This window comes from Vibrio lamellibrachiae (assembly GCF_050337265.1).
GTDB lineage: Bacteria > Pseudomonadota > Gammaproteobacteria > Enterobacterales > Vibrionaceae > Vibrio > Vibrio kyushuensis.
The window spans coordinates 1-92,889 of record NZ_JAKJSU010000017.1 but is presented as its reverse complement, the minus strand read 5'-3'; the positions used below and the strand labels follow the sequence as shown (position 1 = coordinate 92,889).

Annotated in this window: 94 protein-coding genes and 2 rRNA genes; 56 read left to right on the top strand and 40 right to left on the bottom strand. The window is 43.9% G+C overall.

Features of this window, described 5'->3' with window-relative positions; translation table 11 throughout:
• Positions 1 to 213 (bottom strand): 16S ribosomal RNA (locus tag L4C54_RS22515); the annotation flags it as partial.
• Between the two features lie 595 nt (positions 214 to 808).
• Between L4C54_RS22515 and L4C54_RS22510 the strand changes: the two genes are divergently transcribed.
• The gene (locus L4C54_RS22510) at positions 809 to 1,354 is read left to right on the top strand and encodes a gamma carbonic anhydrase family protein (RefSeq protein ID WP_428809873.1); all 546 of its coding nucleotides are present in this window, start codon (positions 809 to 811) and stop codon (positions 1,352 to 1,354) included.
• Position 1,355: 1 nt separating this feature from the next.
• On the opposite strand, the gene L4C54_RS22505 is transcribed toward L4C54_RS22510, so the two are convergent.
• The 4 genes from L4C54_RS22505 to tsaC all read right to left on the bottom strand — a co-directional run bounded on the left by L4C54_RS22505 (position 1,356) and on the right by tsaC (position 4,087).
• Positions 1,356 to 1,622 carry a DUF1488 family protein gene (locus tag L4C54_RS22505; protein ID WP_428809872.1) on the bottom strand — a complete coding sequence of 89 codons (267 nt, stop codon included), beginning with the start codon at positions 1,620 to 1,622 and terminating at the stop codon, positions 1,356 to 1,358.
• Positions 1,622 to 2,455 (bottom strand): shikimate dehydrogenase, encoded by an 834-nt coding sequence (aroE, locus tag L4C54_RS22500; protein WP_428809871.1) that lies wholly within the window; start codon positions 2,453 to 2,455, stop codon positions 1,622 to 1,624. Before aroE ends, L4C54_RS22505 begins: the two co-directional genes overlap by 1 nt.
• A gap of 108 nt (positions 2,456 to 2,563) precedes the next feature.
• Positions 2,564 to 3,481 carry an oxygen-dependent coproporphyrinogen oxidase gene (hemF, locus tag L4C54_RS22495; protein WP_428809870.1) on the bottom strand — a complete coding sequence of 306 codons (918 nt, stop codon included), beginning with the start codon at positions 3,479 to 3,481 and terminating at the stop codon, positions 2,564 to 2,566.
• A 48-nt stretch (positions 3,482 to 3,529) separates the two neighbouring features.
• A complete protein-coding gene (tsaC, locus tag L4C54_RS22490; protein ID WP_428809869.1) occupies positions 3,530 to 4,087 on the bottom strand; it encodes an L-threonylcarbamoyladenylate synthase type 1 TsaC in 558 nt (185 codons plus the stop codon).
• A gap of 201 nt (positions 4,088 to 4,288) precedes the next feature.
• Between tsaC and purE the strand changes: the two genes are divergently transcribed.
• Both purE and L4C54_RS22480 read left to right on the top strand, forming a co-directional pair.
• Positions 4,289 to 4,774, top strand: a complete 486-nt coding sequence (gene purE, locus L4C54_RS22485) for a 5-(carboxyamino)imidazole ribonucleotide mutase (RefSeq protein ID WP_248010715.1) — start codon at positions 4,289 to 4,291, stop codon at positions 4,772 to 4,774.
• A gap of 3 nt (positions 4,775 to 4,777) precedes the next feature.
• On the top strand, positions 4,778 to 5,908 hold the full coding sequence (locus tag L4C54_RS22480) for a 5-(carboxyamino)imidazole ribonucleotide synthase (RefSeq protein ID WP_428809868.1): 1,131 nt from the start codon (positions 4,778 to 4,780) through the stop codon (positions 5,906 to 5,908).
• An 84-nt stretch (positions 5,909 to 5,992) separates the two neighbouring features.
• Here the strand turns inward: L4C54_RS22480 and L4C54_RS22475 are convergent, their stop codons facing one another.
• From L4C54_RS22475 to L4C54_RS22460, 4 genes are read right to left on the bottom strand one after another with little or no spacing between them, the layout of a single operon-like run.
• The gene (locus L4C54_RS22475; protein ID WP_428809867.1) at positions 5,993 to 6,553 is read right to left on the bottom strand and encodes a DNA topoisomerase family protein; all 561 of its coding nucleotides are present in this window, start codon (positions 6,551 to 6,553) and stop codon (positions 5,993 to 5,995) included.
• 34 nt (positions 6,554 to 6,587) lie between these two features.
• On the bottom strand, positions 6,588 to 7,064 hold the full coding sequence (locus L4C54_RS22470; protein WP_428803827.1) for a DUF494 family protein: 477 nt from the start codon (positions 7,062 to 7,064) through the stop codon (positions 6,588 to 6,590).
• Between the two features lie 2 nt (positions 7,065 to 7,066).
• The gene (gene dprA / locus L4C54_RS22465) at positions 7,067 to 8,179 is read right to left on the bottom strand and encodes a DNA-processing protein DprA (protein WP_428803828.1); all 1,113 of its coding nucleotides are present in this window, start codon (positions 8,177 to 8,179) and stop codon (positions 7,067 to 7,069) included.
• Between the two features lie 10 nt (positions 8,180 to 8,189).
• Positions 8,190 to 9,365, bottom strand: coding sequence for a LysM peptidoglycan-binding domain-containing protein (locus L4C54_RS22460; RefSeq protein WP_428809866.1), 1,176 nt, complete (start codon positions 9,363 to 9,365; stop codon positions 8,190 to 8,192).
• A gap of 139 nt (positions 9,366 to 9,504) precedes the next feature.
• On the opposite strand from L4C54_RS22460, the gene def reads away from it, so the two are divergent.
• The 5 genes from def (at position 9,505) to L4C54_RS22435 (ending at position 15,428) form a co-directional block, all read left to right on the top strand.
• Positions 9,505 to 10,023 (top strand): peptide deformylase, encoded by a 519-nt coding sequence (gene def, locus L4C54_RS22455; protein ID WP_428803830.1) that lies wholly within the window; start codon positions 9,505 to 9,507, stop codon positions 10,021 to 10,023.
• 76 nt (positions 10,024 to 10,099) lie between these two features.
• On the top strand, positions 10,100 to 11,047 hold the full coding sequence (gene fmt / locus L4C54_RS22450) for a methionyl-tRNA formyltransferase (protein WP_428809865.1): 948 nt from the start codon (positions 10,100 to 10,102) through the stop codon (positions 11,045 to 11,047).
• A gap of 140 nt (positions 11,048 to 11,187) precedes the next feature.
• Positions 11,188 to 12,471, top strand: coding sequence for a 16S rRNA (cytosine(967)-C(5))-methyltransferase RsmB (rsmB, locus tag L4C54_RS22445; RefSeq protein ID WP_428809874.1), 1,284 nt, complete (start codon positions 11,188 to 11,190; stop codon positions 12,469 to 12,471).
• Positions 12,472 to 12,577: 106 nt separating this feature from the next.
• Entirely contained in the window at positions 12,578 to 13,954 is a 1,377-nt protein-coding gene (trkA, locus tag L4C54_RS22440; RefSeq protein ID WP_428803832.1) for a Trk system potassium transporter TrkA, read from the top strand.
• Positions 13,955 to 13,982: 28 nt separating this feature from the next.
• The gene (locus L4C54_RS22435; RefSeq protein WP_428809864.1) at positions 13,983 to 15,428 is read left to right on the top strand and encodes a TrkH family potassium uptake protein; all 1,446 of its coding nucleotides are present in this window, start codon (positions 13,983 to 13,985) and stop codon (positions 15,426 to 15,428) included.
• A 21-nt stretch (positions 15,429 to 15,449) separates the two neighbouring features.
• Here the strand turns inward: L4C54_RS22435 and trhA are convergent, their stop codons facing one another.
• Both trhA and L4C54_RS22425 read right to left on the bottom strand, forming a co-directional pair.
• Positions 15,450 to 16,109, bottom strand: coding sequence for a PAQR family membrane homeostasis protein TrhA (gene trhA, locus L4C54_RS22430; protein ID WP_428803834.1), 660 nt, complete (start codon positions 16,107 to 16,109; stop codon positions 15,450 to 15,452).
• An 89-nt stretch (positions 16,110 to 16,198) separates the two neighbouring features.
• Positions 16,199 to 16,993, bottom strand: coding sequence for a sporulation protein (locus L4C54_RS22425; RefSeq protein WP_428809863.1), 795 nt, complete (start codon positions 16,991 to 16,993; stop codon positions 16,199 to 16,201).
• Between the two features lie 346 nt (positions 16,994 to 17,339).
• Here L4C54_RS22425 and L4C54_RS22420 point away from each other — a divergent pair, with 346 nt between their 5' ends.
• From L4C54_RS22420 to L4C54_RS22395, 6 genes are all read left to right on the top strand, one after another.
• A complete protein-coding gene (locus L4C54_RS22420; protein WP_428803836.1) occupies positions 17,340 to 17,507 on the top strand; it encodes a hypothetical protein in 168 nt (55 codons plus the stop codon).
• Between the two features lie 125 nt (positions 17,508 to 17,632).
• Positions 17,633 to 17,899, top strand: a complete 267-nt coding sequence (locus L4C54_RS22415) for a YihD family protein (protein WP_428803837.1) — start codon at positions 17,633 to 17,635, stop codon at positions 17,897 to 17,899.
• A gap of 271 nt (positions 17,900 to 18,170) precedes the next feature.
• Positions 18,171 to 19,589: a cytochrome c oxidase accessory protein CcoG gene (gene ccoG, locus L4C54_RS22410; RefSeq protein WP_428809862.1), complete on the top strand. Its 1,419-nt coding sequence runs from the start codon at positions 18,171 to 18,173 to the stop codon at positions 19,587 to 19,589.
• Positions 19,590 to 19,646: 57 nt separating this feature from the next.
• On the top strand, positions 19,647 to 20,633 hold the full coding sequence (locus tag L4C54_RS22405; RefSeq protein WP_428809861.1) for a serine/threonine protein kinase: 987 nt from the start codon (positions 19,647 to 19,649) through the stop codon (positions 20,631 to 20,633).
• 37 nt (positions 20,634 to 20,670) lie between these two features.
• The gene (locus L4C54_RS22400) at positions 20,671 to 21,270 is read left to right on the top strand and encodes a thiol:disulfide interchange protein DsbA/DsbL (RefSeq protein ID WP_428809860.1); all 600 of its coding nucleotides are present in this window, start codon (positions 20,671 to 20,673) and stop codon (positions 21,268 to 21,270) included.
• 125 nt (positions 21,271 to 21,395) lie between these two features.
• The gene (locus tag L4C54_RS22395; RefSeq protein WP_428809859.1) at positions 21,396 to 22,355 is read left to right on the top strand and encodes a DUF2860 domain-containing protein; all 960 of its coding nucleotides are present in this window, start codon (positions 21,396 to 21,398) and stop codon (positions 22,353 to 22,355) included.
• A gap of 38 nt (positions 22,356 to 22,393) precedes the next feature.
• On the opposite strand, the gene L4C54_RS22390 is transcribed toward L4C54_RS22395, so the two are convergent.
• The gene (locus L4C54_RS22390) at positions 22,394 to 23,917 is read right to left on the bottom strand and encodes a YifB family Mg chelatase-like AAA ATPase (protein ID WP_428809858.1); all 1,524 of its coding nucleotides are present in this window, start codon (positions 23,915 to 23,917) and stop codon (positions 22,394 to 22,396) included.
• Between the two features lie 475 nt (positions 23,918 to 24,392).
• Here L4C54_RS22390 and ilvG point away from each other — a divergent pair, with 475 nt between their 5' ends.
• The 6 genes from ilvG to acuI all read left to right on the top strand — a co-directional run bounded on the left by ilvG (position 24,393) and on the right by acuI (position 31,933).
• Positions 24,393 to 26,039, top strand: a complete 1,647-nt coding sequence (gene ilvG, locus L4C54_RS22385; RefSeq protein ID WP_428803843.1) for an acetolactate synthase 2 catalytic subunit — start codon at positions 24,393 to 24,395, stop codon at positions 26,037 to 26,039.
• 11 nt (positions 26,040 to 26,050) lie between these two features.
• Positions 26,051 to 26,335: an acetolactate synthase 2 small subunit gene (ilvM, locus tag L4C54_RS22380; protein WP_428809857.1), complete on the top strand. Its 285-nt coding sequence runs from the start codon at positions 26,051 to 26,053 to the stop codon at positions 26,333 to 26,335.
• Positions 26,336 to 26,353: 18 nt separating this feature from the next.
• On the top strand, positions 26,354 to 27,304 hold the full coding sequence (locus L4C54_RS22375; RefSeq protein ID WP_428803845.1) for a branched-chain amino acid transaminase: 951 nt from the start codon (positions 26,354 to 26,356) through the stop codon (positions 27,302 to 27,304).
• 17 nt (positions 27,305 to 27,321) lie between these two features.
• Complete coding sequence (gene ilvD, locus L4C54_RS22370; RefSeq protein WP_428809856.1) at positions 27,322 to 29,178, top strand: dihydroxy-acid dehydratase; 1,857 nt, start codon at positions 27,322 to 27,324, stop codon at positions 29,176 to 29,178.
• Between the two features lie 4 nt (positions 29,179 to 29,182).
• A complete protein-coding gene (gene ilvA / locus L4C54_RS22365) occupies positions 29,183 to 30,730 on the top strand; it encodes a threonine ammonia-lyase, biosynthetic (RefSeq protein ID WP_428809855.1) in 1,548 nt (515 codons plus the stop codon).
• 222 nt (positions 30,731 to 30,952) lie between these two features.
• On the top strand, positions 30,953 to 31,933 hold the full coding sequence (gene acuI, locus L4C54_RS22360; RefSeq protein WP_428809854.1) for an acrylyl-CoA reductase (NADPH): 981 nt from the start codon (positions 30,953 to 30,955) through the stop codon (positions 31,931 to 31,933).
• Between the two features lie 151 nt (positions 31,934 to 32,084).
• Here acuI and L4C54_RS22355 read toward each other — a convergent pair whose 3' ends face one another.
• The gene (locus L4C54_RS22355; protein WP_428809853.1) at positions 32,085 to 33,029 is read right to left on the bottom strand and encodes a LysR family transcriptional regulator; all 945 of its coding nucleotides are present in this window, start codon (positions 33,027 to 33,029) and stop codon (positions 32,085 to 32,087) included.
• 165 nt (positions 33,030 to 33,194) lie between these two features.
• Positions 33,195 to 33,380 carry a hypothetical protein gene (locus L4C54_RS22350; RefSeq protein ID WP_428809852.1) on the bottom strand — a complete coding sequence of 62 codons (186 nt, stop codon included), beginning with the start codon at positions 33,378 to 33,380 and terminating at the stop codon, positions 33,195 to 33,197.
• 150 nt (positions 33,381 to 33,530) lie between these two features.
• Here L4C54_RS22350 and tusA point away from each other — a divergent pair, with 150 nt between their 5' ends.
• Positions 33,531 to 33,779 (top strand): sulfurtransferase TusA, encoded by a 249-nt coding sequence (gene tusA, locus L4C54_RS22345; RefSeq protein WP_428803851.1) that lies wholly within the window; start codon positions 33,531 to 33,533, stop codon positions 33,777 to 33,779.
• Between the two features lie 58 nt (positions 33,780 to 33,837).
• Here the strand turns inward: tusA and L4C54_RS22340 are convergent, their stop codons facing one another.
• Positions 33,838 to 34,095 (bottom strand): hypothetical protein, encoded by a 258-nt coding sequence (locus L4C54_RS22340; protein ID WP_428809851.1) that lies wholly within the window; start codon positions 34,093 to 34,095, stop codon positions 33,838 to 33,840.
• Positions 34,096 to 34,260: 165 nt separating this feature from the next.
• Positions 34,261 to 34,815: a TMEM165/GDT1 family protein gene (locus L4C54_RS22335; RefSeq protein WP_428809850.1), complete on the bottom strand. Its 555-nt coding sequence runs from the start codon at positions 34,813 to 34,815 to the stop codon at positions 34,261 to 34,263.
• 442 nt (positions 34,816 to 35,257) lie between these two features.
• Between L4C54_RS22335 and glyQ the strand changes: the two genes are divergently transcribed.
• The 4 genes from glyQ to L4C54_RS22315 all read left to right on the top strand — a co-directional run bounded on the left by glyQ (position 35,258) and on the right by L4C54_RS22315 (position 40,418).
• Positions 35,258 to 36,178 carry a glycine--tRNA ligase subunit alpha gene (glyQ, locus tag L4C54_RS22330; RefSeq protein ID WP_428803854.1) on the top strand — a complete coding sequence of 307 codons (921 nt, stop codon included), beginning with the start codon at positions 35,258 to 35,260 and terminating at the stop codon, positions 36,176 to 36,178.
• 2 nt (positions 36,179 to 36,180) lie between these two features.
• The gene (gene glyS, locus L4C54_RS22325) at positions 36,181 to 38,247 is read left to right on the top strand and encodes a glycine--tRNA ligase subunit beta (protein WP_428809849.1); all 2,067 of its coding nucleotides are present in this window, start codon (positions 36,181 to 36,183) and stop codon (positions 38,245 to 38,247) included.
• Positions 38,248 to 38,356: 109 nt separating this feature from the next.
• Complete coding sequence (locus L4C54_RS22320; protein ID WP_428809848.1) at positions 38,357 to 39,037, top strand: response regulator; 681 nt, start codon at positions 38,357 to 38,359, stop codon at positions 39,035 to 39,037.
• Position 39,038: 1 nt separating this feature from the next.
• Positions 39,039 to 40,418 carry an ATP-binding protein gene (locus tag L4C54_RS22315; protein ID WP_428809847.1) on the top strand — a complete coding sequence of 460 codons (1,380 nt, stop codon included), beginning with the start codon at positions 39,039 to 39,041 and terminating at the stop codon, positions 40,416 to 40,418.
• Positions 40,419 to 40,421: 3 nt separating this feature from the next.
• Here the strand turns inward: L4C54_RS22315 and L4C54_RS22310 are convergent, their stop codons facing one another.
• Genes L4C54_RS22310 through L4C54_RS22245 form a run of 14 tightly spaced genes read right to left on the bottom strand, consistent with a single transcriptional unit; the run spans position 40,422 to position 51,910 of the window.
• Positions 40,422 to 41,081: an OmpA family protein gene (locus L4C54_RS22310; RefSeq protein ID WP_428809846.1), complete on the bottom strand. Its 660-nt coding sequence runs from the start codon at positions 41,079 to 41,081 to the stop codon at positions 40,422 to 40,424.
• A 54-nt stretch (positions 41,082 to 41,135) separates the two neighbouring features.
• Complete coding sequence (locus L4C54_RS22305; protein ID WP_428809845.1) at positions 41,136 to 42,446, bottom strand: TadE/TadG family type IV pilus assembly protein; 1,311 nt, start codon at positions 42,444 to 42,446, stop codon at positions 41,136 to 41,138.
• Between the two features lie 2 nt (positions 42,447 to 42,448).
• Complete coding sequence (tadF, locus tag L4C54_RS22300; RefSeq protein ID WP_428809844.1) at positions 42,449 to 43,033, bottom strand: tight adherence pilus pseudopilin TadF; 585 nt, start codon at positions 43,031 to 43,033, stop codon at positions 42,449 to 42,451.
• On the bottom strand, positions 43,008 to 43,493 hold the full coding sequence (locus tag L4C54_RS22295) for a TadE/TadG family type IV pilus assembly protein (protein WP_428809843.1): 486 nt from the start codon (positions 43,491 to 43,493) through the stop codon (positions 43,008 to 43,010). The genes tadF and L4C54_RS22295 overlap by 26 nt, the downstream gene beginning before the upstream one ends.
• On the bottom strand, positions 43,483 to 44,247 hold the full coding sequence (locus L4C54_RS22290) for a tetratricopeptide repeat protein (protein ID WP_428809842.1): 765 nt from the start codon (positions 44,245 to 44,247) through the stop codon (positions 43,483 to 43,485). Before L4C54_RS22290 ends, L4C54_RS22295 begins: the two co-directional genes overlap by 11 nt.
• Complete coding sequence (locus tag L4C54_RS22285) at positions 44,240 to 45,157, bottom strand: type II secretion system F family protein (protein ID WP_428809841.1); 918 nt, start codon at positions 45,155 to 45,157, stop codon at positions 44,240 to 44,242. The genes L4C54_RS22290 and L4C54_RS22285 overlap by 8 nt, the downstream gene beginning before the upstream one ends.
• Positions 45,157 to 46,071: a type II secretion system F family protein gene (locus L4C54_RS22280; protein WP_428809840.1), complete on the bottom strand. Its 915-nt coding sequence runs from the start codon at positions 46,069 to 46,071 to the stop codon at positions 45,157 to 45,159. Before L4C54_RS22280 ends, L4C54_RS22285 begins: the two co-directional genes overlap by 1 nt.
• A gap of 4 nt (positions 46,072 to 46,075) precedes the next feature.
• Positions 46,076 to 47,359, bottom strand: a complete 1,284-nt coding sequence (locus L4C54_RS22275) for a TadA family conjugal transfer-associated ATPase (protein WP_428809839.1) — start codon at positions 47,357 to 47,359, stop codon at positions 46,076 to 46,078.
• 6 nt (positions 47,360 to 47,365) lie between these two features.
• Entirely contained in the window at positions 47,366 to 48,589 is a 1,224-nt protein-coding gene (locus tag L4C54_RS22270) for a CpaE/TadZ family protein (RefSeq protein ID WP_428809838.1), read from the bottom strand.
• 42 nt (positions 48,590 to 48,631) lie between these two features.
• Positions 48,632 to 49,105: a hypothetical protein gene (locus L4C54_RS22265; RefSeq protein WP_428809837.1), complete on the bottom strand. Its 474-nt coding sequence runs from the start codon at positions 49,103 to 49,105 to the stop codon at positions 48,632 to 48,634.
• Positions 49,102 to 50,424 carry a type II and III secretion system protein family protein gene (locus L4C54_RS22260; RefSeq protein WP_428809836.1) on the bottom strand — a complete coding sequence of 441 codons (1,323 nt, stop codon included), beginning with the start codon at positions 50,422 to 50,424 and terminating at the stop codon, positions 49,102 to 49,104. Before L4C54_RS22260 ends, L4C54_RS22265 begins: the two co-directional genes overlap by 4 nt.
• 11 nt (positions 50,425 to 50,435) lie before the next feature.
• On the bottom strand, positions 50,436 to 51,227 hold the full coding sequence (locus L4C54_RS22255) for an RcpC/CpaB family pilus assembly protein (protein ID WP_428809835.1): 792 nt from the start codon (positions 51,225 to 51,227) through the stop codon (positions 50,436 to 50,438).
• An 8-nt stretch (positions 51,228 to 51,235) separates the two neighbouring features.
• A complete protein-coding gene (locus L4C54_RS22250) occupies positions 51,236 to 51,667 on the bottom strand; it encodes an A24 family peptidase (RefSeq protein ID WP_428809834.1) in 432 nt (143 codons plus the stop codon).
• 12 nt (positions 51,668 to 51,679) lie between these two features.
• Positions 51,680 to 51,910: a Flp family type IVb pilin gene (locus L4C54_RS22245; protein WP_428809833.1), complete on the bottom strand. Its 231-nt coding sequence runs from the start codon at positions 51,908 to 51,910 to the stop codon at positions 51,680 to 51,682.
• Between the two features lie 318 nt (positions 51,911 to 52,228).
• On the opposite strand from L4C54_RS22245, the gene L4C54_RS22240 reads away from it, so the two are divergent.
• Complete coding sequence (locus tag L4C54_RS22240) at positions 52,229 to 53,476, top strand: valine--pyruvate transaminase (protein ID WP_428809832.1); 1,248 nt, start codon at positions 52,229 to 52,231, stop codon at positions 53,474 to 53,476.
• Positions 53,477 to 53,518: 42 nt separating this feature from the next.
• Complete coding sequence (locus L4C54_RS22235) at positions 53,519 to 53,647, top strand: hypothetical protein (RefSeq protein ID WP_428803857.1); 129 nt, start codon at positions 53,519 to 53,521, stop codon at positions 53,645 to 53,647.
• A 166-nt stretch (positions 53,648 to 53,813) separates the two neighbouring features.
• On the opposite strand, the gene L4C54_RS22230 is transcribed toward L4C54_RS22235, so the two are convergent.
• From L4C54_RS22230 to dnaA, 6 genes are all read right to left on the bottom strand, one after another.
• Complete coding sequence (locus tag L4C54_RS22230) at positions 53,814 to 54,203, bottom strand: hypothetical protein (protein ID WP_428809831.1); 390 nt, start codon at positions 54,201 to 54,203, stop codon at positions 53,814 to 53,816.
• A gap of 122 nt (positions 54,204 to 54,325) precedes the next feature.
• Positions 54,326 to 54,760, bottom strand: coding sequence for an Hsp20 family protein (locus tag L4C54_RS22225; protein WP_428809830.1), 435 nt, complete (start codon positions 54,758 to 54,760; stop codon positions 54,326 to 54,328).
• A 368-nt stretch (positions 54,761 to 55,128) separates the two neighbouring features.
• Positions 55,129 to 57,546: a DNA topoisomerase (ATP-hydrolyzing) subunit B gene (gene gyrB, locus L4C54_RS22220; RefSeq protein WP_428809829.1), complete on the bottom strand. Its 2,418-nt coding sequence runs from the start codon at positions 57,544 to 57,546 to the stop codon at positions 55,129 to 55,131.
• An 18-nt stretch (positions 57,547 to 57,564) separates the two neighbouring features.
• Complete coding sequence (gene recF, locus L4C54_RS22215) at positions 57,565 to 58,644, bottom strand: DNA replication/repair protein RecF (RefSeq protein ID WP_428803861.1); 1,080 nt, start codon at positions 58,642 to 58,644, stop codon at positions 57,565 to 57,567.
• Between the two features lie 17 nt (positions 58,645 to 58,661).
• A complete protein-coding gene (gene dnaN, locus L4C54_RS22210) occupies positions 58,662 to 59,762 on the bottom strand; it encodes a DNA polymerase III subunit beta (RefSeq protein ID WP_428803862.1) in 1,101 nt (366 codons plus the stop codon).
• A 73-nt stretch (positions 59,763 to 59,835) separates the two neighbouring features.
• On the bottom strand, positions 59,836 to 61,242 hold the full coding sequence (dnaA, locus tag L4C54_RS22205; protein ID WP_428803863.1) for a chromosomal replication initiator protein DnaA: 1,407 nt from the start codon (positions 61,240 to 61,242) through the stop codon (positions 59,836 to 59,838).
• 366 nt (positions 61,243 to 61,608) lie between these two features.
• Here dnaA and L4C54_RS22200 point away from each other — a divergent pair, with 366 nt between their 5' ends.
• The 23 genes from L4C54_RS22200 to glmU all read left to right on the top strand — a co-directional run bounded on the left by L4C54_RS22200 (position 61,609) and on the right by glmU (position 81,829).
• Complete coding sequence (locus L4C54_RS22200) at positions 61,609 to 62,355, top strand: amino acid ABC transporter substrate-binding protein (protein WP_428809828.1); 747 nt, start codon at positions 61,609 to 61,611, stop codon at positions 62,353 to 62,355.
• A 125-nt stretch (positions 62,356 to 62,480) separates the two neighbouring features.
• Entirely contained in the window at positions 62,481 to 63,152 is a 672-nt protein-coding gene (locus tag L4C54_RS22195; RefSeq protein ID WP_428809827.1) for an amino acid ABC transporter permease, read from the top strand.
• Positions 63,149 to 63,886: an amino acid ABC transporter ATP-binding protein gene (locus tag L4C54_RS22190; protein ID WP_428803866.1), complete on the top strand. Its 738-nt coding sequence runs from the start codon at positions 63,149 to 63,151 to the stop codon at positions 63,884 to 63,886. Before L4C54_RS22195 ends, L4C54_RS22190 begins: the two co-directional genes overlap by 4 nt.
• 228 nt (positions 63,887 to 64,114) lie before the next feature.
• A complete protein-coding gene (rpmH, locus tag L4C54_RS22185) occupies positions 64,115 to 64,249 on the top strand; it encodes a 50S ribosomal protein L34 (protein ID WP_004735800.1) in 135 nt (44 codons plus the stop codon).
• A gap of 45 nt (positions 64,250 to 64,294) precedes the next feature.
• On the top strand, positions 64,295 to 64,618 hold the full coding sequence (gene rnpA, locus L4C54_RS22180) for a ribonuclease P protein component (RefSeq protein WP_428803867.1): 324 nt from the start codon (positions 64,295 to 64,297) through the stop codon (positions 64,616 to 64,618).
• Positions 64,585 to 64,842 carry a membrane protein insertion efficiency factor YidD gene (gene yidD / locus L4C54_RS22175; protein ID WP_428803868.1) on the top strand — a complete coding sequence of 86 codons (258 nt, stop codon included), beginning with the start codon at positions 64,585 to 64,587 and terminating at the stop codon, positions 64,840 to 64,842. The genes rnpA and yidD overlap by 34 nt, the downstream gene beginning before the upstream one ends.
• Positions 64,843 to 64,844: 2 nt before the next feature.
• A complete protein-coding gene (gene yidC, locus L4C54_RS22170) occupies positions 64,845 to 66,467 on the top strand; it encodes a membrane protein insertase YidC (protein ID WP_428809826.1) in 1,623 nt (540 codons plus the stop codon).
• 170 nt (positions 66,468 to 66,637) lie between these two features.
• Complete coding sequence (mnmE, locus tag L4C54_RS22165) at positions 66,638 to 67,999, top strand: tRNA uridine-5-carboxymethylaminomethyl(34) synthesis GTPase MnmE (protein ID WP_428809825.1); 1,362 nt, start codon at positions 66,638 to 66,640, stop codon at positions 67,997 to 67,999.
• Positions 68,000 to 68,048: 49 nt separating this feature from the next.
• Complete coding sequence (gene mioC / locus L4C54_RS22160; protein WP_428809824.1) at positions 68,049 to 68,486, top strand: FMN-binding protein MioC; 438 nt, start codon at positions 68,049 to 68,051, stop codon at positions 68,484 to 68,486.
• Positions 68,487 to 68,981: 495 nt separating this feature from the next.
• The gene (gene mnmG, locus L4C54_RS22155; protein ID WP_428809823.1) at positions 68,982 to 70,880 is read left to right on the top strand and encodes a tRNA uridine-5-carboxymethylaminomethyl(34) synthesis enzyme MnmG; all 1,899 of its coding nucleotides are present in this window, start codon (positions 68,982 to 68,984) and stop codon (positions 70,878 to 70,880) included.
• Positions 70,877 to 71,509 (top strand): 16S rRNA (guanine(527)-N(7))-methyltransferase RsmG, encoded by a 633-nt coding sequence (gene rsmG, locus L4C54_RS22150; protein WP_428803873.1) that lies wholly within the window; start codon positions 70,877 to 70,879, stop codon positions 71,507 to 71,509. The genes mnmG and rsmG overlap by 4 nt, the downstream gene beginning before the upstream one ends.
• 14 nt (positions 71,510 to 71,523) lie before the next feature.
• Positions 71,524 to 72,297 carry a ParA family protein gene (locus L4C54_RS22145; RefSeq protein WP_428803874.1) on the top strand — a complete coding sequence of 258 codons (774 nt, stop codon included), beginning with the start codon at positions 71,524 to 71,526 and terminating at the stop codon, positions 72,295 to 72,297.
• A gap of 27 nt (positions 72,298 to 72,324) precedes the next feature.
• Complete coding sequence (locus tag L4C54_RS22140) at positions 72,325 to 73,239, top strand: ParB/RepB/Spo0J family partition protein (RefSeq protein ID WP_428809822.1); 915 nt, start codon at positions 72,325 to 72,327, stop codon at positions 73,237 to 73,239.
• A 134-nt stretch (positions 73,240 to 73,373) separates the two neighbouring features.
• The gene (locus L4C54_RS22135; RefSeq protein ID WP_428803876.1) at positions 73,374 to 73,778 is read left to right on the top strand and encodes an ATP synthase subunit I; all 405 of its coding nucleotides are present in this window, start codon (positions 73,374 to 73,376) and stop codon (positions 73,776 to 73,778) included.
• Positions 73,771 to 74,595 carry a F0F1 ATP synthase subunit A gene (gene atpB / locus L4C54_RS22130; protein WP_428803877.1) on the top strand — a complete coding sequence of 275 codons (825 nt, stop codon included), beginning with the start codon at positions 73,771 to 73,773 and terminating at the stop codon, positions 74,593 to 74,595. Before L4C54_RS22135 ends, atpB begins: the two co-directional genes overlap by 8 nt.
• Before the next feature lie 72 nt (positions 74,596 to 74,667).
• Positions 74,668 to 74,886, top strand: coding sequence for a F0F1 ATP synthase subunit C (atpE, locus tag L4C54_RS22125; RefSeq protein WP_017034377.1), 219 nt, complete (start codon positions 74,668 to 74,670; stop codon positions 74,884 to 74,886).
• Between the two features lie 72 nt (positions 74,887 to 74,958).
• Positions 74,959 to 75,429 carry a F0F1 ATP synthase subunit B gene (atpF, locus tag L4C54_RS22120; RefSeq protein WP_428803878.1) on the top strand — a complete coding sequence of 157 codons (471 nt, stop codon included), beginning with the start codon at positions 74,959 to 74,961 and terminating at the stop codon, positions 75,427 to 75,429.
• A gap of 14 nt (positions 75,430 to 75,443) precedes the next feature.
• Positions 75,444 to 75,974: a F0F1 ATP synthase subunit delta gene (locus L4C54_RS22115; RefSeq protein WP_428809821.1), complete on the top strand. Its 531-nt coding sequence runs from the start codon at positions 75,444 to 75,446 to the stop codon at positions 75,972 to 75,974.
• Between the two features lie 18 nt (positions 75,975 to 75,992).
• Positions 75,993 to 77,534 (top strand): F0F1 ATP synthase subunit alpha, encoded by a 1,542-nt coding sequence (atpA, locus tag L4C54_RS22110; RefSeq protein WP_428803880.1) that lies wholly within the window; start codon positions 75,993 to 75,995, stop codon positions 77,532 to 77,534.
• Between the two features lie 35 nt (positions 77,535 to 77,569).
• Positions 77,570 to 78,436 (top strand): F0F1 ATP synthase subunit gamma, encoded by an 867-nt coding sequence (atpG, locus tag L4C54_RS22105; RefSeq protein ID WP_428803881.1) that lies wholly within the window; start codon positions 77,570 to 77,572, stop codon positions 78,434 to 78,436.
• A gap of 30 nt (positions 78,437 to 78,466) precedes the next feature.
• Entirely contained in the window at positions 78,467 to 79,870 is a 1,404-nt protein-coding gene (atpD, locus tag L4C54_RS22100) for a F0F1 ATP synthase subunit beta (RefSeq protein ID WP_428803882.1), read from the top strand.
• A gap of 21 nt (positions 79,871 to 79,891) precedes the next feature.
• Positions 79,892 to 80,323, top strand: a complete 432-nt coding sequence (locus tag L4C54_RS22095) for a F0F1 ATP synthase subunit epsilon (RefSeq protein ID WP_428803883.1) — start codon at positions 79,892 to 79,894, stop codon at positions 80,321 to 80,323.
• Between the two features lie 144 nt (positions 80,324 to 80,467).
• On the top strand, positions 80,468 to 81,829 hold the full coding sequence (gene glmU, locus L4C54_RS22090; RefSeq protein WP_428809820.1) for a bifunctional UDP-N-acetylglucosamine diphosphorylase/glucosamine-1-phosphate N-acetyltransferase GlmU: 1,362 nt from the start codon (positions 80,468 to 80,470) through the stop codon (positions 81,827 to 81,829).
• A gap of 64 nt (positions 81,830 to 81,893) precedes the next feature.
• Here glmU and L4C54_RS22085 read toward each other — a convergent pair whose 3' ends face one another.
• Positions 81,894 to 82,637: an amino acid ABC transporter permease gene (locus L4C54_RS22085; RefSeq protein WP_428809819.1), complete on the bottom strand. Its 744-nt coding sequence runs from the start codon at positions 82,635 to 82,637 to the stop codon at positions 81,894 to 81,896.
• A 93-nt stretch (positions 82,638 to 82,730) separates the two neighbouring features.
• Between L4C54_RS22085 and L4C54_RS22080 the strand changes: the two genes are divergently transcribed.
• Positions 82,731 to 83,507: a transporter substrate-binding domain-containing protein gene (locus tag L4C54_RS22080; RefSeq protein ID WP_428809818.1), complete on the top strand. Its 777-nt coding sequence runs from the start codon at positions 82,731 to 82,733 to the stop codon at positions 83,505 to 83,507.
• 62 nt (positions 83,508 to 83,569) lie between these two features.
• On the opposite strand, the gene punC is transcribed toward L4C54_RS22080, so the two are convergent.
• Positions 83,570 to 84,772 carry a purine nucleoside transporter PunC gene (punC, locus tag L4C54_RS22075; RefSeq protein ID WP_428803887.1) on the bottom strand — a complete coding sequence of 401 codons (1,203 nt, stop codon included), beginning with the start codon at positions 84,770 to 84,772 and terminating at the stop codon, positions 83,570 to 83,572.
• 163 nt (positions 84,773 to 84,935) lie between these two features.
• On the opposite strand from punC, the gene punR reads away from it, so the two are divergent.
• The gene (gene punR / locus L4C54_RS22070; RefSeq protein WP_428809817.1) at positions 84,936 to 85,838 is read left to right on the top strand and encodes a DNA-binding transcriptional activator PunR; all 903 of its coding nucleotides are present in this window, start codon (positions 84,936 to 84,938) and stop codon (positions 85,836 to 85,838) included.
• A gap of 149 nt (positions 85,839 to 85,987) precedes the next feature.
• On the opposite strand, the gene fadA is transcribed toward punR, so the two are convergent.
• Positions 85,988 to 87,151, bottom strand: coding sequence for an acetyl-CoA C-acyltransferase FadA (gene fadA / locus L4C54_RS22065; protein ID WP_428809816.1), 1,164 nt, complete (start codon positions 87,149 to 87,151; stop codon positions 85,988 to 85,990).
• A gap of 26 nt (positions 87,152 to 87,177) precedes the next feature.
• Positions 87,178 to 89,349 (bottom strand): fatty acid oxidation complex subunit alpha FadB, encoded by a 2,172-nt coding sequence (gene fadB / locus L4C54_RS22060; protein WP_428809815.1) that lies wholly within the window; start codon positions 89,347 to 89,349, stop codon positions 87,178 to 87,180.
• A 229-nt stretch (positions 89,350 to 89,578) separates the two neighbouring features.
• On the opposite strand from fadB, the gene L4C54_RS22055 reads away from it, so the two are divergent.
• The 4 genes from L4C54_RS22055 to L4C54_RS22040 form a co-directional block, all read left to right on the top strand.
• Entirely contained in the window at positions 89,579 to 90,199 is a 621-nt protein-coding gene (locus L4C54_RS22055; RefSeq protein ID WP_428809814.1) for a YigZ family protein, read from the top strand.
• 38 nt (positions 90,200 to 90,237) lie between these two features.
• On the top strand, positions 90,238 to 91,695 hold the full coding sequence (locus tag L4C54_RS22050; RefSeq protein WP_428803892.1) for a TrkH family potassium uptake protein: 1,458 nt from the start codon (positions 90,238 to 90,240) through the stop codon (positions 91,693 to 91,695).
• Positions 91,696 to 91,705: 10 nt separating this feature from the next.
• Positions 91,706 to 92,230: a menaquinone-dependent protoporphyrinogen IX dehydrogenase gene (gene hemG / locus L4C54_RS22045; protein WP_428809813.1), complete on the top strand. Its 525-nt coding sequence runs from the start codon at positions 91,706 to 91,708 to the stop codon at positions 92,228 to 92,230.
• Positions 92,231 to 92,776: 546 nt separating this feature from the next.
• Positions 92,777 to 92,889 (top strand): 16S ribosomal RNA (locus tag L4C54_RS22040); the annotation flags it as partial.

The window sequence follows — 92,889 nt, the reverse complement described above, 5'->3', positions numbered from 1 at the left end:
CCCGAAGGTCCCCTGCTTTGCTCCAAAGAGAATATGCGGTATTAGCCATCGTTTCCAATGGTTATCCCCCTCTACTGGGCAACTTCCTAGGCATTACTCACCCGTCCGCCGCTCGACGCCGAAGTAGCAAGCTACTTCTCGTTTCCGCTCGACTTGCATGTGTTAGGCCTGCCGCCAGCGTTCAATCTGAGCCATGATCAAACTCTTCAATTTAAGATTTTGTCGGCTCAATGAATACTGACTTCAAAACTAATCTTCATGTAAACATGAAGATGTAACTTTAAAGCTATTATCTTTCCAACAGAAAGATAATGAATTGACTGTGCCAAATAACTACAAGTAGTTATTTGTATTGGTCACTCAGTTCATTGAAGCCCAAGTGTTTCCGAAGAAACTGTTTTACCTAAGTAAAACATTTTGGATTTTCATCAACGAGTGCCCACACAGATTGATAGGTTTAAATTGTTAAAGAGCGTTGCTTGTTGAGTCAGTCTTTCTAAGAAGAAGCTCTCTAAGCGGACGGTCATTCTAGCGATTTAAGTTTTAGTGTCAACCACTTTTTCAAATCTTTTTTAAGCACTTAGCTTAAGCTATCAAACCTTGCTAACTGGGCGCTTCAGAACCGAAGTAGTGATGCTTTCCCGTGTCAGCGAGGGGGCATTATAGAGATCGCGCTCACGTTGGCAAGTGCTTTTATTAGGTTTTTTTGCTTTTTTTAACTGCTTGGATGTTTTTCAATCAACAAGTGTGTTTTTTGCTACTATTTCCGTCACATTTCCCGTTTAATCCTTATGAATAAGGAGAAATTATGAGTTCAATACGTAGTTATAAAGGTATTCGCCCTGAAATAGGTGACCGTGTCTATATAGATAGTAGTGCAGTTTTGGTTGGAGACATCAAAATTGGCGATGATTCGAGCATATGGCCTTTAGTCGCAGCTCGTGGAGATGTAAATCACATCCATATCGGTAAGCGCAGCAATGTTCAAGATGGTAGTGTCTTACATGTAACCCATAAAAACCCAGAGAATCCAGCAGGCTTTCCATTGATTATCGGCGATGATGTCACTGTTGGTCATAAGGTGATGCTACACGGCTGCACTATTCACAATCGAGTTTTAGTGGGTATGGGTGCAATTGTACTTGATGGTGTCGTAATTCAAGATGAAGTGATGATCGGCGCTGGCAGCTTGGTACCGCCTAATAAGGTGCTGGAAAGCGGTTATCTTTATGTGGGTAGCCCAGTAAAACAAGCACGCCCTTTATCTGATAAAGAACGCGCCTTTTTACAAAAGTCTTCTGGTAATTATGTTCAGAATAAAAATGACTATATAGAAGAAGTAAAGTCGGTGTAACTCAGGCCTTAATCTCAATAGAGCCGGAAGCATCAAACTCTTCTTGCTCTATTAACTCTTCTGCTAGTTCCTCAATGTCAAATCGATACTCTTTGAAGATCTCTAATGCCAGCTGCGGTGAAACTATCTTTTTATCTGATAACAGCTCGAGTTGCGATATAGAGATTGAGCATTCAATTAACGCACCTGATTGTTGAGCCGAAAAGTTGATCACCTTTTTCTCTTCATTCCAATTTTGGATATCAGGAAATAAAATAGATTGGTTCATTACACACCTTCTAGATTCTTGCGCAATTCTCTTAAGATCTGCTTAGAACCGGGTCTCAGACCTCGCCACAACATAAAGCTTTCCGCGGCTTGCCCTACCAACATACCTAAACCATCGTAGACTTGTACAACACCGTGCTCACTCGCCCATTGATTAAAGGTTGTTTTCCCCGATCCATACATCATGTCATATACAACACTGAGTTCAGAGAAAATATTAGAAGAGATAGCAGGCAATTCACCACTTAAGCTTGATGAGGTCGAATTAATAATGACATCAAATGATTCATCTATTTTTTCCATCTCGATCGCACTAATATTTCCATATTGCGAAAACATCTCGGCAAGATTGTGAGCTTTTGAATTGGTTCTATTAGTAACAATAATCTCAGCGGGATTCTGATCGAGTAAAGGCTTAATAACACCTCTCGCCGCACCGCCCGAACCAATAAGTAAGATACGAGCGCCTTTTAACGGCACCTGATATTGAAGTAAGTCCTGAACTAAGCCTTCACCATCGGTGTTATCACCGATAATTTCTCCATCATCTAATTTTTTTAACGTATTAACCGCGCCAGCCAACTGCGCTCTCTCTGTTAATCGTGTAGCAAACTGATACGCGTCTTCTTTAAATGGCACTGTAATGTTGCAGCCTTTGCCGCCTTCAGAAAAGAAATCTGTTGCTGCCTGTTTGAAGCCATCTTTAGGAGGACAAGCCGTAATATAGGTGAGTGGTTGATTGGTTTGTCGAGCAAATAGAGTATGAATAAAGGGAGATTTACTTTGTGCTATGGGATTGCCGAAAACGACGTAACGATCTATTTGCTGAGTCATATCCTTAACCTATCAGATAAAAAAGGGTCATATCAAAAGGCGTTTGCCTGATGTTATGACCCTATCACTATCTATATAGAGAAGAAAGCCTCTATATATAGGTAACAATTACCAATCGCGAGGTTTTAGGTAGTGATCGTAGAGCTCAGCTTCAGGAGAGCCACTTTCAACTTGGTAGGAATACTCCCAACGAGCGAGTGGTGGCATCGACATCAAAATAGATTCAGTACGGCCCCCACTTTGTAAGCCAAACAGAGTGCCACGATCGTACACTAGGTTGAATTCAACATAGCGCCCTCGACGGTACAGTTGGAATTGGCGCTCCCTGTCCCCAAATAAGGTCTCTTTTCTTCTTTGGACAATGGGAACGTAGGCGGTAATGTAACCCTCACCGACTGCTTTCATGTACTCAAAGCACTTATCAAACTCCCAGTGATTAAGATCATCAAAGAATAAGCCGCCCACACCACGAGTTTCATCTCGATGTGGTAAGAAGAAGTATTTATCGCACCACTCTTTATGTTCCGTGTAGACTTCAGAACCAAACGGTTCACAGATTTCTTTAGCAGCGTTATGCCAATACTGGCAATCTTCTTCAAATGGGTAGAACGGTGTTAAATCAAAGCCACCGCCAAACCACCAGATCGGGTCTTCACCCTCTTTTTCTGCAATAAAGAAACGAACATTGGCGTGAGAGGTAGGAATATAAGGATTCTTTGGGTGCATCACTAATGACACCCCCATCGCTTCAAATCTTCGCCCCGCGAGTTCAGGTCTATGAGCCGTAGCGGAAGCTGGCATTTTTTCGCCTAATACATGAGAAAAATTAACGCCGCCTTGCTCAAAGACATTTCCATTACGCATTACGCGAGTACGACCACCACCAGCTAATCGCTCAGTCGGGCCTTTTTCCCAGTCATCATGTTCAAACAGCGCTGTACCGTCGACTTGTTCTAATTCAGCACAGATCTTGTCTTGTAACGATAATAAAAACTGCTTTACCTTATTCTTATCAATACTTGCCATTATTTATTCCTACGCTGCTTTCGTTATCTTTATTATTGAATCGTTTTATTAGCCTTGTCTCAATACTTTAGAGGTCTTGGCATCGCGAATTTCACTCGGCTTATCACGCCCACCTGTTTTGCCATCTAAAATAGAAAATAGCTTATCACCCAATTGTACCTCGACCTCTTCAGATGTCATGCATGGATCAAGGCCAGTAAGGTTTGCACTGGTTGAGGTAATCGGCTTACCAAATGCGAGACACAACTCTTGCACTAATGGATGATCAGTAACACGGACCGCAATAGAATCGAATTGCCCCGACACCCATGAAGAAGTTTTATCACTAGTTGGCATTATCCAAGTTACGGGCCCAGGCCAGGTTGCGTGTACCGCCGTCAGTTGCTCTGCACTAAGCTGGCTTTCATCTATGTACGGCAATAACTGCTCATAGTTGGCAGCAATGAGAATCAAGCCTTTTTCAACAGGACGCTGCTTTAATTCCAGCAATTTTTGAATCGCTTCAGGGCTATCAGGATCGCACCCAACACCAAAGACACCTTCGGTTGGATAAGCAATAACTTCTCCTTGCTGCAAGGCTTGGTTCACTTGCTCAATATTCTTCACGATGACTTCCTAGTTCTTATTTATCAGCGGTGATTATCATAAGTGTACAAATAATCACTATCAGTGCCTAAAGCTATTTGTTTATAAAATGTATCAATCTTCTACCAAGAGCAACGCAATCGTTTGCTTGATGCGATTTTCCCCGTATAATGCGCCCAAAATATCCGCTCACCAAATTATTGAAGCTTGAAGGAGTTTGAGATGAAAGTCGGCATTATTATGGGTTCTAAGTCAGATTGGCCAACAATGAAACTAGCAGCAGAAATGCTGGATCAGTTTGGTGTTCCTTACGAAACTAAAGTCGTTTCTGCGCACAGAACTCCTCAACTACTGGCGGACTACGCGACAAGTGCAAAAGAGCGCGGCATTAAAGTCATTATTGCTGGTGCTGGCGGTGCAGCTCACCTTCCAGGTATGGCAGCAGCGTTTACAAGCGTTCCTGTATTAGGTGTTCCTGTACAATCTCGCGCCCTAAAAGGCATGGATTCTCTACTATCTATCGTTCAAATGCCTAAAGGTATTGCGGTTGGTACGCTTGCTATCGGTGAAGCTGGCGCTGCAAATGCTGGTATTTTGGCCGCTCAAATTATTGGTACACACGATGAGAGTGTTATGGCTAAAGTAGAAGCGTTCCGTACAGAGCAAACGGATACTGTATTAGCAAATCCAAACCCTGCTGAGGACTAAATCATGCATGTATTGGTATTAGGTGCCGGGCAACTTGCTCGAATGATGTCACTGGCTGGCGCACCACTTAATATTGAGATATCCGCATTTGACGTGAACAGTGAAGACATTGTTCACCCTCTAACTCAGGCTGTGATAGGTCATGGGTTGGATAATGCGATTGCACAGGCCGATGTAATTACCGCTGAATTTGAGCACATCCCACATGATGTTCTTGATGTCTGTGAAAAAAGCGGAAAGTTTCTACCAAGCACTGAAGCCATTAAAGCTGGTGGTGACCGCCGAATAGAAAAAGCACTACTCGATGACGCTCAGGTGAAAAACGCGCCGTATTACATCATTAATACTCGCGAAGATTTTGATGCAGCAATTGCGCATGTCAAACTACCAATGGTGCTAAAAAGTGCGCTTGGTGGTTACGACGGTAAAGGCCAATGGCGTCTAAAATCTCTCGATTGTGTTGAGACAGTTTGGCAAGAGATGGCTGAATGTATCGCCGCTTCTTCAACCCAAGCTATCGTTGCTGAAGCATTCATCGGTTTTGACCGCGAAGTCTCATTGGTGGGTGCTAGAGCAAAAGATGGCAGTGTTTCAGTTTATCCATTAGCTGAGAACGTTCATACCGACGGTGTATTGAGCTTATCAACAGCCATCGATGATCTTGAGCTACAAAGCCAAGCCAAGCAGATGTTTACCGCTATTGCCAATCGCCTCGATTATGTGGGTGTACTTGCTCTTGAGTTTTTTGATGTGAATGGCCAGCTTCTAGTTAATGAGATAGCACCACGTGTACATAACTCAGGACACTGGACTCAACAGGGTGCGGAAACGTGTCAGTTTGAAAACCACCTTCGAGCAGTAACAGGACTTCCACTCGGTAGTACCAAATTGATACGCCCAACGGCAATGATCAATATCCTTGGCGAAGACTGTGTGCCTGAAAGCCTACTTTCAACCGAAGGTTGCCATGTACATTGGTATGGAAAAGAGAAGCGTGCAGGAAGAAAGATGGGCCATATTAATGTATGTGCTCACTCTCAAGCAGAGCTTCAGCATACCTTGTCTTCACTCGCTGATATTCTCGATAAAGATGCCTATCCTGCCATTCATGAATTGGCACAAAGTATCAATTAATTAAGCTTATAAAGACGAATAAAAAATGACGCACTCGCGTCATTTTTTGTTTTCAGAATTTAGAGTGCAAACATGCCAAATCAGTTATGACTGAGTATGATGGCAGCGTCTGTCGGCGCATTGAATTTTAATCCCGCTCGCCAGCTTCTTCTCCACCAACAATGGGAAACCACACTTTTCACATCGACCTTTCACCGGCGGTAAGTTCACCGCAAATTTGCATTTAGGGTAGCACTCACACGCATAGAACAATTTGCCAAATCGAGTTTTACGTTCAATTAGATGACCTTTACCACAATCAGGGCAAGCATATTGTGGTGCATTTTCATCTTCTTGTTCATCTAGCGATTCAATATGGTTGCATTCAGGGTAATGACTACACCCGATGAACATGCCATATCGCCCCTGACGTAAGACAAGCTCATGCTCACACGATGGGCAAGCGACACCGAGCGGTTTGATTATATGGCCATCGTTTTGATGTAATGGACGAATATAGTCACAGCTTGGGTATTGATTGCACCCAAGAAAAGGGCCGTGTTTACCATGACGAAGCTGAAGTTCGCCATCACAATTAGGGCACGCTTCATGCTCTATTGCATGCTCATGACCTGAAAATAGTGTTTGATCGATTTTACTGCTCATCGGACTCTTAATCAGTGGTTAAATGAAAGAAAACTTAATGCAAAATACCTTGCTCAGTTGTGTATAACAGCTCTTCCATTAGCGTATAAGCATTTTCATTCCCTGGTACGTTAAACAGCACCATTAGAATAATCCACTTTAAGTCATCCAATTCAAATTCGTTCGTCTCTAAACCCATCACACGATCAATGACCATCTCACGAGTTTCAGTCGTCAGAACTTTAATGTGCTCTAGAAAAAGTAGAAAGCCTCGGCTCTCTAAGTCTATCCGCTGCATCTCTTTTGCCGTATAAATACGGGTGGATGTCGCGGCACTGGTTGTAATTGCTGAGTGCTCGTCACTTTGTTGTAACGCCGCTAACTCTTCCAACCAATGAAGGGCTTTATAAATATCTTTTTCGTGAAACCCCGCCCGAAGAAGCTCGTCTTCTAGCTCATCTTGGTCCACTTGCAATTCTGCATCGCTATGGATATAGGTTTCGAACAAATACATCAGTATGTCCATCATCATAGCTAGCCCCTCCCATTACGAATATAGCCACCGGAAACTGCAACAACATGCCCTGAAAGCTCAAGCTCCAAGAGCTGCATCATGACTTCATGAACAGGTATATTGGTCCTGCTCGCGAGAATATCAACTGGCGTAGCCTCTATTCCTACGTTAGCTAACAGTTGAGGAAATGGCAATTCTTCTTCGTTATCTATTTTATCAAATAAATCCGCCTGAGTATTGGCTCTTTGATTAATAGACCAGTTTACCAAGGTATCAATTTCATCTAACACATCTTGTTCACTTTGAACTAAACACGCACCGTTTTTAATCAATGAGTTACCACCGTGACTCACTCCGCTATAAATAGACCCAGGAATGGCAAACACGTCTCTTCCCTGCTCTGCTGCATACCTTGCGGTAATTAACGAGCCACTTTTTTCCGCCGCCTCAACAACCAGTACGCCCACCGATAAGCCACTAATAATCCGATTTCTCCTAGGGAAGTGAGCAGGTCTTGGCTTAATGTGAGGTGCAAACTCTGAAACTAGCGCACCAGAATCAACTACTCGATGAGCCAGATTTCGATGCCTTGCCGGATAAACTTCATCTAAGCCAGAGCCTAATACAGCTACGGTTTGCCCTCCTGCATTCAATGCCCCGTCATGTGCATAACCATCAATACCTAGCGCGAGACCACTAGTAACAACCAACCCATGTTCAACAAAGCTTGTTGCGTATGATCTTGCTGTATTTAGCCCTTCAGTACTGGCATTTCGGCTACCAACCATGGCTATTTGTGGTTGAGCTAAACAATCAAGACGACCTTTAACAAACAAAACGGGAGGTGGAAATGAGATCTCTTTCAGTAAAGGTGGGTAAGTTTCATCAAGAGGGGTCAATATATGATGGCTAGTGCTTTGCGTCCATTGAAGGCAAGTATCAACATCACGCCGCGAGCCTTGTTTGAAATAGCTAACCTGAGAGGGAGATAAGCCAATCGATTGAAGGGATGTTATGTCACGCTCGATGAGTTTATGCGGCGCATCGATGGCAATTAAGCGAGCTAAGGTTTTACTGCCAATTTTAGGGGTAAATGATAATGCCAACCATGCTGCTAGCTCGCTCTCTGACATTAATGACTCATTAACTGTCTGGGTGTTCAGCAGCTATGGTATTCGTATTTTCGACTAAGCTTGCTTCTACAACGTCATTTGAATCCTTGAGCATCTCTTGGTTGAGTTGATAATCAGGTGAGACCAACCGTGACTCTTTGCTGATTGGGGCTTCACTGACCGTAATAAGTGCTAGGCTGAAGTATTGATATGGGCGAATCACCATCAAACTGCCAATGGCACTATCAGGCAGCTGAACCGCTGGACGCTTAGAGTTATCTTTATAACTGAATTGACCTTTCTTCTCGTATACTGCTGCACCCGACTCAAGCAGCTTAAACATACTGCCCTGTTTAATTTGATCCTCTGAGCCTTTATCAATAATCACAATCTGATTTTTTACTGAGTATTCGCTGCCATTAAGCGCACCTAAAATATTTGCAGTGGTCTCCACTGGCGATGGTGAAGGGTAAAATGTCATCGTCAAACTCTCTCCATCAATAATGATATCGGGGAGCGCAATATCGTTTATCCAAATCTCTTGTCGCTGATTAATGAGCTTCAATTGCGTTAAATCTGAATCCGTTTGATAAAATTTCGCGCTCGCGATTCGTTTAAGCGCCACCATCGTCTTATCATCACGCTTGTATTCATTCGCTACTCGGTAGATGCCCCAGTCTACCTGCTTTTGACTACCCTCAGTATTTTGAGAGCCACTAATAAAGAGAGACTCTTCAGAGGTGATAAATTTCTTACCACTGCTAGCACCAAGCACTTTACTGCTATTGTTCAATGCCTCTAAATCCAATAAGCGATCAGACTTTAGATAGGGAATCACAAGACTCTCTTTTACCGTCGGAACGGCTTGTTTTTCTAACATCCTCACTTTAGGGCTAAGCTTTACCATCGGCTTTAAACTCAGCACAGGCTGGCCATTTATCCAATACAGCGTCAGTCTATCGCCGGGGTAAATTAGATCAGGATTATCGATGTAGGGATTATTTTTCCATAACTTTGGCCACAGCCACGGGCTTTCAAGGTAGAGCTCAGAAATATCCCACAACGTATCGCCCTTCACCACCGTATAAGTTTTAGGCGCCCCCTCTTTTACACTAAGTGGCTGACTGTTCGTGGCGAAGGCAGAGAGCGAGTAAGTCATTAATGCAGAGAAAAAAAGCATGTATATAAGATGGATTGCTCGTGGCATAGCCTAATTCCCTTAGTCTTATTTGTAATCAAAAACGAGATTATTCACGTTTGGATGCTGTCATTTAGGGTCTAAAATGTCTAGAATTGAGCCAACGAGATTTAGGCCGATTCGGCACAGTTCAACATTTAGAGTGTATATGTCTGTATTACAAGTATTAACGTTCCCAGATGACCGCTTACGCACTGTCGCTAAGCCTGTCGAAAAGGTAACACCAGAGATTCAAAAATTCGTCGATGACATGATTGAAACCATGTATGAAGAAGATGGAATTGGCCTTGCTGCAACGCAGGTCGACTTTCACCAACGCATCGTAGTGATTGATATTTCAGAAACACGTGATGAGCCAATGGTGCTAATCAACCCAGAAATCACTGAGAAACGTGGCGAAGATGGCATTGAAGAAGGCTGTCTATCAGTTCCTGGAGCACGCGCTCTAGTTCCACGCGCCTCTGAAGTATCAGTGAAAGCATTAAACCGAGAAGGTGAAGAGATCGCCTTTGAAGCTGATGACCTTCTGGCTATCTGCGTACAACATGAACTTGACCACCTAAAAGGCAAGTTATTTGTGGACTATCTATCGCCTCTAAAGCGTAAGCGTATCCAAGATAAGCTAACTAAGATTAAGCGCTTTAACGAAAAACAAGCCAACAAATAAAACGGCCTAGAGGTCACTACCTCTAGCGCTCGCTATTGATAGCTAAAGTCCATCACTTTATAAAAGGAAGCCTACCTTGAGCCAGTCTTTAAGAATTGTCTTTGCAGGTACTCCAGATTTCGCCGCCCGTCACATGGCGGCGTTGTTGTCTTCGGAGCATGAAGTCATCGCGGTTTACACTCAGCCCGATCGCCCAGCCGGTCGTGGTAAAAAGCTAACCGCTAGCCCAGTTAAAAACATTGCACTTGAACACGATATTCCGGTTTTTCAACCTGAAAACTTCAAGTCAGATGAAGCGAAACAACAGCTTAAAGATCTCAAGGCAGATCTAATGGTTGTGGTGGCTTATGGTCTATTGCTGCCACAAGCTGTTCTTGATACGCCAAAACTTGGCTGTATTAATGTTCATGGTTCGATTCTTCCTCGTTGGCGTGGCGCGGCTCCGATTCAACGCTCAATTTGGGCTGGAGATAAAGAGACTGGCGTAACCATTATGCAAATGGATATCGGTCTCGATACGGGTGATATGCTGCAAATCGCGACACTTCCAATTGAAGCTAGTGATACCAGCGCCTCTATGTATGAAAAGCTTGCTGAGCTTGGTCCTGATGCGCTTGTTGAGTGTATTTCGACAATTGCCGACGGCTCCGCAATCGCTGAAAAACAAGATGATGAACAAGCCAACTACGCGAAGAAGCTCAGCAAAGATGAAGCGCGTATTAGCTGGAATGATGATGCCACGCACATCGAACGCTGTGTTCGTGCTTTCAATCCTTGGCCAATGAGTCACTTTGAAGCCGCAGAGAATACGATTAAAGTTTGGCAAAGCCGCGTTGATGGTGAGTCTAGTGATAAAGCTTCAGGTACCATTTTGAAAGCCGATAAAACTGGCATCTATATCGCAACAGGCAACGGCGTTATCGTACTTGAACAGCTACAAGTGCCAGGTAAAAAAGCCATGTCGGTGCAAGATATTCTCAACTCTCGCGCAAGCTGGTTTGAAGTGGGTAGCGTATTGAGTTGATCACTCAGCAAAAACCATTACAACTCAAGCAACAAATTAGTTTTATCAATGACTTAATAAAAATAGCCTGAACTCAGGATAGGTAAGTCAGTACATTTTAGGAGGCAGAGATGCCTCCAATAACTTTTAAGGTATTCACCATGAATGTTCGCGCAGCCGCAGCTAACGTACTTTTCCAAGTCGTCGACAAAGGCCACTCGCTATCTCACGCTCTACCAGCCGCCCAAAAAACCATACGTCCTCGAGACCACGCGCTGCTACAAGAGATTTGCTATGGCGCATTACGCTACTTACCTCGTTTAGAGACGATAGCTAATGAGCTGATGGAGAATTCACTTAAAGGTAAAAAACGTGTTTTTCACCACCTTATCCTAGTCGGAATATATCAACTTGGATTTATGCGCATCCCTTCTCACGCTGCTGTAGGGGAAACGGTCGAAGCGACCAATACACTGCGTGGTCCTAGTTTAAGCGGGCTCATCAATGCTGTATTACGTAACTATCTTCGCAACCAAGAAGAGCTAGATGCCATTTCGCTTAGCCACAATGCTGGAAAATACTGCCACCCTAGCTGGATCCTGAAAATGCTACAGGAGAGCTACCCTGAACAGTGGGAAGCTATTACAGAATCCAATAACAGCAAAGCACCAATGTGGTTGCGTGTTAATCGCCAACACCACACTCGTGATGAATATCTTGAACTACTCAAAAATGAAGACATAGAGTTCACTACTCACCCTGAAGCCGCTGATGCGATAAAATTGACGGTTCCGTGTGATGTGAGCAACTTACCTGGTTTTGAAAAAGGTTGGGTTTCAGTACAAGATGCCGCAGCGCAGCTTGCTGTTGACTACCTAGAACCACAAGAAGGCGAATTGATTCTTGATTGCTGTGCAGCGCCAGGTGGTAAAACAGCACACATCCTTGAGCACACTAAAGACACTGAAGTCGTCGCGATTGATTGTGATGCCAAAAGGCTTGATCGTGTTTACGATAACCTTGACCGATTGCAACTAAATGCGGATGTTATTTGCGGTGACGCACGTTACCCAGAAGAATGGTGGCAAGGTGAACAATTTGATCGTATTTTGCTAGATGCACCCTGTTCAGCAACCGGTGTTATTCGTCGTCACCCTGACATCAAATGGCTACGTAGAGCAACCGACATTGATGCACTTGTTGAGCTTCAAAGTGAAATCATGGATGCAATGTGGAAGCAATTGAAGCCAGGCGGCACTATGGTTTACGCAACCTGCTCGATTCACCCAAAAGAGAACAGCTTACAAGTCACTGACTTTTTGGCACGTACAGAAAACGCAGAATTAACAGGCTCTGAGCCATCAGCACCCGGTCGACAAATTCTTCCAAGTGAAGATGACATGGATGGCTTCTACTACGCTGTGCTAAAAAAAGCGGTCGCCTAGTCAACTGACGAATCAATAATTTAATAGCTTAGTAAGACCGAATTGAATGAAAGCATCCAATGATGCTTTCATTTACGACTTAGAGCAGTAATAAAGAGAACATGGCATGAAAATCATTATTCTTGGCGCGGGTCAGGTGGGCGGCACACTGGCAGAAAATCTAGTGGGCGAAAATAACGACATCACCATCGTCGATAAAAATGGCGATCGCCTCCGCGAGCTTCAAGATAAATATGATTTACGTGTTGTAAACGGCTACGCCAGCCACCCAGATGTACTGCGCGAAGCGGGTGCACAAGATGCAGACATGTTGGTTGCGGTCACCAATATGGATGAAACCAATATGGCAGCATGCCAAGTCGCCTTTACTCTGTTTAATACACCCAACCGAGTCGCTCGTATTCGTTCTCCTGAATACTTAATAGAAAAAGACGCTTTATTTAAATCCGGTGCGGTTCCGGTCGATCACTTGATTGCTCCAGAAGAGCTTGTCACCAGTTACATCGAACGCCTCATTCAATACCCCGGAGCACTGCAAGTAGTAAGTTTTGCTGATGAAAAAGTCAGCCTAGTTGCCGTAAAAGCCTACTATGGCGGGCCTCTAGTTGGTAACGCCCTTTCCGCACTGCGCGATCACATGCCACACATTGATACCCGTGTAGCGGCTATTTTCCGCCAAGGTAGACCAATCAGACCGCAAGGCACCACGATTATCGAAGCGGATGACGAAGTATTTTTCGTTGCTGCAAGTAATCACATTCGCTCAGTAATGAGTGAGCTGCAACGTCTAGAGAAGCCCTATCGACGCATCATGATTGTGGGTGGCGGTAATATCGGTGCAGGTCTGGCGAAACGTCTAGAGCAAGGCTATAGCGTTAAGTTAATAGAGCGCAACTACAAGCGAGCTGAGAAACTATCAGAAGATCTTGAAAATACGATTGTTTTCTGTGGAGACGCAGCCGATCAAGAATTGCTTACCGAAGAGAACATCGATCAAGTCGATGTATTTATTGCACTGACTAATGAAGATGAGACCAACATCATGTCAGCCATGCTCGCTAAGCGAATGGGTGCAAAAAAAGCGATGGTACTTATCCAGCGCAGTGCCTATGTAGATTTAGTCCAAGGCAGTGTGATTGATGTGGCTATCTCTCCTCAGCAAGCAACAATTTCGGCACTATTAACACACGTTCGTCGTGCAGATATCGTTAACGTGTCTTCACTTCGTCGTGGTGCTGCAGAAGCCATCGAGGCGATCGCTCATGGAGATGAAACAACCTCGAAAGTCGTTGGTAAAGCCATTGGCGACATTCGATTACCACCGGGTACCACAATTGGTGCGATTGTCCGTGGTGATGAAGTACTGATTGCCCATGATAGAACCATTATCGAGCAAGATGACCACGTTGTTATGTTCTTAGTGAACAAAAAATACGTCTCTGATGTTGAAGCACTCTTCCAACCAAGTGCTTTCTTCCTCTAATCATTTTGGCGACTAGGAGCATCATCACATGGTAAACCTACGTCCTATCTTATTCGTTATCGGGCTGCTTTTATCAAAGTTAGCCCTATTTATGTATATTCCAACGATTGTCGCCTTCTTTACTGGGACTGGTGGGTTCATCGAGTTTGGCCAGTCCCTTCTCGTCACCCATGTTGTTGCTTTCTTATGCTTAACACTCGGACGTACTGCTAAATTCCAATTGAGCGTTCGAGATATGTTTCTTATCACCAGTCTTGTTTGGACAATAGCCAGTGCCTTTGCCGCGTTACCTTTTGTTTTTATCAATCACATCAGCTTCACCGATGCCTACTTTGAAACCATGTCAGGCATTACTACGACTGGGTCAACAGTGCTCAGTGGGCTAGATAGCATGGCACCGAGCATTTTATTATGGCGCTCAATACTACAGTGGCTTGGTGGAGTTGGGTTTATCGTTATGGCTGTCGCGGTACTGCCAATGCTCAATGTCGGTGGTATGAAACTGTTCCAAACGGAATCATCAGACTGGTCAGATAAAAGCAGCCCGAGAGCGAAAACGGTGGCGAAGAATATCGTCGCGGTTTATCTCACTCTGACGTTATTGTGTCTGATTGGTTATCTTCTTACTGGCATGTCTCTATTTGATGCGATTAACCATGCCTTTACCACGCTATCGACGGGTGGTTATTCAACCTCTGACGGCTCGATGAACAGTTTTTCTAATGGCTCACACTGGGTTGCTACTCTGTTTATGTTTCTTGGAGGCCTACCCTTTTTGCTCTTTGTTACCGCACTTAAAAAACGCAAACCAGAAACTCTTTTAAAAGATGCTCAAGTGAGAGGCTTTAGTTATCTGTTTCTTGTTTCAAGCGTTGTAGTGGCCGCTTGGCTCGTTATTCGAGATGGATACGCGATCTTAGATGCGTTTCGAGTGTCAATGTTCAATATAGTCTCTGTTGTTACAACCACTGGATTTGGACTAGAAGACTTCACGGCATGGGGCGCACTACCAACCACACTATTTGCATTTTTAATGATGGCAGGCGCATGTTCCGGTTCTACCTCAGGTGGGATAAAAGTATTTCGTTTTCAAATTGCCTTTGCGCTACTCAATAAACAGATGATGAAGTTGATTCACCCTTCTGGCGTGTTTGTACAACGCTACAATCATCGCCCGGTGAACGACGATATCGTTCGCTCTGTGGTGGCGTTTGGTCTGATGTTTTTTATTACCATTATATTTATTGCTGCGGGGCTAAGTGCGATGGGACTTGATCCGATTACCAGTATTTCAGGCTCTATCACGGCGGTTGCCAATGTCGGCCCGGGCATGGGCTCTGTGATTGGTCCAACAGGCAATTTTGCCCCACTACCTGACGGGGCAAAATGGCTGCTGAGCTTTGGCATGTTAATGGGTAGATTAGAGATTCTTACCCTATTGGTTCTGTTCTTTCCTGCATTTTGGCGACGTTAATATCCTGGTAAAACAAGAAAGTTAAGCTGAAACAGGTGTAACGTAGAGATAGATAGATAGAAAGTGGCAGACACTCCCGCCTAAAACAAACAGATGCCAAATAGCATGGTTGTAAGGGATACGCTTGATGACATAGAACACGACGCCTAACGAATAAATAAGCCCGCCCACAGCAAGTAGTATCAAGCCACCCATTTCTATATTTAACGCCAGCTGATAAATCACAACCAGCGACAACCAACCCATCGCTAAATAGGTGATCAGAGAAGCCTTTTTAAAGCGATAGACAAAAAACAGCTTCATAATGATGCCAACCAAAGCGATCAGCCAAATCACGATCATCAAACCGATTGCGAGTGGCGTTCTTAAACCGACCAATAAATAAGGGGTATAAGTACCTGCAATAAGGAGATAAATAGCGCAATGATCGAACGTTTTTAACCAACGTTTCGCTTTAGCGTAGGAGATAGAATGGTAAAGAGTAGAGGCAAGAAACAGGATGATGATGCTGGCACCATAAAGCCCCATACTGACAAACGTCAGTGTATCGGCTTGAGCAGCCATTGATTTTTGCAGTAATAGAACGAGCGCCACAATACCAAATAACACACCAAGACCATGGCTCACTGAGTTTGCGAGCTCTTCACGAGATGTATATTCAGTGCTAACCGAAGCTGTCATCACACCACCAACCTAGAATAATAATATCATTGGTTGGCAGTATGGCACATTTAAGCTTACACGTGTACGCTTAAATTATTAACTGTTCTCTAACAGCTACTTTCTAGGTATTCAAGAACCTGCTTTCCCGCCAATTCAGGATTGGTATCGAGAGGAATAATAAGCTCTCTTTTTAACTGTCCTAGCCCAAGAAGGCTCGCCAGCATTCCCTTCGCCCCTTCTCGATTTCTATCGACTTCAAACCAAAGCTTGATCGCATCACCTGTATGATGAGCAACGATTTCAACCTCTCGCCAACGACCATGATAAGGCCCCGTTGTCGGTACAAACTCGAATTCTTGCACAAAGGGCAACTCAAAGCCTTTTACCGCTTCACACTCTACCTGTCTAATTCGTAGACCTTGCTCTTCTAGCGCAGTAAAAATGCCATCCATTATCGGATCAGGTCGCACGGTGAGAATATCTTTGTCTGTTGGGTCGATAGCCATAGAAATATCTAAGCCAGTTTCGAGCCAAACTTTGGCATCACCAATGGTCACAGGCGTATTCAGTGGTACATCTAACTCAACATTAAAGTCTCGCTCTTCACCCGGTTTAATGGTGAAAGCATAGGGAAGACTCCAGTCAGCTAAGATATGGGTTTGATTAACACGGCGAGTACGTTCACCTTTCCCTTTTTCACCTTGATCGACAGGCACTTCTTCTACATAACGACAACAGAGTTTTAGCTCAATATTATCAATATCTTGCTCACTTGAACCGCCATATACATGAATAGTCACATTCACCCCTTGACCGGGGTACAGCACTTCTTGTTGTAGCACTGAATCAACCTTAGCCGAACCAATGCCGAAACTTGCGAGGGTTTTCTTGAAAAACGACATACACACCTCCTTGATGAAGCATCATAGTAACCATGAACCTTGTCTCAACTCAATCGAGCAACTGTGATTTCACCCACTGTTTCGATCGGTAATCGTAGACCAAACGGTAAGATTACATTTCGATCACATTATTATCATAATAACAAATCAAATCTACTGTTTAGATATCGACCAATGAAATGGTTGGTGCTAATCTAGTTTTGATATGTTCGCATATCGTTACTCCTGAATCGTTATTTGGATTGGCGAAAGCCAGAAGAGCCACCCTTCAAGCAATTGAAGCTCAACTCATAGCGATTTAGGCCATTAGATTGGCAATGGATGTGCCTGACCGTTAGGTAAATAAATGCGCCCAACACCCGTCAGGTTTGCGCACTCGAACCGTAGTGCGTCTCGTCGACGTAGTGGCTTTGCTACTGCTCCGACAGCTAAACCAGCAGCACCCGCTATGACGTTGGCGGAAAAGACAGCTCGCACAGTGTCAGATCCAACCAAAGAAATTAAAGCGGCTTAATAAAAAGCGCAGTGCTCACTGCGCTTTTTTACGCTTATAATTTATCAATCAAGCCTATCTAGCCTAGTAAAAGCCGCCATATTTGCTACATTGCCCATTCATAATGATAACAACGAGAGAAAAAAGTGAAGTGTCATCGAATTGAAGAATTACTTGAACTGCTAGAGCCTGAGTGGCAAAAAGATCAACAATTGAATCTATTACAATTTATTGTGAAGATTGCCCAAGAAGCGGGCTATGAAGATAAGCTAGAAGACCTCACTGATGACGTCCTCATCTATCATCTAAAAATGCGTAACAGTGAAAAAACGGAGATGATCCCTGGTCTAAAGAAAGACCAAGAAGATGACTTCAAGACAGCGATTTTACGTGCTCGAGGCATCGTTAAATAACGTCAATTATCTTTCCCAAAAAAGCGACCTACTCAGGTCGCTTTTTTATTATTAGCCCTAAGTGTCTCATCTGTTATAGATTTTTTGTTATGAACTGTGGCTAATGTTAAACAATTAAATACGCTATACACTGTATAATAATGCCCCTATAAATACCGTGTTGGTACTGATTCATTTTCATACGCATCAGATCCATCCAAATAAATTGCAGTGTCGATAGAGTGTGAACAGTAGAATTTGCACCTAACAGCCCCAGAAAAAGGATGACTTAATGAGTCAGGATAAGATCGATATTAAAGACGTGACCCCAAAAACGTTTAATCCTAAAACCCATAAAGGGAACAAGGATCGATTTAACCCAAGCAGTCGAATCTATGTCCGTGACAGCAAAGGAACATTTCAAAAACTGCGTCGCTATGGAGCATGGTTTTTATTGGTGATGTTTGCCATGGTGCCATGGATTCCATACGGCGAACGCCAAGCAGTTCTGCTCGACATTGCGAGTCAGCAATTTAACTTCTTTGGTACCACGCTTTATCCACAAGATTTAACCCTGCTTGCATTGCTGTTTATGATTGCCGCCTTTGGCCTATTCTTTCTAACCACCTTTTTAGGGCGAGTCTGGTGTGGTTTTCTTTGCCCACAAACCGTTTGGACCTTTATGTACATTTGGTTTGAGGAAAAACTAGAAGGCAGCGCCAACAAAAGGCGTAAACAAGATTCCGGTAAATTAACCCAGAAAATAATACTTAGAAAAATCCTAAAACACTGTGCATGGCTTGCTATTGCCTTAGCGACAGGGTTCACCTTTGTTGGCTACTTCATTCCTATCAATGAACTGATCATTGGGTTCTTTACCTTTAGCGGTTCATTTTGGCCAGTCTTTTGGGTGCTATTTTTCGCCGGTTGTACCTACGCGAATGCAGGATGGATGAGATCAATTGTCTGTCTTCACATGTGCCCTTACGCTCGCTTCCAATCAGCTATGTTCGATAAAGACACCTTTATTGTTGGCTACGATACTAAGCGAGGTGAAGACCGAGGACCACGTTCTCGTAAAGCCAACCCACAAGAGTTAGGAATAGGCGACTGTATCGATTGTGACCTTTGTGTGCAGGTTTGCCCAACAGGTATCGATATTCGTGATGGTCTACAATATGAATGCATTAACTGTGGTGCCTGTATTGACGCTTGTGATAAAACAATGGAGCGCATGAAGTACAAGAAAGGGCTGATTAGCTATACCACCGAGCACCGATTAGAAGGCCATAAAACTGACATTATGAGACCAAAGCTTATTGGTTACGGTCTAATTTTTGTAGTCATGATCGGCCTATTTTTCGCTCAAATAGCCAGTGTAGAGCCCGCGGGGCTTAGCGTCATTCGAGACCGAAGCCAGCTGTTTAGAGAGAATAACGCAGGTGAAATTGAGAATACTTACACTCTAAAAGTGATCAATAAAACTCAGCAAACTCAAAGCTATGACTTAGATGTTTCAGGCCTTGGCGATGCCACATGGTATGGTCGAAAAACAATCCACGTAAAACCCGGTGAAGTACTGAACCTACCGATGAGTTTGGGTATTAATCCTGAGAACTTAACCTCTCCTGTTACTACGATTCAGTTTATACTGTCAGACAGTGATGGTTTCAGAATAGAAGTAGAAAGCCGCTTCATTGGCGAGCTCTAACCGATATTCCCAAATTCAAATATTATGGAAAAGGCTCAGTAATGAGCCTTTTTAATTATGACCGAACAAGCATTTAACTTTAATGCACTTACTCCCGACTTCATGTGGTACGCACTAGAAAGTATTGGGATTCGTGCCGAGTCTGGCTTTTTGCCACTCAACAGCTATGAAAACCGCGTTTATCAATTCACCGATGAAGAGCGCCAACGCTATGTGGTGAAGTTTTACCGCCCAGAGCGTTGGAGTGAGTTGCAAATTCAAGAAGAGCATGACTTCACACTTGAATTGCACGACGCTGAAATACCCGTTGCCCCACCGTGCCGAATAAACGGCCATACAATGCACCAATACAAGGGCTACTTATTTGCTCTGTTTGTTAGTGTTGGTGGTAGGCAGTTCGAGGTCGATAACTTTGATCAGTTAGAAGGCGTGGGGCGATTTTTAGGTCGAATTCACCAAGTAGGCCAGCAGCGAACTTTTGCTCATAGACCAACGATCAGTCTGGATGAATACCTTTATCAACCGAGAAAGCTCTTAGAGAACTCGACTTTTATTCCAATGCACTTAGAGAAAGCGTTCTTCAGCGATCTCGACCTACTAATTTCTCGCCTTGAAGAGCAGTGGCAACCCAAGGTCGATATTATTCGACTTCACGGAGACTGCCATCCCGGTAATATTTTATGGCGCGATGGACCGATGTTTGTGGATCTCGATGACTCTAGAAATGGTCCTGCGGTTCAAGATTTATGGATGCTTATCAATGGCGATCGGGCCGATAAAATGGCCCAGTTAGATATCATTTTGGAAGCTTATCAAGAGTTTTGTGACTTTGATCACTCACAGCTGAAACTTATTGAGCCTTTGCGCGGTCTACGAATGGTCTACTATATGGCTTGGTTAGCAAAAAGATGGCAGGATCCTGCTTTTCCACTCGCTTTCCCTTGGTTTAATGATCCAAAATACTGGGAGAGCCAAGTCTTAGGTTTTAAAGAACAAATTGCGGCTTTGAGTGAACCTTCACTGTCACTCACACCACAATGGTAATAGGCAATTGCCTGATAAATAGAATATGGAGATACCAATGAAGAAGCTGTTTGCACTTTTCGCGACACTGATGCTGAGCCTAACTGCTCACGCGGCTCAATTTGAAGAAGGACAGCACTACAAAGTGCTGGATTTAGAGCCATCTAAAAAACCAATTGTGACTGAGTTCTTCTCATTCTACTGCCCTCACTGTAACTCTCTTGAGCCTGTTATTGAGCAGTTAAAAGAACAACTTCCTGAAGGCGCAAAGCTGCAAAAGAACCACGTTTCTTTCATGGGTGGGTCAATGGGTGCTCCTGTTAGCAAAGCTTATGCGACCATGGTTGCGCTAAAAATTGAAGATAAAATGGTTCCAATTCTGTTTAATCGTATTCATAACATGGGCAAGCCACCTAAAAACGAAGACGCACTGCGCCAAATCTTCATTGATGAAGGTATCGACGCTAACAAGTATGACGCTGCCTATAATGGCTTTGCCGTTGACTCAATGGTGCGCCGCTTTGATAAACAGTTCCAAGACAGTGGCCTTACTGGTGTTCCAGCACTAGTTGTAAATAATCGTTACCTTGTTCAAGCACAATCTATTAAAACTACGACCGAATACTTTGCATTGGTTAATTACTTGCTAACTAAGTAATCTAAGCAATCGTGAACATTCAAAAGGGAGCACAAGCGTGCTCCCTTTTTTTATAAAAATAATCATATATATACACAAATCTTACAGTATAGTAATAACTATTGAGCAAGGTTATGGAGAACCTTATGAAAGCCAGTTATATCTTACTTATTGCCTTAATCGCTAGCTCTTCTAGTTACGCTAAGCTGGGGGGCAGCAACGGCTTTAGTGGAGAGATTTCCCTCAATACTATTTATTCTTCTGAAAAGTCACAATTCAATACCGATACAGACTCCTCGCTGGTCAGTCTCGACCAATCTGCGGAGAGTGAAGATTCTTTCTTAGTCGCCCCACTAGGCAGCCTCGCTTATACATTTGGTCAATCGAGTCAACAACAGGTTTACCTAGGTACGGCTCGTGATGATATCGCAGTCGGTACATTGGTAATGCAACTGGGTTATAAATACCAACTGCCATCGGCCACCATCATTGATTTGGCTTACTTACCCACCATCAAACCAGGGAGTACTTGGCAAAACCCTTACTCCACAACTGGCCCTCGAACCGAAACGGATGTTTCAGGCAATGCTTATCGACTGACACTTTCAAATATCGCGGACAGTCGAGTCTCGATTGATATGGCCTACGCAGACAAAACCATTGAAAATGACGCTTTGCAAGGGACTGAGTTAGCTCGAGACGGAGAAACCTATTTCATTAAAGGGCAGATAGGAATTCCAGTTAGCCGCACAACCATGCTGTCTCCTGCAATCGCCTACATTACTCAACACGGGAAAGGCGACACCAATTCCTACGATGGTTACCGCGCCGAACTCAGTTTATTTCAATTCTTTGATCGGCATAAGTTAGCGCTAACAACCACTTATACTAAACAAGATTATCAACAGGCGAATACAACCTTTAATGATCAAACTCGCTCTGAAGATAAAGTGACATTTTTTGCTGCTTACGAATATCTCAACTTCATGGGGTGGGATAATTGGTCACTGATTTCCTTTGCCGGTTATAGCCAAACAGACGCTAATATCGACTTTTATGACGAGTCACAAACGATCGTATCACTCGGTGTTAACTATAAATTTTAATCGGTGCTTTTTTTAATCGACACATATAGATGCTGATGTTACACCGCCTGTAACGTCAGTTGCTTTAGCAATCTATCCATCGCTCGATAGCCAAGCGCTTCTGCTAAGTGAGGTTTGGCTATCTGCTGTGCCCCGTCTAAATCTGCAATGGTTCTCGCCACTTTAATAATTCGATGATAGGCACGGATAGAAAGTCCAAGTCGATGCAAGGCCGTTTCTAGAAATTGTGCATCGACCTTTTCTAACGGGCAGTATCGTTCGACCTCTCGGCTACCTAATAACGCATTAACCACACCACTTCGCTGATTCATGCGCTCCCTAGCAACCTCTACCCGCTGCTTAACTACCTTTGTGGGCTCACCTCTATCACCCCCTTCCGCTAGTACGCCTTTTGGTAAGACAGGGATCTCTATCGACATATCAAACCGATCCAGCAACGGGCCAGACAAACGGTTCAAATAACGCAAAATAAGCTGAGGGTTGGTCCGAGTATTATTGCCTTCATAATAACCCGTAGGGCTAGGGTTTAGTGCGCCAACTAATTGAAACCGAGCTGGAAACCGTGTTTTCCCTTGAGCCCGAGAGATAATGATCTCCCCTGACTCTAGGGGTTCTCTTAATGAATCCAGTACCTTGCGTTCAAATTCGGGCATCTCATCTAAGAACAGCAGTCCGTTATGAGCCAACGATATTTCACCCGGGCGAGGGATTGAGCCGCCACCAACCAATGCCGCCATAGAGCTTGAATGATGAGGAGAACGAAAAGGTCGCTGTTTCCAATTATTTTCATTGATCTCTTGCTGGGTTAATGAGGCGACCGATGCCGTTTCCATCGCCTCACTTTCCGACATTTCAGGCAATAAATCACACAACCGAGAAGCCAGCATGGTTTTTCCCGTACCCGGAGGGCCTAAGAACAAAAGATTATGATTCCCGGCAGCAGCAATCTCTAACGCTCGCTTACCTTGTTGCTGTCCAATAATATCTTGTAGATCACGTGTTAATTTCCGTTCACTAAATTTTGCCTTGGTTTGAAATAGATCGAGTGACTGCTGACCACACAATTCAGCGCACACCTCCAATAGGCTTTGTGCCGACTTATGAATTTCCTTACCGACTAACGCGGCTTGATCACCATTTAAGTGAGGCACGATTAAACAACGTTTAGCTTTATTAGCCGCAAGAGCCGCGGGTAAAACGCCTTTTACAGAGCGAAGCTCACCAGAGAGCGCTAGTTCACCAATAAACTCCCGATCCGCCAGTTTATCGATTGGGATCTGATCTGAGGCAGCTAAAACCCCCAATGCAATTGGCAAATCAAATCGCCCGCCCTCTTTAGGAAGATCGGCAGGTGCAAGATTGACGGTTATGCGTTTGGCTGGAAATTCAAAGCGAGAATTAATGATGGCACTACGAACACGATCCTTTGCTTCTTTAACCGTGGTTTCAGGTAAGCCGACTAAGCTAAAACCAGGAAGCCCATTACTAATATGAACCTCAACAGTGACCTCTGGTGCTTCAACCCCAACACAGGCGCGACTATTAACGATGGCTAACCCCATATAACTTCCCTTTTGATAACTATTCACAGCCATTATTGAATGGCTATTATTTGAGTAAGGATGTTATATAACGTGTAGGTATGCTGATAGAATGTGAAAAAAGAATGAGTTTTTGCTTGTCATTTAACGGAAATATATGTTACCACTAGGTATACAAACAAATTTGTTCAATATTTAATAGAATTTAAGACAGACAAAAGAAATAAGATGAACTTCAAAGCCCGCATCAACACTCTGGTACTCCTGATTATCGTGGTCATTATTGACACCACGCGGGGGCTAGTGGGCAGCAGATAACCACAAGATTTTAAAAACCCCCGCACTGAAAAGTCCGGGGGTTTTTTTACAACTAATTAGACTGAAGCTCATCCTGATTGACTTAGCTTCAACAAAGAAAAACTAAGCAATCAGATATGACAGGAAGAATGGGAGCGCACATGAAGTGCAACAAACACAACAATATGGGAGGCATGTAATGACAGGTGCTGAATTAGTCGTTTCTGCTTTAACCCAGCAAGGAATCAAAACGGTATTTGGTTATCCAGGTGGCGCTATCATGCCAATCTACGATGCCTTATACGATGGCGGTGTTGAGCATATTCTTTGCCGACACGAGCAAGGCGCAGCAATGGCTGCAATTGGAATGGCACGCGCGACACAAGATGTCGCCGTATGTATGGCAACGTCAGGTCCGGGAGCTACCAACTTAGTAACTGGCCTTGCTGATGCGTTTCTTGATTCCGTACCGATGGTTGCTATCACTGGTCAGGTCGCAAGCTCTCATATTGGTACCGATGCCTTCCAAGAGATGGATGTGATTGGTATGTCTCTCTCATGTACTAAGCACAGCTACTTAGTCACTGACATCAACGAACTCGCTCCAACCTTGGCGGAAGCCTTTGAAGTAGCTAAAACAGGTCGTCCAGGCCCTGTTATTGTTGATATCGCTAAAGATGTACAACTCGCACAAGCGCCTGTTTCTATTCTTCCTCCATTTACACCACCAGCAATACCAGTTGCTAGTGTTGACGATATCGCTAAAGCGCAAGAGGTGCTTTCACAAAGTACTCGCCCTGTTCTTTATGTTGGTGGCGGTGTTCAACTAGCCCATGCAACAGAAAGCGTTCGTGAGTTTTTACGCCTAAATCCTATGCCGTCAGTCAGCACATTAAAAGGGCTTGGCTCTGTTGAACGTCACGACCCACATTATTTGGGCATGCTAGGGATGCACGGCACCAAAGCCGCCAACCTTGTGGTACAAGAGTGTGACCTGTTATTTGTTGTCGGCGCTCGTTTTGATGACCGAGTAACCGGCAAGCTTGATACCTTTGCTCCTCACGCTAAAGTCATTCACCTAGATATCGATGCGGCTGAATTTAACAAGCTACGCACAGCAAACGCCTCTCTACGTGGTGACATCAATGTGATTCTTCCTCAGCTGGAGCTAAGCCAAGATATAAACCCTTGGGTTCAGCACAGTGAAAGCCTACGTAAAGGTTTTAAGTGGCGTTACGATCACCCAGGTGATCTGATTTTTGCTCCACTGCTTCTTAAGCAACTTTCTGAAATGATGCCAGAGAGCAGCATTATCTCGACCGATGTGGGCCAGCACCAAATGTGGGCAGCGCAGCACATTCAGCCACGTAATCCGCAAAACTTCATCACATCTGCGGGTCTGGGAACGATGGGCTTTGGCTTACCAGCGGCAATGGGGGCAGCAGTTGGCAGACCCGATGATCAGTCTATCCTAATCTCGGGTGATGGTTCATTTATGATGAACATACAAGAGCTTGGTACATTAAAGCGTCGCCAGATCCCTGTAAAAATGGTGCTACTGAACAACTCACGTTTAGGCATGGTTCGTCAATGGCAATCACTGTTCTTTGATGGCCGCCACAGTGAAACGATTCTTGATGACAACCCAGATTTCGTAATGCTTGCTAAAGCCTTCGATATTCCAGGTAAAACTATCACTAAGAAAGAAGAAGTTGAGCCAGCCCTGAAAGAGATGCTAGAAAGTAAAACCGCGTATCTACTTCATGTCATTATTGATGAAGAAGAGAATGTATGGCCGCTAGTTCCACCTGGTGCGTCGAACAGCGAAATGCTAGAGAACACATAGGAAGCGCCAAAATGGAAAGATACTTACTCGACATCAAAGCGGATGATAAACCGGTACTCCTTGAGCGTGTACTAAGAGTCGTGCGCCACCGTGGCTTTGTTGTAAAACAAGTTGCCGGAACACAGAACCATGAAAGCAAGGTTGCGAGCGTTGAGATCATTGTCGACAGTGATCGCCCAATCTCTTTTTTGACCAATCAAATAGAAAAATTATGGGATGTACGCACTGTTGATGTCACGATTATCAGCAATGACGAACTGCCAAATAACAACTTACAACTTACAACAAAAGATTAGTGCATAAGGAAGACAGCAATGACAGCTAAAACAGCAGACTACATTTGGTTTAATGGTGAGATGGTTCCTTGGGCTGAAGCCAATGTCCACGTTCTCACTCACGCTATGCACTACGGCACCTCGGTTTTTGAAGGTGTGCGCTGCTACAACACGCCAAATGGTCCAGTTATCTTCCGCCACCCTGAGCACGCTAAGCGTCTGAAGGACTCTGCAAAAATCTATCGTTTCCCAATTCCTTATACAGAGGAAGAGATCATGGAAGCGACACGCGAAACTCTGCGTCAAAACAAGCTTGATTCTGCTTACATCCGCCCTCTGGGTTTTGTTGGCAATGTTGGCCTTGGTGTTTGTCCTCCTGAAGATTCGGTAATGGAGCTAATCATCGCAGCATTCCCTTGGGGCTCTTACCTTGGTGAAGAAGCGCTAGAAAACGGTGTTGATGCGATGATTTCAAGCTGGAACCGTGCAGCACCAAATACGATTCCAACCGCAGCAAAAGCCGGTGGTAACTACCTATCTTCTCTACTTGTTGGTGGTGAAGCTCGTCGTAACGGTTACGATGAAGGTATCGCACTCAGTGTCGATGGTTACTTATCTGAAGGGGCTGGCGAGAATATTTTTGTTATTCGCAATGGCATTCTTTCAACGCCACCAGCAACCAGCGCAATCCTACCAGGCATCACTCGCGACACGATCATGACTCTTGCTAAAGAACGCGGTTATGAAGTGCGTGAAGAAAATATTGCACGTGAAGCGCTATACCTTGCTGATGAAGTATTCATGACAGGAACCGCGGCAGAAATCGTACCGGTTCGTACAGTCGATAAGATAGAAGTTGGCACAGGTAAACGTGGCCCAATAACGAAAGTACTGCAAGCAGATTACTTTGGTCTATTTAATGGCACCACGGAAGATAAGTGGGGCTGGCTTGACTACGTCTACCCTGAGAATGCACCGTCAGCGAAATAATTGAAAAGGAAATTCCAATGTCTACGGCTCCAAAAAACAAGTACCGCAGTGCAACAACTACCCATGGACGTAACATGGCGGGTGCACGTGCATTATGGCGTGCAACAGGCGTAAAAGATGAAGACTTCGGTAAGCCGATCATCGCCGTTGTAAACTCATTCACTCAATTCGTACCAGGCCACGTACACCTAAAAGATATGGGTCAACTGGTTGCGGGCGAGATTGAAAAAGCAGGCGGTATCGCAAAAGAATTCAACACCATCGCGGTTGATGATGGTATTGCAATGGGTCACGGCGGCATGCTGTACTCATTGCCTTCACGCGAGCTGATCGCCGATTCGGTTGAGTATATGGTCAATGCGCACTGTGCAGACGCCATGGTGTGTATCTCAAACTGTGACAAAATCACTCCGGGAATGATGATGGCAGCTATGCGCCTTAACATCCCTGTGATTTTTGTTTCAGGCGGACCAATGGAAGCGGGCAAAACCAAGCTTTCAGACCAAATCATCAAGCTAGACTTAGTTGATGCGATGATTCAAGGCGCTGACCCATCTATTTCAGATGAGCAAAGCGAGCAAGTTGAGCGTTCAGCATGTCCAACATGTGGTTCTTGTTCAGGTATGTTCACTGCGAACTCAATGAACTGTTTAACTGAAGCACTTGGTCTATCTCAGCCGGGTAACGGTTCAATGTTGGCGACTCACGCTGACCGTGAACAACTGTTTATCAACGCTGGTAAACGTGTCGTTGAGCTAACAAAGCGCTACTACGAGCAAGGCGATGATTCAGCGCTACCACGCAACATTGCAAACCGTGCAGCTTTTGAAAATGCGATGGCGTTAGATATCGCCATGGGTGGTTCAAGCAACACCGTGCTTCACCTATTAGCTTCTGCTCAAGAAGGTGAGATTAAATTCGATATGGACGATATCGATGAGATGTCTCGCCGTGTACCTCACCTTTGTAAGGTTGCGCCTTCAACACCTAAGTACCACATGGAAGATGTTCACCGCGCTGGTGGTGTTATGGCTATCCTTGGTGAACTAGACAGAGCAGGCTTACTAAACAGTGATACTCGCACCGTGCTCAATCTTTCAATGAAAGAGCAATTGGCGCAATATGACATCATGCAAACGGAAGATGAAGAAGTACTTAAGTTCTTCCGCGCTGGCCCTGCCGGTATTCGTACTACCAAAGCTTTCTCTCAAGATTGCCGCTGGGATCGCTTAGATGATGATCGTAAAGAAGGCTGTATTCGAACCAAAGAAAACGCATTTAGCCAAGAAGGCGGACTCGCGGTTCTTTCGGGAAACATCGCCGTTGACGGTTGTATCGTAAAAACGGCTGGTGTTGACGAAGAAAACCTAAAATTCCAAGGCCCTGCGATTGTATTTGAAAGCCAAGATGACGCTGTAGAAGGCATCTTGGGCGGTAAAGTTAAAGCAGGCGAAGTAGTAATAATTCGCTACGAAGGTCCTAAAGGCGGCCCTGGCATGCAAGAGATGCTGTATCCAACGACTTACCTTAAGTCGATGGGCTTAGGTAAATCTTGTGCACTTCTGACTGATGGTCGCTTCTCTGGTGGTACTTCGGGTCTTTCGATTGGTCACGCTTCTCCAGAAGCAGCAAGTGGCGGTGTGATTGGCCTTGTGAACACGGGTGATATCATCACTATCGACATCCCTAGCCGCTCTATCACACTCGACGTGGCAGAAGATGAATTAGCGGCACGCCGCGCGAAACAAGACGAATTAGGTTGGAAACCAGCTAACCGAGAACGTGTTGTGTCACTGGCTCTAAAGGCTTATGCAAGCATGGCAACCAGTGCAGACAAAGGCGCTGTACGCGATAAGTCTAAGCTAGAGGGGTAATCCCATGACTGAAGCTTTTTTAGCAAAAGAAGGTCAACAAACTGGTGCAGATTATCTGCGCCAGATCCTTCGAGCACCTGTATATGAAGTTGCTTCGGTAACACCACTGCAAGATATGCCTCGCCTATCTGAACGCATTGGTAACCAAGTACAACTCAAACGTGAAGATCGCCAACCGGTGCACTCGTTCAAATTACGTGGTGCGTACAACATGGTGGCAAGCTTATCGGAAGCACAGAAATCGGCGGGGGTGATTACAGCATCTGCAGGTAATCATGCTCAAGGTTTAGCGCTATCAGGTACAAAGCTGGGCATCATCACGACTATTGTGATGCCAAAAACGACTCCAGATATCAAAGTCGAAGCGGTACGCAGCTTTGGTGGTAACGTTGTTCTTCATGGCAGCAATTTTGATGAAGCGAAAGCAGAAGCTGAGCGTTTGTCTGCTGAACATGGCTATACCTTTGTGCCTCCTTTCGATCACCCTTTAGTGATCGCAGGGCAAGGTACGATTGGTATGGAAATGCTGCAGCAAAATGGGCACTTAGATTATATCTTTGTTCCTGTTGGCGGCGGTGGTTTAGCGGCCGGCGTTGCTGTGTTGATAAAGCAGCTCATGCCAGAAATCAAAGTGATTGCGGTAGAGCCTGAAGACTCATCTTGCTTAAAAGCAGCCCTTGATGCGGGAGAGCCCGTCGTGCTTGACCAAGTCAGCATGTTTGCTGATGGCGTAGCGGTTAAGCGTATCGGTGAAGAGACCTTCCGCTTATGCCAAAAGTATATTGATGGGCATGTTGCTGTTTCCAGTGATGAGATCTGCTCTGCAGTCAAAGATATCTTTGAAGACACTCGTGCGATTGCTGAACCTTCTGGCGCTGTCGCGCTCGCTGGCCTCAAGAAGTTTACCGAACAGAACCAACTAAAAGACAAACAATTAGGGACAGTGCTGTCTGGTGCTAACACCAACTTCCACGGTCTTCGTTATGTTTCTGAACGTTGTGAACTTGGTGAGAAACGTGAAGGTCTTTTAGCTGTGACTATTCCAGAGCGCCAAGGAGCCTTCTTTGAGTTCTGCAATATCATTGGCGGCCGAGCGGTCACTGAGTTTAACTATCGCTATAACGACGACAGCCTAGCAAATATTTTTGTGGGTGTTCGTTTACAAGGTGGGCAAGAAGAGCTGCAACATATCATCAAAGACCTACGTGATGGCGGCTACCCTGTTGTCGATCTCTCTGAAGATGAAATGGCTAAATTGCACGTTCGCTACATGATTGGTGGCAAACCTTCGAAACCACTTAAGGAACGTCTGTATAGCTTTGAATTCCCAGAATACCCCGGTGCCCTGCTTAAATTCTTAAGCACCCTAGGTACGCATTGGAATATAAGCCTGTTTAACTACCGTAACCATGGCGCAGATTATGGCCGTGTTCTCTGTGGTTTTGAGCTTGATGAAAGCGATTTAGCACAATTCTCAACCCACCTTCGTGAGCTTGGGTATCAGTGCAAAGATGAAACCGATAACCCGTCGTATCAGTTCTTTCTCTCTTAATTGCAGTTGAAGCCAATAATCGCCAAAGCCAGTCTCAATGACTGGCTTTTTTATCTTTTTCACTCACTGTAGAAAAAACAGACAAAATGCGTGATACGCATAGAGTTAATGATAAAGTTTCATTTTAGTCATGACAATTTAAAGACTAAACTAGCTGTAATTTCATTGCTGTCTATATGAACTGTTGTCTATATGAACAATGCATCCTATTTGGAGAATCACATGTTTAACGCCTTAGTCCTAAACCAAGAAGAAAAACGCACCATCGCTAACGTCGAGCAGATCGATGTGTCACAGCTGCCAGAGGGTGAAGTCCTGATTGATGTCGACTACTCATCACTTAACTACAAAGATGGCTTAGCAATTACAGGCAAAGGCAAAATTATTCGTAACTTCCCAATGGTGCCAGGCATTGATTTAGCGGGTACCGTTGTGAGTTCAGAAGATGGACGCTACCAAACAGGTGATAGCGTTGTTCTAACTGGCTGGGGCGTGGGTGAAAACCATTGGGGTGGCATGGCACAAAAAGCCCGTCTGAAAGCAGATTGGTTAGTACCACTAGCAAAAGGTCTTGATAGCAAAAAAGCAATGATGATTGGCACCGCTGGTTTTACTGCGATGCTGTGTGTTCAAGCTATCGTTGATGCTGGCGTTAAACCGGAAACAGGTGAAATCCTTGTGACTGGCGCAAGTGGTGGGGTGGGTTCTGTTGCTGTAACCCTACTTGCTCAGCTTGGCTATAAAGTTGCTGCTGTTACGGGCCGCGTTGAACAAAATGGCCCACTACTAGAAAAGCTTGGGGCAAGTCGTATTATTGATCGTACAGAGTTTGAAGAGCCTGCTCGTCCTCTTGAAAAGCAGATCTGGGCTGGCGCGATTGATACAGTCGGTAGCAAAGTTCTAGCAAAAGTATTAGCACAGATGGATTACAACAGCGCGGTTGCTGCCTGTGGTCTCGCGGGTGGATTTGATCTACCAACGACAGTTATGCCGTTCATTCTACGTAACGTTCGTCTGCAAGGGATTGACTCTGTTTCTTGCCCAACAGAAAAACGCATTGCGGCTTGGGATAAGCTGGTTGAACTTCTACCAGAGAGCTACTTTGAGCAAGCATGTACTGAAGTAGCATTAGCTGAAGCGCCAAAGTTTGCAGAAGACATTACTAACGGACAAGTGACTGGTCGCGTAGTTATTAAGCTATAAAAATGCTTTAAATTGTAAGAGTCACATTAAGCGTTAACTCGATTTTTCAGCGATTAAATTGAGCTATGTACCGCTTAAATAGCAAAAAGCTTTAGGGAGACCTAAAGCTTTTTTTGATCCAAAACGAACTGGTTTTCTATAGCATCAACAACTAACCATCTAGACCCATATCTTCAACTCGCTTGGCAATCAGGCGGCCACACTCCTCTTTGACAATACTCCGTAACCACTCTTGCGCAGGTGAGTGTTCACATCGTGGATGCCAAATCATCGAGTAATCAAACGGGGTAAACTGGAATGGCAGCGGCTTAACCGCTAAATCATAACGCTCAGCGACTAAATAAGCTAAATCAGCAGGAACGGTAATAATGATCGGCATGGTATCAACAATCGCGACCGCCGCTTCTAGATGATACGCGCGCAGCACCATTTTAGGCTGTGGATTGCCAACAAGAGACTGATCAAGCAGCGCCTTCACCCCATCACTGATCGCAATCATCGCATGTGGATAGCTTAAATAGTCATGTAAGTTCATCTCTTTATCGGCAAGTGGATGCTGCTTTGAAAGCAAGCAAAGAACCCCTACTCGACCTAGAACTTCACTGCGCAGCGGTTCAACAGGTCCTGTTGGCCGACAAATCGCTAAGTCAGCCCCTTCATAAGTGAGCTGATCAGAGAGTCTGTCGTGCTGCAGTGGCAAAAAATTAAACGACACATGAGGTGCTTCTTGATAAATACGAGGTAATGCAAAGGGAAGAATTGTCTGCATTGCGTAATCGGTAGTGGCGATTGAGAAGCTCTGATCGCAGCTTTGCGGTTCAAAATCCAGTGGTGAAAGTAGCTGACGAAGCGATTCCAAAGGCTCACCCAGTGAGCGATCAATCTCGAGTGCTTTTTCCGTTGGAATAAGGTGCTGACCTTGACGGGTAAAAAGAGGGTCATCGAGTAGATGGCGAAGCCTGCCAAGAACACGGCTCATGGCGGACTGGCTGAGGTTTAAACGAGCAGCGGCTTTACTTACGCTGCACTCTTCAATTAAAACTCGTAATGCAACGAGTAAATTGAGGTCTTTTCGGTAAACCTCTTCTAATTCCACGGGTTGGCTCCACTATAGTATCAACCTTTAGTGTAACCTCTGGGCAAAAAAAATCCCGCTTTTCAGCGGGGAAGCCCAAGAAAACTGGGGTAGTGTCGGAATGTATTCGTGTGTAGTCTTACAAGTGCGCAGTCTATGCTTAAGTGTAGAAAAGCCTAAACCGTGTTAATTTTTTTGCTCTTCAGATGTGCCCGTCCAACGGCGCATCTCAAGCCAAATCCCTAAAATCGTTGCACTTAAACCAAATAATGGCATTAAAGACGGTTCAGCTGGTGCACGTAGTACCAAAGCGCAAAATGAGATAAAACAAAGAACCGAGTAGATGGTCAATCTATCTAGTGCTGTCAACATATTAGCTCCCTGCTTATTTTGCTGAAATGGCATTTGTTACCAACTTGTTAACTAAATTAAAACATATTGATCGATTTGCCAAGAGAATATTGAATATTTTTTCTCCATTAGTATTATCTACCGCTCTAACGCTGTAATTGAGATATCACCATGACTTTTGATCCAAAACTTGCCACCCACACACTAGAAGCAGAAGGGCTACGATGCCCAGAGCCGGTAATGATGGTGAGAAAAACAATTAGGACGATGAAAGATGGCGACGTGCTACTAGTCAAAGCAGATGACCCTTCAACGACTCGTGATATTCCAAGCTTTTGCCGCTTTATGGATCACGAACTCATCTCATCAAAAGTAGAAGAACTGCCTTACCTGTATCTAATTAAAAAAGGCATCGCTTAATCTGATCAAAAAAGGGCACAACGTCAAACGCAGTGCCCTCTCAATTCAATAATTTGGTCTACTCTAGTTCTTGCTCATGAACCCGAGATTGAAGTGCAGTGATCTGTTTTTGCATATCTCGCATCTCTTGATGCATTGGAATAATGTGAGCGACTCGAATCCACGACTCAACCATTAACCCTGTCATCAAAATTGCCCCAACCACCATTGGCAACCACATTTCAGTTAATACCACACCAAGTAGCGTGATCGCCAAACCAAATGTGAACAGATAGCTCTGACTTTGCGGTGTCATACCCATATAACGTGTCAGCATAATAGTGCCCTCTCGCCTTTAGGAATTGTTTACTTTTCACACTCTTAAATTAGCATGAAAAATATGACATTTATGTGTCAAAGCGAGCGATATTGTCTAGGATCGAATCACTTATTGATCCAGTTCAATATCGCCTTCTATTCTCTCTTTTTCTGTTATTGATCTCTAAAATAGAGCTGCCGCGATAGCCAATCCAACAAACAGTATTGCGGTGACTTTTCGGATCAGAGCCAGAGGCATTTTATCTGCTGATAGCTTGCCGATAATCACCACAGGGACATTAGCCAGTAGCATCCCTATCGTTGTCCCCAAAATAACCCACATTAGCGCATCAGAATATTGCGCCCCAAGTATTGACGTCGCTATCTGAGTTTTATCACCAATTTCAGCGATGAAAAATGCGATAAAACTCGCTACGAAAGGGCCTCGGTTTGATATTGTTTCATCGTCATCGAGTTTATCAGGAATAAGGATCCATCCCGCCATGGCGATAAAACTCACCACCAGAACCCACTTTAAGACATCTGGTGATAGGTAATCAGCCACGACAACGCCGAGCCATGCAGCTAACGCATGATTGGCTATGGTTGCGAAAAAGATCGCAGCAATGATTGGAATTGGCTTTCGGTATCGACTTGCTAAGAGTAACGACAGCAGTTGGGTCTTATCGCCAATTTCTGCTAATGCTACGGTGGTTATAGATATTGCTAAAACGCTCACGACATGCTCATTTGGGGTGAGGATTATTATAGTAACCAAAGACAAGTCTCGCGCCCCACCCCGGTTCACGATACTTGTCTATGGTCTTGCTAAACCAGCTATCGAAGTTTTCGATATCTCGTCTCGAACGCCATGATGATTTTGCATCAATTATGTTGACGAACGAACTCATCCTGTTTGATGGATTTGGTTCCATCTGGATAAGCAAGCTACTCCCCAAAGACGGTGTGGATTCTATATCGCTATTAAATAAATTCAAGCAAACTCGGCACTAAACTGTTTCATTTAGTGAATTTACCCGCACGCTTAGCGACAAAAATTCATTAAAGGACATTTTAGAGCACTAATTAACCATGATTACCCCTACTCGCAAGCCTAATATGTCGCTATACTTGATGGTTATTTTTATTAAATCATTTAGAAGAATCGCGCGAACTTGACTATGCAAAAATACGATATCAAAACCTTCCAGGGAATGATCCTCGCGCTGCAGGATTATTGGGCTCAAAACGGTTGTACCATTGTTCAACCTTTGGACATGGAAGTAGGTGCTGGCACCTCTCACCCAATGACATGTCTACGTGCACTTGGCCCAGAGCCAATGTCTACGGCATACGTTCAACCTTCACGTCGCCCGACCGATGGTCGCTACGGTGAAAACCCGAACCGTCTGCAGCACTACTATCAATTCCAAGTAGCTCTAAAACCTTCTCCAGACAATATTCAGGAGTTGTACTTAGGCTCTCTTGAAGTGCTTGGTGTCGATCCATTAGTTCACGATATTCGCTTCGTAGAAGACAACTGGGAAAACCCAACATTGGGTGCTTGGGGTCTTGGTTGGGAAGTATGGCTAAACGGCATGGAAGTGACTCAATTCACTTACTTCCAACAAGTTGGCGGCCTTGAGTGTAAGCCAGTTACTGGTGAGATCACTTACGGTATCGAACGTCTAGCAATGTACATCCAAGAAGTAGATTCTGTTTACGACCTTGTATGGAACGTAGCACCAGACGGTTCTAACGTGACTTATGGTGATATCTTCCACCAAAACGAAGTTGAGCAATCAACGTACAACTTCGAACACGCAGACGTAGATTTCCTATTCACTTTCTTCGACCAGTGCGAAAAAGAGTGTAAAGAACTACTTGAGCTTGAGAAGCCACTGCCGCTTCCAGCCTATGAGCGCATTCTAAAAGCCGGTCATGCATTCAACATTCTTGATGCACGTAAAGCAATCTCAGTAACTGAGCGTCAACGTTACATTCTTCGTATCCGCAACCTGACTAAATCGGTTGCTCAGGCGTACTACGCGTCACGTGAAGCTTTAGGCTTCCCTATGTGTAAGAAGGTTGAGGAGAAGTAATCATGGCGAAGAATTTTCTAATTGAACTAGGTACGGAAGAGCTTCCACCAACAGCACTTCGTTCTCTAGCAGAAGCCTTTGCTTCTAACTTTGAAGCTGGTCTAAAAGGCGCTGAATTATCTCACGAAGGCGTGAAATGGTATGCAGCTCCTCGTCGCCTAGCACTTAAAGTAACAGGCCTTGCAGAAGGCCAAGCAGATAAAGTAGTTGAGAAACGCGGTCCTGCGATCTCAGTAGCATTTGATGCTGAAGGCAATGCAACCAAAGCAGCTCAAGGCTGGGCTCGTGGTAATGGCATTACCGTTGAGCAAGCAGAGCGTCTAAAAACAGACAAAGGCGAGTGGCTTCTTTTCAAACAAGAAGTGGCTGGCAAACCGGTTCAAGAACTGGTTATCGATATTGCTGCTAAAGCTCTGGCGAACTTACCAATTCCTAAAGCAATGCGTTGGGGCAACTCTGATATTCAGTTTATCCGCCCAGTTAAAACGCTGACTGTACTACTTGGTGATGAACTAATCGAAGGCGAAATCCTTGGCGTAGCATCAGCTCGCACTATTCGTGGTCACCGCTTCATGGGTGAGCAAGAGTTTACTATCGACTCAGCTGACCAATACCCAACTCTTCTAGAAGAGCGCGGTAAAGTCATGGCGGATTACGATGCACGTAAAGCGATCATCCTTGCTGATGCTAAAAAAGCGGCTGACGCAGTTGGCGGTATTGCTGACTTAGAAGACGATTTAGTGGAAGAAGTGACCTCTTTGGTTGAATGGCCAGTGGTACTAACGGCTAAGTTCGAGCAAGAATTCCTAAAAGTACCGTCTGAAGCCTTGGTTTACACCATGAAAGGCGACCAGAAGTACTTCCCTGTGTATGACGCTGACAAGAACCTACTACCAAACTTTATCTTCGTATCGAACATCGAGTCTAAAGAGCCTCGTCACGTGATCGAAGGTAACGAGAAAGTTGTACGCCCACGTCTTGCTGATGCAGAGTTCTTCTTCAACACCGACCGTAAGCGCCCACTGATCGACCGTCTTCCTGAGCTAGACCAAGCTATCTTCCAGAAGCAACTTGGTACTATCAAAGACAAAACTGACCGTATCACTGAGCTTGCTGGCTACATCGCGGAGCAAATCGATGCTGACGTTGAAAAGTCAAAGCGTGCTGGTCTTCTTGCTAAATGTGACCTAATGACATCAATGGTATTCGAATTTACGGATACTCAAGGTGTGATGGGCATGCACTACGCAACGCATGATGGCGAAGACGAGCAAGTAGCCCTAGCACTTTACGAGCAGTACATGCCTCGTTTCGCTGGCGATACGCTACCAAGCACAGGTATCTCTTCAGCAGTAGCAATGGCAGACAAGCTAGACACTATTGTTGGCATCTTCGGTATTGGTCAAGCACCAAAAGGCTCTGACCCATTTGCACTTCGCCGTGCATCACTCGGTGTTCTTCGTATTATTGTTGAAAACGGCTACAACCTAGATTTGGTTGACCTAATCGGCAAAGCGAAAGCACAGCTAGGCGATAAGTTAACCAACGACAACGTTGAAGCTGATGTTATCGACTTCATGCTCGGTCGTTTCCGCGCATGGTACCAAGATGCTGGTTTCAGTGTTGATATCATCCAAGCGGTACTAGCACGTCGTCCAACGAAGCCTGCAGACTTTGACCAACGTGTTAAAGCGGTTTCTCACTTCCGTGAATTGGAAGCAGCAGAAGCACTGGCTGCAGCGAATAAGCGTGTAGGTAATATTCTAGCGAAATTCGATGGCGAGCTACCTGCAGACATCGATCTAACGCTTCTTCAAGAAGATGCAGAAAAAGCACTAGCGCAAAACGTTGAAGTCATGACCGAAGCACTAGAACCAGCATTCGCGACAGGCAACTACCAAGAAGCCCTAAGCAAACTTGCTGACCTACGTGAACCGGTTGATGCGTTCTTCGATAACGTAATGGTTATGGCTGATGACGAAGCTCTGAAAAAGAACCGTCTAACGTTACTAAATAATCTACGTAACCTATTCCTACAGATTGCTGATATTTCTTTACTGCAAAAATAGGCACAATTTTGAATAAATATAAGGGGGAAGCTTTGGCTTCTCCCTTTTTTTTATTCAAAGCTAGTGTAAGCTCTACCAAAGAGAATTCAGTTGCGTATAGGGGTAATGAATGCTGGTTGTTTTGGTTGAAGATAATGAAATATTGAATCACCATCTCTCTTCACAACTTCGTGATTTAGGACATACCGTGTATGCGGAAAAAACCGCTTCCGCTTGCCTACAAACCATTCAAAAACAGCCAAACGCAGAGGTCATGATCATCGACCTTGGCTTACCCGACTTCGATGGCTTCACCCTCATCAAGCAAATTCGCCGTAAAGAGATTGCTGTACCGATTCTAATATTAACCGCGCGTGGTGATTGGCAAGATAAGGTCGAAGGGCTTAACTGTGGTGCTGATGATTACCTCACTAAACCGTTTCAATTTGAAGAGCTGCACGCTCGTCTTGAGGCACTGGTACGACGTAATCAAGGCTTTTCAACGACACAAGTGAAAGCACAGAGCCTCACCTTAGACATTCAAGCTAAAAGCATCACCTACAACGATACACTGCTCGATTTAACCGCTTTAGAATTCCAAATTTTGGAATACTTGATTCGTCACAGTTTACAGATCATTTCTAAACAGCAGATAGCTGACTCACTGTATGCTCAAGGCGAAAGTGTTCAGATGAATAATATTGAAGTTATCGTATCTCGCTTGCGGAAAAAACTGGCTCTGCACACTCAAGACAAACTCATCAGTACCGTTCGCGGACAAGGTTACCGCTTCGAATTAGAAGCAAAGTAGTATGAAAAGACTGTATAACACTCAATTTAGACGCCGTATTTTTGCCGCCGCGGCCTCCATTCTTTTCTCCATGGTATTGACCAGCACTTGGTTCTATTACAACAGTCAAAGACACCAATTATTCGAAGATTACTCCAAAAATACACTGCGTGAGCTGCCGTCTGTCATCAATGAAATCCTCTCCTCAGGCCAACTTCCCCCCCTAACTCAGTGGGATCACTTTTATGCCAAAGAGTCTCCCAATACAAGCGTGATCTTATGTGATGGCGACAACCAGCAAGTCTGGACATCCATTGATGTTGAAAAAAGAGCCAACCGACTGGAAGAGTTAGGGATCTCTCACCTAAAAATTGACAACCTGTGCGCCGATTTAGATTTCCCTATCGATACTATTCGTTTGGTCGAGAAGCCGAGTGGCGCTGCGTTTATCGTCCATACTACTTTGTGGAAAGGCATCAAACAGAAGAAAGATGGCAAGGTCATTCTCACTCAAAGAGTGGAAGACAAAATGGAACCGATGCGCCAGCTAAAGTACACCACTGCGATCGTCCTAGTGATTGCTCTAGCGTTAATCACTGCGCTAATTTTTGTATTCTATCGAGTGAGCTTTGCCCCGTTTACTCGCTTAGAAAAAGAACTGCATGGAATTAAACTTGGCAAGCAAAACCAGTTAACCGAAGCCTACCCTGAAGATTTACATAATGTGACCAGCGCACTGAATGAGTTGCTGTATCAACAAAAGGAAACTCAGGAAAAGTACAAACGCTCTCTCAATGATCTAGCACACAGTCTAAAAACACGAGTAGCGGTATCTCAAGCCTTACTTGACCAACAAACCAATTCAAATTCTAGTGAGATAAATCGACATCTATTAGAGATGGACTCACTGATTCAAGGTCAATTAAAGCGTGCATCCCTTGGAGTAAAAGGCATAGCAACCACAGCTACTCCAATAAAGCCAACTCTAGATAGCTTGATTAATATGTTCAGTAAAATACACCGAGAAAGGGACATTCGAGTTACTCGCCAGTTCGACGACGATCAGAGAATGCCACTCAATAAAGATGACCTAATGGAGGTTTTTGGCAATATTCTAGAAAACACCTACCGTTTTGCAGTGAAAAAAATAGTCATCAGTGTGGTTGTAAATGACTCTCAAATGATCATTGAGGTTCTCAATGATGGTCCAGCAATCGATCCAGATATCAGTCAAAAGCTCTTTCAAAGAGGCGTCAGGGCCGATCAACAAAACACTGGAACGGGATTGGGCTTAGCACTGTGTGATGAAATTATTCACAGCTATAAAGGGGCGATTTGGTTTGATACACCGGACACCCCATCCATGGGCGTCTCACTTAAAATACTATTGCCGATCAGTTAAATATTAACTTGGGTTTTGAGTAGAAATATCAACGCGGCGATTGGTATGACGGCCTTCATCAGAATGATTACTGCTGATCGGGTGCGTTTCACCATCGGAGTACTGACTAAACCTCTGATTTGAGCTCGAAGTATCTTTCTCTTCTAAGTAATCAACCACCGCCTGAGAACGTTTAAGACCCAGCGCAACGTTATATGAAGCCTTACCTTTTGAATCGGTATTGCCTACTAACTTCAGCTCAGTATCACTGGTTTTTATGCGAGCTTTTATTTGGCTAAGCAGATAACGAGAGCGTGTATTTAGCTCGGACTTATCAAAATCAAATAAAACACGAGCCACCAACTCATGTTCGATCTCTTGATCGTCAGCAACCGCTCGACTCAACAAGTATTGAGCGCAATCCCTTTTTACCCCAACTTGAACCAATTGATCGTGCATGTAATCCATCACAGCCTGATTGGGGGTATTGGCTATTACCTGCATAAATGCCCCTTGATGGTACATAACTTTTTTCCCTTGCCCAACCGCCACTGATTGCTCATATTCTGCATTGCTAGTATCACAATATTGGAACAGCAGCTCATTAGTGCCTGCTTGTCGCTGAGTTGCCAACACTGAAAATGGCAGTGTCATCAATAGAGCCAAAATTATTAACGTCTTCATTTCAATTCTCTTTGGTTTAAATACATACTTCGGCCGTATAAATCAGCCCGATGACTACTTAGCAAGGTGACCGACTTCTTCAGTGATCAGAGACAATATTTGATTGAGGATGTCATCTTTATCTTCTGCTTTGTAAACATTCTCTTTACCAACGCAGTCTTTAAGGTTTTCATTTTCATCTAAATCATAATCAAATCCGATCACAGCCATTCTGGCATTCATTTGTTCCCCAGTAGGGGTCTTCATTCCTTGGCTAATACCACCTACAACTGAGATATCATCGTCGGTATTATCAGCTGTAACTGGACCTCCATTCACCATATTGATGATGTTGCTACACATTCCTCTTTTAATCAGCTTTGGCACTTGCTCTTCATAAAGATCGGAATCTTTACCATCTGATAGAATGATAATTAACTGCCTAGGATTTTCAGCCAGGGTTGTAATAATTTGCCCTGCACGTATTACACCTTGCAAAAAAGCGGTTCCTCCATGGGCCTTAAATCCATTCACCTTATTAATAAAGTTGGTGAAATTCGACGAATAAAAGATATCGTAAAACTCGGCTGTATCGTCTTCACTAGGAATACGTTGAGCGGCACCCTTTACTTCAAACTGAGCATTAATCGTTTTTTGTGGATAAAATATATCGTCTTTATCCCACCCATCTGGGTCATATTTGGTTATGCGCTGATCACGCATAATGAGCTTATTGTTCTTATTCTTATTCATTGTTCGACGGTTATACCCAGTGATAGAGACTCTGTGAGGCTGAGATGTGTTTATTTGGTTAAACTTCCCTAACTCTTCGGTCACTTCCTCAATAATGTCTTTAAGATCTTCAAATTTAGTATTTTCCCCGCCACTCCATTTATTATTCATAGACCCAGAAAAATCGACGACAAAAATGATATCCACCGGTTTACTCTGATAACGGCGAGCCTTTGAAGATCCCGTGACATCGAACGTATCACCAAAACCCACAATCAGGCCTTGCCCAGGGAACCAAGACTGATGCTGAGACTTGCCTGCAACACGATATTCAAAGTAACGCGCACCGCCCTGTTCTGCCTGCTCTGAGCAATCCGAAATTTCATCGCACGACAACTTATCCACTTTAATATCAATCAATGAATCCATGTCGTAGAGGTAGTGATCTATGTAGTCTTCTGCAAGTCGGTGGTTTTGGCTGTCTTCTGCAGAGACCGCTAATACCGCGGCTTCTGCCGCTTCTTCTAATCGAGCCTTAGTTTGCAATGCTCGTGCGCCGTCAGAACCCAGCATAAACACACCAAATAGCACTGGAACACAAATCGCGAACAATATGGCTGCATGACCAGATTGCTTAGCTAATGAATGCCTCATCACTATCTCCCAATCACAATAGAGTCCGACATCACATCGGTAAATTGAGTCCCGACTATGTCGCCAAACCAATTATCTGTTCGATAACACAATGTGACTCGATAGAGCGGCATTTGATGTCCCCAAACACTAACCACAGATAAATGAGATAGCTGGTCAATGGGCTGTGCCACTGGGCAAGTAATACTGCCTCGGATCTCACTGATAATCGGGTTTACTTGATCCACGCCTGAGAAGCTCAACTCCTCAACCAAAAGTCCATATTGCTTGCTGTCATAGTTAGCAAACGTACGCATCAATGAGTGTCGAGCGATTTTATCAACATCATCCACTTGCTTCGGTGTTAACTGAACACTGGCATTGTATAATTGAGTACGCTCTTTGATTACATTGACTAGCGAGTAAGACAATCGATCTAGCTTGCCTTTCACCGATAGCTTAATGATCACATCGCCACTGAATACCAACAACAAACTAAAAAAGAACCCGACGATAGCAAACTCAATGCTGAAGATGCCTTGCTGTCTATTTTTAGAAGCTGATTTAGTTTTAACAGGGGGTTTAGACTTCAAATTTCGATCTTTCATACTCTTGAACCACTATCATTTCTCGGCTGAGTAATCCGTCTAGCCCTAAGAAGTAACTAAAAATTGGGGTGAATGGGTAATTGATTTGGTAGATAGCCAGCGAAGATTGCTGTTCATTACCACACTCTTTTTGAGACTCGCTCGCACTGATTTGGCACTGATCGGTGATCTTCACTAGTTCACCTACCGAAGTCAGGTATTGAATAGTCACTTGAAAATTATCGCCATCAACCACGGTATTCCACATGCTGCCATCGCGGTGCAATACGCCCTGTACTGTCGCCATGTAATCACGAGAGCCTTTCTTTGCTTCGCGAGCTACCTCTGAAATCGCCAAATCGTTAATGGATGAGATATAAGACATGTAGCTCATCTCAACCCAAGCCATGCACATTAACCAAAAGGCGAAGAATCCAATCACAAACTCAATGCTTGCCACACCACTCTGTTTATTTTTCATATTGAATCGCTGAGAGTGCGAACGAACGGTTGTTAACACTCATCGGTTCAAATTTTTGCAGTGAGCGATAAATTTTTTCAATTTGGTGCTGGCTATAGTGATCAGACAGTACCTGCTGAACAAAGAGATAATGCCCTTGTTTCGCCATGCTTAAGGTTAGATTTGCCATTACTTGCTCGTCTGCTTGGTGGTTTTTATATAGCGGCATCAAACGCTTAGCCGCCGCTAAATAATCACCATCAGCAATATCCAACACGGCTAGATTATTGTTAACCGTGACGCCATCGTAAAAGTGTGCTCGAGCACGCTCGAAATAACGACGCGCCAACTCAAACTGATAGTTATAGCCATAATAAGTACCCAACATATTTTCAGCGTGGCTATTAATTGGCTCTATCTTTAGCGCACGGCTCGCCGCCGAAATTGCCGCAGGGTATTTCCCCATATCACCGTAGGCTTGCGAAAGAATCAAAAGCGCAGAGGCTGATGTTTTTTTCCCATCAACCACGGGTTTAATGTAAAACAGTGCCGATTCTGCATCGCCAAGCTGTAGATAGCTTTGTGCAAGCTTTTCCCGTATGGCCAAGCTGTCTTCACGCTGAAGTTGCGTCTTGTAAAGTTCCACCAACTGAGCATTGTTGTGAGTCTGTTGGTAAATCGCTTCTTTAGACTCTTCCTGCTGCCAGTTAGTTGAAGTCGAGCTGCACGCCATTAACCACAATGGCAGACTACATATCAGAATTTTCTTAAACATTTTGCATCATCCTCATCACCCCAGGAGCGGCAATAACGAATACGATCGGAATCAAGATGAAGACAATCAATGGAATCGACATCTTGGCGGCTAACTTCCCTATCTTTTCTTCCAGTTCTAGCATCTGTACTTCTCGTACATCACTAGCCAACATTGTTAGCATTTTATAAATGGACGAACCATGCTGCATACTTTGGGTGAGTGTCATAACGAAGCTACGCATTTCACTGCTTGGCACTTGTTGGTGCAACTCTTCTAGCGCCACCTCCATACCAACAACACGTGCTCTATTATTGGTTTTGTTCAGCAGGTAACCTAAGTCACGGTCAAAGCTTTGCATCTCTTTTGCTAGGTACTTAAATGATGCTTCTATAGTCATACCGCTTTGTACACATATAGCCATTAAATCAATCAGGTAAGGTAATTGACCCGTCAGCTTGTGTTGACGCTGCTTACTGCGCTGTGCAAGTACAATGTCGGGCAGTGCGATCGATATCATTGCCCAGCTACACATCAAAGCAACAATCTGATTGAGATCGATAGTCGACCACCAGCACACTAAGGCCAAACTGAACTCCCCAATCAATAAAGCGAGGTATTTCACCTGCATATAGATCGAGCTATAACGAGTTTGGTAAAAACCCGCATTGATAAAGCGCTGCTCCATCTGTTGTTCAGATGGGCTCACCAGCTGAGAAATCGGAAGCAATAAACTGTCTATCTGCTGCTGTCTTTGAGTCCGTTTATCGTGATCAGATTTAAACTGACTCACAATTCTTGCCACATTTTTCTCAGCAAAATATTGGCTAACCAACCAATAACACAGCAGTAGCCCGCCAAAATACAAACTGACCCAAACTAAAAACGATTTCCATTGGATATTCGCCAACAAAGAGAGTGTATGAGACATTATTTAACCCTCTTCATTAATGCCCAGATGATCACCAAGCCGATACTTTCACTGATCAGTAAATAATACAAAATGGGCCGACCCGCTTCAGTGAACATGAGGAACTCGAAGTTTTCAGGACTCAGAAACTGCAACATAAACAGAAAAACAAATGGTGTCGCACTGACAATCTTGGCGGATATTCGAGCCTCTGAGGTCATTGCAAATTTCTTTCTCTCAATCGCTCTCGCTTCAAACATTTGACGATTCAGCCGAGACATCACATCTTTCAGCTGACCGCCACGCTGCATATTGGCGCGCAAGGTTATAACGAAAAATTGAAACGATGGATAAGGGAAGCGCTGACAAGACTTTCGAAATACATCGTCAATCGGTTCTCCAAGCTTCAATCGTTCTGCCATCTTTTTAAACTCTTTTCCTACCTCTCCGGGGAGTCTTTTACCTACAAAACCAATGCCTCTACCAATGCTTTCCCCAGCTGATAATGAACTGGCTAGCATATTCAGTGCATCAGGAAAGCCCTCCTCAAATTGCTTTTTATCTCGACGTTGTAGCCAGAAATATCCCCATAACCAAGCGGCGATTAAAGCTGTTGGAATCACTTCCCATATAGGTAAACGAAGCATGTAATGGTTGATCAACGAGGCGAACAAGCCTACAAATCCACTAAATACCAACCACTTAATGACCGCCATCGAGCCCAGTTGCTGCTGAATTTGGCTCCAAAGACGTACAAAATGGGAAAGACCACCACCATAATCGATCCCGCTTAAGTGGATAGCTTGTCGAGGCCGAGTATTATCTAAGTCATCACGCTTCGTTTTTTTAAAGTACTCATCAATAGAGCAATTCTTTTGTGGAAAAAAAACAACAAGTAACAGGGTTATGCCCCCTAACACCAATAGCCAATGCATCGCGTTACCCCACTAGCTCAATCGCATCAATCAACTGTTGTAGCTGAGGTTCACAGCCAAAAAATCGAGCCTTTTTGAACAAGACTGAGCGGCTCATCACGCCAGAGGTTACATATCGGCCAGATAACTTGCCATCACTGTTCAGCCCTAAGGCTTCGAAAGAAAACAACTCTTCCAACACAACGTTATCGCCTTCCACACTCACCACCTCAGAGATGCTGATCACCTTCCTTGAACCATCATGCAGGCGAGTTATCTGGACAATAATATCAACAGCACTAACCACAGAGCGGCGAATCGCTTCTAATGGCAGGTTGTTCGTCGCCATCATCACCATAGCTTCCACACGTGATAGTGCATCGCGTGGACTGTTGGCGTGCAGTGTAGACATTGAGCCATCATGGCCAGTGTTCATCGCTTGAAGCATTTCAAACGCTTCTGGACCACGGCACTCCCCAACAATAATTCGATCAGGGCGCATACGCAGCGAGTTAATCACCAAGTCACGTGAGGTAATGGCACCAGTTCCTTCAATACCAGCAAGGCGCGTTTCCATGCGAGCCACATGCGGTTGCTGAAGCCTTAATTCGGCCGTATCTTCAATTGTCACGATACGTTCCGTTTGAATAATGTGCTGCGACAACGCATTCAGCAACGTAGTTTTTCCCGCACCAGTGCCGCCTGAAATCAGTATATTCAATCGGCAGCGAGCCGCTAACGCCAATAGCTGCGCCATTTCCGAACTTAACGCACCAAGTTGAACCAGTTCATCAAAATTAATAGCTTGATGACGAAACTTACGGATCGAAATTAGCGTACCATCCAAGGCGATTGGAGCAATGACGATATTAACTCGACTGCCGTCTTCTAAGCGGGCATCACACGTCGGTGACGACTCATCAACACGGCGTCCAATTCGACTAGCGATGCGTTTAGCTATTTCAACCAACTGCTGTTCGTTAATAAACTGAATCTGAGCCCGTTCGACTAATCCATTGCGCTCGATAAAGACTTGTTGATGACCATTGATCATGATGTCACTGATGCTGTCGTCATCCATCAACACCTGCAGCGGCCCTAACCCAACAAGCTCATTACTCAGACTTGTTACGTATTCTTGCTTAACCAGTGCGGAAACCGGCAGTTGCTCACGGCTAATCAACACCTCAACAGCATGCGCTAGCTGCTTTTCTAACTCAGGTGTCGACAGTGACTCAATGGCACTGGCGTCTAATGCTTCAAATATTTGCTGGCGTAGCTGCAAATAAACTTGTTTTGATTGCTGCATACCACGCTACCTCTTAAACCAAGTAAGCCATGGCATTTTCGGTTTTTTGGGTACTTGCTCACCCAACAGCCTGTCCATCAACTGTTGTAGCCCTTCACACATCGGTGAATTCGTTTCTGTGATCAGGTCGCCCTGTAAAAGGTATTGGTTGGCCTTGTGATCAAATTCAATATTGCAGTCAGCGGCTTGGCCAAAATGCTTGATCACATCCGCTTTTGATACCGACGCGGCATTATGTGGACGAGCATGATTCATGACCGTCACTATTGTCATCTCAGGGAACTCTGCTTTAACACTGTCCGTTATTCGGTTGAGCTCTCTCAATGATGAAACCGTTGCATCAAATACCAAAACTAATGAGTCAACACTATTAAGTGCACGATAAAGTTCTTTCTGTGTAAGAACGCTATGAGAGTAATCTTCAATAATGAATGAGCTATTCTGTTCCACTTGTTTGGTCAGTGCTTGGGTATATTCATGCAGGTCACTGCGCGTGAAGTCTTGTGACTCCACCGCTAGGATCGATAGGTTGTTTTCCAAGTTCTGTACTAAATTGGACGCCAAAGAGGTATCAACGGCCGACACTAGCGTGCCTTTTTGTACATTACGTTTTTGAAACGTCTTTAGACCGAGCAACACATCAAGATTACTGCCGGTGTAGGTGTGATCGACCAATAGCGTAGGTAACAAGTGCTGCTTTGCCAAACCTCGTGACACCTCGCTCGCTACCAACGACGTTCCCACGCCCCCTTTTACACCTAAAAACGCGATTTGCTTCGCTTTTCGGATTCGAGCTACACCCTGTTGCTGCTGATGATTCGTCAATACACCGCGATAAAAGTCGGTCACCTCTAGTTCACTGGCTGGCCAGAAAAGGTAATAAAAGCCGAGTTTCTTGAGATCACGGATGGTCGAAATCGCATCTTCACTTCCAATGATAACCACCGATAAATGTGTAGGTAGCTGAAGAGCAATTTTCTGAGCATCCTGCACCACGTTATCGCTGTCATTTAATTCAACTAGCACCACTTTTACATCATGGTAGTCCGCCAGTTTCAGAGCATTTGTCGTTTGATTGCTCATGGTGATGGGTTCGGCTAAACCCTCAAAACGAAACGCTTTAGATAGAAGTGAACGGCACAACTCAGTTTGAAAAAGTAACGCACATTGATTCTGTGTCTGAGGAGCTTGCTCTTCCTTTGCGCTCAACTTATCGACCAAATTAAACATATTCGCAGACCTTAATTTCGTGAAGGTTTTTATTAAGCTGAATTACAGGGATTTTTCTGGGTTAACCATGGATTGCCAACGGCTTCCATCGGTATAACAACCCATGTGTCCGTAGCCGTAGTAACCCACTTTATCCTGCTGGCAGACGGCCAATCGAACCTGTACTCGCGTCGCGTTGACTTCCAGCATGTAGCGACTGCTTGGCGCTAATACTTGCTGCGTAATTTGTTCTGAAGAGATCCTGTGTTGAGTTAGCCTCTCTTGCAGTGCAGACAACAGCTTCTCACCTTTATTGTCTTTAACCGCGAGTGTCCAATCAGCAGTACTTCCCTGTAACTGATATTGGACAATGAACTCATCAAATTTCTGTGTCGCTTGCTCTAAATCATCACTGGCGATCTTTAAGTGATAAGTAATTGGGGCCATCTCCACTGAGGTTCCGGTTGCTTCAATCACATGATCTGCGCAACCCACTAAACTGCTCGTCAACAATATGGCTAATAAATAACATTTCATTGCTTAAATCCCCCAGCGGCTAGTATTTCATTTGCCCAACGTTGATCAGATTTTTCATACTCACCATCAAGGGCCAAAAAACGCTTTAATGTGCCGGTTTTCTCCATCGTGGGCAGTTGAATTTGGCTCGCTTTCACCGGTTGAACTAAGTTCACCGTCGCAACAATCACCAACTCCGTCTTATTTCTCTCCGTCCCGGTATGACGAAACAGCGCACCAAGAATAGGAATATCGCCAACAAATGGAATGCGAGTCAGAGATTCACGCTCTTCACTGTTTAACAACCCACCCAAGACAAAGCTCTGCCCGTCACCGAGTTCAACAGTCGTTTGCGCACGCCGAGTTTTCAGTGCGGGTAAATCATAGAGTTCATTGCTGTATTGAACGTCTAGGGAACTGACTTCAGGCGTTAAGGCGAGCTTGATTTTGTCATCTCGCAGAACTTTTGCCATTAGCTCTAAGCGCACCCCAAACTCTTTATAGTCAACATTAGTTGAACCATCGTTGGTGGTGATAACAGGCAATTCACCCCCCACTAAAAAGCTGGCTTTTTCACCAGAAATTACCGACAAATTAGGTTCTGCAAGTATCTGCCCGACTTGATCAGAGCCAACGGCTGAGATCACCGAAACGATGTCGCTTGCACTAAAGTGGGTTAGTTGATCAACGAAGATGCCCGCATTGCCAGCACTCCCTACTTTGATACCAAAGTCTTGAATAAAAGAGTGGGATACTTCTGCTATTGTAAGCTTCACGTTGACTTGCTTAGTCGCGCTCACTTCAATATTATTCACCACCCCTCGATAACGACGCTTAGTCATAAACTCGATGCTCAAATCATCCACAGGGGCCTCATTCTCAGAAGAGAAGCCCTGTTCCACCTCTTTCTTACCCAGCAGCTCACCTACCATTTGGTAAATGTTGTCTTTCTCTAACTCAGACGCCACCAAACCACTCAAAATGATGTTTTCACCAATGCCGTAAACCGTTACTTTCGCTAGAGGGTATTGAATTTTTATCTGTTGAACGATGTCAGTATAACTGCGATTGACCACCAACTGTTTGTTCACCAATTCATTGCCTTTTTGATCAAAGGCGATAAAAGTCGTTGTTCCTAACTGGCGACCAAACACAACAATTTTATGCGCATCAATAACTTGGTAATCAGCCACGTTTTGATCGGAGATAAACACCGACGCCGCCTCACCCGATACAGTGATGGTCGTCGCCTGTCCTTCTGTTAGGTTGGTTAGGCTAGAAGCGAAGACCAATGGTGATAAAATCAAAATTGCAGCAAAAGCCAATACTCGTTTTTTCATCACACACAGCCTTATTTAAATCGATATTCACGAATTTCATCACGCTGACCCGACACGCTTATGACATCGCTCGAATCTGCTTTTAAATCGTCTGAGAACTCTTTACCAATCGACTTATGCACTTCAATCTCTGCAATTTTCTTGGCAACGGTTAACTGTGCCACTTGTCGGTTGGTTACTTGCAACACCAAAGTCACTTCGGTCATTTTTTCACTGCTTAGCGTGCTGACCGACTTCTCGCGACTGATCATGTCCAAGACTGGCACTTGAGCGAGCAGTGGAGTCATGGTCAGGTGTTGAATATCATCGATAGTCTTGTCATTAGCCAAATTCTGTTTTGGTGCTGACAACACGGATATATCCACTAAGTCCCCGACAACAATCGTTCCTCCGACGACATCAACACCCGGAACGGTCACATTAAATGGGACAAAACCTGGCTTAATCACGGTGGTAAGATAATCAGCACGACCCGGTGAGGTCAGTAACTCTTGAGTCACAATGTCATCTTTGACGAGGTTTTGTTTGGCGAACAGGTTTGACTGCCAATCAAACTGAGTGTCAGACGTTAGGCCATGTAACCCCGCTTGTTGGCGCGTTAAATAAACCACTTGAAAGTGATGACGAGTCACTCTTTCACCCTGAGCCACATCACGTTTAAGCTGCCACGCTAATATTTTCGGTTCAGGTTGATTTACCTGAGAGGTCGTAACCTCATTAACTGGCGCCTCTTGTGTCGCGACGCCATAAAGCCCAATAGATATAGCAACCACTGCTAGACCAAGAATGATTTTTGAATTCATCTTTTAACCTATAACGATGCAGCTATAGCTAATAAGCTTCCCAAACAGATTGGTACTGCATAAGGAACACCGCGCTGAGTCCAACTCACATCACCAGTCAATCGACCGATAACCCACTGACTTACCGCTAACACGCCACCTAATACGCCAATCACCACAACCGTTATCGAGAAAAACTGCGGAGCAATCACCAGGCTAAATGCGGAAAGCAATTTGCTGTCTCCCGCGGCCAATAGCCCTAATTTGAATAGCACGCTCCCAATCAACAACACAGCCAAAGGCTGTATGAGCTGCTGGGCTTCACCGTGAAATTCCAGTAACGATAGATTCCACAGTGCTATACATAACACCAAGCGATTACTGACTTCTCTATATTTACAGTCGGAGTAGCAAGCGTAAGTAGCCATGGCGGCTAAGACTGTTAGCCACCATAAATTCATCAGCAGGGGCCTTTATTCGCCAATAGCCGGTGATAACGCAACATCATTTGCATCAGTAATATTTTGTGAGATGTTCGCAACAGCATCATTCAGTGCCGCAGTTAAACCGTCACCAAATACCGCCAATACGATAGCTGACATGCACACGCCTAGAATGGCGTATTCAATCGCTGTCACGCCGCGTTCATCATTTTTAAATGTTTCAATAAACAGCTGAGTTTTAACGAATAAACGAGTAATCATTACCTTCTCCAAAAGAATATTAAGTTGTTTTGTCTTCAGGAAAGATAATATTCAGTGCACTATTTTTGAGCAATAAAAGAGTGACCATCCTCACATTTAGCTGACAGTTTCCTCATTTTCATTCAGTTTGAGTTCAGTTTTGTCTAACGGAAATGATTGGCTAGGATTAGAGAAACAGAAGTTTTTTTAAGAAGGCGTGATTTCTCGCTTTGCGTCGCAAAAACATTGAGGTATGTTCAAGGATTACTCTGGTGGCAAGCATACCGCAGGCCTTAATAATACATACAAGCAATCGCAATGAATTAGGTATAAGAAACAATGCAATTTTCTAAGTTTGGTGAAAAGTTTAATCAGTACTCCGGTATTACCCAGTTAATGGACGACTTAAATGATGGTCTTCGCACGCCTGGTGCCATCATGCTCGGTGGTGGAAACCCTGCCGCGATTCCCGCCATGCTCGATTACTTTCGCCAAGCCAGTGAAGAGATGCTCGCCAGTGGAGAGCTAATTGCCTCTATGACCAACTACGATGGTCCTCAAGGTAAAGACGTTTTTGTTAAAGGACTCGCTAAATTATTCAAAGAGACCTACGGCTGGGACATTTCTGAAAAGAACATCAGCCTCACCAATGGCAGCCAAAGTGGTTTTTTCTACCTGTTCAATCTATTAGCGGGTCAACAATCAGATGGTTCGCATAAGAAAATCTTACTGCCCCTTGCTCCTGAGTACATTGGCTATGGCGACGCAGGCATTGATGAAGATATCTTTGTTTCTTATCACCCTGAAATTGAGATGCTTGATAATGGGCTGTTTAAGTATCATGTCGATTTCGAGAAGCTCAAAGTAGACGACTCTATAGCCGCTATCTGCGCATCTCGCCCAACCAACCCAACGGGCAACGTTCTTACCGACGAAGAGATTCAAAAGCTCGATAAGTTGGCCCGTGAAAATAATATTCCACTGATCATCGATAACGCGTACGGACTACCGTTCCCAAATATTATCTTCGAAGATGTAAAACCGTTTTGGAATGAAAATACCATCCTGTGTATGAGTCTATCGAAACTCGGCCTACCGGGCGTTCGTTGTGGCATTGTCATTGCGAGTGAAGAAGTCACACAAGCACTGACCAATATGAACGGTATCATCAGCCTAGCACCGGGCAGTATAGGTCCTGCAATTGCCAGCCATATGATTGAAAAAGGCGACTTACTTAAACTCAGCAGTAATGTAATTAAGCCTTTCTATCAGCACAAATCTCAACGAGCGGTCGAGCTGCTACAAAAAGAAATTACTGACCCTCGCTTTAGAATCCATAAGCCTGAGGGGGCAATATTCCTTTGGCTTTGGTTTGATGAACTGCCTATCACTACCATGGAGCTGTATAAGCGTCTCAAAGCACGTGGCGTGTTAATTGTACCTGGTGAATACTTTTTCATAGGACAAAAGGAAGAGTGGGATCATGCTCACCAATGTGTTCGTATGAATTACGTACAGAGCGATGATATGATGAGCAAAGGCATCGCTATTATTGCTGAAGAAGTCAGTAAGGCTTACTCGGCTTGATAGTTGATTTAGCGCACTAGAAATGGGTTAAGGAGGATTACGATGGGAACCATCATTGGTTTTTTCGTTTTAGCCGCGATTGCTTATGTGATCCACAAGCGTACAGGACTTTCTCTAACAAAGTTTGTTGAAAAGAAATACGCCGATCATCAGGCAAAAGCGAAGAAGTAATCAGACATCTTCTTACTTAATACTTAAAGCAAGAACAAACTAAAAAGAGCGCCTCCTTAACCAAGAGTGCGCTCTTTCTCTACCTTATTGCTGAAGAAGCTGAAAAGGCTTACCAAGCTAAGTAAGGCTTGAAACAGTCCAAAGCGTTGCTTTGGACTGTTTCATTTTATAATGCAGGAATCTTTTCACAATTAAAGAAAGCAGCTTCAACCGTAGAAGATCGCTCGTAAACACCACCAAACGACGATGAGCCAGCGAAGCCACGATTAACATAGTTCGCACCCATTGCCGCGGCTTCTTCACCAAATGTTGAGTTAATTTGCTGCTCTTCGTCCATCTCACTTGAGCCAAGAGAGACAATCCCCAAAATACTTTGAGAATTTGGGTTAAACGCTGAGTGCCCTTTCAATTGGCAGTTCGCTGATTTTTCTAAATTAGAGTAAGCAATTCGAATTGTTTCACCATTAGTGGCGATATAATCCGACGCAAGTGGCGCTACAAGGCTTGAGCAACCAGAGACAGCAACTACTAACGCCGTCAATACAACCTTTCTCATTCCATTTACCTTATCAATGTATTTTCCGGTGCAGAAGGTACTGATTAGCGATGATGAGCACAATAAAAAAGAGCGCCAATATGCGCTCTTTCATCTTCCTATCTCAACACTGAGACAGACAATTAACCTTCGACTAGGTTACTACCGTTAATCGCAATTTTGCGCGGCTGCATTGCTTCTGGGATTTCACGGACAAGTTCAACATGAAGCAAGCCATTTTCCATTGTTGCACCAAGCACTTTTACATAATCAGCCAATTGGAATTTACGCTCAAAATCGCGCTCAGCAATCCCTTGATAAACGTAGTTTTTACCTTCTTCAGGTTTACGTTCACCACGAACAATCAGCATGTTCTCTTTTTGAGTAATATCGATTTGCTCATCAGCAAAGCCAGCCACCGCCATGGTAATACGGTAGTTATTTTCATCTTGCTGCTCGATATTGTACGGAGGGTAACCGCCTTGAGTATTCTTAGCGTTGTTGGTTTCCATCAAGTTAAACAGACGGTCAAAACCAATAGCGTTGCGGTATAAAGGTGAGAAATCTACGTTGCGCATAATACTATCCTCTTAAATTAAGCAATAGTCTCAGTCACTCAGCATAAGGCTGAAATGTACTGAGCAATTCAAACATCACTCCTCTGGCTCTATTAGCTCTGGGACATGAAGTGAACCTTAAATCAAATTGTGTACTGCTTAAGTCTTCCTCTCTTGAGCGAAGCTAAGTCAGTGGTTTCCGAGGCCCTCTGTCTTTTCATTTAATGAACAAGCAAGGCATCCTCTTCACAAATAGATATGTGGACAAGCAAAAATGTTTTCAAGGGATTATTTGAAGATATTTTTATAGCTATTATTTTTCAGTACGTTAGAAACAAAAAAAACACCGCCAAATAGGCGGTGTTTTTCATGTTTAGTTCTAATTTGGTCTATACATCCAAGTTAGCAACTTTCAGCGCATTCTCTTCAATGAAATTACGACGAGGTTCAACTTGGTCACCCATTAGCGTTGTAAACAACAGGTCAGCACCAACAGCATCTTCAATCGTTACTTGCATCATACGACGCGTTTCAGGATCCATTGTCGTTTCCCAAAGCTGATCTGGATTCATCTCACCTAGACCTTTGTAGCGCTGTAGACTTAGACCACGACGAGACTCTTTAATTAACCACTCAAGTGCTTCAGAGAAGCTGTCGATTGGCAATGTGCGTTCGCCACGCTTGATGTAAGCACCCTCTTCAATTAACCCGAAAAGCGCTTCAGATAGCGATGCTAGTCTGCCGTACTCTTTCGAGTTAATAAGGTCGATGCTCAGAACGTGCTCATGGGTCACACCGTGAGTACGAACCACAATCTTAGGCAGGTTTAAACCTAGCTCAGCATGCTGCTCAACCTCAAGGCTATATTGGCTTGCACCCACTTCTTTAGCATTAAGCTGTGAAATCAGCTGATTACCCCAAGCTTCCACAGCGGCAGCATCATGACACTGCTCTGCTGTTAAGCGTGGCGTGTAGATAAACTCATGAATTAGAGAGCGCGGGTAACGACGGCTCATACGATCAACTAGCTTAATACCAGAGTTGTACTGTTGAACCAGTTTCTCTAGTGCTTCACCAGAAAATGCAGGTGCTTCAGCGTTAACATGCAGTGATGCATTATCCAGAGCTAAAGATACTTGGAACTGGCTCATTGCATCTTCATCTTTAATGTACTGCTCTTGCTTACCTTTCTTCACTTTGTAAAGTGGTGGCTGAGCAATGTAGATGTAACCACGTTCAATAAGCTCTGGCATTTGACGATAGAAGAACGTCAGCAGTAGCGTACGGATGTGAGAACCATCGACATCGGCATCGGTCATGATGATGATGTTGTGGTAACGCAGTTTATCTGGGTTATATTCGTCGCGACCAATACCACAACCTAATGCAGTAATTAGAGTTGCCACTTCTTGAGAAGAGAGCATTTTATCAAAACGCGCTTTCTCAACGTTTAGGATTTTACCTTTCAGTGGCAAAATCGCTTGGTTCTTACGGTTACGCCCCTGCTTGGCTGATCCGCCAGCAGAGTCTCCTTCCACAATATACAGTTCAGATTGTGCAGGATCTTTTTCCTGACAGTCCGCAAGTTTACCTGGAAGACCCGCTAAATCTAACGCGCCTTTACGACGAGTCATTTCACGTGCTTTACGCGCTGCATCACGAGCTCGTGCTGCATCAATAATCTTGGTACAAACAATCTTCGCTTCACCCGGGTTCTCAATAAGGAACTCAGACAGCTTCTCACCCATTGTTGATTCAACGGCTGATTTAACTTCAGATGAAACCAATTTATCTTTGGTTTGGCTAGAGAACTTAGGATCTGGCACTTTCACCGATACGATTGCCGTCAAACCTTCACGAGCATCATCACCAGAGGTCGAGGTTTTCGCTTTCTTAGAGAAGCCTTCTTTGTCCATGAAGCTGTTTAACGTACGAGTTAGCGCGCCACGGAAACCAGCTAAGTGAGCACCACCATCACGCTGAGGGATGTTATTGGTGAAACAGTAGATGTTCTCTTGGTAACCATCATTCCACTGCATCGCAACTTCAACCGTAATACCGTCTTCACGTTCATGATCGAAATGGAAGATTTTCTGGATGATCGGCGTTTTATTGGTGTTTAGATGCTCTACGAATGCTTGGATACCGCCTTCGTATTCGAAGTGATCCATTTTGTCTTCTTCACGCTCATCAATTAGCTTGATAGATACGCCAGAATTTAGGAACGAAAGCTCACGCAGACGTTTTGCTAAGATATCGTAATGGAATTCAATATTGGTGAAGGTCTCTTCACTTGGCCAGAAGCGAATCTCAGTACCGGTTTTATCAGTAGTACCCGTTACAGCTAAAGGCGCTTGAGGTTCACCATGGCAGTATGTCTGCTCATGAACTTCACCAGCACGGAGGATAGTTAACGTCACCTTCTTAGACAGTGCGTTTACAACTGAAACACCTACGCCGTGTAGACCACCCGATACTTTGTATGAGTTATCATCGAACTTACCACCAGCGTGAAGAACCGTCATGATAACTTCAGCAGCAGAAACTTTCTCTTCTGGGTGTAATTCTGTTGGGATACCACGGCCGTCATCTCGTACGGATACAGAGCTGTCCTCATGAATAGTCACAATGATGTCATTACAGTGACCTGCTAACGCTTCATCAATTGAGTTATCCACCACCTCAAAGACCATGTGGTGTAGACCGGTGCCATCATCTGTGTCGCCGATGTACATACCCGGACGCTTACGTACTGCATCCAGACCCTTTAGTACCTTAATACTCGATGAATCGTAATTTTCAGACATGAATTACTCTCTCGCTATTTATCCTTGCTCTATTGTGCCATGTTCCACATGAAACATCTTGCCGTTATTATCATGCATATCGGCAATTTGGCTTTCAGTAATAGAGCTTACAAAAACTTGTGCCTTGGTCTCTTTTAAGCAGTCGGCTAGACGCTTACGACGTTGGCTATCTAATTCAGAGGCAAAGTCATCAATTAAGTAGATGCATTGCTTACCGGTCTTTTGCGTTAAATGCTGACCTTGCGCAACTCGAAGCGCACAAACCATCAACTTTAACTGACCTCGTGATAAAACATCCTCAACGGGCGTTCCATTCACTTTTATCTTTAAATCGGCTTTGTTTGGTCCACTAAAGGTGTAACCAAGCGCCTGATCACGAACAAAATTATCTTCCAGTATCTGCTGGTATGGTGTGGATTTCTCCCAGCCACGATAATAATTGACCTTGATATCGAACTCGGGCAGAAAGTCTTGGCAAATCTGCTCGGCGTGATTTTTTAGCTCATCGACATACTGCTGTCGCCAAGCGTTAATATTTTCAGCTAAGCGAGCCATCTCTTGATCCCAATAACTGAGCTCTCGATACGACGTCGCCGTTTTTAATAACGCATTTCGCTGCTTGTTGAGGCGCTTAAAACGTCCCCACGCATCATAAAATGCAGGCTCGCTGTGAAACACACCCCAATCAATAAATGAACGGCGATGTTTCGGGCCATCAGTGAGCAGTTCAAAACCTTCTGTATGGATTAACTGCAACGGCAAAATCTGTGCAAGCTGTGCTAACTTTTGCCCAGATTGACCGCTTATTTTAACCTCTGTTGTCCCATCACGCTGCTTATTAATGCCAATTGGTAGCTCAAATTGATCCGAGTTCAAAAAACGACCGTGAACAAACAGTTCATCGCACTCATTTTGAATCACTCGGCCTGTTAAAGAGCTCTTAAAAGAGCGACCGTGCCCGAGCAGATAAATCGCTTCGAGGACACTGGTTTTGCCACTTCCGTTAGGCCCGATAAGAAAGTTAAAGCCTGTAGATAGTTCAATATCACAGGCTTCAATGTTTCTAAATTGTTTGATGATGAGACGATTTAATGGCATTTCGCAAGCGCTATCGTCTATAGACGAATCGGCATAACCACGTACATGGCACTGTCGTCTTCAGCATTTTCAATCAATGCACTGGCGTTGCCATCAGACATTGAGATCAGTACTTTTTCACAGCGCAATGTATTTAATACATCCAGTACGTAGCTAACGTTAAAGCCGATTTCTAAATCTTCGCCCTGAAAGTCCACATCAAGAGTCTCTTCTGCTTCTTCTTGCTCAGGGTTATTAGCGGTAATACGCATCTCGTTATTGGCTAGATTAACGCGAACACCACGGAATTTTTCATTGGAAAGAATGGCAGCACGAGAAAATGCCTGACGCAGCTCATCACACTCTGTCGTAAGTGTTTTGTTGGTATTTTGCGGCAATACGCGGCGATAATCTGGAAAACGACCATCAACAAGCTTAGAGGTGAAGACGAAATTATTCACTTCAGCTCGTAGATTAGAGCTACCAATTTGCAATACAACCGGCTGCTCTGGCGCGTCTAATAACTTAGATAACTCTTGTACCCCTTTACGAGGCACTATGATCTGCTGCTTTTCAAACTCACCGACAAGTGTAACTTGAGAAACTGCCATACGGTGACCGTCAGTGGCAACAGAACGAATGGTCGTGCCATCAATTTCAAACAACATGCCGTTGAGGTAATAACGTACATCTTGGTTGGCCATTGAGAACTGTGTTTTTTCAATAAGACCTTTAAGCTCCGCTTGAGTTAGCGAAACTTCAACATCACTTTGCCAATCTTCAATGTTTGGGAAGTCACTAGATGGCAGTGTTGCCAATGAGAAGCGGCTTCGACCTGAACGAACTTGTACTCGGTCACCTTCTAGAACGACAGTGATTACCGAGCTATCTGGCAATCCACGACAAATATCGAGAAACTTACGCGAAGGAACCGTAATACTACCCGCCTCAAAGTCACCTTCTAATGTCACACGGCTAATCAGTTCAACTTCTAAATCAGTTGCCGTCATCGACAGAACGTTATCTTCCACTTTAATCAACAGGTTACCTAAAATAGGCAGTGTTGGTCGCCCACCTAAGGCTCCTGACACTTGCTGAAGTGGCTTAATTAAATGGCTACGTTCAATAGTAAATTTCATATCTAGCTCTTAACGGTAGTTTGGCGCTATGCCATATTCTATCTATTCAGGTAAAACAAAACAGTAGTGTAAATTAAGAAGAAAGTGTGCGAATCAAATTCGAGTAATCTTCTTTAATATCGTGACTCTCTTCACGCAGCTGAGCAATCTTACGACATGCATGTAGTACCGTCGTATGGTCACGACCACCGAATGCATCACCAATCTCTGGCAAGCTGTGGTTGGTCAGTTCTTTCGCCAGTGCCATCGCCAGTTGACGTGGGCGAGCAACAGAACGTGAACGACGTTTTGACAGTAGATCAGCCACTTTAATTTTATAATATTCAGCAACGGTCTTTTGAATGTTATCAATGGTGACCAATTTTTCTTGCAGCGCTAATAAATCTCGAAGAGCTTCTCGAACAAAATCTATCGTAATTGGGCGACCAGTGAAGTTTGCATTAGCAATAACACGGTTAAGTGCCCCTTCAAGTTCACGAACGTTAGAGCGTAAACGTTTCGCAATAAAGAACGCCACTTCATCAGCAAGATGAATTTGGTGGTCTTCTGCTTTTTTCATCAAGATCGCAACACGCGTTTCAAGCTCAGGAGGCTCGATCGCAACAGTTAAACCCCAACCAAAACGAGATTTAAGGCGATCTTCTACGCCGTTGATCTCTTTAGGATAACGGTCAGAAGTCAAAATGATCTGTTGGTTGCCTTCAAGCAGTGCATTAAAGGTATGGAAGAACTCTTCTTGAGAACGTTCTTTATTGGCAAAGAATTGAATATCATCGATCAGCAATGCGTCAACACTACGGTAGTAGCGTTTAAATTCTTCAATCGCATTATTTTGCAGCGCTTTAACCATGTCTTGTACAAAGCGCTCAGAGTGCATATAGACAACTTTAGCATTGGGCTTGTTATCCACAATCGCGTTGCCTACCGCATGCAATAGGTGAGTTTTACCGAGGCCAGTACCACCGTACAAAAATAACGGGTTATAAGCAGAGCCAGGGTTATCCGATACCTGACGCGCAGCCGCTAAGCCTAGTTGGTTCGACTTACCCTCAACAAAGTTATTAAATTTATGTTTAGGGTTAACGTTTGAGCGGTGATTGATGTCCGCTAAAGTACTCGGTTCATCATCCCATGTTTTGTGCACGGGTTTACGAGCTTGCATGCGCGCTGGAGCCGATGACATCGCAGCCACATCTGCAGCAGTACGCGTCGGCGCGGCTTTTGGCGCCGCAACAGGCAGGCTACCAATTTCAAAGCGCAGGCTAGGAATGTCGTTTCCACAATACTCTTGCAGTAAGCGATTAATACTATTGATGTATTTATCACGTACCCAATCAAGAACAAATCGGTTCGGGGCAAATAAGGTGAGAGTATTGTCATTGAGCTCCGCTTGTAACGGACGAACCCACATACTGAATTCTGTAGCTGGTAGCTCTTCTTGAAGCTGTTGCAGACATTGCAACCAAAGCGAAGATGACACGGTGCCCCCACTCGAAATATATAATCGGAAAAGACTGGCAATTTTACCTGTTGATAACCAAGATCACCAGCGATTGATCGACGATCCAGTGAATAAGATCGAAGTTATTCACAATTTTTACGCTCAAAACTGATAGATCAACACATCTTGCCCCTCTTTTACCCACATTTTGATCCACATTGTGGATGAAATAGCGAGATCCACACATTGGTGATAACTCTGTGAATTAAATTTATATCCAACGATCGTTAACAGGACATAAATTCTAACTTATACCGCTTTCCTCTATTTTATCGCACTTAGTTATTTCTCTAATTGATAGCGTTACCAGTAGTATCTCCTCCTACATAACTATGGAGTTGTATTATGAAAAACTGGATTAAGGCTGCTATTGCCGTTATTGCACTATCAACAAGCACTGTTCAAGCTGCCACTGACGTAAAAGTTGGCATGTCTGGACGCTACTTCCCATTTACTTTTGTTCAGCAAGATAAGCTACAAGGGTTTGAAGTTGATCTATGGGATGAGATTGGTAAGCGCAATGACTATAACGTTGAATACGTAACAGCAAACTTTTCTGGTTTATTTGGCCTATTAGAAACGGGTCGTATTGATACTATCTCAAACCAAATAACCATCACTGACGCTCGCAAAGCAAAATATACTTTTGCTGACGCATACGTCGTTGATGGCGCACAGATTACGGTTCGCAAAGGCAATGATGAAATTCAAAGCATTGAAGATCTAGAAGGTAAGACCGTTGCAGTTAACCTGGGTTCTAACTTTGAGCAACTACTGCGTAACTATGATAAAGACAACAAGATCACCATCAAAACCTACGACACGGGTATCGAGCATGATGTTGCTCTAGGTCGTGCGGATGCATTTGTTATGGATCGCCTATCAGCACTAGAACTGATTAAAAAAACAGGCCTACCATTGCAACTTGCAGGCGAACCATTTGAAACAATTCAAAACGCTTGGCCATTTGTGGATAACGAAAAAGGACAAGCACTTAAAACGGAAGTAAACCAAGCTTTATCGGCAATGCGTGAAGATGGAACGCTTGCTGATATCTCTCAAAAATGGTTTGGTGCTGATATCACTAAATAACTCTTAGCTGTTTACTCTATATAAAGGTGGGACGTCATGTTCCGCCTTTTCTTGTCTAAGTTGCTACATAACTGGCATTTACATAAACTTCGTTTACATCACCACTGTCGATATAAGGTCTCTTAATGGGTTTTGATTTTCATTATATGCTAGAGCTGATTCCAATTCTGCTTGGCTATCTTGGTACTACAATGGAAATGGCAATATGGGGACTCTTCTTCTCGCTCATCCTTGCTGTTGCACTTGCCAATATCCGCGTATTCAAAGTACCGGTACTGGATCAGCTGAGTCAGCTTTATATAAGCTTCTTCCGTGGTACACCACTTTTAGTTCAACTTTTCCTACTTTATTACGGATTGCCTCAAGTATTCCCAATAATGGTTGGATTGGATGCGTTTGGCGCGGCAGTCATAGGGCTTACCTTGCACTTTGCCGCTTATATGGCTGAAAGTATACGTGCGGCCATTATTGGTATCGATCGTAGTCAAATGGAAGCGAGCCTGTCTGTTGGTATGACGCGTTCGCAAGCGATGATTCGTATTATATTGCCTCAAGCAACTCGAATTGCCCTGCCTTCTTTGATGAACTATTTCATCGATATGATCAAATCAACCTCTCTTGCCTTCACGCTAGGCGTGGCTGAAATCATGGCTAGAGCTCAAATGGAAGCGTCGTCTAGTTTCCGATTTTTTGAAGCCTTCCTCGCGGTTGCACTTATCTACTGGGGTGTTGTTCTGATATTAACCCGTATTCAAATTTTGGCTGAAGCCAAGCTTAATAAGGCTTACCAACGATGATCAAACTACAAAATATCCATAAGCGCTTTGGTGATACTGAAGTATTGAAAGGGATCGATATCGATATCAAGCAAGGTGAAATCATCGTGATCATCGGTTCTAGTGGCACGGGTAAGTCAACGCTGCTTAGATGCGTTAACTTCCTAGAGCATGCGGATCAAGGCACAATCACTATAGATGATGTCTCCGTGAATGCTCAGTCTCACAATAAAGCGGAAGTTTTAGCACTGAGAAGAAAAACCGGTTTTGTATTTCAAAATTATGCTCTGTTTTCACATATGACTGCCAGACAAAATATTGCTGAAGGGCTCATTACAGTAAGAGGTTGGAAAAAAGATCAGGCCTTAGCCAAAGCTCAACAGATATTAGATGACATCGGATTAAGCGATAAAGGCGATAGTTATCCCGCCGCTCTCTCTGGTGGTCAACAGCAGCGAGTTGGCATTGGCCGAGCAATGGCTTTACAACCCGAACTTCTTCTATTTGATGAACCCACTTCAGCATTAGATCCGGAATGGGTTGGTGAAGTTCTTAATTTAATGAAGCAGTTAGCCACCAAACACCAAACAATGTTGGTGGTGACACATGAAATGCAGTTTGCCAAAGAGGTCGCCGACAGAGTGATCTTTATGGCTGACGGACATATTGTTGAGCAAGGTTCTCCACAGGATATCTTTAATAATCCACAAGATCCTCAACTCAAGAAGTTCCTTAATCAAGTTGGTCTTGATTAAAGATCTAAGGTAGTGATCTAAAGATCCTTGAGATTTTATTTACACTACGTATAATCGGCCGACCGGAATTTAGCTAAACCCAATCATTGACTCTTTTTGTGACAGTGATTACAATTCCGCCTCTTTGTTGAGAGGCGTCGGTCGTACTTTCTACTTAATAGAGAAATACATTGTGCCCACGCCGGGTTAACAAGAACCTAAAACTACTGATCAGTAAAGGTATTTAAAATGAAACGCACATTTCAACCTACAGTTCTAAAGCGCAAGCGTACTCACGGCTTCCGTGCACGCATGGCGACTAAGAACGGTCGTGCTACAATCAATGCACGTCGTGCTAAAGGCCGTAAGCGTCTTTCTAAGTAATCTTTGATTATTTTGAATAAGCTAGCCTTCTGTCGGGAGTTACGTTTGTTAACTCCCGAACACTATCAAAAAGTCTTCCAGCAAGCTCATCGTGCTGGTTCGCCTCATTTCACCATCATCGCTCGCAATAATACTCTCTCTCATCCTCGTCTTGGTTTAGCTGTACCCAAAAAACAAATCAAAACTGCGGTTGGAAGAAATCGTTTTAAGCGTCTCGCTCGTGAAAGCTTTCGTAACAGTCAACACCAACTTCCTAACAAAGATTTTGTTGTTATTGCTAAGAAAAGCGCGCAAGATTTGAGCAATGATGAAATTTTCAAATTATTTGATAAATTATGGCTTCGCCTGTCTCGCCCTTCGCGTGGTTAGTTATTGGACTGGTCTATCTATATAGATGGATTATAAGCCCAATGATTGGTCCTCGCTGCCGATTTACGCCAACCTGTTCGCTCTATGCGATAGAAGCGTTGAAAGCTCACGGTTTTGTAAAAGGGTCTTGGTTATCAGGCAAACGTCTATTAAAATGCCACCCTTTGAACGAAGGGGGTTTTGACCCCATTCCACCAGTCCAAAAACAAGACAGAGATAAATAACGATGGATTCTCAACGTAATATCCTGCTAATTGCTTTGGCTTTGGTTTCTTTTCTACTATTCCAACAATGGCAAGTAGCACAGGCTCCAGCTCCACAAGCAGTTGAACAGGCACAATCTAGCGGCTCACTACCGGCACCATCTTTTGCTGATGATCTCGATCCAGCTCCAGGTCAATCGTCTGCGTCTGCGCAAACAATCACCGTGACTACGGACGTCCTAACTCTGTCTATCGACACGGTTGGTGGTGATGTTCTTGCTGCAGAATTAAATCAATACGATGAAGAATTCGATTCTGAAGAATCCTTTGTGTTGCTACAAAATACTCAAGCGCATCAATTTATCGCTCAAAGTGGTTTAGTTGGTCCTCAAGGTATCGATTTAAGCAGCTCAAATCGTCCAAACTATGAAGTATCAGCTGATAGCTTCACACTTGTTGACGGCCAAGACGAGCTTCGCATCCCAATGACGTTCCAAGCGAACGGCATTGACTACGTTAAAACGTTTATCCTTAAACGTGGTAGCTACGCTATCGACGTAACGTTTGATGTTGCGAACAACTCAGGCAATAACGCAACGGTTGGTATGTACGCTCACCTTCGTCAAACTGTGATGGATAAGGGTGGCAGCTTAACAATGCCAACTTACCGTGGCGGCGCATACTCAACTGAAGACACGCGTTACAAAAAATACAGCTTTGGTGACATGCAAGATCGTAACCTGTCTATCAGCCTGCCAAATGGCCAAGGTTGGGCAGCGATGATCCAGCACTACTTCGCAACGGCGTGGGTTCCACGTAACGAGCCTGGTACTAGCTTATATACTCGCGTTATCGGCAACCTAGCTGATATCGGCGTGCGTATGCCAAACAAAACAATCGCTACGGGCGAAACGACTCAATTTGAAAGTACACTTTGGGTTGGTCCTAAACTACAAAACGAGATGGCAGCGGTTGCACCAAGCCTTGATCTTGTAGTTGATTACGGTTGGTTGTGGTTTATAGCGAAACCGCTGCATACACTTCTATCGTTCATTCAAAGCTTTGTTGTGAACTGGGGTCTAGCAATCATAGTCCTAACGTTTATTGTTCGTGGTGCGATGTACCCACTAACAAAAGCGCAGTACACCTCAATGGCGAAAATGCGTATGCTTCAGCCTAAGCTGACTGCAATGCGTGAGCGTATTGGCGATGACCGTCAACGCATGAGCCAAGAAATGATGGAACTGTATAAGAAAGAGAAAGTGAACCCACTTGGTGGTTGTTTACCTATCTTCCTACAGATGCCTATCTTCATTTCACTGTACTGGGCACTAATGGAGTCGGTAGAGCTTCGTCACTCACCATTCTTTGGTTGGATTCATGACTTATCAGCACAGGACCCGTACTACATCCTGCCATTGCTGATGGGTGCTTCAATGTTCCTAATCCAGAAGATGAGCCCAACAACTGTAACGGATCCTATGCAGCAGAAGATCATGACCTTTATGCCGGTTATGTTTACCTTCTTCTTCCTGTTCTTCCCATCAGGGTTGGTTCTTTACTGGCTAGTATCAAACATCGTAACGCTGATTCAGCAAACGTTGATTTATCGAGCGCTAGAAAAGAAAGGCTTACATTCTAAGTAAGACGACATAAAGAAATAAAGAAAGGCGACCAAAAGGTCGCCTTTTTGTTTTTCGCTGATTACAATTGCGTTAACAAACTAATAGCGTTAACAACCTAAGAGCGCTAATTAGTGAATATCCAAATAGCACTTATGACTAACCGTGCTACTTACTATCGAAATGGCAAAACTATGACTACAGATACTATTGTTGCTCAAGCAACAGCTCCTGGCCGAGGTGGCGTTGGAATTGTTCGTGTTTCCGGCCCTCTTGCAACGCAAGTCGCCCTAAAAGTTACTGGCAGAGCACTTAAACCGCGTTATGCAGAGTATCTTGCTTTTAAAGCAGAAAATGGCACAGAGCTCGACCAAGGCATTGCGCTTTTCTTCCCAAATCCTCACTCCTTTACTGGTGAGGATGTGCTTGAGCTACAAGGACACGGTGGTCCTGTGGTTATGGATATGCTTATCAAACGTATCTTGAGCATTTCAGGAGTACGAGCAGCAAAGCCCGGAGAGTTCTCTGAACGTGCTTTTTTAAACGATAAAATGGACCTAACTCAAGCAGAAGCGATTGCTGATTTGATTGATGCCAGCTCAGAAGAAGCGGCAAAATCGGCACTACAATCTCTGCAAGGTGAGTTTTCCAATCGCATCAATACATTAGTCGATTCTTTAATCCATCTACGTATTTATGTTGAAGCGGCTATCGACTTTCCCGAAGAAGAGATTGATTTCCTTGCCGATGGCAAAGTCTCTTCTGATCTCCAAACCATCATTGATAATCTTGAAGCGGTGCGCAAAGAAGCCAATCAAGGTGCGATCATGCGTGAAGGGATGAAAGTCGTCATTGCCGGACGCCCTAACGCCGGTAAATCGAGCTTGCTCAATGCGCTTTCTGGTAAAGACTCAGCAATTGTCACCGAAATTGCTGGTACAACCCGTGATGTTCTACGCGAGCACATCCATATTGATGGGATGCCTTTGCATATTATCGACACGGCCGGACTACGTGATGCGTCTGATGAAGTGGAAAAAATAGGCATAGAGCGCGCTTGGGAAGAGATAAAACAAGCGGATCGAGTTCTATTTATGGTCGATGGCACCACAACAGATGCGACCGATCCAACGGAAATATGGCCTGACTTTGTTGATCGTCTACCAAAAGATATTGGCATGACAGTCATACGAAATAAAGCCGATCAGACAAGCGAAGATCTTGGGATTTGCCATGTCAATTCACCGACTTTAATCCGTTTATCAGCAAAAACAGGCCAAGGCGTCGATGCATTAAGAACTCACTTAAAAGAGTGCATGGGCTTTGCTGGCGGTCATGAAGGCGGGTTTATGGCTCGTAGACGCCATCTAGATGCACTTGAGCGCGCAGCTCATCACCTCGATATTGGTCAGCAACAACTTGAAGGCTACATGGCCGGTGAGATTCTGGCAGAAGAATTACGCATCACCCAGCAGCATCTTAATGAAATAACGGGTGAATTCAGTTCAGACGATTTATTAGGACAGATTTTCTCTTCATTTTGTATTGGTAAATAATCACCACGCTCAACCACTATCTAGATAAAGAATAACAAGGAAAGTGTAAATGATTCATATAATTACAGGTAGCACGCTTGGTGGTACTGAATATGTAGGTGATCATATTTTTGACCACTTAGCCGCTGCAGGAGTCGAAGCCACGGTGCATAACCACCCTAGCATCGACACTATTCCGGCCTCTGGAACTTGGGTAATAGTGACGTCCACACACGGTGCAGGCGACTATCCTGACAATATTCAACCCTTCATTCAGGCGCTTCAATCGACACCGCCTAAAATGTCAGATGTGAGCTTTGCGGTCATTGGAATAGGCGATTCGAGTTACGATACCTTCTGCAGCGCAGGTAAGCATGCTGACCATTTACTGGCTGATATTGGTGCAAATCGACTCTGTGATAGCCTACTAATTGATGTATTAAATACCCCAGTCCCTGAAGATGATGTCGATATTTGGTTAGAAAAGCATCAGGATCTGCTTCGTTAATTTCAATATTTCGCAAAAAAGTGGCCAACTATGGCCACTTTTTTTTGCTTTAAACTCTCTTCAACTGCAATTGTGAATAACTTAACGACCGATGTAGCAGTTCAACCGAACAAAAAACAACCAAACAGTCTGTGGATAAATAGGTAGATATACGGTGATGATCCTATAGTTATCCAATGAACAACTTCATAGCCCGACTCCCCCTGTGCATAAGTAGCCATTTTGATCCCAGCTAATCCTCTGCTTGATCAACGCTAGATCACAACAAATGATCTACTTAAAAAGCATGATCTTGTTGATCATTTTCCAGTTATCCACAGAAAAGGGCTTCCTTAATAATAGATCTAATAAAAGATCTCTATATAGATCTTATATATATTAAGGGATCGACGAAAAATGAAAATTCCATAATTTCGTTTTCTCATTCCATTAAAAAAGGTAGAATGTCGCTCTTTTATCTATCCATAATTTCGTTTGATCACTTAAGGTTTATACATGCTCTATCACGAAAAATTTGATGTCATCGTTGTTGGTGGTGGTCATGCAGGAACCGAAGCTGCTCTTGCTGCTGCACGTACTGGGCAAAGCACATTACTGCTAACACATAACATTGATACCTTAGGGGCAATGTCTTGCAATCCCGCTATTGGTGGTATTGGCAAAGGGCATTTAGTCAAAGAAGTCGATGCTATGGGTGGATTAATGGCTCAAGCAATTGATCATTCGGGTATTCAATTTAGAACCTTGAACGCATCAAAAGGGCCAGCGGTTCGAGCAACACGTGCGCAAGCTGATCGAGCGCTGTATAGATCCTATGTTCGTCATGCTCTTGAAAACACGCCAAACTTAACCCTGTTCCAACAGTCGGTTGATGATCTTATTGTAGAAAATGATCAAGCCGTCGGTGTAGTGACTCAAATGGGGCTTAAATTCTACGCTCAATCGGTTGTGTTGACCGTTGGAACGTTCCTTGGTGGAAAGCTTCACATAGGTATGGAAAGCTTCTCAGGAGGTCGCGCAGGCGATCCTCCATCAATCGCATTAGCGAAACGTCTTCGTGAGTTACCACTGCGTGTTGATCGTTTAAAAACGGGAACACCACCTCGAATTGATGCTCGAAGCGTCGATTTTTCTTCTCTTGAAGCTCAGCATGGTGATAACCCAACACCGGTATTTTCCTTCATGGGTAATCGTGAGCAGCACCCAACGCAAATACCGTGTTACATCACGCATACTAACGAAAAAACGCATGATTTAATTCGTGCCAATCTTGACCGTAGCCCTCTGTATGCTGGTGTGATCGAAGGAATTGGACCTCGATACTGTCCTTCCATTGAAGACAAGGTCATGCGCTTTGCTGACAAAGACAGTCACCAGATTTTTATTGAGCCAGAAGGGTTAACGACTCACGAACTGTATCCAAATGGAATATCCACCAGCTTGCCATTTGATGTTCAAATTCAGATCGCTCGCTCAATGAAAGGGTTTGAAAATGCCCATATAGTTCGTCCTGGTTACGCGATTGAATATGATTTCTTTGACCCAAGAGATCTCAAGCAAACTTACGAAAACAAATTTATTGCTGGATTATTCTTTGCCGGACAAATTAATGGCACAACAGGCTACGAAGAGGCAGCAGCTCAAGGGCTTATGGCCGGACTTAATGCGAGCTTGTACACTCAAGGCAAAGAGGGCTGGAGCCCACGTCGTGATCAAGCTTACATGGGCGTATTGATCGATGATCTTTCTACCATGGGGACGAAAGAACCCTACCGTATGTTTACCTCTCGTGCTGAATATCGCTTGTTGCTTCGTGAAGACAACGCAGATTTACGTTTAACCGAGAAAGCTCGTGAATTTGGTTTAGTTGATGATGAGCGTTGGTCTCGCTTCAACCAAAAAGTTGAAAATATTGAAAAAGAACGTCAGCGACTAAAAGATCAATGGGTCAATCCTAAGTCTGAAGGCGTTGATGCACTTAATGAATTACTGAAAAGCCCAATATCGAGAGAAGCGAGTGGTGAAGATCTACTTCGTCGACCTGAGATCACTTATGCACAGCTAACCAGTTTGGATCATTTTTCTCCTGCACTGGATGATCAGCAATCAGCAGAGCAAGTCGAGATCCAAGTGAAATACGAAGGTTATATTCAGCGTCAGCAAGATGAAATCGAGAAATCGTTGCGCCATGAGCACACTAAAATCCCTGCTGATTTCGATTACAGTGGCATATCAGGTTTATCTAACGAAGTAATTTTAAAACTTTCAAATTCAAAACCAGAGACTCTCGGTATTGCGTCACGAATTTCAGGGATTACCCCTGCCGCTATCTCTATTTTGTTGGTTTATCTAAAGAAAAAAGGTCTATTGAAGAAGGGTGAAGAATCACAATGAGTGACTTAAGAACAAAGCTTGATGTACTTGTTAGCCAAACCAATTTAGAGGTATCGTCAGAAAAAGCGGATCAACTGATTGGCTATGTTGAGATGCTGCATAAATGGAATAAAGCTTACAATTTGACGTCTGTTCGTCATCCTTCAGAAATGATCGTTAAACATATTCTTGATAGCATCGTGGTCGGTGAACACCTTGAAGGGGATCGTTTTATTGATGTTGGAACGGGTCCTGGTCTTCCTGGTATCCCTTTAGCGATCATGCACCCTGATAAAGAGTTCTATTTGCTTGATAGCTTAGGAAAACGAATTCGTTTTATTAAGCAGGTGGCACATGAGCTTGGAATTAAAAATGTGACGGCGGTCCAAAGTCGCGTTGAAGAGTTCCAGCCAGAAGATAAATTTGATGGTGTACTTAGCCGTGCATTTGCTTCAATGTCCGATATGGTTGAGTGGTGTCACCACCTCCCTAAACCAGATTCTGGAGTTTTCCTAGCACTTAAGGGGCAATTGCAGAAAGATGAAGTTGAGCAGCTACCAGAATGGTGTTCTGTGAACTGTGTCAAATCTTTGAACGTTCCTGAATTAGAAGGTGAACGTCATCTTGTAATCTTATCCCGCAAGGGATAACAGCGAGGCAGACCGTGGGTAAAATAGTAGCAATAGCCAACCAAAAGGGTGGCGTAGGAAAAACAACAACGTGCATTAACTTAGCAGCGTCTATGGCCGCGACTAAACGTAAAGTATTAGTTGTCGATCTCGATCCTCAAGGCAATGCCACTATGGCAAGCGGAGTGGACAAGTATCAAGTTGATGCTACGGCTTACGAGTTGTTGGTTGAAGACGTACCATTTGATGAAGTGGTTTGTACCAAAACTTCCGGTCATTATGATTTGATTGCTGCTAATGGTGACGTTACTGCTGCTGAAATTAAGCTCATGGAAGTCTTTGCACGTGAAGTTCGGTTGAAAAACGCCCTTGCTTCGGTTCGTGATAACTATGATTTCATCTTTATCGATTGTCCTCCGTCGCTAAATCTCCTTACAATCAACGCTATGGCAGCAGCAGATTCTGTGTTGGTTCCTATGCAGTGTGAGTACTTTGCACTGGAAGGGTTAACCGCATTGATGGACACAATTAGCAAGCTGGCCGCAGTGGTAAACGAGAACCTTAAAATTGAAGGGTTATTGCGAACGATGTATGACCCGAGAAACCGACTTTCTAACGAAGTATCGGATCAATTGAAAAAACATTTTGGTAATAAAGTTTACCGAACGGTTATCCCAAGAAATGTTCGTTTAGCCGAAGCGCCAAGCCATGGCAAGCCTGCTATGTATTACGACAAGTACTCTGCTGGAGCGAAAGCCTATTTAGCGCTCGCCGGTGAAATGCTTCGTCGCGATGAAGTCCCTGCATAAAAATATATTTAAAAGGAATCTGCTGTCATGTCTAAACGTGGTTTAGGAAAAGGGCTGGATGCGCTGCTTGCAACCAGTTCATTAGCGCGAGAAAAACAGCATGTTGCTTCTCAAAGCCAAGCTCTATCTGCTGATGGCGAACTGATTGAACTGAGCATTAGTCAGTTAAAGCCAGGTGTTTATCAACCGCGTAAAGACATGGCACCTGAGGCACTAGAAGAGCTAGCAGCCTCTATTCAATCACAAGGCATTATTCAGCCGATTGTGGTTCGTCAAATCGACAATGAACATTTTGAAATCATTGCGGGTGAAAGACGTTGGCGCGCAGCGCGTCAAGCGGGCTTAAAACGCGTTCCATGTTTGAATAAGAAAGTTGAAGATCGCGCGGCGATCGCAATGGCATTGATTGAAAATATCCAACGAGAAGATCTTAATGCCATCGAAGAGGCCGAGGCGCTTGAGCGTCTTCAAGATGAGTTTTCATTAACTCATCAGCAAGTTGCTGAGGTGATCGGTAAGTCACGTACCACGGTCAGTAACTTATTGCGTCTCAATCAGTTAGAGAGTGATGTAAAAGGTTTGGTTGCAAGCAAACAGCTCGAAATGGGCCATGCTCGTGCTCTGCTAGTTCTCGAAGGCGATAAGCAAGCTGAAGTGGCTGTAGAAGTAGCTAAAAAGAACCTAACCGTACGCCAGACCGAAGCATTGGTTAAGAAACTTTTAAAGCCAGAAGAACAGTCTAGTACGCCTGAAATGAGCTTATCTAGCGATGCTGAAGCTCAACTAGCGGCGTTATCGCAGCAGTATGACTCAAAGGTGAATGTTGCTCTTGGTAAGGCTGGCAAAGGTAAAATTCAGATTGACTTTGATAGTCAGGACCAGCTACACAAAATCTTACATCTGTTAGCGCAAGGTCATAGCACCTCCGAGCTCACAGAATAGAATTCAAGTTAGTTGAGATGCGGGGCTTACTATTGTGTTTTGCTCCTGTCTCTATATACTTTTTAAGCTTTTTTTACTGAGAGGGACCTTTCTTTGTTCTTGATCAGTAAACAACACGAAAACAGGTGCTTTTGATGTTTATTTCAAATCTAAGCGAAAAAGGGAAAGTAGCTTTTAAAGTAGTCCATTTACAGCTTATGTTTGTTGTTCTTATCGGGGGCTTAACATATGTGCAGTGTGGAGACGAGGCTGCCCGCTTTATTCTTAAAGGCGGGATGATCGCGGTTCTAGGTAACTACATATATGCTCTGTTTGCCTTCATCCCTAACGATGATGCCGATGGTTCTGTACTACTTGGTTTTATTTTTATCGGATGGGCTTTAAAACTGGTGGTCACCATAATATTGTTTATTTTAGTTTTTTCTGTAACGGAGTTTCTACGTCCAGGCGCTTTCTTTGCAGGTTATAAGCTGACATTACTCATATTTTGGTTTGCACCTATTTTATTTTTTTCAAAAAATGGGATTAACCATGGCTGATACTCCGCAGGAATATATTCAGCACCACCTCACTAACGCCAAAGTTTGTGTTGTTGATGGCAGCATTGCCACAAACTATGGTTGTGCAGAAGCTGGATTCTGGACTCTACACTGGGACACTCTATTAGTCTCAGCACTATTGGGTTCGCTATTTTTGTGGTTGTTCTATCGGGTTGGAAAAAACGCAACCACAGGCACCCCTGGAAAATTACAATGCTTCGTCGAAATGGTCGTTGAACAAGTCGATGAGATTGTAAAAGGTGCTTTTTATGGACGTGATAAGTTAGTCGCACCATTAGCTTTAACTCTTTTCTGTTGGATTCTACTGATGAATACAATGGATTTGATACCGGTCGACTTTATCCCTCAACTAATGCACTTAGCTGGATTTGAATACTTCAAGGTTGTCCCTACGGTCGACTTGAACACAACTCTAGCGATGGCAATAGGTGTCCTAATACTTACCGTGGCTTACATGATTAAGTACAAAGGCTTTAAGGGATTTGTGAAGGAATTTACGCTGCACCCGATTAATAATAAAGCGTTAATACCTTTTAACTTGGTCCTGGAAACAGTCTCATTATTTGCAAAACCAGTTTCACTATCACTTCGTTTGTACGGAAACATGTATTCAGGTGAACTTATCTTCATCTTGATTGCGGTTACTTACACGGCAGGTGCTGTTTTAGGTGGACTTGGTGTTATTGCACATATTATTTGGGCTATTTTCCACATTTTAGTTATCGTGCTACAAGCCTTTATCTTTACGATGCTGACAATTGTATACCTCAGCATGGCAAGTAACGATTCACACTAAAATTTAAAAAAATTTACTTATTTATAATTGATAGGTTATAGCCTATCTCAAAATTTCATTTCGGAGATTATTATGGAAATTTATTTCGTTGTAGCTTTACTACTAGGTATGTGTGCAATCGCGACTGGCTTCGGCTTCGCAATTCTAGGTGGTAAGTTCCTTGAGTCTGTTGCTCGTCAACCAGAAATGGCTCCAGTGCTACAAACAAATATGTTCATTCTTGCAGGTCTACTAGATGCTGTTCCAATGATCGGTGTTGGTATCTCTATGTACATGCTGTTCGCATTGTAAGAAACCCCCTTTCTTATTTACTCTACGTCGTTTCGCATTAGCGAGACATTAAAAGAATAAAGGAGGGTCATTGTGAATATCAATGCAACTCTGCTAGGTCAAGCAATCGCATTTACGTTGTTTGTTTGGTTCTGCATGAAGTACGTGTGGCCACCATTGATCGCAGCAATTGAAGAGCGCCAGAAGAAAATCTCTGAAGGTTTAGAGTCTGCTGAACGTGCTGATAAAGCGTTACAACTAGCACAGCACAATGCAGCAGATCAGTTAAAGGATGCTAAGCAAGAAGCGCTTGGAATTATTGAGTCAGCAAATAAACGCAAAGCTCAAATTCTGGACGAAGCTCGTCAAGAAGCGACACAAGAGCGTGAACACGTACTAGCTCAAGGTAAAGCTGAGTTAGAAGCTGAAACTTTACGTGCTCGTAACGAACTGCAAAAAGACGTTGCTACTCTAGCTATTCTTGGTGCTGAGAAAATCATCGAGCGTTCGATTGATCCAGCTGCTCATCAAGACATACTTGATAGTATTTCTGCGAAGCTATAAGGGAGGGCGTCGGTATGTCTGGTTTGACAACTATTGCTCGTCCTTATGCTAAGGCTGCATTTGGCTACGCAAGTGATAACGGTACGGTTGACCAATGGTCAAGCATGCTTGAACTTGCGAAAACCCTTTCTCTAGCTCCTGAGCTACAGAAAGCGGCATTACGCCTGCAACCTGAACAATTGATGCAATTGTATTTCGATGTAGCGGGTGAGTACTTTGATGAACCTTTACAGAATTTCTTAAAGGTTATTATCGAAAATCGTCGTACTTCAGCGTTAAGTGATATCTATCAACAATTTCAACTGTTTTCAGCTGAAGCGTTAAATGTGAAAGAAGTAACAGTAACGACTTCATTTGAATTAAGTGAAGCGCAACTAGCTGAGCTAGTTAAGACGCTTGAAAAACACTTTGATTGCAGTGTGAAAATGATCTGTCTTGTCGACAGCAGTTTGATAGGTGGTGCGGTGATTAGATCTGGCGATACAGTGCTAGACAACTCACTCGTTAGTCGTATTAATCGTCTTAAAGACGTTATTAAGTCTTAACTTAGGGGAATTTGAGCAATGCAACTTAATTCCACGGAAATTAGCGCGCTAATCAGACAACGTATTGAACAATTCAACGTTGTTTCTGAAGCGCGCAATGAAGGTACTATCGTATCTGTAAGCGATGGTATTCTTAGCATCCACGGTCTAGAAGACGTGATGCAAGGTGAAATGATAGAACTTCCAGGCGGTCGTTACGCACTAGCACTTAACTTGAATCGTGATTCAGTTGGTGCGGTAGTAATGGGTCCTTATGCTGGTCTTCGTGAAGGCATGAAAGTAACTGGTACTGGCCGTATCCTTGAGGTACCGGTAGGTCCAGAAATGCTTGGCCGTGTAGTTAATACACTGGGTGAGCCTATCGATGGTAAAGGTCCTATCGATGCAAAACTGACTTCTCCTATCGAAGTGATTGCACCTGGTGTAATCGATCGTAAGTCAGTTGATCAGCCTGTTCAAACTGGTTACAAATCAGTTGATGCAATGATTCCAATCGGCCGTGGTCAGCGTGAGCTGGTTATCGGTGACCGTCAGACTGGTAAAACAGCAATGGCGATCGATGCAATCATTAACCAGAAAGACTCTGGTATTTTCTCTGTTTATGTTGCTATTGGTCAGAAAGCTTCAACTATCGCAAACGTGGTACGTAAGCTTGAAGAGCACGGTGCACTTGCAAACACTGTTGTGGTTGTAGCATCTGCTTCTGAATCTGCAGCACTGCAATACCTAGCGCCATACGCTGGTTGTGCAATGGGTGAATACTTCCGTGACCGCGGCGAAGATGCTCTGATCGTTTATGATGATCTAACTAAGCAAGCTGTTGCGTACCGTCAGATTTCATTGCTTCTAAAACGTCCACCAGGCCGTGAAGCATTCCCTGGTGATGTTTTCTACCTCCACTCTCGTCTACTTGAGCGTGCTGCTCGTGTAAACGAAGCGTACGTAGAGAAGTTCACTAATGGTGAAGTGAAAGGCAAGACTGGTTCTCTAACTGCTCTACCTATCATCGAAACTCAAGCTGGTGACGTATCTGCATTCGTACCGACTAACGTAATCTCGATTACCGATGGTCAGATTTTCCTTCAGTCAGAACTATTTAACGCCGGTGTTCGCCCTGCGGTAGACCCAGGTATTTCGGTATCTCGTGTTGGTGGTTCTGCACAAACGAAAATCATTAAGAAGCTTTCTGGTGGTATCCGTACCGCTCTAGCGCAATATCGTGAACTTGCGGCTTTCGCTCAGTTCTCATCAGATCTTGATGCAGCAACGAAGAAGCAGCTAGACCACGGTCAGAAAGTGACTGAATTGATGAAGCAGAAACAGTACGCTCCGATGTCTGTATTTGATCAAGCTCTATCTATTTACTCTGCAGAACGCGGATATTTAGAAGATGTTGAGCTGAACAAAATTCTAGATTTTGAAGCTGCTCTACTATCGTATGCTCACGCTCAGTATTCTGAATTGGCTACTGAGATCAACAAGACGGGTTCTTACAACAAAGAAATCGAAGCACAACTTAAAAAGTTGGTCGACGACTTCAAAGCAACCCAAACTTGGTAATTACAACCTCGTATTGTAATTAACGGAGAGTAACGATGGCCAATTCAAAAGAAATTCGTAGCAAGATAGGTAGTGTTAAAAGCACTCAGAAAATCACTAAAGCGATGGAAATGGTTGCCGCTTCCAAAATGCGTCGTACTCAAGACGCAATGGAAGGCCCACGTCCGTATGCTGAAATTATACGTAAGGTCATTGGTCATGTAGCCCACGGTACTTTGGAATATAAACATCCATACATACTGGAACGTGAGGCTAAACGTGTTGGGTATATTGTTATCTCATCTGATCGCGGTTTATGTGGCGGCTTGAACATTAATATGTTTAAGCACGCTATTGCCGAAATGAACGATTGGTCTGAGAAGGGCGTTGATGTAGAGCTGGCTGTTATCGGTTCAAAAGCAACGTCTTACTTCAATAGCATTGGTGCAAACATTGTCGCGCAGACGTCAGGGCTTGGAGATAATCCTTCGCTTGATGACATCATCGGCGCTATCAACGTCATGTTACAAAAGTTTCAAGACGGTGAGATTGACCGTTTGCACTTGGTTTACAATGAGTTTGTTAACTCAATGACCCAGCAACCAAAAATTGATCAATTGATACCTTTGCCTAAATCACTTAGTGACGATGAGCAGTTCAACCATGCATGGAGTTACATGTTTGAAGCTGATCAGAAGGTTCTTCTTAATACCTTAATGGCTCGTTATATCGAGTCTCAAGTATACCAAGGTGTTGTTGAGAACTTAGCATGTGAAATGGCTGCTCGTATGGTTGCTATGAAAGCAGCATCAGACAATGCCGGCGATTTGATCGAAGAGCTAGAGCTTGTGTACAACAAAGCCCGTCAAACGGCGATTACACAAGAGCTATCTGAAATCGTATCAGGTGCATCAGCAGTTTAATTTAGGTAATACAAATTTAGAGGATTAACGATGGCTACAGGTAAGATCGTACAGATCATCGGAGCAGTAGTCGACGTAGAGTTCCCACAGAGTGAAGTTCCAAACATTTACGACGCTCTGAATGTAACTGAATCTAAAGAACGTCTTGTTCTTGAAGTTCAGCAGCAACTTGGCGGTGGCGTTATTCGCGCAATCGTAATGGGTAGCTCTGATGGTTTACGTCGTGGCGTAACAGTAGAAAATACTGGTGCTCCAATTTCAGTACCAGTAGGTACTAAGACCCTAGGTCGAATCATGAACGTTCTTGGCGACGCTATTGACGAGTGTGGTGAAATCGGTGCGGAAGAGAATTACTCTATCCACCGTCCAGCACCTAGCTACGAAGAGTTGTCGAACGCTTCTGAACTACTAGAGACAGGCGTTAAAGTAATCGATTTGATTTGTCCATTCGCTAAGGGTGGTAAAATCGGTCTATTCGGTGGTGCAGGTGTAGGTAAGACCGTTAACATGATGGAACTTATCAACAACATCGCACTACAGCACTCAGGTCTGTCAGTATTTGCGGGCGTTGGTGAGCGTACTCGTGAAGGTAACGATTTCTACTACGAGATGCAGGAAGCTGGTGTTGTAAACATCGAAAATCCTGAAGAATCTAAAGTAGCAATGGTTTACGGTCAAATGAACGAGCCACCAGGAAACCGTTTACGTGTTGCCCTGACTGGTCTAACAATGGCAGAACGTTTCCGTGACGAAGGTCGTGATGTACTTCTGTTCATTGATAACATTTACCGTTATACACTTGCAGGAACAGAGGTATCGGCTCTATTAGGTCGTATGCCATCTGCGGTAGGCTACCAGCCAACACTTGCTGAAGAAATGGGTGTTCTACAAGAACGTATCACGTCAACTAAATCTGGCTCTATCACGTCTGTACAGGCGGTATATGTACCAGCGGATGATTTGACTGACCCGTCTCCAGCAACAACGTTTGCTCACTTAGATGCAACAGTTGTACTTAACCGTAACATCGCAGCTATGGGTCTATACCCAGCGATTGACCCGTTAGATTCAACATCTCGTCAGCTTGATCCATTAGTTGTTGGTCAAGAGCACTACGACATTGCACAAAATGTTCAGCAGACACTTCAGCGTTATAAAGAGTTGAAAGACATCATTGCGATTCTAGGTATGGACGAGCTATCTGAAGAAGATAAGCAAGTTGTATCTCGTGCTCGTAAGATTGAGCGTTTCTTAACTCAGCCTTATCACGTTGCAGAAGTATTTACTGGTGACCCTGGTGTATACGTTTCTCTTAGCGAGACACTACGTGGCTTCAAAGGTCTTCTAGCTGGCGAATATGATGATATCCCAGAGCAAGCGTTCATGTACTGCGGTACGATTGACGATGCACTAGAGAACGCGAAGAAGCTTTAATAGAGTCTTACAGGAGGCGTTATGACAGCATTAACATCAGTAAGCTTCCATTTGGATGTTGTGAGCGCAGAAGAACGAATTTATTCGGGTCAAGCTCGTAGTATTCAAATTTCAGGTGAGAAAGGTGATCTTGGTGTTTTAGCGGGACATACTCCGCTACTTACTACGATTCGCCCTGGTATGGTTCGCATTGTGTCTAAGAAAGGTGATGAAGAAATTATCTATCTTTCTGGCGGTATTTTAGAAGTACAGGCCCATGATGTAACTATTTTAGCCGACACTGCCGTGCGTGGTCAGGATCTTGACCAAGCCAAAGCAGAAGAAGCTAAACGCCGTGCTGAAGAGCTAGTCAACCAACCTTACGGTGACGTTGATTTTGCCAAGGCATCTGCAGAGCTTGCGAAAGCAGTTGCTCAGCTGAAAGTCATTGAACTGGTGAACAGACGTCGCTAATCATTAGCTTCGTTTAGTATAAAAGGCAGCCTAATCGCTGCCTTTTTTGTTGCTTTTTTTATAAAGCTGACATTGCCATTTAACTATTAAGTGATTAATAGCTAGAATAATCACTTAAATAAAAATATTACAGTAGGTTAGGAAATGAAGTTTAGCGCGGTAATTCTTGCTGCGGGTAAAGGAACCCGTATGTATTCAAATATGCCCAAGGTACTACACACGTTGGCAGGTAAGCCGATGGTGAAGCATGTGATTGATACATGTAGCAGCTTAGGAGCACAAAACATTCATTTGGTTTATGGCCATGGTGGTGAGCAGATGCAAACCGTACTCAAAGAAGAGTCGGTTAGCTGGGTACTGCAAGCGGATCAGTTAGGTACTGGCCACGCCGTTGATCAAGCCTCTCCTCAATTTGATGACAATGAAAAAGTATTGGTATTGTACGGAGACGTGCCTCTTATCTCTGAAGAAACGGTAGAAAGCTTGCTTGATGCTCAGCCTAATGGTGGTATCGCGCTTCTAACCGTTGTTCTTGATAACCCAATGGGTTACGGCCGTATCGTTCGTCGTAATGGCCCTGTTATTGCAATCGTCGAGCAAAAAGATGCCACTGACGAGCAAAAATTAATTAAAGAGATTAACACCGGTGTGATGGTTGCGACCGGTGGTGATCTTAAGCGCTGGCTCTCTGGTTTAAATAACCAAAATGCTCAAGGCGAATACTACTTAACAGATGTTATTGCTGCGGCTCACAGTGAAGGCCGTGCAGTAGAAGCGGTTCACCCTGTTAACCCTATTGAAGTTGAAGGCGTAAACGATCGTTCTCAATTGGCTCGTTTAGAGCGTGCTTATCAATCAATGCAAGCACAAAAATTGTTGGAGCAGGGCGTTATGCTACGTGACCCTTCTCGCTTTGATTTACGTGGTACGCTTCAGTGTGGTATGGATGTTGAGATTGATACCAACGTTATTATCGAAGGCAATGTCTCTATTGGTGATAACGTTATTATCGGTACGGGCTGTGTTTTAAAAGATTGTGAGATCGATGACAACACTCTCATTCGCCCATACAGCGTAATTGAAGGAGCGACGGTTGGTGAAGAGTGTACCGTTGGTCCATTCACTCGTCTTCGTCCTGGCGCAGAGCTTAAAAATGATGCTCATGTTGGTAACTTCGTTGAAGTGAAAAATACGTCTATTGGTGAGGGCTCTAAAGCGAACCACCTAACTTACTTGGGTGATGCTGAAATTGGCCAGCGTGTTAACGTTGGAGCTGGTGTTATTACTTGTAATTATGATGGTGCAAACAAGTTTAAGACGACGATTGGCGATGATGTGTTCGTTGGCTCTGATTGTCAGATAATCGCACCTGTTACTATTGCTGATGGTGCGACAGTCGGTGCAGGAACTACACTGACTAAAGATGTTGAGCAGGGAGAGCTTGTTATTTCTCGTGCGAAAGAGCGTAAGTTTTCGAATTGGCAGCGTCCAATTAAGAAGAAATAGCTGAATAGCAATTGATGAAAGGGTTGGCATTGAGCCAGCCCTTTTTTGTTTTACTGTAAGGTATTTAGTTTTGAGGGATAGCGATACGCTTCTCTAACCATCGTACGGCCTGAGATACGCACAAAATCAGCAGCATATATTCAAAAACCAAAAATGTGTAAATCTCTAAAGGTAAGTATTCACTCACCACCAACTCGTTTGCTCGCCGGGTTAAGTCACTTAACCCTATCACGCTCACTAATGACGACATTTTTAATATGTAAACAAATTGGTTTCCTAGAGGCGGCAGAATAAGACGAAAGGCTTGTGGGAATATAACAAATTGCATCTTACGCCAATAATTAAGACCGAGCGCTTCCGCGGCCTCGTGCTGACCTTTATTAATCGATTGAATACCACCCCGAAACACTTCAGCCATAAAGGCACTTTCTGCCACTGTTAATGCAATTACACCAGCCCAAAAGTAGTCGAGAGAAACATCAAGCAGAGTTGGCATACCGTAGTAGACCCATAAAAGCAGAACCAAAACGGGAATTGACCTTACGGTCTCCACATAGAATCGATTGAATATTCGTAGAACTCGGTTACTAGACAGTGCGGGTAGCGCGACCACTAAACCAATCAACATGGCGAAAACCATACTCAATAGAGACACAGAAATCGTGTCGTAAAATCCAGCAGTAAGAAACTTAATATTGGTTTGTCCTTGAGCTGTGGTGGGATCAAGAATATACCAACCCCATTGGTAGTCAGAACAACCAGTCAATAATAAAGTTATCAATAAAACGGTAAGCGTACGAAACTTCACACTATTTCCTATATCCGCTAATTAAATCCATTTGTAACTGTTATGTTATCAATGATGTAGCATAAAACGTAAACAATTTTAGGGATAATGAAAATGAAAAAGTTGATGGTCACCTTAGGGATGTGTTTACTGTCACTAAATACGCTCGCAGCGGACACTAGCCGTTTACATAATATATTGAACACTGGTGTGTTAAAGGTAGGGACTACAGGGGATTGGAACCCTATGACGATGAAGGATCCTGCGACTAACAGCTACCGTGGTTTTGATATTGATGTCACCACTGAGCTTGCGAAAGATCTTGGCGTTAAAGTGGAGTACGTTCCTACCGATTGGAAAACCTTAGTCAATGGTATTACTGCTGGTAAGTATGATATTACAGGGAGCGCATCTCTGAATATGTCTCGCGCAAAAGTCGCGGGTTATAGTCAGCCTTATTTTTACTTAGCCTTTGTGCCTGTAGTACAGAAGAAAGATCTAGCAAAGTTTTCTGATTGGGGCGACTTTGATCATGCTGATGTGAAAGTTGCTGCTACCTTAGGGACAGTGCAGGAAAAAATGGTTAAAGAGTTTTTCCCATCAGCTCAGCATGTGGTGATTGAAGCTCCAGCGAGAGACTTTCAGGAGTTATTGGCAAAACGAGCAGATGTTTCTGTTACCTCTAATGTAGAAGCGGCGACGTTGGTGGAGAAGTTTCAACAATTGGCTATCGTGCCAGTGAAAGAACCGCGTAAGCCTACTCCAATAGCAATGCTTCTACCGCAGAATGATCAGGTTTGGATTAACTATATTAACCATTGGGTAGAGCTTAAAAAGACTCAAGGGTTCTTTCAGAAAACAGCAAAGAAATGGGGCTTAACCAGTTTATAAAAAATTAAGCCCATTAATGCTGAGATGATTTTTAGATGCGCCGTTTACTAGCGGCGCATTTATTACTTATCTCTTACCACTCTAGCATTATCTGGCGCGCGGAAATGTCGAGATAGCTGTCTGTTTGAAACGATATAGCCAACCCATAAGCCCAACATACAGATAATAATGGCAATCCCAGTCACTGATTGAGCTTGGCTTGCCATTGTTGCCACCAAAGCACTTGCTGCGCTACTGACCGTTATTTGAATACTATTTTGCAAACCAGCTGCCGTTGCAGGGCTTCTTTTCGCACTTGATAGAGCTCTATTTACCACAATAGGATAAAGAGCACCGTTAGCGACTGCAATAAGGCAAAACGGTGTCAAAATCGGCCAGATTGACGTTAATTGCCATTGAGATGCGATCAACACCATTAAGCTTGCAACGCTAAATAGACCAATTAACTGCTTCAGTATTTTTTCATCACCATATTTTTTAACGCCTGCCTTTCCTAGGTAGCCACCAAGCATAAAGGCGAGTGTCTGGGGTACAAAGCTAAGACCAATATCTTTTGCCGAATAGCCTAGTTGAGACATGATCTCTGGCATACCGGTCAGATAAGCAAAGAAGGCGGCCGACGCTGTAGCGAACATAAGCACGTTACCAAGGTAAGCTTTTGATCCGATAAGCGCCTTGATATCACTTGAGATAGAAGATTGCTTTTCTTCGACTGGTTGCTTGGGTTGAGCGATGGTCACCGCAACTAACACTATTCCCATTAGCGTTAAGGTAAAGAAAATACTGTTCCAACCAAAACTGTCAGAAAGAACCACGCCGAGTTGAGGGGCCAACGCAGGTGATAACGCAACTAAGGGCATGATGGTGGCGAAGATCTGTTGGCTTGTTTTACCTGAATACTGCTTAATGACCATAGCTTGCCAGATCACTGCTGGCGCACAAACTCCAAAGGCCTGAATAAAGCGAAGCGTTAAGAGCTGCCATATTTGGTCGCTAAATGCCAATCCAAAAGAAGCAAGGGTAAATAGACTAAGTCCTGCAGCAAGAGTGGTTCTGTGACCATATTTGTCACTCGCCAATCCCCAAAGAAGTTGACCCAGAGCCAAACCGACCAAGAAGATAGTGAGCGACAAAGCAATCTGCTCTGGGCCTGTAGCAAAATCAATTTCCATTGCTTTAAATGCGGGTAGGTACATATCCGTCGCGATAAAGCCAAGCATTGAAAGCGCAGCTAAATAGATCATCTGAAGTTTAGAAGCGTTCATAAATCATCCGTTCAAAAAGTTTAATTGTTCATTTGTGGTGTGTAATACCTACAGGATTATCTGAATATCAGTGCCTGTATTAATGCCTCGTATTCTATTTTTGGCGTTAAAGAAAATAAAACGCTAAAATTGTTAGTTATGAATCAAAAAATTTGATGGCAATATGTTCTCTAAATATTCTCTAGAAATGATCGACACGGTTGCCCGCCTGGGTAGCTTTACTGCTGCTGCTGAAATATTGCATAAAGTTCCTTCTGCTATTAGCTATGGCGTTCGTCAAGTGGAACAAGACTTGGACGTATTGATATTTAGACGCTTACCTAGAAAAGTAGAGCTAACCCCTGCGGGTGAACTTTTTGTTGCTGAAGCTCGGGTAATGCTGCGTCATATGGAGGAAGTGAAATCGCAAACTCGAAGAGCTGCCCATGGCTGGAAAACCACTTTGAAGCTCACATTAGATAACGTGGTTCGGCTTGATAAAATGAAACCACTCGTCGAAGACTTTTACGCGACATTTGAGTTTGCTGAGCTGCAGATCAATATGGAAGTCTTTAATGGATCATGGGAGGCTATTTCCCAAGGTCGAGCGGATATTGTAATTGGGGCTACCTCTGCCGTCCCTGTTGGTGGTGAGTTTGAAGTCAAGGATATGGGAATATTGGATTGGGCGTTTGTTATGTCGCCTAGTCACCCTTGTGTTCGAGAGCAATCGTTAACAGAAGAGTTTGTCAGTCAATTCCCTGCGATTTGTTTGGATGATACGTCTAGTGTGTTGCCTAAGCGTCATACCGTTCATTACCCAGGACAGAGACGGCTTCTTTTACCCAATTGGTACTCGGCCATAGAGTGTTTAAAGAATGGCGTTGGTGTAGGCTATGTGCCTCGTCATATTGCCCAGCCACTCATAATGGAAGGTTTGTTGGTGGAGAAAACGTTGTCTGAAGATAAACCATTGAGTCAGTGCTGTTTGGTTTGGAGAAAAGATGACAACCACCGTCTTATCAAGTGGATAGTAGATTATCTAGGGTCTAGCGAGAAGCTTCATCAGGACTGGCTACAGGCCTAACGTTAGTGTGCTTTATTAATAAGTAGAAGAGAGTTGGCGCAAATAGAGAAAAATAGAAAAATGCCAGTGAGGAGTTCACTGGCATTTATTGTTATACGATGACGAACAAGTAAAGCTAAGGTTGCTTGAAAACTAAAGTCACTCGAAAGCTATGGTCGTTCAAAGACGGTAGCAATACCTTGGCCTAAACCAATACACATGGTGGCTAGACCATATTTCACATCTTTGGCTTCCATTAGGTTAATTAGTGTTGTCGAAATTCTTGAACCAGAACAGCCAAGGGGGTGACCCAATGCTATTGCACCACCGTTTAGGTTGACCTTATCGTCGACGACATCAAGCAAGTCCAAGTCTTTAGCACATGGTAGGGATTGAGCAGCAAAAGCTTCGTTAAGCTCAATGACACCCATATCTTCAATCGATAGACCTGCGCGTTTCAGAGCTTTTTGAGTCGCAGGTACAGGACCATAGCCCATGATTGAAGGATCACAGCCAGCAATGGCCATTGATTTCACGCGAGCGCGAATCTTAAGGCCGAGCTCGTTAGCTTTATCTTCACTCATAATCAACATGGCAGATGCGCCATCAGATAGGGCAGAAGAAGTCCCCGCTGTGACTGTACCGTTGGCAGGGTCAAATACTGGGCGAAGTTTTGATAGTCCTTCTACAGTGGTTTCAGGGCGAATAACCTCATCGTAATCTAAGGTAAACAGTGAGCCATCTTCAGCGTGTGCTTCCATCGGGAGGATTTCGTTTTTGAAACGACCTTCTACCGTAGCTGCTTGCGCTAATCGATGAGAGCGAGCGGCGAACGCATCTTGATCTTCGCGGCTTATACCGTGCATCTTTCCTAACATTTCAGCGGTTAAGCCCATCATACCTGCGGCCTTCGCGACAGTCTTAGACATGCCAGGGTGAAAATCCACGCCGTGAGTCATTGGAACGTGTCCCATATGCTCAACACCACCAATTAGGCAGATGTCGGAATCGCCAACCATGATGGAGCGAGTGGCATCATGCAGAGCTTGCATTGATGAACCACACAGGCGGTTGACAGTAACTGCGCCAATTTCAATCGGTAGCCCAGCAAGAAGTGCTGCGTTACGAGCAATATTGAAGCCTTGCTCTAAAGTTTGTTGAACACAGCCCCAGTAGATATCTTCAATCTCACTTGGATTTACTTGAGGGTTACGCTCTAAGATCCCTTTCATTAAATGAGCTGATAAGTCTTCTGCTCGAGTATGGCGAAATGCGCCACCTTTGGATCGCCCCATTGGGGTACGTAGGCAATCAACAACTACTACATTATTCATTTTGATATTCCTTTTCCAAGTGTGGGTTATAACGAACTAGCTTGTTGTGCACCGTAAAAGCTTTCACCTTTATCGGCCATATCAAGTAGAAGTTGTGGAACCTGGTACATCGCCCCAAGTTCTTGATAGCCTTTTGCCATTTCGACAAAATTGCTAATGCCCACACTGTCTAAGTAGCGGAATACGCCGCCTCTAAATGGAGGGAAGCCTAAACCGTAAACCAGTGCCATATCCGCTTCTTGTGGAGAGGCGATAATTCCTTCCTCCAAACAAAGAACCACTTCGTTGATCATTGGAATCATCACACGCTGAATAATTGTCTGGTCATCAAATTCTTGTGGTGCTTGGCATACGTCAGAAAGAATCGGAAGAATGTCTTCAGAAAAGGTTTTCTTAGGGCGACCGCGTTTATCGACGCTGTAGCTATAAAAGCCACTGCCATTTTTCTGGCCGTATTTATCCGCATCAAACAATGCATCAATGGCATCACGACCTTCTTTACCCATACGCTCAGGGAAACCTTGCGCCATAACAGCTTGTGCGTGATGAGCGGTATCTAAACCAACCACATCCAGTAAATAAGCAGGTCCCATTGGCCAACCGAACTGACGTTCCATCACCTTATCTATTTTAGTGAAATCCGCACCATCACGAAGAAGCATGCTGAAACCACCAAAATATGGGAAAAGAACACGGTTAACAAAGAACCCTGGGCAATCATTCACGACGATTGGTGATTTTCCCATTTTCGCAGCGTAAGCAACAACACGATTAATGGTTTCATCCGATGTGTGTTCACCGCGGATAATTTCAACCAAAGGCATGCGGTGTACAGGGTTAAAGAAGTGCATGCCACAGAAATTTTCTGGACGTTTAAGTGATTTAGCCAATAAATTGATTGGGATTGTAGAAGTGTTGGATGTGATTACAGCGTCATCACCAACGTGGCCTTCTACTTCGCTCAGGACAGCGGCTTTGATTTTTGGGTTTTCTACAACGGCTTCAACGATAACGTCAGATTTCTCAATACCCGCATAGTGAAGACTTGGTGTAATGGAGGCCAAAATCCCCGCCATCTTAAAGCCATCTAATCGGCCACGTGATAAGCGTTTATTGAGTAACTTTGACGCTTCGTTCATACCTAAATCAAGTGAAGGTTGAGCGATATCTTTCATCAATACAGGTACACCTTTGAGGGCTGATTGGTAAGCGATACCGCCACCCATTATCCCGGCACCTAATACTGCTGCACGTTTAGTCTCTTTATTCGCCGACTTTTCTGCCTTTTTAGCTAAGCCTTTAATGTACTGATCATTGAGAAATAGACCAACGAGTGATTTTGCTTCTTCAGACTTCGCGAGTTTTACAAACAGTTGGCGTTCAATGCCTAGCGCATCATCACGATTGCAGCGAGCTGCTTTTTCAATAGCAATAACTGCGGTCATTGGGGCTGGGTAATGTGGACCCGCTTTTTGTGCCACTAGGCCTTTCGCCATTGTGAAACTCATCATCGCTTCTAGCTTGCTTAGTGAAAGCGCGGAGGTTTTCTGTTGACGGCGTTGTTTCCAATCTAGCTCTTCGTTAGCAGCCAGTAGGACTGTATTCATAGCGGATTGAGTTAACTGCTCAGACTCTACGATGGCATCGAGTAGCCCGATTTTTAGAGCTTCATCTGCACGACACGCTTTACCTTGGGTGATAATTTCCATCGCACTGTCTGCGCCGATGACACGTGGCAGACGAACACAACCACCAAAGCCAGGCATTATGCCTAATTTTGTTTCTGGAAGGCCAATGCTGGTGGTTTTGTCACCAATACGGAAGTCAGTAGCGAGTACACACTCACACCCGCCACCAAGAGTATGACCTTTTAGCGCTGAGAGGGTTGGAAAAGGTAGGTCTTCTAGTTTGCTGAAAATATCGTTAGCAAAGCGAAGCCACTGATCAAGCTCTTGATCGGTTTTTGCAAAGAGGCCGAGAAATTCTGTGATATCCGCTCCAACAATAAAGGTATCTTTATCGGAGGTTAGGATTAGGCCTTTGAGGTCCGATTGTGCTTTTAAAGCATCAAGAGCTTCGCTCAGTGACTCGAGCGTAGCAAGATCTAGTTTATTGACGGAATTCGGGGCACAAAAGCTAAGTTCGGCTATTCCATTCTCATGTTTCTTTACCTGTAGGGTGTTGGCTTGGTAAATCATTGTCTATCTCCGTGACATACAATTCGTGATTGTGTGTGAGAGTTTTTGTTTTATTGGTGTATGTTTTTAAGTCTGGTTTGACCAGTTATTTTAGTGTGTACCCTAGATTGATTATTTTCAATACATTTTTTAAACAAGTGTTTAACATTGTGTGTCTGTGCAGATCGTAGCCCTCTTTTTACACGCCGCGTGATATACTGAACAGCCGCACTTTAGTCTGTACAAGCTCATGAATGATCTACCTTATTTAATTCCAGAAAGCCCTGTCGTGTATGAAGAAGAGATCAAGAAGAGCGTTTTCATTACGCATCTTGCCCATACCCCAAGTATAGAAGCGGCAAAATCATTTATAGATTCAGTAAAGATTAAACACTCAAGTGCTAGGCATAATTGTTGGGGGTTTGTCGCGGGACGAGCGGAAGACTCGATGAAATGGGGTTTCAGTGATGATGGTGAACCTTCAGGAACCGCTGGTAAACCGATACTCGCTCAACTTTCAGGATTTGGGGTTGGAGAGATGTCCGCAGTGGTGACTCGCTACTCTGGTGGGATTAAGCTTGGAACGGGTGGTTTGGTTAAAGCGTATGGTGGCGGGGTACAGCAAGCGTTAAAGCTGCTTCAAACTATCGAGAAAAAAATAACCATTAAATTACAGCTAGAGTTAGACTATGCATTCATGCCGATCGCTCAAGCTCTGTTAGCTCAATACCAAGCAATAGAGTTGGACGCAAAATACAGTGACAATATAGTCTTGATAATTGAAATTGAGCAACGAGTTGCCAGTGATTTTACTCAAAATGTCATTAATAGAAGTGGTGCAAAAGCAACAGTCACACCATTATCAAGATAACTAGGAAGTCAGAAGCTCAGCTTCATTTATAATTAATCATGCAATTTCGATCGATTATCCGAATAGTCGGATTACTGCTCGCTCTCTTTAGCGTCTCTATGTTGGCCCCTGCACTTGTCGCGCTATTGTATCGAGATGGAGCGGGTGTGCCGTTCGTCACTACTTTCTTTGTGCTGCTTTTCTGCGGCACTCTTTGTTGGTTCCCTAATAGGCATCATAAACAAGAATTAAAGGCCCGTGATGGCTTTCTTATTGTTGTTTTGTTTTGGACGGTAATAGGCAGTGCTGGTGCTATTCCTTTCTTAATTGCTGATAATCCCAATGTTTCTGTCACAGATGCATTTTTTGAATCATTTTCAGCGTTAACGACAACGGGTGCGACAGTTATCGTTGGCCTTGATGACCTACCGAAGGCGATACTGTTTTATCGTCAGTTTCTGCAGTGGTTTGGTGGTATGGGGATCATTGTACTAGCCGTCGCTATTTTACCTGTACTAGGTATCGGTGGGATGCAGCTATATCGAGCAGAGATACCGGGCCCAGTAAAAGACAGTAAGATGACACCACGTATAGCTGAAACAGCTAAGGCGCTATGGTACATCTATCTAAGTCTCACTATTGCTTGTGCTACTGCTTATTGGTTTGCGGGAATGACGCCATTTGATGCCATTAGTCATAGCTTTTCTACCATAGCTATTGGTGGGTTCTCTACTCACGATGCAAGTATGGGGTATTTTGATAGCCATGCGATAAATATGATAACCGTTGTTTTCTTACTGATATCGGCATGTAACTACTCACTTCACTTTGCGGCCTTTGCTTCTGGTGGTGTTCACCCTAAGTACTACTGGAAGGACCCCGAATTCAGAGCGTTTATCTTTATTCAAGCATTGCTATTCTTGGTTTGTTTCTTGGTTTTACTGAACCATCATACCTATGACTCAATCTACGATGCGTTTGATCAAGCACTGTTCCAAACCGTATCGATCTCAACCACAGCAGGTTTCACCACGACGGGTTTCTCCGAGTGGCCCCTATTCTTACCAGTGCTACTACTATTTTCTTCTTTTATAGGAGGATGTGCTGGCTCTACAGGTGGCGGGATGAAAGTGATACGTATATTGCTTTTGACTCTGCAAGGTGCCCGTGAAATGAAGCGTCTTGTACACCCAAGAGCCGTTTACACGATTAAAGTTGGTGGAACAGCGCTGTCTCAACGAGTGGTTGATGCGGTTTGGGGGTTCTTCTCTGCTTATGCGCTCGTCTTTGTTGTTTGTATGCTGGGTTTGATAGCAACAGGAATGGATGAGTTAAGTGCGTTCTCAGCTGTGGCGGCAACCCTTAATAATCTAGGGCCTGGTTTGGGCGAAGTTGCGGTTCACTTTGGTGAGGTTAATGATAAAGCTAAATGGGTATTGATTGTTTCAATGCTGTTTGGTCGTTTAGAAATATTTACTCTTCTTATATTACTCACTCCGACATTTTGGCGTAGTTAAGGACAATTCAATGAAAGCTCTATTCTTATATTCAAGCCAAGATGGTCAAACTAAGAAAATTATTCACTATATTCAGCAAGAGCTAGAACTGGGTAACTGTGAGGTTAAAGATATTCATCAACTCGATAGCGTGGACTTTACTCAATATGAACGTGTACTTATTGGTGCGTCAATACGATACGGTCATTTAAACAAGAAGCTGTATCAATTCATAGAAAGCCACAAGAGTGAATTAGATGAAAGCAAAGTCGGTTTTTTCTGCGTTAACCTTACTGCACGTAAAGAAGACCAAGGTAAAGACACGCCAGAAGGAAGTGCTTATATAAAGACGTTCCTTAAAAAGTCGCCTTGGCAGCCAAAACTGATAGGTGTCTTTGCTGGTGCCCTCTATTACCCGCGCTATAAGTGGTTCGATCGAGTGATGATTCGTTTCATTATGAAGATAACCGGTGGTGAAACAGATACGAGTAAAGAAGTTGAGTATACCAATTGGAAAAAAGTCTCGTTATTCGCTGATAAATTCAAAAACATGTAGATAAATTGGTCAATTTAGGCTGTTTTGATGTGTTTTTAAGCAAACGATTTATTAGTTTAATAAAACTGTAAAAAAGCCTTGCGTCTTGGGCGTGTCTGTCTATAATGCGCATCCACTGACACGGCAGACGCCACAAGGCTTCAGCGGTAATCAGTAAGACGGAAAGTCAGAAAGAAATAAGTTTTAAAAAGTGTTTGACACTGTGACTTAAATCGCTAGAATGGCCGTCCGCTTAGAGAGCTTCTTCTTAGAAAGACTGACTCAACAAGCAACGCTCTTTAACAATTTAAACCTATCAATCTGTGTGGGCACTCGTTGATGAAAATCCAAAATGTTTTACCTAGGTAAAACAGTTTCTTCGGAAACACTTGGGCTTCAATGAACTGAGTGACCAATACGAATAATTACTTTCTTTATAGAGAGCGGTTATTTGGCACAGTCAATTCATTATCTTTCTGTTGGAAAGATAATAGCTTTAAAGTTACATCTTCATGTTTACATGAAGATTAGTTTTGAAGTCAGTATTCATTGAGCCGACAAAATCTTAAATTGAAGAGTTTGATCATGGCTCAGATTGAACGCTGGCGGCAGGCCTAACACATGCAAGTCGAGCGGAAACGAGAAGTAGCTTGCTACTTCGGCGTCGAGCGGCGGACGGG

What these genes read in the sequence shown, in the direction of transcription:
- L4C54_RS22510 (WP_428809873.1), top strand. Translation starts at nt 809, where the DNA reads ATGAGTTCAATACGTAGTTATAAAGGTATTCGCCCTGAAATAGGTGAC.
- L4C54_RS22505 (WP_428809872.1), bottom strand. Translation starts at nt 1,622, where the DNA reads ATGAACCAATCTATTTTATTTCCTGATATCCAAAATTGGAATGAAGAG.
- aroE (WP_428809871.1), bottom strand. Translation starts at nt 2,455, where the DNA reads ATGACTCAGCAAATAGATCGTTACGTCGTTTTCGGCAATCCCATAGCA.
- hemF (WP_428809870.1), bottom strand. Translation starts at nt 3,481, where the DNA reads ATGGCAAGTATTGATAAGAATAAGGTAAAGCAGTTTTTATTATCGTTA.
- purE (WP_248010715.1), top strand. Translation starts at nt 4,289, where the DNA reads ATGAAAGTCGGCATTATTATGGGTTCTAAGTCAGATTGGCCAACAATG.
- L4C54_RS22480 (WP_428809868.1), top strand. Translation starts at nt 4,778, where the DNA reads ATGCATGTATTGGTATTAGGTGCCGGGCAACTTGCTCGAATGATGTCA.
- L4C54_RS22475 (WP_428809867.1), bottom strand. Translation starts at nt 6,553, where the DNA reads ATGAGCAGTAAAATCGATCAAACACTATTTTCAGGTCATGAGCATGCA.
- L4C54_RS22470 (WP_428803827.1), bottom strand. Translation starts at nt 7,064, where the DNA reads ATGATGATGGACATACTGATGTATTTGTTCGAAACCTATATCCATAGC.
- dprA (WP_428803828.1), bottom strand. Translation starts at nt 8,179, where the DNA reads ATGTCAGAGAGCGAGCTAGCAGCATGGTTGGCATTATCATTTACCCCT.
- L4C54_RS22460 (WP_428809866.1), bottom strand. Translation starts at nt 9,365, where the DNA reads ATGCCACGAGCAATCCATCTTATATACATGCTTTTTTTCTCTGCATTA.
- def (WP_428803830.1), top strand. Translation starts at nt 9,505, where the DNA reads ATGTCTGTATTACAAGTATTAACGTTCCCAGATGACCGCTTACGCACT.
- rsmB (WP_428809874.1), top strand. Translation starts at nt 11,188, where the DNA reads ATGAATGTTCGCGCAGCCGCAGCTAACGTACTTTTCCAAGTCGTCGAC.
- trkA (WP_428803832.1), top strand. Translation starts at nt 12,578, where the DNA reads ATGAAAATCATTATTCTTGGCGCGGGTCAGGTGGGCGGCACACTGGCA.
- L4C54_RS22435 (WP_428809864.1), top strand. Translation starts at nt 13,983, where the DNA reads ATGGTAAACCTACGTCCTATCTTATTCGTTATCGGGCTGCTTTTATCA.
- trhA (WP_428803834.1), bottom strand. Translation starts at nt 16,109, where the DNA reads ATGACAGCTTCGGTTAGCACTGAATATACATCTCGTGAAGAGCTCGCA.
- L4C54_RS22425 (WP_428809863.1), bottom strand. Translation starts at nt 16,993, where the DNA reads ATGTCGTTTTTCAAGAAAACCCTCGCAAGTTTCGGCATTGGTTCGGCT.
- L4C54_RS22420 (WP_428803836.1), top strand. Translation starts at nt 17,340, where the DNA reads ATGCGCCCAACACCCGTCAGGTTTGCGCACTCGAACCGTAGTGCGTCT.
- ccoG (WP_428809862.1), top strand. Translation starts at nt 18,171, where the DNA reads ATGAGTCAGGATAAGATCGATATTAAAGACGTGACCCCAAAAACGTTT.
- L4C54_RS22405 (WP_428809861.1), top strand. Translation starts at nt 19,647, where the DNA reads ATGACCGAACAAGCATTTAACTTTAATGCACTTACTCCCGACTTCATG.
- L4C54_RS22400 (WP_428809860.1), top strand. Translation starts at nt 20,671, where the DNA reads ATGAAGAAGCTGTTTGCACTTTTCGCGACACTGATGCTGAGCCTAACT.
- L4C54_RS22395 (WP_428809859.1), top strand. Translation starts at nt 21,396, where the DNA reads ATGAAAGCCAGTTATATCTTACTTATTGCCTTAATCGCTAGCTCTTCT.
- L4C54_RS22390 (WP_428809858.1), bottom strand. Translation starts at nt 23,917, where the DNA reads ATGGGGTTAGCCATCGTTAATAGTCGCGCCTGTGTTGGGGTTGAAGCA.
- ilvG (WP_428803843.1), top strand. Translation starts at nt 24,393, where the DNA reads ATGACAGGTGCTGAATTAGTCGTTTCTGCTTTAACCCAGCAAGGAATC.
- ilvM (WP_428809857.1), top strand. Translation starts at nt 26,051, where the DNA reads ATGGAAAGATACTTACTCGACATCAAAGCGGATGATAAACCGGTACTC.
- L4C54_RS22375 (WP_428803845.1), top strand. Translation starts at nt 26,354, where the DNA reads ATGACAGCTAAAACAGCAGACTACATTTGGTTTAATGGTGAGATGGTT.
- ilvD (WP_428809856.1), top strand. Translation starts at nt 27,322, where the DNA reads ATGTCTACGGCTCCAAAAAACAAGTACCGCAGTGCAACAACTACCCAT.
- ilvA (WP_428809855.1), top strand. Translation starts at nt 29,183, where the DNA reads ATGACTGAAGCTTTTTTAGCAAAAGAAGGTCAACAAACTGGTGCAGAT.
- acuI (WP_428809854.1), top strand. Translation starts at nt 30,953, where the DNA reads ATGTTTAACGCCTTAGTCCTAAACCAAGAAGAAAAACGCACCATCGCT.
- L4C54_RS22350 (WP_428809852.1), bottom strand. Translation starts at nt 33,380, where the DNA reads ATGTTGACAGCACTAGATAGATTGACCATCTACTCGGTTCTTTGTTTT.
- tusA (WP_428803851.1), top strand. Translation starts at nt 33,531, where the DNA reads ATGACTTTTGATCCAAAACTTGCCACCCACACACTAGAAGCAGAAGGG.
- L4C54_RS22340 (WP_428809851.1), bottom strand. Translation starts at nt 34,095, where the DNA reads ATGCTGACACGTTATATGGGTATGACACCGCAAAGTCAGAGCTATCTG.
- glyQ (WP_428803854.1), top strand. Translation starts at nt 35,258, where the DNA reads ATGCAAAAATACGATATCAAAACCTTCCAGGGAATGATCCTCGCGCTG.
- glyS (WP_428809849.1), top strand. Translation starts at nt 36,181, where the DNA reads ATGGCGAAGAATTTTCTAATTGAACTAGGTACGGAAGAGCTTCCACCA.
- L4C54_RS22320 (WP_428809848.1), top strand. Translation starts at nt 38,357, where the DNA reads ATGCTGGTTGTTTTGGTTGAAGATAATGAAATATTGAATCACCATCTC.
- L4C54_RS22315 (WP_428809847.1), top strand. Translation starts at nt 39,039, where the DNA reads ATGAAAAGACTGTATAACACTCAATTTAGACGCCGTATTTTTGCCGCC.
- L4C54_RS22310 (WP_428809846.1), bottom strand. Translation starts at nt 41,081, where the DNA reads ATGAAGACGTTAATAATTTTGGCTCTATTGATGACACTGCCATTTTCA.
- L4C54_RS22305 (WP_428809845.1), bottom strand. Translation starts at nt 42,446, where the DNA reads ATGAGGCATTCATTAGCTAAGCAATCTGGTCATGCAGCCATATTGTTC.
- tadF (WP_428809844.1), bottom strand. Translation starts at nt 43,033, where the DNA reads ATGAAAGATCGAAATTTGAAGTCTAAACCCCCTGTTAAAACTAAATCA.
- L4C54_RS22295 (WP_428809843.1), bottom strand. Translation starts at nt 43,493, where the DNA reads ATGAAAAATAAACAGAGTGGTGTGGCAAGCATTGAGTTTGTGATTGGA.
- L4C54_RS22290 (WP_428809842.1), bottom strand. Translation starts at nt 44,247, where the DNA reads ATGTTTAAGAAAATTCTGATATGTAGTCTGCCATTGTGGTTAATGGCG.
- L4C54_RS22285 (WP_428809841.1), bottom strand. Translation starts at nt 45,157, where the DNA reads ATGTCTCATACACTCTCTTTGTTGGCGAATATCCAATGGAAATCGTTT.
- L4C54_RS22280 (WP_428809840.1), bottom strand. Translation starts at nt 46,071, where the DNA reads ATGCATTGGCTATTGGTGTTAGGGGGCATAACCCTGTTACTTGTTGTT.
- L4C54_RS22275 (WP_428809839.1), bottom strand. Translation starts at nt 47,359, where the DNA reads ATGCAGCAATCAAAACAAGTTTATTTGCAGCTACGCCAGCAAATATTT.
- L4C54_RS22270 (WP_428809838.1), bottom strand. Translation starts at nt 48,589, where the DNA reads ATGTTTAATTTGGTCGATAAGTTGAGCGCAAAGGAAGAGCAAGCTCCT.
- L4C54_RS22265 (WP_428809837.1), bottom strand. Translation starts at nt 49,105, where the DNA reads ATGAAATGTTATTTATTAGCCATATTGTTGACGAGCAGTTTAGTGGGT.
- L4C54_RS22260 (WP_428809836.1), bottom strand. Translation starts at nt 50,424, where the DNA reads ATGAAAAAACGAGTATTGGCTTTTGCTGCAATTTTGATTTTATCACCA.
- L4C54_RS22255 (WP_428809835.1), bottom strand. Translation starts at nt 51,227, where the DNA reads ATGAATTCAAAAATCATTCTTGGTCTAGCAGTGGTTGCTATATCTATT.
- L4C54_RS22250 (WP_428809834.1), bottom strand. Translation starts at nt 51,667, where the DNA reads ATGAATTTATGGTGGCTAACAGTCTTAGCCGCCATGGCTACTTACGCT.
- L4C54_RS22245 (WP_428809833.1), bottom strand. Translation starts at nt 51,910, where the DNA reads ATGATTACTCGTTTATTCGTTAAAACTCAGCTGTTTATTGAAACATTT.
- L4C54_RS22240 (WP_428809832.1), top strand. Translation starts at nt 52,229, where the DNA reads ATGCAATTTTCTAAGTTTGGTGAAAAGTTTAATCAGTACTCCGGTATT.
- L4C54_RS22235 (WP_428803857.1), top strand. Translation starts at nt 53,519, where the DNA reads ATGGGAACCATCATTGGTTTTTTCGTTTTAGCCGCGATTGCTTATGTG.
- L4C54_RS22230 (WP_428809831.1), bottom strand. Translation starts at nt 54,203, where the DNA reads ATGAGAAAGGTTGTATTGACGGCGTTAGTAGTTGCTGTCTCTGGTTGC.
- L4C54_RS22225 (WP_428809830.1), bottom strand. Translation starts at nt 54,760, where the DNA reads ATGCGCAACGTAGATTTCTCACCTTTATACCGCAACGCTATTGGTTTT.
- gyrB (WP_428809829.1), bottom strand. Translation starts at nt 57,546, where the DNA reads ATGTCTGAAAATTACGATTCATCGAGTATTAAGGTACTAAAGGGTCTG.
- recF (WP_428803861.1), bottom strand. Translation starts at nt 58,644, where the DNA reads ATGCCATTAAATCGTCTCATCATCAAACAATTTAGAAACATTGAAGCC.
- dnaN (WP_428803862.1), bottom strand. Translation starts at nt 59,762, where the DNA reads ATGAAATTTACTATTGAACGTAGCCATTTAATTAAGCCACTTCAGCAA.
- L4C54_RS22200 (WP_428809828.1), top strand. Translation starts at nt 61,609, where the DNA reads ATGAAAAACTGGATTAAGGCTGCTATTGCCGTTATTGCACTATCAACA.
- L4C54_RS22195 (WP_428809827.1), top strand. Translation starts at nt 62,481, where the DNA reads ATGGGTTTTGATTTTCATTATATGCTAGAGCTGATTCCAATTCTGCTT.
- L4C54_RS22190 (WP_428803866.1), top strand. Translation starts at nt 63,149, where the DNA reads ATGATCAAACTACAAAATATCCATAAGCGCTTTGGTGATACTGAAGTA.
- rpmH (WP_004735800.1), top strand. Translation starts at nt 64,115, where the DNA reads ATGAAACGCACATTTCAACCTACAGTTCTAAAGCGCAAGCGTACTCAC.
- yidD (WP_428803868.1), top strand. Translation starts at nt 64,585, where the DNA reads ATGGCTTCGCCTGTCTCGCCCTTCGCGTGGTTAGTTATTGGACTGGTC.
- yidC (WP_428809826.1), top strand. Translation starts at nt 64,845, where the DNA reads ATGGATTCTCAACGTAATATCCTGCTAATTGCTTTGGCTTTGGTTTCT.
- mnmE (WP_428809825.1), top strand. Translation starts at nt 66,638, where the DNA reads ATGACTACAGATACTATTGTTGCTCAAGCAACAGCTCCTGGCCGAGGT.
- mioC (WP_428809824.1), top strand. Translation starts at nt 68,049, where the DNA reads ATGATTCATATAATTACAGGTAGCACGCTTGGTGGTACTGAATATGTA.
- mnmG (WP_428809823.1), top strand. Translation starts at nt 68,982, where the DNA reads ATGCTCTATCACGAAAAATTTGATGTCATCGTTGTTGGTGGTGGTCAT.
- rsmG (WP_428803873.1), top strand. Translation starts at nt 70,877, where the DNA reads ATGAGTGACTTAAGAACAAAGCTTGATGTACTTGTTAGCCAAACCAAT.
- L4C54_RS22140 (WP_428809822.1), top strand. Translation starts at nt 72,325, where the DNA reads ATGTCTAAACGTGGTTTAGGAAAAGGGCTGGATGCGCTGCTTGCAACC.
- L4C54_RS22135 (WP_428803876.1), top strand. Translation starts at nt 73,374, where the DNA reads ATGTTTATTTCAAATCTAAGCGAAAAAGGGAAAGTAGCTTTTAAAGTA.
- atpB (WP_428803877.1), top strand. Translation starts at nt 73,771, where the DNA reads ATGGCTGATACTCCGCAGGAATATATTCAGCACCACCTCACTAACGCC.
- atpE (WP_017034377.1), top strand. Translation starts at nt 74,668, where the DNA reads ATGGAAATTTATTTCGTTGTAGCTTTACTACTAGGTATGTGTGCAATC.
- L4C54_RS22115 (WP_428809821.1), top strand. Translation starts at nt 75,444, where the DNA reads ATGTCTGGTTTGACAACTATTGCTCGTCCTTATGCTAAGGCTGCATTT.
- atpA (WP_428803880.1), top strand. Translation starts at nt 75,993, where the DNA reads ATGCAACTTAATTCCACGGAAATTAGCGCGCTAATCAGACAACGTATT.
- atpG (WP_428803881.1), top strand. Translation starts at nt 77,570, where the DNA reads ATGGCCAATTCAAAAGAAATTCGTAGCAAGATAGGTAGTGTTAAAAGC.
- atpD (WP_428803882.1), top strand. Translation starts at nt 78,467, where the DNA reads ATGGCTACAGGTAAGATCGTACAGATCATCGGAGCAGTAGTCGACGTA.
- L4C54_RS22095 (WP_428803883.1), top strand. Translation starts at nt 79,892, where the DNA reads ATGACAGCATTAACATCAGTAAGCTTCCATTTGGATGTTGTGAGCGCA.
- glmU (WP_428809820.1), top strand. Translation starts at nt 80,468, where the DNA reads ATGAAGTTTAGCGCGGTAATTCTTGCTGCGGGTAAAGGAACCCGTATG.
- L4C54_RS22080 (WP_428809818.1), top strand. Translation starts at nt 82,731, where the DNA reads ATGAAAAAGTTGATGGTCACCTTAGGGATGTGTTTACTGTCACTAAAT.
- punC (WP_428803887.1), bottom strand. Translation starts at nt 84,772, where the DNA reads ATGAACGCTTCTAAACTTCAGATGATCTATTTAGCTGCGCTTTCAATG.
- punR (WP_428809817.1), top strand. Translation starts at nt 84,936, where the DNA reads ATGTTCTCTAAATATTCTCTAGAAATGATCGACACGGTTGCCCGCCTG.
- fadA (WP_428809816.1), bottom strand. Translation starts at nt 87,151, where the DNA reads ATGAATAATGTAGTAGTTGTTGATTGCCTACGTACCCCAATGGGGCGA.
- fadB (WP_428809815.1), bottom strand. Translation starts at nt 89,349, where the DNA reads ATGATTTACCAAGCCAACACCCTACAGGTAAAGAAACATGAGAATGGA.
- L4C54_RS22055 (WP_428809814.1), top strand. Translation starts at nt 89,579, where the DNA reads ATGAATGATCTACCTTATTTAATTCCAGAAAGCCCTGTCGTGTATGAA.
- L4C54_RS22050 (WP_428803892.1), top strand. Translation starts at nt 90,238, where the DNA reads ATGCAATTTCGATCGATTATCCGAATAGTCGGATTACTGCTCGCTCTC.
- hemG (WP_428809813.1), top strand. Translation starts at nt 91,706, where the DNA reads ATGAAAGCTCTATTCTTATATTCAAGCCAAGATGGTCAAACTAAGAAA.